The organism is Paraburkholderia sp. USG1, assembly GCF_031570135.1.
Taxonomy (GTDB): Bacteria; Pseudomonadota; Gammaproteobacteria; order Burkholderiales; family Burkholderiaceae; genus Paraburkholderia; species Paraburkholderia dioscoreae.
Window position 1 is genome coordinate 1 of the sequence record NZ_JAMWXW010000021.1, and the last position, 112065, is coordinate 112065.

At 63.8% G+C, this 112065-nt stretch carries 104 protein-coding genes and 3 pseudogenes (1 of these 107 only partly in view); 48 read left to right on the forward strand and 59 right to left on the reverse strand.

The window, feature by feature from the left end:
* Positions 1–278: 278 nt before the first annotated feature.
* The gene (locus NE850_RS25270; protein WP_165188141.1) at positions 279–1274 is read right to left on the reverse strand and encodes a LysR family transcriptional regulator; all 996 of its coding nucleotides are present in this window, start codon (positions 1272–1274) and stop codon (positions 279–281) included.
* A 199-nt stretch (positions 1275–1473) separates the two neighbouring features.
* Between NE850_RS25270 and NE850_RS25275 the strand changes: the two are divergent.
* The 3 genes and pseudogenes from NE850_RS25275 (at position 1474) to NE850_RS25285 (ending at position 5719) form a co-directional block, all read left to right on the forward strand.
* Positions 1474–3595, forward strand: a pseudogene (locus NE850_RS25275) (FUSC family protein).
* Between the two features lie 203 nt (positions 3596–3798).
* Positions 3799–4014, forward strand: a complete 216-nt coding sequence (locus NE850_RS25280) for a hypothetical protein (protein WP_007176842.1) — start codon at positions 3799–3801, stop codon at positions 4012–4014.
* Positions 4015–4204: 190 nt separating this feature from the next.
* Positions 4205–5719, forward strand: a complete 1515-nt coding sequence (locus tag NE850_RS25285) for an acetyl-CoA hydrolase/transferase family protein (RefSeq protein WP_310699553.1) — start codon at positions 4205–4207, stop codon at positions 5717–5719.
* A 75-nt stretch (positions 5720–5794) separates the two neighbouring features.
* On the opposite strand, the gene NE850_RS25290 is transcribed toward NE850_RS25285, so the two are convergent.
* Together NE850_RS25290 and NE850_RS25295 are read right to left on the reverse strand one after the other, a co-directional pair.
* On the reverse strand, positions 5795–6049 hold the full coding sequence (locus NE850_RS25290) for a GlsB/YeaQ/YmgE family stress response membrane protein (RefSeq protein WP_007176844.1): 255 nt from the start codon (positions 6047–6049) through the stop codon (positions 5795–5797).
* A 161-nt stretch (positions 6050–6210) separates the two neighbouring features.
* Positions 6211–6918: an MgtC/SapB family protein gene (locus NE850_RS25295; RefSeq protein ID WP_007176845.1), complete on the reverse strand. Its 708-nt coding sequence runs from the start codon at positions 6916–6918 to the stop codon at positions 6211–6213.
* Positions 6919–7522: 604 nt separating this feature from the next.
* On the opposite strand from NE850_RS25295, the gene NE850_RS25300 reads away from it, so the two are divergent.
* Positions 7523–8047: a hypothetical protein gene (locus NE850_RS25300; RefSeq protein ID WP_165188143.1), complete on the forward strand. Its 525-nt coding sequence runs from the start codon at positions 7523–7525 to the stop codon at positions 8045–8047.
* 21 nt (positions 8048–8068) lie between these two features.
* Here NE850_RS25300 and NE850_RS25305 read toward each other — a convergent pair whose 3' ends face one another.
* On the reverse strand, positions 8069–9232 hold the full coding sequence (locus NE850_RS25305; RefSeq protein WP_007176847.1) for a metallophosphoesterase: 1164 nt from the start codon (positions 9230–9232) through the stop codon (positions 8069–8071).
* A 388-nt stretch (positions 9233–9620) separates the two neighbouring features.
* On the opposite strand from NE850_RS25305, the gene NE850_RS25310 reads away from it, so the two are divergent.
* The gene (locus NE850_RS25310; RefSeq protein WP_007176848.1) at positions 9621–9950 is read left to right on the forward strand and encodes a hypothetical protein; all 330 of its coding nucleotides are present in this window, start codon (positions 9621–9623) and stop codon (positions 9948–9950) included.
* Positions 9951–9981: 31 nt separating this feature from the next.
* Here NE850_RS25310 and NE850_RS25315 read toward each other — a convergent pair whose 3' ends face one another.
* The gene (locus tag NE850_RS25315; RefSeq protein ID WP_007176849.1) at positions 9982–10566 is read right to left on the reverse strand and encodes a malonic semialdehyde reductase; all 585 of its coding nucleotides are present in this window, start codon (positions 10564–10566) and stop codon (positions 9982–9984) included.
* Between the two features lie 163 nt (positions 10567–10729).
* Between NE850_RS25315 and NE850_RS25320 the strand changes: the two genes are divergently transcribed.
* Complete coding sequence (locus NE850_RS25320; protein ID WP_007176850.1) at positions 10730–11341, forward strand: alpha-ketoglutarate-dependent dioxygenase AlkB; 612 nt, start codon at positions 10730–10732, stop codon at positions 11339–11341.
* A 97-nt stretch (positions 11342–11438) separates the two neighbouring features.
* Here the strand turns inward: NE850_RS25320 and mdcH are convergent, their stop codons facing one another.
* Genes mdcH through NE850_RS25360 form a run of 8 tightly spaced genes read right to left on the reverse strand, consistent with a single transcriptional unit; the run spans position 11439 to position 18596 of the window.
* Entirely contained in the window at positions 11439–12371 is a 933-nt protein-coding gene (mdcH, locus tag NE850_RS25325) for a malonate decarboxylase subunit epsilon (RefSeq protein ID WP_310699556.1), read from the reverse strand.
* Positions 12371–13072, reverse strand: a complete 702-nt coding sequence (locus NE850_RS25330) for a malonate decarboxylase holo-ACP synthase (protein ID WP_007176852.1) — start codon at positions 13070–13072, stop codon at positions 12371–12373. The genes mdcH and NE850_RS25330 overlap by 1 nt, the downstream gene beginning before the upstream one ends.
* Positions 13072–13890, reverse strand: a complete 819-nt coding sequence (gene mdcE / locus NE850_RS25335; protein ID WP_007176853.1) for a biotin-independent malonate decarboxylase subunit gamma — start codon at positions 13888–13890, stop codon at positions 13072–13074. Before mdcE ends, NE850_RS25330 begins: the two co-directional genes overlap by 1 nt.
* Positions 13887–14780 carry a biotin-independent malonate decarboxylase subunit beta gene (locus tag NE850_RS25340; protein ID WP_310699558.1) on the reverse strand — a complete coding sequence of 298 codons (894 nt, stop codon included), beginning with the start codon at positions 14778–14780 and terminating at the stop codon, positions 13887–13889. The genes mdcE and NE850_RS25340 overlap by 4 nt, the downstream gene beginning before the upstream one ends.
* Entirely contained in the window at positions 14777–15091 is a 315-nt protein-coding gene (locus NE850_RS25345; RefSeq protein WP_165188151.1) for a malonate decarboxylase subunit delta, read from the reverse strand. Before NE850_RS25345 ends, NE850_RS25340 begins: the two co-directional genes overlap by 4 nt.
* Positions 15079–16149, reverse strand: coding sequence for a triphosphoribosyl-dephospho-CoA synthase (locus NE850_RS25350; protein WP_007176856.1), 1071 nt, complete (start codon positions 16147–16149; stop codon positions 15079–15081). The genes NE850_RS25345 and NE850_RS25350 overlap by 13 nt, the downstream gene beginning before the upstream one ends.
* A 2-nt stretch (positions 16150–16151) precedes the next feature.
* Positions 16152–17813 carry a malonate decarboxylase subunit alpha gene (gene mdcA / locus NE850_RS25355; RefSeq protein WP_007176857.1) on the reverse strand — a complete coding sequence of 554 codons (1662 nt, stop codon included), beginning with the start codon at positions 17811–17813 and terminating at the stop codon, positions 16152–16154.
* Positions 17814–17822: 9 nt separating this feature from the next.
* On the reverse strand, positions 17823–18596 hold the full coding sequence (locus NE850_RS25360; RefSeq protein ID WP_007176858.1) for a GntR family transcriptional regulator: 774 nt from the start codon (positions 18594–18596) through the stop codon (positions 17823–17825).
* A 181-nt stretch (positions 18597–18777) separates the two neighbouring features.
* Between NE850_RS25360 and NE850_RS25365 the strand changes: the two genes are divergently transcribed.
* The 3 genes from NE850_RS25365 to NE850_RS25375 all read left to right on the forward strand — a co-directional run bounded on the left by NE850_RS25365 (position 18778) and on the right by NE850_RS25375 (position 20896).
* Entirely contained in the window at positions 18778–20076 is a 1299-nt protein-coding gene (locus NE850_RS25365) for an MFS transporter (protein WP_007176859.1), read from the forward strand.
* Positions 20077–20340: 264 nt separating this feature from the next.
* Complete coding sequence (locus NE850_RS25370) at positions 20341–20634, forward strand: type II toxin-antitoxin system Phd/YefM family antitoxin (protein WP_007176860.1); 294 nt, start codon at positions 20341–20343, stop codon at positions 20632–20634.
* 10 nt (positions 20635–20644) lie between these two features.
* Complete coding sequence (locus tag NE850_RS25375; RefSeq protein WP_007176861.1) at positions 20645–20896, forward strand: Txe/YoeB family addiction module toxin; 252 nt, start codon at positions 20645–20647, stop codon at positions 20894–20896.
* A 66-nt stretch (positions 20897–20962) separates the two neighbouring features.
* Here NE850_RS25375 and NE850_RS25380 read toward each other — a convergent pair whose 3' ends face one another.
* Positions 20963–21883: a DMT family transporter gene (locus tag NE850_RS25380; RefSeq protein WP_007176862.1), complete on the reverse strand. Its 921-nt coding sequence runs from the start codon at positions 21881–21883 to the stop codon at positions 20963–20965.
* Positions 21884–21985: 102 nt separating this feature from the next.
* On the opposite strand from NE850_RS25380, the gene NE850_RS25385 reads away from it, so the two are divergent.
* Positions 21986–22858, forward strand: a complete 873-nt coding sequence (locus NE850_RS25385) for a LysR family transcriptional regulator (RefSeq protein ID WP_007176863.1) — start codon at positions 21986–21988, stop codon at positions 22856–22858.
* On the opposite strand, the gene NE850_RS25390 is transcribed toward NE850_RS25385, so the two are convergent.
* The 6 genes from NE850_RS25390 to NE850_RS25415 form a co-directional block, all read right to left on the reverse strand.
* Positions 22843–23901: an ABC transporter ATP-binding protein gene (locus NE850_RS25390; protein WP_007176864.1), complete on the reverse strand. Its 1059-nt coding sequence runs from the start codon at positions 23899–23901 to the stop codon at positions 22843–22845. The genes NE850_RS25385 and NE850_RS25390 overlap by 16 nt on opposite strands.
* A gap of 28 nt (positions 23902–23929) precedes the next feature.
* The gene (locus NE850_RS25395) at positions 23930–25534 is read right to left on the reverse strand and encodes an iron ABC transporter permease (protein WP_007176865.1); all 1605 of its coding nucleotides are present in this window, start codon (positions 25532–25534) and stop codon (positions 23930–23932) included.
* Complete coding sequence (locus NE850_RS25400; protein WP_007176866.1) at positions 25535–26566, reverse strand: iron ABC transporter substrate-binding protein; 1032 nt, start codon at positions 26564–26566, stop codon at positions 25535–25537.
* Between the two features lie 60 nt (positions 26567–26626).
* The gene (gene efeB, locus NE850_RS25405) at positions 26627–27934 is read right to left on the reverse strand and encodes an iron uptake transporter deferrochelatase/peroxidase subunit (protein ID WP_007176867.1); all 1308 of its coding nucleotides are present in this window, start codon (positions 27932–27934) and stop codon (positions 26627–26629) included.
* Between the two features lie 37 nt (positions 27935–27971).
* Positions 27972–29123, reverse strand: coding sequence for a hypothetical protein (locus NE850_RS25410; RefSeq protein ID WP_035517134.1), 1152 nt, complete (start codon positions 29121–29123; stop codon positions 27972–27974).
* Between the two features lie 101 nt (positions 29124–29224).
* Entirely contained in the window at positions 29225–30757 is a 1533-nt protein-coding gene (locus NE850_RS25415; protein WP_310699560.1) for a carbohydrate porin, read from the reverse strand.
* A gap of 337 nt (positions 30758–31094) precedes the next feature.
* On the opposite strand from NE850_RS25415, the gene NE850_RS25420 reads away from it, so the two are divergent.
* From NE850_RS25420 to hutC (NE850_RS25460), 9 genes are all read left to right on the forward strand, one after another.
* Positions 31095–31778 carry a hypothetical protein gene (locus NE850_RS25420; protein ID WP_165188155.1) on the forward strand — a complete coding sequence of 228 codons (684 nt, stop codon included), beginning with the start codon at positions 31095–31097 and terminating at the stop codon, positions 31776–31778.
* Between the two features lie 180 nt (positions 31779–31958).
* Positions 31959–32795 (forward strand): arylamine N-acetyltransferase, encoded by an 837-nt coding sequence (locus NE850_RS25425; RefSeq protein WP_007176871.1) that lies wholly within the window; start codon positions 31959–31961, stop codon positions 32793–32795.
* A 12-nt stretch (positions 32796–32807) separates the two neighbouring features.
* On the forward strand, positions 32808–33488 hold the full coding sequence (locus tag NE850_RS25430; protein WP_007176872.1) for an isoprenylcysteine carboxylmethyltransferase family protein: 681 nt from the start codon (positions 32808–32810) through the stop codon (positions 33486–33488).
* Positions 33489–33781: 293 nt separating this feature from the next.
* Positions 33782–34642, forward strand: a complete 861-nt coding sequence (locus NE850_RS25435) for a transporter substrate-binding domain-containing protein (protein WP_007176873.1) — start codon at positions 33782–33784, stop codon at positions 34640–34642.
* Positions 34643–34777: 135 nt separating this feature from the next.
* Positions 34778–35500 carry an ABC transporter permease gene (locus NE850_RS25440; protein WP_007176874.1) on the forward strand — a complete coding sequence of 241 codons (723 nt, stop codon included), beginning with the start codon at positions 34778–34780 and terminating at the stop codon, positions 35498–35500.
* A 14-nt stretch (positions 35501–35514) separates the two neighbouring features.
* Positions 35515–36270, forward strand: a complete 756-nt coding sequence (locus tag NE850_RS25445) for an ABC transporter permease (RefSeq protein WP_007176875.1) — start codon at positions 35515–35517, stop codon at positions 36268–36270.
* A gap of 35 nt (positions 36271–36305) precedes the next feature.
* Complete coding sequence (locus NE850_RS25450) at positions 36306–37097, forward strand: ABC transporter ATP-binding protein (protein ID WP_007176876.1); 792 nt, start codon at positions 36306–36308, stop codon at positions 37095–37097.
* 38 nt (positions 37098–37135) lie between these two features.
* Entirely contained in the window at positions 37136–38785 is a 1650-nt protein-coding gene (hutH, locus tag NE850_RS25455) for a histidine ammonia-lyase (RefSeq protein WP_007176877.1), read from the forward strand.
* Positions 38786–38909: 124 nt separating this feature from the next.
* Positions 38910–39638, forward strand: a complete 729-nt coding sequence (gene hutC / locus NE850_RS25460) for a histidine utilization repressor (protein ID WP_007176878.1) — start codon at positions 38910–38912, stop codon at positions 39636–39638.
* Positions 39639–39662: 24 nt separating this feature from the next.
* On the opposite strand, the gene hutC (NE850_RS25465) is transcribed toward hutC (NE850_RS25460), so the two are convergent.
* From hutC (NE850_RS25465) to NE850_RS25485, 5 genes are all read right to left on the reverse strand, one after another.
* Complete coding sequence (hutC, locus tag NE850_RS25465) at positions 39663–40466, reverse strand: histidine utilization repressor (protein ID WP_007176879.1); 804 nt, start codon at positions 40464–40466, stop codon at positions 39663–39665.
* Between the two features lie 52 nt (positions 40467–40518).
* Entirely contained in the window at positions 40519–41388 is an 870-nt protein-coding gene (locus NE850_RS25470) for an amino acid ABC transporter ATP-binding protein (protein WP_007176880.1), read from the reverse strand.
* A gap of 19 nt (positions 41389–41407) precedes the next feature.
* The gene (locus NE850_RS25475; protein WP_007176881.1) at positions 41408–42070 is read right to left on the reverse strand and encodes an amino acid ABC transporter permease; all 663 of its coding nucleotides are present in this window, start codon (positions 42068–42070) and stop codon (positions 41408–41410) included.
* A gap of 31 nt (positions 42071–42101) precedes the next feature.
* On the reverse strand, positions 42102–42752 hold the full coding sequence (locus NE850_RS25480) for an amino acid ABC transporter permease (RefSeq protein WP_007176882.1): 651 nt from the start codon (positions 42750–42752) through the stop codon (positions 42102–42104).
* Between the two features lie 124 nt (positions 42753–42876).
* On the reverse strand, positions 42877–43704 hold the full coding sequence (locus NE850_RS25485; RefSeq protein ID WP_007176883.1) for a transporter substrate-binding domain-containing protein: 828 nt from the start codon (positions 43702–43704) through the stop codon (positions 42877–42879).
* A 302-nt stretch (positions 43705–44006) separates the two neighbouring features.
* On the opposite strand from NE850_RS25485, the gene NE850_RS25490 reads away from it, so the two are divergent.
* Both NE850_RS25490 and NE850_RS25495 read left to right on the forward strand, forming a co-directional pair.
* Positions 44007–44996: an isopenicillin N synthase family oxygenase gene (locus tag NE850_RS25490; RefSeq protein WP_007176885.1), complete on the forward strand. Its 990-nt coding sequence runs from the start codon at positions 44007–44009 to the stop codon at positions 44994–44996.
* The gene (locus NE850_RS25495) at positions 44993–46405 is read left to right on the forward strand and encodes an FAD-binding oxidoreductase (protein WP_007176886.1); all 1413 of its coding nucleotides are present in this window, start codon (positions 44993–44995) and stop codon (positions 46403–46405) included. The genes NE850_RS25490 and NE850_RS25495 overlap by 4 nt, the downstream gene beginning before the upstream one ends.
* Before the next feature lie 44 nt (positions 46406–46449).
* On the opposite strand, the gene NE850_RS25500 is transcribed toward NE850_RS25495, so the two are convergent.
* Both NE850_RS25500 and NE850_RS25505 read right to left on the reverse strand, forming a co-directional pair.
* Positions 46450–49908 carry an alpha/beta fold hydrolase gene (locus NE850_RS25500; protein WP_165188161.1) on the reverse strand — a complete coding sequence of 1153 codons (3459 nt, stop codon included), beginning with the start codon at positions 49906–49908 and terminating at the stop codon, positions 46450–46452.
* 204 nt (positions 49909–50112) lie between these two features.
* Complete coding sequence (locus NE850_RS25505) at positions 50113–50904, reverse strand: hypothetical protein (protein ID WP_310699565.1); 792 nt, start codon at positions 50902–50904, stop codon at positions 50113–50115.
* Between the two features lie 299 nt (positions 50905–51203).
* On the opposite strand from NE850_RS25505, the gene NE850_RS25510 reads away from it, so the two are divergent.
* A complete protein-coding gene (locus NE850_RS25510) occupies positions 51204–53159 on the forward strand; it encodes a hybrid sensor histidine kinase/response regulator (RefSeq protein WP_007176889.1) in 1956 nt (651 codons plus the stop codon).
* A 51-nt stretch (positions 53160–53210) separates the two neighbouring features.
* Here the strand turns inward: NE850_RS25510 and NE850_RS25515 are convergent, their stop codons facing one another.
* The 5 genes from NE850_RS25515 to NE850_RS25535 all read right to left on the reverse strand — a co-directional run bounded on the left by NE850_RS25515 (position 53211) and on the right by NE850_RS25535 (position 57344).
* A complete protein-coding gene (locus NE850_RS25515; protein WP_007176890.1) occupies positions 53211–53966 on the reverse strand; it encodes a response regulator transcription factor in 756 nt (251 codons plus the stop codon).
* A gap of 330 nt (positions 53967–54296) precedes the next feature.
* Complete coding sequence (locus tag NE850_RS25520) at positions 54297–54500, reverse strand: hypothetical protein (protein ID WP_007176891.1); 204 nt, start codon at positions 54498–54500, stop codon at positions 54297–54299.
* Positions 54475–55479, reverse strand: coding sequence for a cytochrome d ubiquinol oxidase subunit II (gene cydB / locus NE850_RS25525; protein ID WP_007176892.1), 1005 nt, complete (start codon positions 55477–55479; stop codon positions 54475–54477). Before cydB ends, NE850_RS25520 begins: the two co-directional genes overlap by 26 nt.
* 41 nt (positions 55480–55520) lie before the next feature.
* Positions 55521–56936 (reverse strand): cytochrome ubiquinol oxidase subunit I, encoded by a 1416-nt coding sequence (locus tag NE850_RS25530; RefSeq protein WP_007176893.1) that lies wholly within the window; start codon positions 56934–56936, stop codon positions 55521–55523.
* A gap of 144 nt (positions 56937–57080) precedes the next feature.
* A complete protein-coding gene (locus NE850_RS25535) occupies positions 57081–57344 on the reverse strand; it encodes a hypothetical protein (protein WP_157187692.1) in 264 nt (87 codons plus the stop codon).
* Positions 57345–57498: 154 nt separating this feature from the next.
* Between NE850_RS25535 and NE850_RS25540 the strand changes: the two genes are divergently transcribed.
* Positions 57499–58320 carry an alpha/beta fold hydrolase gene (locus NE850_RS25540; RefSeq protein ID WP_007176894.1) on the forward strand — a complete coding sequence of 274 codons (822 nt, stop codon included), beginning with the start codon at positions 57499–57501 and terminating at the stop codon, positions 58318–58320.
* Positions 58321–58467: 147 nt separating this feature from the next.
* On the opposite strand, the gene NE850_RS25545 is transcribed toward NE850_RS25540, so the two are convergent.
* A complete protein-coding gene (locus NE850_RS25545; RefSeq protein ID WP_035516565.1) occupies positions 58468–59007 on the reverse strand; it encodes a DUF2867 domain-containing protein in 540 nt (179 codons plus the stop codon).
* Positions 59008–59420: 413 nt separating this feature from the next.
* Here NE850_RS25545 and NE850_RS25550 point away from each other — a divergent pair, with 413 nt between their 5' ends.
* Both NE850_RS25550 and NE850_RS25555 read left to right on the forward strand, forming a co-directional pair.
* Positions 59421–60257 (forward strand): NAD(P)-dependent oxidoreductase, encoded by an 837-nt coding sequence (locus NE850_RS25550; protein WP_007176896.1) that lies wholly within the window; start codon positions 59421–59423, stop codon positions 60255–60257.
* A 29-nt stretch (positions 60258–60286) separates the two neighbouring features.
* A complete protein-coding gene (locus NE850_RS25555) occupies positions 60287–61579 on the forward strand; it encodes an MFS transporter (RefSeq protein WP_310699566.1) in 1293 nt (430 codons plus the stop codon).
* On the opposite strand, the pseudogene NE850_RS25560 reads toward NE850_RS25555, so the two are convergent.
* Positions 61573–61689 (reverse strand): annotated as a pseudogene (locus NE850_RS25560) (2-dehydro-3-deoxyglucarate aldolase); the annotation flags it as partial. The gene NE850_RS25555 and the pseudogene NE850_RS25560 overlap by 7 nt on opposite strands.
* A 221-nt stretch (positions 61690–61910) precedes the next feature.
* Between NE850_RS25560 and NE850_RS25565 the strand changes: the two are divergent.
* Positions 61911–63494 carry an aldehyde dehydrogenase (NADP(+)) gene (locus NE850_RS25565; RefSeq protein WP_007176898.1) on the forward strand — a complete coding sequence of 528 codons (1584 nt, stop codon included), beginning with the start codon at positions 61911–61913 and terminating at the stop codon, positions 63492–63494.
* Between the two features lie 122 nt (positions 63495–63616).
* Here the strand turns inward: NE850_RS25565 and NE850_RS25570 are convergent, their stop codons facing one another.
* The 3 genes from NE850_RS25570 to kdgD all read right to left on the reverse strand — a co-directional run bounded on the left by NE850_RS25570 (position 63617) and on the right by kdgD (position 67046).
* Positions 63617–64360 carry a FadR/GntR family transcriptional regulator gene (locus NE850_RS25570; protein ID WP_007176899.1) on the reverse strand — a complete coding sequence of 248 codons (744 nt, stop codon included), beginning with the start codon at positions 64358–64360 and terminating at the stop codon, positions 63617–63619.
* A gap of 199 nt (positions 64361–64559) precedes the next feature.
* A complete protein-coding gene (locus tag NE850_RS25575; protein ID WP_310699567.1) occupies positions 64560–65912 on the reverse strand; it encodes an MFS transporter in 1353 nt (450 codons plus the stop codon).
* Between the two features lie 216 nt (positions 65913–66128).
* Positions 66129–67046 (reverse strand): 5-dehydro-4-deoxyglucarate dehydratase, encoded by a 918-nt coding sequence (kdgD, locus tag NE850_RS25580; protein WP_007176901.1) that lies wholly within the window; start codon positions 67044–67046, stop codon positions 66129–66131.
* 225 nt (positions 67047–67271) lie between these two features.
* Here kdgD and garD point away from each other — a divergent pair, with 225 nt between their 5' ends.
* From garD to NE850_RS25620, 8 genes are all read left to right on the forward strand, one after another.
* Entirely contained in the window at positions 67272–68861 is a 1590-nt protein-coding gene (gene garD / locus NE850_RS25585) for a galactarate dehydratase (protein WP_310699568.1), read from the forward strand.
* Between the two features lie 68 nt (positions 68862–68929).
* The gene (locus NE850_RS25590) at positions 68930–69772 is read left to right on the forward strand and encodes an NAD(P)-dependent oxidoreductase (protein ID WP_007176903.1); all 843 of its coding nucleotides are present in this window, start codon (positions 68930–68932) and stop codon (positions 69770–69772) included.
* Complete coding sequence (locus NE850_RS25595) at positions 69769–70698, forward strand: SMP-30/gluconolactonase/LRE family protein (RefSeq protein WP_007176904.1); 930 nt, start codon at positions 69769–69771, stop codon at positions 70696–70698. The genes NE850_RS25590 and NE850_RS25595 overlap by 4 nt, the downstream gene beginning before the upstream one ends.
* 610 nt (positions 70699–71308) lie before the next feature.
* The gene (locus tag NE850_RS25600; protein ID WP_007176905.1) at positions 71309–72301 is read left to right on the forward strand and encodes a TRAP transporter substrate-binding protein; all 993 of its coding nucleotides are present in this window, start codon (positions 71309–71311) and stop codon (positions 72299–72301) included.
* 145 nt (positions 72302–72446) lie between these two features.
* Positions 72447–72926 (forward strand): TRAP transporter small permease, encoded by a 480-nt coding sequence (locus NE850_RS25605; protein ID WP_007176906.1) that lies wholly within the window; start codon positions 72447–72449, stop codon positions 72924–72926.
* A 7-nt stretch (positions 72927–72933) separates the two neighbouring features.
* Positions 72934–74286 (forward strand): TRAP transporter large permease, encoded by a 1353-nt coding sequence (locus NE850_RS25610; protein ID WP_165188169.1) that lies wholly within the window; start codon positions 72934–72936, stop codon positions 74284–74286.
* Positions 74287–74384: 98 nt separating this feature from the next.
* The gene (locus NE850_RS25615; RefSeq protein WP_007176908.1) at positions 74385–75584 is read left to right on the forward strand and encodes a porin; all 1200 of its coding nucleotides are present in this window, start codon (positions 74385–74387) and stop codon (positions 75582–75584) included.
* A 388-nt stretch (positions 75585–75972) separates the two neighbouring features.
* Positions 75973–76527 (forward strand): putative glycolipid-binding domain-containing protein, encoded by a 555-nt coding sequence (locus tag NE850_RS25620; protein WP_007176909.1) that lies wholly within the window; start codon positions 75973–75975, stop codon positions 76525–76527.
* Here NE850_RS25620 and NE850_RS25625 read toward each other — a convergent pair.
* The 11 genes from NE850_RS25625 to NE850_RS25675 all read right to left on the reverse strand — a co-directional run bounded on the left by NE850_RS25625 (position 76502) and on the right by NE850_RS25675 (position 85960).
* The gene (locus tag NE850_RS25625; RefSeq protein WP_310699569.1) at positions 76502–77452 is read right to left on the reverse strand and encodes an alpha/beta fold hydrolase; all 951 of its coding nucleotides are present in this window, start codon (positions 77450–77452) and stop codon (positions 76502–76504) included. The two genes, NE850_RS25620 and NE850_RS25625, sit on opposite strands and share 26 nt — an antisense overlap.
* A complete protein-coding gene (locus tag NE850_RS25630; RefSeq protein WP_310699570.1) occupies positions 77449–78330 on the reverse strand; it encodes a metal-dependent hydrolase in 882 nt (293 codons plus the stop codon). Before NE850_RS25630 ends, NE850_RS25625 begins: the two co-directional genes overlap by 4 nt.
* 89 nt (positions 78331–78419) lie before the next feature.
* A complete protein-coding gene (locus tag NE850_RS25635; protein ID WP_007176912.1) occupies positions 78420–79328 on the reverse strand; it encodes an SDR family oxidoreductase in 909 nt (302 codons plus the stop codon).
* Between the two features lie 75 nt (positions 79329–79403).
* Positions 79404–80999 (reverse strand): NAD(P)/FAD-dependent oxidoreductase, encoded by a 1596-nt coding sequence (locus NE850_RS25640; protein ID WP_310699571.1) that lies wholly within the window; start codon positions 80997–80999, stop codon positions 79404–79406.
* Between the two features lie 125 nt (positions 81000–81124).
* Positions 81125–81247, reverse strand: coding sequence for a hypothetical protein (locus NE850_RS25645; protein ID WP_405044904.1), 123 nt, complete (start codon positions 81245–81247; stop codon positions 81125–81127).
* 78 nt (positions 81248–81325) lie between these two features.
* On the reverse strand, positions 81326–82183 hold the full coding sequence (locus NE850_RS25650; RefSeq protein ID WP_007176914.1) for a MerR family transcriptional regulator: 858 nt from the start codon (positions 82181–82183) through the stop codon (positions 81326–81328).
* Positions 82184–82383: 200 nt separating this feature from the next.
* Positions 82384–82977, reverse strand: a complete 594-nt coding sequence (locus NE850_RS25655; protein WP_007176915.1) for a GNAT family N-acetyltransferase — start codon at positions 82975–82977, stop codon at positions 82384–82386.
* Positions 82978–83138: 161 nt separating this feature from the next.
* Positions 83139–83420: a hypothetical protein gene (locus NE850_RS25660; RefSeq protein ID WP_165188175.1), complete on the reverse strand. Its 282-nt coding sequence runs from the start codon at positions 83418–83420 to the stop codon at positions 83139–83141.
* A gap of 55 nt (positions 83421–83475) precedes the next feature.
* Complete coding sequence (ddpX, locus tag NE850_RS25665) at positions 83476–84039, reverse strand: D-alanyl-D-alanine dipeptidase (RefSeq protein ID WP_007176917.1); 564 nt, start codon at positions 84037–84039, stop codon at positions 83476–83478.
* 33 nt (positions 84040–84072) lie between these two features.
* Positions 84073–84969 (reverse strand): sap1 transcriptional regulator SapR, encoded by an 897-nt coding sequence (gene sapR, locus NE850_RS25670; RefSeq protein ID WP_007176918.1) that lies wholly within the window; start codon positions 84967–84969, stop codon positions 84073–84075.
* Between the two features lie 103 nt (positions 84970–85072).
* Entirely contained in the window at positions 85073–85960 is an 888-nt protein-coding gene (locus tag NE850_RS25675) for a DMT family transporter (RefSeq protein ID WP_007176919.1), read from the reverse strand.
* A gap of 328 nt (positions 85961–86288) precedes the next feature.
* Here NE850_RS25675 and NE850_RS25680 point away from each other — a divergent pair, with 328 nt between their 5' ends.
* Entirely contained in the window at positions 86289–86816 is a 528-nt protein-coding gene (locus tag NE850_RS25680) for a hypothetical protein (protein WP_007176920.1), read from the forward strand.
* Between the two features lie 45 nt (positions 86817–86861).
* Here the strand turns inward: NE850_RS25680 and NE850_RS25685 are convergent, their stop codons facing one another.
* From NE850_RS25685 to NE850_RS25695, 3 genes are all read right to left on the reverse strand, one after another.
* Entirely contained in the window at positions 86862–87935 is a 1074-nt protein-coding gene (locus tag NE850_RS25685) for a TAXI family TRAP transporter solute-binding subunit (protein WP_310699572.1), read from the reverse strand.
* A gap of 206 nt (positions 87936–88141) precedes the next feature.
* Positions 88142–89407, reverse strand: a complete 1266-nt coding sequence (locus NE850_RS25690; protein WP_007176922.1) for a hypothetical protein — start codon at positions 89405–89407, stop codon at positions 88142–88144.
* 394 nt (positions 89408–89801) lie between these two features.
* Positions 89802–91352, reverse strand: a complete 1551-nt coding sequence (locus NE850_RS25695) for an MDR family MFS transporter (protein ID WP_007176923.1) — start codon at positions 91350–91352, stop codon at positions 89802–89804.
* Positions 91353–91427: 75 nt separating this feature from the next.
* Here NE850_RS25695 and NE850_RS25700 point away from each other — a divergent pair, with 75 nt between their 5' ends.
* On the forward strand, positions 91428–92228 hold the full coding sequence (locus tag NE850_RS25700; protein ID WP_007176924.1) for a TetR/AcrR family transcriptional regulator: 801 nt from the start codon (positions 91428–91430) through the stop codon (positions 92226–92228).
* Between the two features lie 527 nt (positions 92229–92755).
* Positions 92756–93268, forward strand: a complete 513-nt coding sequence (locus NE850_RS25705) for a response regulator (RefSeq protein ID WP_007176925.1) — start codon at positions 92756–92758, stop codon at positions 93266–93268.
* A gap of 167 nt (positions 93269–93435) precedes the next feature.
* On the opposite strand, the gene NE850_RS25710 is transcribed toward NE850_RS25705, so the two are convergent.
* On the reverse strand, positions 93436–94002 hold the full coding sequence (locus tag NE850_RS25710) for a Fur family transcriptional regulator (protein ID WP_007176926.1): 567 nt from the start codon (positions 94000–94002) through the stop codon (positions 93436–93438).
* A 157-nt stretch (positions 94003–94159) separates the two neighbouring features.
* Positions 94160–94786, reverse strand: a complete 627-nt coding sequence (locus NE850_RS25715; RefSeq protein ID WP_007176927.1) for a glutathione S-transferase family protein — start codon at positions 94784–94786, stop codon at positions 94160–94162.
* 215 nt (positions 94787–95001) lie between these two features.
* Here NE850_RS25715 and NE850_RS25720 point away from each other — a divergent pair, with 215 nt between their 5' ends.
* On the forward strand, positions 95002–96714 hold the full coding sequence (locus NE850_RS25720) for an ATP-binding domain-containing protein (RefSeq protein WP_310699579.1): 1713 nt from the start codon (positions 95002–95004) through the stop codon (positions 96712–96714).
* Positions 96715–96743: 29 nt separating this feature from the next.
* Here NE850_RS25720 and NE850_RS25725 read toward each other — a convergent pair whose 3' ends face one another.
* Entirely contained in the window at positions 96744–97691 is a 948-nt protein-coding gene (locus NE850_RS25725; RefSeq protein ID WP_007176929.1) for a phosphoribosyltransferase, read from the reverse strand.
* A 230-nt stretch (positions 97692–97921) separates the two neighbouring features.
* Here NE850_RS25725 and NE850_RS25730 point away from each other — a divergent pair, with 230 nt between their 5' ends.
* Together NE850_RS25730 and NE850_RS25735 are read left to right on the forward strand one after the other, a co-directional pair.
* Positions 97922–98452 (forward strand): molybdopterin-dependent oxidoreductase, encoded by a 531-nt coding sequence (locus NE850_RS25730; protein ID WP_007176930.1) that lies wholly within the window; start codon positions 97922–97924, stop codon positions 98450–98452.
* Positions 98422–100263: an ATP-binding protein gene (locus NE850_RS25735; protein WP_035516569.1), complete on the forward strand. Its 1842-nt coding sequence runs from the start codon at positions 98422–98424 to the stop codon at positions 100261–100263. The genes NE850_RS25730 and NE850_RS25735 overlap by 31 nt, the downstream gene beginning before the upstream one ends.
* Before the next feature lie 18 nt (positions 100264–100281).
* Here the strand turns inward: NE850_RS25735 and NE850_RS25740 are convergent, their stop codons facing one another.
* Together NE850_RS25740 and NE850_RS25745 are read right to left on the reverse strand one after the other, a co-directional pair.
* Positions 100282–101136, reverse strand: coding sequence for a helix-turn-helix domain-containing protein (locus NE850_RS25740; RefSeq protein ID WP_165188177.1), 855 nt, complete (start codon positions 101134–101136; stop codon positions 100282–100284).
* 334 nt (positions 101137–101470) lie between these two features.
* Positions 101471–101608, reverse strand: a complete 138-nt coding sequence (locus tag NE850_RS25745) for a hypothetical protein (protein ID WP_157187693.1) — start codon at positions 101606–101608, stop codon at positions 101471–101473.
* Between the two features lie 98 nt (positions 101609–101706).
* On the opposite strand from NE850_RS25745, the gene NE850_RS25750 reads away from it, so the two are divergent.
* From NE850_RS25750 to zwf, 6 genes and pseudogenes are all read left to right on the forward strand, one after another.
* Positions 101707–103047, forward strand: a complete 1341-nt coding sequence (locus NE850_RS25750) for an FAD-binding oxidoreductase (protein ID WP_007176933.1) — start codon at positions 101707–101709, stop codon at positions 103045–103047.
* Positions 103048–103082: 35 nt separating this feature from the next.
* Positions 103083–103732, forward strand: a pseudogene (locus NE850_RS25755) (hypothetical protein).
* 65 nt (positions 103733–103797) lie between these two features.
* Positions 103798–104049: a hypothetical protein gene (locus tag NE850_RS25760; protein WP_007176935.1), complete on the forward strand. Its 252-nt coding sequence runs from the start codon at positions 103798–103800 to the stop codon at positions 104047–104049.
* A 350-nt stretch (positions 104050–104399) separates the two neighbouring features.
* On the forward strand, positions 104400–104729 hold the full coding sequence (locus NE850_RS25765; RefSeq protein WP_310699573.1) for a hypothetical protein: 330 nt from the start codon (positions 104400–104402) through the stop codon (positions 104727–104729).
* Positions 104730–104774: 45 nt separating this feature from the next.
* A complete protein-coding gene (lhpI, locus tag NE850_RS25770) occupies positions 104775–105710 on the forward strand; it encodes a bifunctional Delta(1)-pyrroline-2-carboxylate/Delta(1)-piperideine-2-carboxylate reductase (protein WP_007176936.1) in 936 nt (311 codons plus the stop codon).
* A 344-nt stretch (positions 105711–106054) separates the two neighbouring features.
* Positions 106055–107542, forward strand: coding sequence for a glucose-6-phosphate dehydrogenase (zwf, locus tag NE850_RS25775; RefSeq protein WP_007176937.1), 1488 nt, complete (start codon positions 106055–106057; stop codon positions 107540–107542).
* Between the two features lie 157 nt (positions 107543–107699).
* Here zwf and icmH read toward each other — a convergent pair whose 3' ends face one another.
* The 3 genes from icmH to tssJ all read right to left on the reverse strand — a co-directional run bounded on the left by icmH (position 107700) and on the right by tssJ (position 110557).
* A complete protein-coding gene (gene icmH / locus NE850_RS25780) occupies positions 107700–108479 on the reverse strand; it encodes a type IVB secretion system protein IcmH/DotU (protein ID WP_007176938.1) in 780 nt (259 codons plus the stop codon).
* The gene (tssK, locus tag NE850_RS25785) at positions 108476–109822 is read right to left on the reverse strand and encodes a type VI secretion system baseplate subunit TssK (protein WP_310699574.1); all 1347 of its coding nucleotides are present in this window, start codon (positions 109820–109822) and stop codon (positions 108476–108478) included. Before tssK ends, icmH begins: the two co-directional genes overlap by 4 nt.
* Positions 109823–109930: 108 nt before the next feature.
* On the reverse strand, positions 109931–110557 hold the full coding sequence (tssJ, locus tag NE850_RS25790; RefSeq protein WP_035517140.1) for a type VI secretion system lipoprotein TssJ: 627 nt from the start codon (positions 110555–110557) through the stop codon (positions 109931–109933).
* Positions 110558–110920: 363 nt separating this feature from the next.
* Here tssJ and NE850_RS25795 point away from each other — a divergent pair, with 363 nt between their 5' ends.
* Positions 110921–111601 carry a tetratricopeptide repeat protein gene (locus tag NE850_RS25795; protein WP_007176941.1) on the forward strand — a complete coding sequence of 227 codons (681 nt, stop codon included), beginning with the start codon at positions 110921–110923 and terminating at the stop codon, positions 111599–111601.
* Between the two features lie 35 nt (positions 111602–111636).
* Positions 111637–112065, forward strand: the 5' portion of a protein-coding gene (gene tssB, locus NE850_RS25800; RefSeq protein WP_007176942.1) for a type VI secretion system contractile sheath small subunit. Its footprint extends 120 nt past the window's final position; the window shows 429 of its 549 coding nt (coding positions 1–429); its start codon is at positions 111637–111639; its stop codon lies beyond the right edge, outside the window.

Genomic DNA, 112065 nt, shown 5'->3' on the forward strand with positions numbered 1-112065 from the left:
AGTAGGTCATCGTCAGGCTCCCCCGCAGCAGACAGAAACCCCACCCCAAAAAGGTGGGGTTTCTGCGTTTACCAACCCCTCCACACCGCCCTTACAGAACCGGATCAGCGCGAAAACCCGACACGAATCCGACACGAACAACCCGACCTGCTCCGCTACCCGCGTCCAGCAACCGCTACGGCGCAATTCACCCGCGGCATTCCGCTCTCCGCCCACTCCGCGCCGCTGCCGTACTCACGCACAGCCAGCGGCGCCCAGCATCAGATCTGCCCCATGACTTACTGCGCCGAGATATCCGCGCCGCTGCTCGCACCAGCGGGTATCCCACCATCGCTAATCTGCGCTTTGTCGACTTCTGCAAGCAATGCTTCGTCGCGTGCAATGACTTTGGGCAGATGTGTACGCAAGAACTCGACCCAGGTCCGCGTCTTCGCATCGATGAACTTGCGCGACGGATACAGCGCGTAAATATTCATCTTCTGCGCCGTATATTGCGGCAATACGCGCACTAACGTTCCATCACGCAACCCGGAAATTGCCGCGTATAGCGGCAGCATGCCAATGCCCATTCCTTCGCGAATCGCGACGATCAGCGACTCGGCGATGTTCACGTGCACAGGCCCATTCACCTCCATCGTTTCGCAGCCATTCGGCCCTTCGAGCACCCAATCGTGCGGCGGAAACGCCGGGGTGTGCAGGATCAGACACTCGTGGTGTGCCAGATCGGCCGGTTTCTGCGGCGCGCCGTGGGCGCGCACATACGCGGGCGAAGCGCACAAGATGCTGAAGGTCGTTCCGAGCGGAAGCGACACGAGATCCGAATTAGGCAAAGTGGAAGCGCCGATCACCGCGACGTCCGCGCTGCCTTCAAAGAGATCAGGCATGCGCTGCGACAACGTCAGCTCGACTGTCACCTCCGGATACAGCGCGCGATAGCGCGAGATGGCCGGCAACACGTAGTGCTGGCCGATGCTGGCAAAGCTATGCATTCGCAAAGCGCCGCTCGGGCGCTCGTGCGCACAACTGGCTTCTTCTTCCGCCGTGCTGACATCTGCAAGTATCTGCTGACATCGCTTCAGGTAGCGCTCGCCCGCAGTGGTCAGCGCAAGCCGTCGCGTGGAGCGGTTCAGCAACCGGGTCCGCAGATGAGCTTCGAGTTCCGAAACCGCGCGGGACATCGCGCCGGTCGTTGAATTGAGCGACTGCGCGGCACCGGTGAAACTCCCGGCTTCGACCACGCGCACGAACACTCGCATATTTTGTAACGTATCCATCAATCCTTCTATTTCACGGCAGAGGCCGTATTGTCCGCCTGTCTCGGATGCGCATTGTTGTTCGTTTTGGAAGGAACGTTCCGCGCCTGTCCTCTTAATGCACGCATAGCATGCTCCTACAATCGGCGCCTTGCCTGCCGGAGTGAGCAGTCTTCGCCGGTGTTTCTTTCGGCGGCCAACCCGGCTGCATTGCTTTCAGATAAAGCGCGAACATGCGATCGAACCGACGGCCGATTCCGTCCGGCAGTGGAGCTTCATGTTGCGGCCACTCAGTCGGGCTGTTCTCGACTGGGCAGATAGCGATGACCTGATCTGGCTGCATCTGTTGAAAACGGTGACCGCCGGTCTGCTGGCGCTGGGCATTGCGATGACTACTGTGTTCGTGCTGATGCAGCCGTTCAGCGGAATGGTGCTCGCCAAGAGTCTCTACCGGATTCTCGGGACTGCGGCGGGCACAGTCGCTGCACTGGTGCTGGGCGCATTGTTCGTCCAGCAGCCCGAGTTGTACATGCTCGGCTGGGTCAGCGCCTGTATTGCGGCAGCGGTCCGGTTTCGGCATTTCAGGTGGTATGGCTTCGTGCTCGCGGGTTATACCGCTGCGCTGATCGGCATCCCGAATATCACGGCGCCTCACGACCTGTTTCTGGCGGCGCTTACGCGCGCGGCGGAAGTAGCGGTCGGCATCGTGTCCTCGAGCGCGGTGAGCGCGCTGATCGTGCCACAGCGATCCAGCCTCGCACTGCGGCACGCGCTGCAGATTCGATACGCAAATTTTACAGCGTTCGCCGCCGATGTGTTGGATCGCGGCATCGAGCGTGGCCAATTTGAGCGGCGTTTTGCGGATCTCGTCGATGAGATCGTCGGTTTCGAGGCGACGCGCACTTTTGCCGCCTTCGAAGATCCGGCCATGCATTCACGCAGCGAGCATCTCGGCCGTCTGAACAGCGAGTTCATGGATGCCTGCGCGCGGCTGCACGCGCTGCATCAACTGCTCAAGCGTCTGCGCGTCAACGGTTCGGCGCCGATCGCCACGGCGATCAAACCATATTTCAGCGAACTCGCCGCGCTCATGGTCCAACAGCCCGATGCTGCAGTCGATGCATCGCGAATGGCGGCCCGCTTGCAGCACTTTCAGGCGAGTTTGCCCCGGCTCGTGCGCGAAACGAGACGGCCGCTGGAAGCCTCGCCCGCTGAATCGCTGCGGACTTCGATACGGCGGCGGAACTGCTGTACCGGTTCGTCGACGAATGGATCCGCTACTCGAGGACTTACTCATCTCTGACGCTGCGCAAGCCGGGGAGCCAGCCGCGGACCACCAGTCGCTACGTGAGCAAAACCAACAGCTTTGTCGTCGCGTCGACTTTTATCCGTGCGGCTGTGGTCATGGCGATCGCCGGCTGGTTCTGGATCACGACAGATTGGCCCAGCGGCGGCCTTGCGGTGATCGGCGCGGCGCTGGTATGCGCGCTGACGTCGACCGCGCCGAACCCTTGGAAGATGGCCGTACAGATGGGCGTCGGCGCGGTGCTGGCGACCATGACCGGTTACCTCTTCACCTGCTACGTGTATCCCAACATCGACGGCTTTCCGCTGCTGCGCATGACGCTGCGCCGGTGCTTGCGCTCGGTGCATTCGTCGCCACCCCCAAGCTTGCGGCGGGATATGGGATCGGCTTCTCGGTGTTCTTCTGCCTGCTCGCCGGACCCGACAACGTCGTAACTTACGTGCCGGATCTGCTGATCAACAATGGCATCGCGCTCACCGCGTCGCTGCTGTTGGCGGCGCTCGTCTTCGCGATTGTTTTCCCGGCCGATATGCCCTGGCTCATCGGGAAAATCCTCGGCGATCTGCGCGCGCAAGCGGTATCCGCATGCAAGGACGAGTTGCCGGGACTCAATCAACGCTTTCAGTCGAGCACGCACGATCTCACTTCGCAACTGCGTGTGCTGTGGGCGCGACGCTCCCGGCGTCGCCGTGATGCCTCGCGCTGGATGCTCGCGACACTTGAAGTGGGACACGCCGTAGTCGATCTGCGCAACGAGGCGGTGCGCGCCGATTACGCGCACGCACTCCATTCGCGATGGGACAGTACCGTCGAGCGAACCCGCGACGACCTCGCGCGGCTTTTCGAGTGCGCCGGCGCGCGTAGTCTCGAACGCGCGCTGGTATCCGTGCGCTCGGCCACCTGGATTGCGCAAGACGTGCTGCAAACGGTTCATGCCGATCGCGACAAGCGTCACGACCTGCAGCGCATTCTGAGTTGCCTGCACTTCATCCGCACTGCGTTGCTCGACAAGGACGCGCCTTTCAATGTGCGCTGACTCATGTTCGATTGACTCATGTTCGATTGACTCATGAGCGATTGACTTATCGGCGTTGCCCCCTGCGCGCCACGATCTGTCCCGTGCGCCGATCCTTCTTCAGGATGGAAAGATCACTTCCGGGCGGCCCCGTTTATCTGCGTGAGTGGTAACCATATAGTTTCATTACTGCATCGCAGTAATCGTAAGTCCTGGAGAACGAAATGAATGTGTTGAAAATCGCCTTGATCGCCTGCTGTTTGTCTGCTATCGGCGCTCAGGCACAAACGGCTCCCGCCGCCCCGCAACAGCAGTCCGCCCAAGCGGCTGCGCAACGCGACGCCAACGCGGACACGCGCGGCCGCGCCGCTGCACCGGCCGCCAAAGCTGAAGAGTGCGTCGGACCGGTGAGCTTCTGCAACATCTACTTCGGCAGTTAAGCCGCGTCACGCATCACCCTGAAGTACGTGCAAGACCTGTCGCGACAATTGACGCGCGACGAAGCACCCGGCCGCGACGCCGTCATGTCGTGACGCCGCGGCGGGGGCGACAATCCGGCCACTGAGTGAAGCACACCGCAGACGTGCGCATCAACGGGCCGGACTGGTGATTATGGAGAGACTGAGTTTCATGTACCAAGACCGGATTCGCTGCGCCGCGCTGCGCGGAAAAATCACTTCGGCTGCCGAGGCGGCACTACTGATTCAGGATGGCATGCGCGTCGGCGCCAGCGGTTTTACCCGCGCGGGCGACGCCAAGGCCGTCCCCGTTGCGCTCGCCGAGCGCGCGCGTCGGGAAGGCAAGCCGCTGCGCATTACGCTGATGACCGGCGCCTCGCTCGGTCACGACGTGGACCGCATGCTGACCGAGGCGCACGTGCTGGCTCGGCGCCTGCCGTTCCAGGTGGACAAGACGCTTCGCGATGCCATCAATCGCGGCGAAGTGATGTTCGTCGATCAGCATCTGTCTGAAACCGTCGAGATGCTGCGTGCGAACCAGCTTGGCAAACTCGACATCGCCATTATCGAAGCCGCCGCGATCACGGAGACCGGCGGCATTGTGCCGACCACCTCGGTCGGCAATTCGGCCAGCTTTGCGATTCTTGCCGACAAGGTCATTGTCGAGATCAATCTTGCACAGTCGCTCGCGCTCGAAGGGCTGCACGACATCTGGATTCCGGGCCGCAGGCCGCACCGCGAGCCGCTGCCGATCGTGCGGCCGCAGGATCGCGTCGGCACGAAGGCGATCGAGATCCCGCCCGAGAAAATCGCGGCGATCGTCATCACCGATATGCCGGACAGTTCGTCCACGGTGCTGCCGGCGGATGCCGAAACCGAATTGATCGCCGGTCATCTGATCGAGTTCTTTCAGTACGAAGTGTCGCACGGGCGCATGCCGCGAAACTTGCCGCCATTGCAGGCGGGCATCGGCACGATCGCCAATGCGGTGCTGGCCGGCTTCGTCGATTCGCCTTTCGAGGCCTTCGAAATTTATTCAGAAGTGCTGCAAGACTCGACCTTCGACCTGATGGATGCCGGCAAGGTGACGTTCGCCTCCGGTGCGTCGATCACGTTGTCGGCCGCGCGCCAGGCGCAGGTGTTCAGCGAGCTCGAACGCTACCGCGATCGTCTCGTCTTGCGTCCGCAAGAGGTCAGCAACCATCCGGAAGTAATCCGCCGGCTTGGTCTGATTGCGTTGAACACCGCGCTGGAATTCGACATTTACGGCAACGTGAATTCGACCCACGTGGGCGGTACGCACATGATGAACGGCATTGGCGGTTCGGGCGACTTCGCGCGTAACGCGTCGTGTGCGATCTTCGCGACCAAGTCGATGGCAAAGGGTGGCCGCATTTCGAGCATCGTGCCGATGGTGCCGCATTGCGATCACAACGAACACGACGTGGACGTGGTAGTGACGGAGCAGGGGCTTGCCGACTTGCGCGGCCTCGCGCCGCGCGAACGCGCCACGTTGATCATCGAAAATTGCGTGCATCCGCTGTATCGCGATCTGCTGCGCGACTACTACCGGGATGCTTTGAAGAACGGTGGGCAAACGCCGCACCAGTTGGATCAGGCATTCGCGTGGCACACGCGGTTGCGTGACACCGGCTCGATGTTGCCGGCGCAGGAAGCGGGGCTTTAAGTTCGGAAGGGTTTTGAGTCGAGCCGGCGTCAGGTGGCCTTCGCCCCTGACGCCATAAAACGTCAGATGCGGCGTTCAAGTACCTCGCCGGATGAGCCGGATAAGAAACAATAGAATAACCGCGCCGATGACCGCGGTGATGATCGAGCCGATCCAGCCGCCGCCCAGCGAAATATGCAGCACGCCGGCGAGCCAGCCGCCGATGAACGCGCCGACAATCCCGACGATGATGTCGACGATCAGGCCGAAGCCGCCGCCCTTGACGAGCACGCCTGCCAGCCAGCCAGCGATCGCGCCGATGATGAGCCATGCAATGATGCCGTGTTCCATAATCGAGACTCCCTAGTTAAGTGTGAAAAATTCACGGTGACAGAGCTTAGTCGAAGGTTATGGGACAGTCCATATTCAGGACGCGGAATTAACATTGTCTGAATCTATTGCAAACTAAGTGTAGACGATAGGCGCCAATATAGGGGACTTACGCGCTGCGCTTATTCGGGCGTGGGCTCCGCTTCTCTGGCCGTCCAGCTGACGCTGGAGACGCTCTTTTCCATGCTGATGCGGCTGGCCATCTGTTCGAGCTTCGACTGATCTTTGGGATGCATCTTCAGGGTTGCCGTTACACGAATGCGGCCTGGCTCACCTTCGACGTCCTCGCTCGTCAGGCTTTGAAACGACAGCGGTGTCGAATACATCGAATTGGAGACGGCGGTACGGATATGAATCTCGTCGGCCTCCCGGCAGACGATCGTCAACACGTATTCGCGGACCAGGTCGGCGTTCGAGACCGGCGTCGCGTTGATCATACGGCTGACTTCACGCAGCACGGTATTGGTCAGCAGCACGACCACGGTGCCCGCGAGCGCCGGTCCGTAATGACCCGCGCCGCACAGCACGCCCACCGCGGCGGAGCACCACAAGGTCGCCGCGGTGTTGATTCCCTGAATGGAACCCTTGTCGCGCATGATCACGCCGCCGCCGAGAAAGCCGACGCCGGAGACCACGTACGCGGCGATCTGCGTGATGCCGCTCGTACCGTTGCCGGTCAGCACGCCGAGCGTAACGAACAGGCACGCGCCGCTCGCGACCAGCGTGATGGTGCGCAGGCCTGCATTGCGCTGACGCATCTGCCGTTCAAGGCCGATCGCGACGCCGCAGGCGAAGGCGGCGAGAAGCCGCAAGAGGAATTCAACTGTCATCGGTCAACAAGGGTGAGGCGAGAGTTCGCGCAGTGTGAACCTTGCGCGTGACACCGGCGCGTCCGTCCCGATGGGCACGGGCGCGAACAGGCGTGAACCGGGCGCGCGAGCAAAACCTCGCGGCGCTGAAAGGCAAGGACTGTCGGCATGGCATTCAGCCATGCGGAACTCACTGCGACTTTACTGCAACAAGTGGGTATGGGTACTACGACGTGCACCGCCGCCTGAAGGCAAGACGGCGACAGAAAAAGGTTGGCGCGGAAATCTTGCCGATCAGGCGATCGGGCGAATCGAAGCTCGACGGGTACTACTGCTACTGTCCAAGATCGTGATTCCGGGTAAATGAATTGGGCGGATTTTAGGCGCCTCTGCAAAGATAAGTCAAGCCGCCATTGGGTGCGGCGACGAATGATTTGCACGTCATCTTTGAGGAAGTTTCCGTGCTGATTGAGGAACTATTCCCACACAAATACGGACTCCGAAGGTTGACGACGGCCATCCCGGAAAACACACTGTCTGTATAACCCGGGACACGCGGTTTCGCTCGTGCGTCGCGATCCGCGCAACGTCACCGCTTCCGCCGCTCATTCGAATTGAGGAATGTATGAAAGTTAAAGTTCTTGGAGTCATCGCCGGTGCATTGATCGCTGCCGCTCCCTTTGTGTCGTTCGCGTCCGGCTTGCCCGCGCCGTTTGAAGGCAGCAGCACGCTGCAGGCAGACGGCCTCGTGAAGGCGGTCGATCAGGCCAACCATTCGGTTACGGTGCTCGACGCGCAGGGCGGCGAAGCGTCGTTCAACGTTACCGACACGCGAAATCTTGCGCAGATCAAGCAGGGCGGCAAGGTTCACATCCGCATGATGCGCAACGCCGTGATCAGCGTCACGCGCAGTGCGGACGGGCAAGTCACGGCGGCTCAAACCGGGCAGTCGAACACGGTTCAGACAGTGACCGCCCGCGTCGAGGCCATTGACCATGCTTCCGGAATCATGGCGCTCAAAGGCGCGGACGGTTCGGTGTTCCATATCCAGGGCCGCGATCCGGCCAGGACCGCCGGCGTGACGCCGGGTATGCAAGTGGCGGTGGCGTTCGCGCCGCAAGTCAGCGTGGCCGTGGCGCCCACGCAGTAACGTCCCCCTTCGTCGGGTTCGCTAGTCGGGCTCGCCGGGCACGAGGCGCAAGCGCGTGATTTCGGACGGCGCGCCCAGACGCTTCGGCGGTCCCCAGTAACCGGTGCCTCGGCTCGTGTACACCCAGAGTCCGTTCAGCCGCGCAAGACCCGCGGTGAACGGCTGCTGAAACCGCACGAAGAAATTCCACGGAAAGAACTGGCCGCCGTGCGTGTGCCCAGAGAGCTGCAATGTGAAGCCTGCTGCTGCGGCGGCTTCGGCTGAACGCGGCTGATGGGCGAGCAGTACCTTGATCAGCACGTCGCCAGGCGCGCCCGCTAGCGCCGCGACTGGATCGCTGCGGTGCGCCGGGTCGTGATGGCCCGCTGAATAATCGGTCACGCCGGCGATCACGGCACGCGCGCCGTCGTGGTCCACGACCACGTGCTCGTTCAGCAGAACGTTCAGTCCCAGGCGCCGGAATTCGTCGATCCAGGCGTCGGCGCCCGCGTAATACTCGTGATTGCCCGTCACGAGAAAGGCGCCGTGGCGCGCGCTCAACCGTGACAGCGGCTGCGTATGTCTGGTCAATTGCGGCACGCTGCCGTCCACGATATCGCCGGTGACAGCGATCAGATCCGGCTTGAGGCGATTCACCGCGTCGACGATCGCATCGACATAGCGGCGTTTGATGGTCGGTCCAACGTGAATGTCGCTGATCTGCACGATCGTGAAGCCGTCGAGCGCGGCCGGCAAATCGTCGATCGGCACTTCGATCGTCACCACCTTCGCGCGACGGCGAGCGTTGAACAGGCCGACAAGCGTAGAGAGCAGCGCGAGCAACGGCACCGCCGCTGCGGAGCCGGTCCGCCAGTGCGCGATGGCAACGGTGTTCGGCCAGATCGCATCGACGGTCAGAAGCGAGGCGAGCACGAGGTCGCGCACGAAAGTCAGGACCAGCAGTGAGGAGAAGAAACCCATCACCAGCAGACCGACCCACGCGAGCCGGTCGCTGAGCGGCTGCTGTTTGATCGTGCGCGCCAGCATGCCGAGTGGAATGAGAAAGATCGACAGCACGAGCCACAACCCGCACAGCCAGCGGCCGGCGGTATCGATCGGCATGTCCGGAATCAGACGAAAGCCGACGTAAATGTGCAGCAGGATGCCAATCAGGATGATGCGAACAAGAAACGATGAGCGGCGCATAGAGAGGATCAGGGCGGGAAGGGGCCGGCACGAGCGGAAGGGCGGCGCTACTCGTGCGTTGCGGCAATGTCGGGGCGAACGAGCCGACCCATTCTACCGAGATGTGCAATCGCCTGCCGGCGGCGTCAAATTTGCCGCTGACGTGGCGAGCCGCTGCCCGTGGGAAGGCGCCTGCATGGTACTGCATTGCAGCATCCAGGCCGCCGTATCTGGCTCATCCGGCCGTCTGTTGCGCTCGAATTAAATGGGCTTTGAATTGTGTTCGGGCGTGGACTATTCTGAAATAGAACCGGCTTGCAGCAAAGCTAAGGCAAGGGTCTCAGAGAAGGCCCTGGCGGTCTGCTAGCGGTTCGTTTATCGCCTGCAGAGGCGAAGGCAGGAGGCACAGATGAAACTGCTCAGATCAGGCAACCCGTTCCGTCACGCGCACCATACGCATCATGTCGGATACGAAGGCAGTCATGTCATGCTGCCGCTCGTGGTCATATCGGTGATGGCGATCGGCCTGTACTTCGGCGTGCGCAACATCGATTTTTCCGAATTGGGCAAGACCGCGCTGTTCTACGTGGTGATGCTATGCGTCGCCTTGGGTATCGCGGGATTGTTCGGCGTCGTCGGAGCGTGGGTTCGGTCGGGCGGCGACGAGGCCGAGGAGGGCTTCTGCTTCGTTGGTGCGCTGATCGGCGCGGTGGTGTTTTACGTGGCGCTCTTCAGTTGACCGGACTCGGCAGCGGGTCGGAGGCTACGGATCAGACGATCCGCGCGGCTTCGTCGAAAGCAAAGCGCGGGCTGCGTGGAAACAGCTTCGACGGGTCGCCGTAGCCCAGATTGATCAGAAAGTTCGACTTCACGGTCGTGCCGGCGAAGAAAGCTTCGTCCACTTTGGCGGCGTCGAAACCTGACATCGCACCCGTATCCAGGCCTAGCGCGCGGGCGGCGAGAATCAGATAGCCGCCTTGCAGCGTCGAATTGCGAAATGCCGTGTCGGCAATCGTCTTGTCGTTGCCGGCAAACCAACTGCGCGCGTCCGCGTGCGGAAACAGCTTAGGCAGATGCTCGTAAAACGCCATGTCCATCCCGACGATCGCCGTGACCGGCGCTGCCATCGTCTTCTCGAGATTGCCTGCCGACAATGCCGGGCGCAGCTTCTCCTTGCCTTCCTGCGTTTTGACGAAGACGAAGCGGCCCGGGCTCGAATTGGCCGAGGTCGGGCCGAGCAGGACGAGTTCGACGAGTTGCCGCAGCACGGCGTCGTCGACGGGTTCCGGCTGCCAGCCGTTATGCGTGCGCGCTTCGCGAAAAAGCTGATCGAGCGCCTGGTCGGAGAGAATCATGTTGAGTGTCCCTTGAAGGTGGCGTGCGAGGAATGAATATGACTGCTGCGGATGAAACCGCAACGTGCCTGCGTGAACGCTGTCGTCGTTGCCGCCATAATAACCAGGGTTCTCATCCTCATCCCGTTACGCTTTGAACGCGCGCTCATACTCAGGCAATCTCATGACGGATTTCTTCGCGGATTTTTCCGATGCTCCGCCGGCGCCCGACGTCGACTGGTATCCCGATTGGCTGCCGCCCGCAACGGCGGTGCGGGCGTTGACGCAACTCATCGACGAAGTCGAATGGCGTCAGGACATGATGGGCACGCCCGCAGGCCGCGTGCCGTTGCCGCGGCTGACCGCCTGGCAAGGCGAGCCCGACGCGGTTTATGTCTACTCGGGCATTCGCAACGTGCCGCAACCGTGGACGCCGACGGTTGCCGAACTGAAGTCGGCCGCAGAGTCGGTTTGCGACGCGCATTTCAATAGCGTGCTGATCAACCGCTATCGCAGCGGCGCCGACAGCATGGGCTGGCACGCGGACCGCGAGCCCGAACTCGGCGCTCAGCCTGTGATCGCGTCGGTGAGCCTGGGCGTCGCGCGCACGTTCGATTTGCGGCACAACAGGAGCGGTGTCGTGCAGTCTTTTTCGCTCAAGGGCGGCAGCTTGCTGGTAATGAAAGGCAACACGCAGGCGGACTGGCGGCATAGGGTGCCGAAGGAGCCGCGCGTAGCGGGGGAGCGGATCAATCTGACGTTTCGCTGGGTGACGCCGCGCGCGGGTCCTCGCTGATGCCGGGGGCCGCTCGCGGCTGGCGCGGTTCGTATCTCCGACGGGTCGCTGCAGGTGCTTGCCCGTGTTGTCCTGGCCTTGAATCGGGCAGCTTCGCTTAGTCGGCGTCCAGACGTCGTCTTGCAGTGGCGGCGAGTCGATCGAACGGGAAGGTGCTGGCGGCGAGCGCCGTGGTATTCGGAAAATATTCGCGCGCAATGTCGGTCAAGATCTGGCCCGGCGGCGCTTCGATCAGCACGCGCGCGCCCATTTCCTGCATGACCGTGAGCGCGTCGAACCAGCGCACGGTGTAGCGCATATTGGTTGCGAGATCGTCGCGGATCGCGTCCGCCGTGTACAAAGGGCGGCCGCCGCGGTTGCCGACATACGTGCTGTGCGGCGCGTGAAACGGTATTTCCTGTGCGTAGGCCAGCAAGCCGTCCGCGGCCTGCGCGAGCAATTCGCAATGCGACGGTACGCTCACCGCGAGGCGCGTGGCCTTGCGTGCGCCTGCGGCCAGCGCGCGTGCGATGAAGGCGTCGAGCGCGTCGTTTGCGCCCGCCACGACAATCTGGCGCGGTGCGTTCACGTTGCCGATATAGACTTGCTGCCGGTCTTCATCCGCATGCCGCGCGGCGAGCGTTTCCACCTGATACTCGGTCAATCCCGAGATTGCCGCGAGACCGTAGCCGGATGGGTACGCGGTCTCCATCAGTTCGGCGCGGCGGCGAACCATCTTCAACGCGTCTGCGAAATGAATCGCGCCGCAACTGACTGCCGCCGCGTATGCGCCGACCGATAAACCCGCGCTGATCTGCTGCACGAGCTGTTCGCCAGCCAGTGCGCGCGTGATCGCCACGCCCGCGACCGTCAGGCCGATCTGCACGGAGACGGTCGAGCGCAAAGCGTCCGGCGTGTCCAGCGTGCGCACATCGACGCCGAGTACCTGCGAAGCTTCCTCGAGCGTGTCGCGCACTGCATCGTGCTGCGGCAGACGATGCAGGAACCCATCGGTCTGCGCGCCTTGTCCGGGGAAAAGCAGGGCGAGCATCAGGCGTTGTCGCCGTGCGCCGCGGTAGCCCACGGATCGGGAATCAGGCACGGACCGCTTGCGTGGCGCGCCATCACGCGTGGTTTGCCCGCTGCCCATTCGGCCAGGGCCACGCCGCCCGCGGGTGTGTCGAGTTGCGCGTCCACGCGAACGCCGGCGCGTTGCGCCAGCGCTTGCAGATAGTCCTGCAATTGAATCGCGAGGTTTCGCGCGAGCGGTTTTTCATAGGCTCGAATGAGCAGGTCGAGATCGCTCGATGCCGTCACCGTCGGTGTCTGTGTCGCCAGTTCAAAACCGGCGCTGCCGGTCGGTCCCCAGACGAATGCGCCCAACGGGCCGGCCACATCGTCCTGCAACGCGGCGAGTGCGGCGAAAGCGGGCAATGCGGTGCGCGCGGCGAGTGGAGCGCGTGACGCGAGCGTTTCCGGCGACACCGCAGTCACCACATCCGCCGACAACGCCCACGTAGCGTAGCGTTGCGACCGCCCGGCACCGCGCACACCGATCGCAACGAACCCGTCTGCCGCCAGCGCGCGTCTGACCACCGCATACGGTGCGCGCCCGAAAGCGTCGCGCACCCATGCCGGTTCAGCATCGAATGGCTGCAGACGTTGCAGGCGCAGCAAGTCGTGCGGCCGCCATCGCGCGTCGCACGACAACGCGTGGTCGATGGCAAACGGCGGCGCGGCGCACGCCTGCATTACACGGCATCCCATTGTTCGGCGAGACGCCGGTGCACTTCGATCGACGCCGCGCGATTCTTCTGCGCCTCAGCCGATTCCAGCCGATGCGCGAGGTTGCGGCGGCCGTCGTCGCGCACGCTGCGAATCTGTGCGGTCAACACCTGGCGCACGCGCTCGATCTGCGCGGCGTCCGGCGCGTCGGCATCGACGCCGTCGATCAACTGGTCGAGCAGTCCAAGCCTGGCGAACGACGCCATTGAGTACGACATCGGCACGATGGTTTCGCCGAGCGCGTCGAGTGCTTCGACCGTGCGGCGCGTGACGCGCGCGGCGGCTTCCTTGCCCATCGCGTGAACCATCGTACCGGGCGCGTCGAGCGCGACGATGCGGTTGGCCTGATAGCCGTGCGCGAGGAAAGCGCCCGACATCGCCGGCCCGACGATCAGCGCGATCACCGGATGACCCGCGTCGCGCGCGCTCGCGTAGGCGTCGACGGCGGCCGCGCACGCGAGGTGAATGCCGAGCATCTCCTCGCGATAGCCGTACGCCTGGCTTTTCACATCGACGATCGCCACGATCGGGCGGCGCGTGCCACTCGCTTCGTCTCGTGCCATCGCGTCGCGCACGGCGCGCGCGAGCCGCCAACCCTGTTCGAGGCCGACGACGTTATCGGTCGCGCGCGGAAAGCGGTTGGAAGGATCGGGCACGACCGCGAAGAAGTGGGCCGTTTCGCCGCCGAGTGGCGCGTCGGCGCTCCACACGGGAGCGTGGCTGACCGATTCGCCGGCAAGCGCCCGGAACCAGCGCGCACCGCGGCTGGGTTGTACGTCGCTCATACCTGCTCCTTGCGCAATGTGTTCCGCGCGTTCTGCACGTGACGGTTGAATACGTCACGCATGGTTTCCGGCGTGACGGTGGCGGGATCGATCTGCGCGAGCCGGTTCAGGAAAATGTCGACCTGTTCGCTGCGATGCGCGGCCGGCACACCCTGCGCGAACGCGGCATGCACGGCGGCGCGCACCGCGTCGGCGTCGTCGTCGACCAGTTGATCGGCGAGCGCGGTCGCCGTGCGCTGTTCGCCGCCGATCAGTTGCCACACGCGGCGGCGATCGCTGGCGTCGAGTTCCTCGATGCCGGCCTCCTGTTCGATCACCTCGGGGCCGTTCATGCCGAGCCGCCCCTGCTTCGTGACGACCAGGTACGAGCACAACGCCGCGGCCAGCGACATGCCGCCGAAGCACCCGACCATGCCCGCGATCACGCCGACCACCGGCACATGCCGGCGCAACGCGACGATGGCCGCCTGAATCTCCGCGATCACCGCGAGGCCGAGGTTGGCTTCCTGCAACCGCACGCCGCCCGTTTCGAACAGCACGACCGGCCGCACGATCTTGCCGCGTTCGCAGTCGCGCAACGCCAGTTCGAGCGCGGCGGCGATCTTGCTGCCCGACACTTCGCCGATGCTGCCGCCCTGGAACGCGGATTCGATCGCGGCGACCACGGCGGGCTCGCCGCCGATGGTGCCGCGCGCGATCACGCAGCCGTCATCCGCCTGGCAGACGACGCCTTGCAACGGCAGCCACGGCGATTCGATCCGGTCGAACGGGCCGAGCAGTTCGCGGAAGGTGCCCGCATCCAGCAGCGAGCGGGCGCGTTCGCGCGCCGGCAGTTCGATGAAACTTTCGCGCAGCAGCGGCGCGGGATGGGTGCTCGCAACCGTATTCATGCGTCGTCTCCCTGTTCGGCGGCTTCGACGGCTTCCGCGAGCCGCAACGCGACCACACCGGGCGTTGCGCCGAAGTCGTTGATTTCGATTTGCGCGGCGCCGTCGTAGCGGGTGAAAAAGCGGTCGAGCACGCTTTTCCAGATGTGGCTGTAGCCGTCGACGCTGGTGCGTACGACCACATGCGCCGCCAGCGCGCCAGCCTGGCCGGCGGGCGAGAGCAGCACTTCCAGATCGCCCGAGCCCACCACGCCGACATGCGCGCGGGTCGTGACGGCGCGTTGCGCCGGATAGTCGAAGGTCAGATGTTCCATGTGTCCGGGCTCCCGTTGGCGTCGTGATGGGCCAGCATGTCGAGAAAGAGGGTGGCGGCGAGCAGATCGGCTGCGCCGCCGGGCGATGCGTTGAGCGTCAGCAGGTTGTGTTCAAGTGCGGCGAGCGCTTCGAGGCCCGCCGGCGTCGAACTGCCGCCCGCGTCCAGCACGCGTTGCGCGCCGTGTTGTCCGGCATGCAAACCGGGCAACCCCGCGCGATGCAGCAGGCAGGTGTCGTCCAGCTTTGCCATGATCGAGAGCAGCGTGTCGACGCGCGCGGCGTTTTCGTCGATGCCTCGCTCGCGCGCCGCGAGCAACGCGGGCAGGCCGACCTCGATGACGTGCGGGAAGCCGTCTTGCGCTTCGCGGCGCGCGCCGCCGACGTGATAGCGCTGACGCGCGCGTTCGCCGTGACTGTCGGCGGGCGCGGCGAAGCGGTCCGGAAAGCAGGCGATCTGCGCGGCACCCGTGCAGATCCGCGACGCATTCGGACGCACGGCCCCGGCGGGCAACGACGCGCCCGCGACCAGCAGCCCGACGATCCAGATCGCGCCGCGATGCGCGTTGGTGCCACCCGTGGCATGCAGCATGTCGAGTTCCCCCGCGCGGCCGATCTGTGCGAGCTCGGTGCGCAACAACGCGGACGGTTCGCCGCGGCGGCGCGCCGCGCGCGCGAGTGTCGCGAAGGTCGGTTCGAGCGCGTGCGCGGAGCGCAGCATGGTGTCGAGATCGAGGTCGCGATGGGCGCCGCTGCCGCGCCGGTCGACCAGCGCAGGTTTGGGGGTCAGTTGGGCCTCGTCGATCAGCGCGGTGATGGCGTAGCGGGCCAACTGTGTGTCGGAAAGGGTGGGCGCGAGGCGGGCGGCGCGAGCGGCCTCGTGCGAAATGTCGGCGCCATTGGCGCATTCCGCGACCCCGGCAGCTTCGCCAACCTCGGCGACGCCGGCCAGCCCGACGGTTCCGCCAAACTCGAAGGGCGAATCAACTGCCGGCGCGCGTGCAGCGTTAGCGCGCGGCGCCGGCGCTTCGTCTCGCGCACTCAAAACAGCGGGCGCCATGCTCACCAGCTCCTGAAGCGCGCCGGCGGCTCATACAGGCCACCCGACCACGTCACCAGATCGTCGATGCTGCGCGCCGCCAGCAGCGAGCGCTTGGCCTCGCCGCGACGAATGCCCAGATCCTCCGGATACGCGACGATGCCGCGCCGGCGCAACTCCGAGGTCTTCTCCGGTTTGGCGCGCAGTCCGATCGGCGTTACGCCGGCCACGGCGGCGATCGCCGCGCGCCGCTCGTCGATGCCTTCGGCCTTGTGCAGATGCGCGATGCCTTCCTCGGTGACGACGTGGCTGACGTCGTCGCCATAGATCATCACGGGTGCGATCGGCATGCCGCTTTTCGCGCCGACCGCGACGGCGTCGAGTTCATCGACAAAGGTCGGCTCGCCGCCTTTCTTGTAGGTCTCGGCCATCTGCACGACGAGTTTGTGGCCGCGCGACACCGGGCCCTCGTCGCGCAGCAGCTTGAGCCACGCTTCGCTCGAATGACGCCGGCCGCGCGGATCGTGGCCCATGTTCGGCGCGCCGCCGAACCCGGCCAGACGCCCGCGCGTGACGGTCGACGAATTCGCGTCCGCATCGATCTGCAGGGTAGAGCCGATGAACAGATCGACGCCGTATTGCCCGGCCAGCTGGCACAGCACGCGGTTCGAGCGCAGGCTGCCGTCGTTGCCGGTGAAGAACACGTCGGGACGCGCCTCGATATACGCCTCCATGCCGACCTCGCTGCCGAAGCAATGAATGCTGTCGACCCAGCCCGATTCGATCGCGGGAATCATGGTGGGGTGCGGATTGAGCGTCCAGTTGCGGCAGATCTTGCCCTTCAGGCCGAGCGATTCGCCGTAGGTGGGCAGCAGCAGTTCGATCGCGGCCGTATCGAAACCGATGCCGTGATTCAGCGACGTTACGCCGTACGGTTCGTAGATGCCGCGAATCACCATCATCGCCGTGAGCACCTGCAGGTCGCCGATATGGCGCGGATCGCGCGTGAACAGCGGCTCGACGGCGAACGGCCGGTCCGCCTGCACGACCACGTCGACCCATGAACCCGGAATGTCGACGCGCGGCAGTTCGTCGACGATCTCGTTGACCTGCACGATCACGATGCCATGACGGAACGCGGCAGCCTCGGCGATGGTGGGCGTGTCTTCGGTATTCGCGCCGGTGTACAGATTGCCGTGACGGTCGGCCTTTTCCGCGCACAGCAGCGCGACGTGCGGCGTGAGATCCACGAACATGCGCGCGTACAACTCGACGTAGGTATAGATCGCGCCGATTTCCAGCTGGCCGTCTTCGAGCAGTTGCGCGACCCGCAGACTCTGCGGGCCGGCAAACGAGAAATCGACCTTGTGCGCGATGCCGCGCTCGAATAGCGTCAGGTGCTCGGGACGGCCAATGCTCGAAATCAGCAGATGCACGTCGTGAATCTTTTGCGGATCGACCCTGGCGAACGAGCGGGACAGGAAGTCGGCCTGCTTCTGGTTGTCGCCTTCGAGCGCGACGCGATCGCCCGGTCGAATCAGCGTTTCGAGCGCATCGACGATGCGGCCCGGCGGCAGCACGCCGTCTTCGAGCCAGGGGGCGATGGCCGCGAGGCGACGGTTCTTTTCGTCGCGGCGCGTGGTCCACGAACGCGCGGGGGGGGCGGTTTCAGCGGGTCGGTTCATCGGCTTCTCTCAGTTCCCGGTGATGGCGCGCGGGGGTCTGCCGCGCGGCCTGGGTTGATTCGCGTGCGCGGCTTCGGCCTGTGCGCGCTCGGTCAGGAAACGGTAAAGCAGGTCGCCCGTGCCCAGCAGATGCGCAACGACCAACTGCTGCGCGGCGGGAATGTCGCGGCGCTGCACGGCATCGAGCAGGGCGGCATGTTCATTGTCGGACTCGCCCTTGTAGGACGGCAAGCCGAACTTCAGGCGCAGATATCTTTCACCGCGCCGGTGCAGCGTGCCGATCATGTCCTCGAGTTGCGGACGGGCGGCGGGCCCATACAGGCTCATGTGAAACGCGACATTGCGCTCGACGTAGAGCGATGGGTCGGCCTCGCGTTCGGCGGCTCGGCACAGCCTGGCACTTTCGCGCAGCGTGGCGGCGGTGTGACGGGGAATGGCGAGCCCGATGGCGAGGCTCTCCAGCGCCGAGCGGATCTCGTAGATTTCGCGCGCTTCTTCCGCTGACAAAGGCGCGACCGTGGCGCCCTTATGAACCGCGGCTTTGGCCCAACCCTCGCTCTCCAGCTGACGCAAGGCCTCGCGCACGGGAATTGCGCTGACAGAAAAGTGCCGCGCGATCGCGTCCTGCCGCAGCGGCGCGCCAGGCGCCAGCGTGCCGTTGACAATCGCCTCACGCAGCGCCTCCGCGATGACGCGGGACGCGCTCTCACGCGGCGGCGCCGCGGGTAAGAGCGGGCTGCGCGCCGGGGCGTCCAGGGGAAAACCATCTATTACATCGTTCATGATATCAAATATTATATATGAAAAGACGCGATTTACAGGCGGGCAAACCCGAAATTTTTTTCGCCGCTCTGTCCGCGACGTCCTCTGACCGACGGTCTTGCGAGGACGCCCGGTTCATCGACAAACGCGCTAATCCGTTGTTTTTCGTTACGTACGCCAACCATTGGACCGGAGGAGCATGATGAATTCACTAACCGACCGCACGTCGGTCACGCGGCGCCGCACGCCGCTGAATCGTTCGCAGATCGCAGGTTTCTGGGGCGCGTGGGCAGGCTGGACGCTCGACGGGATGGACTCGTTCATCTACGCGCTGGTGTTGACGCCGGCTTTGACCGAGCTGCTGCCGCGCTCGGGTTATGCGGCCACGCCGGCGAATGTCGGTCTCGCCGGCTCGATCCTGTTCGCACTGTTTCTGGTCGGGTGGGGGCTGTCGTTCATCTGGGGGCCGCTCGCCGATCGCTTCGGCCGCACCAAGGTGCTGGCCGGCACCATCTTCACGTTCGCGATTTTCACGGGGCTCGCGGCGACCTCGCACAACGTATGGGAGCTCGGCATCTATCGCTTCATTGCGGGTGTCGGCATCGGCGGCGAGTGGGCGCTGGCCGGCACGTATGTAGCGGAAGCGTGGCCGGAAGATCGCCGCAAGATGGGTGCCGGTTATCTGCAAACGGGCTACTACGCCGGCTTCTTCCTCGCCGCGGCGCTGAACTACACGGTCGGCGTGCATTACGGCTGGCGCGCGATGTTCCTGACCGGCGCGGTGCCGGTGGTGGTCGCGATTCTGATCCTGCTGCGCGTGAAGGAGTCGGAGAAGTGGCAGAAGGCCGAGGCGCGCCCCGTACGCACCAAGCCGCTGCGCGAAATCATGGGGCCGGTGTATCGACGCCGCACCTGGGTCGCATGCATCCTGCTAACGATCGCCATCATCGGGCTGTGGGCCGGCGCGGTGTACGAACCGTCCGCCGTGATCCAACTGGCGACCAAGGCCGGCATGGCCAAAAACGACGCGATCAGAACGGCGTCGCTGGCCACGGGGCTCCTGTCCATCGCGACGATTCTCGGCTGTCTTGCGTTGCCGCCGCTCGCCGAGCGCATCGGCCGCAAGAAGACGCTGGCGATTTACTTTCTGGGTATGGCGATAGCCATCGTCGGCAGTTTCGGCTGGGCGTTCTACTTGCCCAATGGACTCGCGCCGTTCATCGCGTGGCTCTTCGTGCTGGGGTTCTTCGGCGGCAATTTCGCGCTGTTCAGCCTGTGGTTGCCGGAGCAGTTCGAAACCCGCGTGCGGGCGACGGCGTTTGCGTTCTGCACCTCGTTCGGGCGGTTCGTCGGCGCGGGCGTCAACTTTCTGCTCGGCGCGGCGGTGCTGCATATGCATACGCTCGGCGTGCCGGTGGCGCTGACGGCGCTCGTGTTTATCGTCGGCCTGTTCGTGATTCCGTTCGCGCCGGAGACGAAGGGCGAGGTGTTGCCGCAGTGAAGTTGGCCGTTTGGCCGAGTGGCGGGCAGAACTGCAAGCGGGCATCCTTTCCATCCGTTAGAGACGTAGTTTTTTCTACAGTTTCGAATGGCCCAATCTGTACAGGATCCGGTACAATGATTGCCGGTGGCTCGAGGTGCCTTTTTGCCTCGAGCCACCGGCTTTGCATATGGTCGCGCTTCGTACGGGCATCCGTCGACAGTGGAATCGTCCCTAACTTTTGACAGGAGCGACTGGAGGGCAACCTCCCAGTCAGGAAAACGAATGAACGTCCTTACTTATAGCGAGGCGCGTGCCGGCTTTAAGCAGGCGATGGACGACGTCTGCCGCGATCACATGCCCATGCTGATCACGAGGCAGACGGGCGAAAACGTGGTCATGGTTTCGCTCGAGGATTTCAATGCGATGCAGGAGACCCTGTATCTGCTGAGTTCGTCGAAGAACGCCCAGCGGCTCGCCCGATCTATCGCTCAACTGAACGCCGGCGGTGCGACTGCGCGCGAACTGCTGACCGATGAACAGACACAAAAGCCGCAACGAGGAGGCCGCAAGGGCTGACAGCATTTTTATGTTCACCGACGACGCGTGGGACGATTACCTGTATTGGCAAGAGACCGACCGGAAGGTCGTGCGCAAGATCAATACGCTGCTGGAGGAGTGCAGGCGCGATCCTTATTGCGGCACGGGGAAGCCAGAGGCGTTGATGGGCAGTATGAACGGATTGTGGTCGCGCCGTATCACGCTGGCCGACCGCCTTGTCTACTTGCCGCGAGACGGAAAGATCTACGTGATCGCCTGTCGCTTCCACTACGACAGCTGAGCGAAACCGGGTGAAAACACCCGGGTTTTTATGCAGCGCTTCGACCCGGCCGGGCGCACCGGCATCTCAATCCACCTGCCGCCGCGCCCGCCAGCCAGGCCGCAGCATCGAAAGCAGCGGCCATCCGAGATTCACGCCCAGACTCGCCACCACGATCAACACCATGCCCGTAAGTTGCGGGATGGACAACGCCCGTCCGTACACAACGGCATCGACCACGATCGCGGTCAGCGGATACACGAACAGCAATACGGCGATGACCGGCGTGCTCAGCTTGGGCAACGCGCCGTAAATCAGCACATACGACAGCCCCGTGTGCAGCACGCCCATGCCGACCAGCCAGAACCACTGCATCGGGCTAATATGCGCGGCGGTGAGCGGCGCGATGAACGGCAGGCACACGACACCGACCGCGCACTGCGTGAGCGTCAGCAGATGCGGGCGCAAACCGCCGAGCCCTTTGGCGATCAACGTGACGCTCGCGTACAGCACCGAACCGACCAGCGCTTCGCCGACGCCGATCAGATAGCTCGTATGGTCCTGCAAATTCTGCGTGGCCGCGACGCCCGACGCGAGTACGAGTCCCGCGAAAGCGGCCGCGATCCAGCCGAGCCGGTCCATGCCGAGCCGCTCGTTGAACAACGCAGCGCCGATCAGCACGACCCAGAACGGCTGCACATGAAACACCACGGTGGCGACCGCGATGCTGGTGCGATGAATCGCGTCGAAGAAACCGACCCACTGCGTGACCATCAGCACGCCCGTGATCAGTGCCAGCGTGACGGTGCGTCGCGTGAAATGCGCGTGCGTGAAGAAGCCTTTCCACGCGCAATACGCGGCCAGCGAGAGAAAGCCGAACAGGCAGCGAAAGAACACCAGCACTAGCGCACCGAGCTGTGCTTCCTCGACGAAGATGCCGAGCGTGCCCATCAGAAGCCCGCCGCAGGCCAGCGTGATGGCGCCTTGTTGACGTTCGGTGAGGGACATGCGCCGTGGTCTCCTTGATCTGATGTCGCGAGTATTGCGCGGCTTGCACGGCTCCGACAAACGAATTAAATTGAGCAATTCCATAAGCGGAATTGATGAATCATGCACCCCGAATTCGACGTCGATCTGCTGCGCACCTTCGTCGCGGTAGTGGAAACGGGCAGCTTCACGAAGGCGTCGGCGACCGTGCATCGCTCGCAGGCGGCCGTCAGCATGCAGATCAAGCGGCTCGAAACCATGCTCGGCACAACGCTGTTCGCCCGCAACACGCGCAATCTGTCGCTCACGCGGCCGGGCAATACGTTGCTCGAATACGCGCGGCGCGTGCTGGCGTTGCATGAGGAGGCGTGGTCGGCGATCGTGCGGCCCGAAGTCACCGGCCGCGTGGTGCTCGGCGCACCGGATGATTACGTCTCCTCGCTGCTGTCGCCCGTGTTGCGGCGTTTTTCGAATCTGTATCCGCACGTGGAGATCGAGATCGTCTGCGCGCAGAGCACGTCGCTCGCGCCGATGCTGGCCGATAACAAGATCGATCTCGCTTTCGTCACGCGCGACCGCAAGTTGCGCGGCGAATTCGTGCGCAGCGAGCCGATGGTGTGGGTGGGCGCGTCGCTGGACACGCCGGTGCTGGCGGCGTCGCCGCTGCCGGTGGGACTCTATGAGCCGGGCTGCGTGGCGCGCCAGCATACGCTGGCCGCGCTGGACGGCGCGCGGATCCGCTATCGCGCGGCATTCAGCAGCGCAAGCCTGATGGGACTGGTGGCAACCGTGGATGCGGGTTTGTCGGTGATTGCGCTCACGCGTTGCAGCGTGCCGCCGCGGCTAACGATTCTCGGTGAGGCGCAAGGCCTGCCGAAGATCGCGCCGCTGGAAATCGTGGTGGCGCGCAGCGCCAAGTCGGATCGGCCGACCTGCGATTATCTGGCCGCGCAGATGATGCAGGATCTGTCGCAGCGGCCTCAGGCTCGCGCGTAAGCCGTCACCTCGCCGTCCACCGCGAGCCGCACCTGCTCGCCCGGCCGCGGACAAAGATAACCGGGCACGCGCGCGCGGACCATCGTCCGCGTGTCGGAACGCAACTGCAGCGCGACGCCCGCGTCCTGCCCCTGGAAGGTCACTTCGGTGACCACGGCGTCGTGAATCCCCGCGCCGTCGGGCATCGTTTCTTCGGCGCGCAGCAGGCGGATCTGCTCGGGCCGCACCATCACATCGACCGCGCCCTGGCCGACCGGCCCGGATAACGGCAACTCGCCCAGTTCACAGCTCACGCGGTCCTGCCTCACCACGCCCGGCAACAACACCGCTTCGCCGACGAACGACGCCAGCTCGCGCGTCACCGGCCGGCGATAGAGCGTTTCCGGCGTCGCCGTCTGGATCAGCCGGCCGTTCCATAGGACCGCCACTTCATGCCCGAGCGACAACGCCTCGGATTGATCGTGCGTCACCAGCACGGCTGTCGCACCGGTCGCGGCCAGCGCGCTGGCCACGGCTTGCCGGGTTTCGAGCCGCAACGCGGCGTCGAGCGACGAGAAGGGCTCGTCGAGCATCACCAGCGTAGGCGACGGCGCGAGCGCGCGCGCCAGCGCGACGCGTTGCTGCTGGCCGCCCGATAGCTGTTGCGGCGCACGTTCGCCGAAGTTCGCCGGCAAGCCGACCAGCTCCAGCAACTCGGCCACGCGATGCCGTGCGCGGCGTTGCGCGCGCGGCAGGCCGAACACGATGTTGTCCGCCACGGACAGATGTGGAAACAGCGCGCCTTCCTGCGGCACGTAGCCGATATGGCGCTGTTCCGACGGCACATGCAGACCGTCGCCGGCCACGCGGCGGCCGTCGATCTCGACACTGCCGTTATCCGCGCGTTCGAAACCGCACAAGAGGCGCAGCAGGGTGGTCTTGCCGCTGCCCGACGGACCGAGCAGCGCGAGCAGCATGCCGCGCTCGACGGACAGGTCGATGCCGTGCAGCACCGGCAGGCCGTCGAATGATTTTTGCAGCCCGCGGATACGAAGTTCGCTCATGAAAATCCGATGGTAAAAGCGCGGCGCGTCAGCCGCGTTCGCCGAGTAGCGCCGATTTGCCGAGCAGCGCGAACAGCAGCCCCGAGGCGAACAGCGAAATGCCGGTGAGTAGCGCCGCATACGGCGCGGCCGCGGCGAACGCCATCGTCGAGGTGTCGGCCCAGACCTGGGTGGCGAGTGTTTGCGTGTCGAGCGGAGAGAGCAGCAGCGTCGCGTTCAGTTCGGTGACGACCGAGATGAACACCATCGCCGCGGCCGCGCCGAGTCCGGGCGCCGCCAGCGGCAACACCACGCGAAACAGCGTTTGCGACCAGTTCAGGCCGAGTGCGCGCGCGGTCTCTTCGAGGCGCGGCTGCGCCTGCATGAAGGCGGCGCGCACACTGACCAGCGCCACCGGCATGAACAGCATCGCGTAGGCGATCACCAGCAGCGTTGCGCTCTGATAGAGCGGTTGCAGCACGTGTACCGCGAGCGACACGATCGCCAGCGCGATCACCAGACCCGGCACGCCTTGCGCGAGAAACACCGTGCGTTCGAACAGCGTCGCGAAACGGGTCGGATAGCGCACCAGCAGGAACGCGAGCGGCACGACGAGCAGCGTGGTCAGCAACGCGGCGGCAAGGCCGAAACCGAGCGACGAGAGCGTGGCGTTGAACAGCAGTTCGGGCGAAACGTCGGCCGGCGTGACGGCGGCCGCGCCCGGTTGCGTGAGCCAGTAGCCGATCATGCCGAGCGGCACGCCCAGCGTCGTGACCGACAGCAGCGCAAAGCCCGCGACGACGATCCAGCGCCATACGCCGAGGTCGTAGCGCAGGACCGCGCGCCGTGTTCCGCGGTCGACGCGTTCATAACGCGCCGCACCGCGCACACGAAACTCGAAGGCCAGCACGATCAGGCAGATCACGATCAGCAGGCACGCGAGCAGCGAAGCGCCGCCGCCATCGAAACTGGTGCGGAATTCCGCGTAGATCTGCGTGGTGAACGTGCGAAAACGCAGCAGCGTAAACGCGCCGAATTCGGACAGCACGCCGAGCGCCACCAGCAGCATGCCGCCGAGCAGCGCGGGGCGTAGTTGCGGCAGCACCACGCGAATGAAGGTCGTCCATCGGTTGCAGCCGAGTGCGCGCGCGCTTTCTTCGAGCGCGGGATCCATGCTGCGCAGGGCGGCGGCGACCGGCAGATAGACGAGCGGGAAATACGCGCAGGTGAGCACCAGCAACGCGCCCGCGAAGTCCTGCAGATCCAGGCTCAGCGACACCCACGCATAGCTCGAGATGAACGCCGGCATGGCGAGCGGCGCGGCGCTCAACACGGCCCACGCGCGGCGTCCGGGCAAGTGCGTGCGTTCGACGAACCATGCGGCGGCCGTGCCGATCACGGCGGAAACCAGCGTGGTCGAGACGGTGATCATCAACGTGTTGACCAGCAACTCGCCGACGAGCGGGCGGAACACCAGATCGACCGCCTCGGCCGCGCCGAAGCTCGCTGCGCGCCAGAACGTAAACGCAATCGGCAGCAACACCAGCAAAGCGCTGAGTGCCGCTGCCGCGAACAGACCGCGCGGCGCGCGCGAACGGGCGCGCGCCGGGATAGGGGAGACAGCCGGTGGGCCGGCTGACAAAGCTTCGCTCATTTACAGCAGGCCTGCCTGACGCAGCAGCTTGCCGGCCTGGCTGTCGTCGCCGAGTTGCTGGATCGTCAGCGGCGGCGGGCTCAGTTCGGCAAAAGGCTTGAGGATCGGATCCGGTGCGATGCCTGCGTGCAGCGGATATTCGAACATCACGTGGCTGTTCGCCATCAACTGTTGCGCGCGGTCGCTGACCAGGTACGCGAGAAACTTCTGTGCGCCGTCCGCGTTGTGGGCGGACTTGAGCACCGCGGCGCCCGACACGTTCACCGCCGCGCCGGCGTCGCCGTTGCCGAAATGATAGATCGCGCTGCGGGTTTTGCTATCGCCGAGTTCGGCATGCAGACGCGCCCAGTAGTAGTTGTTGATCAGGCCGGTCGCGACACCGCCGCGGTTCACGGCGGCGACCACGCCTTCGTCGTCGTCGAAAATCTGCGCGTTGGCTTTCAGGCCCTTGAGCCATTGCACCGTTTGCGCTTCGCCCTTCAGCGCGAGCACGGCGGAGACGAGCGGCAGAAAGTCGCCGTCGCTCGGGGCAATACCGATCTTGCCTTTCCATTCCGGCCTGGCGAGATCGAACAGCGATTGCGGCAGTTGCGCTGCCTGGACCTTGGTGGTGTTGTAGGCGAGCACGTTTTCACGCGCGGTCACCGCGACCCATGCGCCGCTCGGCGAGCTGAAACGCGCCGGCACGGTGGCGAGCGTCGAGCTGTCCACCTTGCTCAGCAGGCCTTTCTCTTCGAGCAGCATCAGCTCCGGCGAGTTTTCCGTGAAGTACACGTCGGCGGGTGTGGCGGCGCCTTCGGCGACGATCTGCGCGGCCATCGCCGGGCCTTCGCCGTTGCGGATCTTCACCGAGATGCCCGACTGTTTTTCGAAGTCCCTGGCAAGCAGATTGACGACCTGCTCGTGCTGCGCGTTATACAGCGTGATCGACGCGGCCTGAGCCGCCGAGGGCATCGTCGCGAAAGCGGCCAGCATGAGCGCGGCCACGCTGCCCAGAACACGCAGACGAGTGCCAAACGAGTTGTAAGCCATGATTCAGAGTCCGTTGTGATGTTGTAGTTGATTTGTGTTTTGTTGACTGCCCTGCGTGCTTCAGGTCTCGAACAACCCCGCGCCGATATACGAACCCGGCTTCGCGCCCGGCGGCACGGCGAAAATCGCGCTGCCGACATGCGTCGTGAACTGGTTCATCATGTCGAACTTCGCGAGTCTGTCGTTGATCGGAATGAAGCCGGTGCGCGGGTCGCTCTGATGCGCAATGAAGATGAGGCCCGCGTCGTACTCCGTTTCCTGGCGCCATGGCGGCCAGCGTTCGATATAGAAGTTGGTGCCGTCGTTATACGAGTACGAACGGCGCAGAATCTGCGCGCCGTTGTTGCTCGCCTGATTCGACAGACGCACGTGCGAGTTCTCCGGAATCACCGGATTGCCGTCCTTGTCCTCTTCCTTCAGGTCGACGGCGTCGAACTCGTTCTTCTTGCCGATCGGCGCGCCGCTGTACTTGTGGCGCCCGAACACCTGTTCCTGGAAGTCCAGTTCGGTGTTGTCCCAGTGCTCCAGCGTGATGCGGATGCGCCGCACCACGGTGTAGGTGCCGCCTTCCATCCACGGCGCGTCGGCGCTGGCGCCGGCCCACACGAACTGGTTCATCAACTGCGGCTTCGCGGTGGACGGATTGTTGGTGCCGTCCTTGAAGCCCATCAGATTGCGTGGCGTCTGACCGCGCGGACCCGACAGGAAGCCGGACTGGCCCCAGCGCATCGCCGCCGTGCCGTACGCCATGCGCGACAATTGACGCACAGCGTGAAACGCAACCTGCGCGTCGTTCGCGCAAGCCTGGATGTACAGGTCGCCGCCGGTTTTCTCCTTGATCAACTGGTCGCCGTTAAAGCGCGGCAGATCGACGAGCGCGGCGGGGCGGCGCGCGGCGAGGCCGTAGCGATCCTTGCCTTCATGCGTGAAGAGGCCGGGGCCGAAGCCGAAGGTGATCGTCAGCCCGCACGGGCCGAGGCCGAGCACGTCGCCGGAATCGGGCGCGGCCTTGTTGTCGCCGGCATCGCCCGTGGGCAGCGGCGCGGCCGTGCCGCCTTGCGTGAGACGCGCGGCCGCCTCGGTCCACGCACGCAGCAGGGCGATCACGTCGTCACGCTTCTCGGTGGTCAGATCGAGTGCGGCGACGTACGTGTGGCTTTGCTGCGGCGTGACGATGCCGCCCTGATGCGCGCCGTAGAACGGCTCGACGGCCATCTGCGGATCGGCGGCGGCATGCGGCTGCGTTTTGCCGAGCGCATTCTGCGGCGCAGCCAGGCCCGCGCCGAGGCTCGCGCCCGCCGCGACCGCGACGCCGCCCGCCTTGAGGAACCCGCGCCGTGAGGGCCGCGGGGGTTGATCATTTGCCATGGTTACTTCACCTTCGTTTGGCTTTGGAATGCGCGACTTACTTCGCGAGCACCAGCGTGTTCACGTCGTCCTGCACGTAGTAGAAACCGTCGCCTTCAGGCGTCATCGCGAGGCCGAACAGGTCGCCGTTGCCCGGGGGCGATTGCGCCTTGTCGGTGTCGATCCAGCGCGCGTAAATCTGCTTGCCGCTGGCCGGATCGATTTCCACGATCTGGCCGTTCAGCGCATTGGTCACGAGCAGGTGGCCGTTGGGCGCGGTCACCATCGCGAGCGGCCGGTGCAGCAGGCCGTCGGCGGTCAGTTGACGGCCGACGCCCGCGCTCGTGTCGCGCGTCATGGGTTCGTCGATTTCGGTGATGCGGTTGCCGATCGCGTCGGAGACATACAGCAGTTTCTGATCGCCCGAGAGCGCGAGGCCGGTCGGGCCGACGAGGAACACGCCCTTGTCCGCCTGGGCGCCGAAGCCGCTGCCCACCACCGTTTCCTTCTTCACGACCGGCGGCTTGCCGGCCGGCACGTCGAGATCCAGACGCAGCACGGTGGCCTGCTTGAACACCGGCGGATTGCCGTCCGCGCCGCCCACGCCGAAGCCGGCCATGCTGACGAACAGCGTCGCGCTGGTGCCGTTGTCGACTACCGCCATGTTGCCCCACGGATCGTTGATGTTCGGGCTGCTGATGGTCGAGGCGACCTTGCCTTGCGGATCGATCACGATCAGGCAGCCGGCGCCCTTCGTGCCGGTGGTGCCGTCGTTGCTCGGCGTGCTGCCGACGATCACGTAGCCGGACTTCAGCATCGTCATCGCGGTCGACAGGCCGATGCCGCCGGGGCATTCCTTCAGGTCGCGCGGCACCGTGGCGAACACCGTCATCTCTTTGGTGTCGGGGTGATAGTTGATGATCGTGCTGCCGGTGCCCTGCAGATTGGTTGAGTTATTGAAGTTGCCGACCAGCACATCGCCTTGCTTGACCGTGCCGGCCGTGACCGGCGCGACCACCACGGCGTACGGATTCTGGTCGCCGTTGCCCGGCACGGTGTTGATCAGCGTGGTGTGATGCTTGACGGTTTCGAGGAAACCTTGCGGTTCGGCGTGCGCGCTGCCGGCGCTCACGAATGCGGCTGCGCCGACAGCGGCGGCGATCAGGGCCCGCGCGGCGCGCGGCGAAAACTTGCGCGTGGGGTTGTTCACGATTGAGCCTCCGTGCCTGCGCACAAAGCGGGGGTTGCGGTCATGATCGAAAGCATGGGATTCGATATTGTCGGTAGCGTGTGAATTGGGCGCGGGTGTCATCAGAAATTGATGTTGGTCCGCAGGCCGATGACGAACGTGTTGCGCAGCGGTTGCGTCGGATCGTTCGGATTCTGGCCGGCGCCGGCGTTGAAGGTGTATTGCGCATCGGCTTGCAGTTGCCACCACGGATTGACCTGATACTGGTAGGTCGCCTCGAGCGTGGTTTCACTGGTGCGCACGCCATAAGGGCCGTTGCTGAATGCGCGGCTGTCCAGATCGAGGTCGTTCACGTGATTGCCGACCTTGATGTAGGTGAGCGCGAGGCCCACGCTGTCGTTGTCGCGGCCGGCGAACGGCGCTTTCATCACCACGCCGAGGTTGGCGGCGAGGCTCACCAGGTTGCGGTCGCCGGGCGCGCCCATCACGCGCGCGAATACGCCGATGCTGCGCGCCTCGTCCGGGTCCGGACGCCAGATCATCTGGTCGGCCACCGCGTAGATGCTGTAGTCGCCGTGATGATTCTGGGCGACGCCGCTGGTGGCCGGACTGGCGAGCGACAGGCCGGTGTTGTCGTAGCGTTGGTCCGCGAAGCTGCCGTTGTTGTACCAGACACCGAGCTTGTAGGTGCCGGGCAAACCGCCGCCGCCCGCGCCGACCATTTCGCCGTCGGCCGGCTGGTTGATCGCATACTGCAATTCGCCGATGAACAGCGTGCCGTTGTGCAGGTTGAAGTTGGTGCCGCTCTTGTTGTCGGGGTTGTTGCCGAGCGGATCGCCGTCGAATACGCCGGCCAGCGCGGTCAATGAAGGCGTGATCTGGCCGCGCACGCGCACGCCGAGGTCGGACAGCGGATACGCCGGGCCGCCGGACGGCATGTCATACGAGGGCAGGGCAGGCCAGCCGAACATCGTGTTGACGAACAGCGCCGAATACGTGCTGGTGATGAATTCCTGGTCGATACTTTGCTGACCGATCTTCACGTCGATGCGCCTGTTCAGGAACGACTGCTGATACCACAATTCCCACAGGCGAGTGGCGTCGTCCGCTTCGATGCCGCTCGCCGTGTTCAGCGTGCCGAGCTTGTTGGCGCTGAGATTGGCGCCGTGAATCTGCAACGCGCTGACATTGAACAGGCCGCCCGGCAGGCCGAATGCCTTTTGCGTGTCCAGTTGCACGGTGCCGGTCGTCAGGCCGTCGTAGTCGGCGCCGTGCGCGAGACCGCCGCGCAGGTTGGCGAGCACTTCGCTGGTTTCGGTGAGCGTGAAGGTCACGCCGTATTTGCCGAGCCAGGGGCGCAGGCCGCCGATGTCGCCGAGCATCTGCTGTCGATTCCAGAAGCCGGTCCACTGGTTCGTCTGGGTCGCCTGAATCTTCAGGTCGGCCTCGGGCGCTTCCGGCGTGGCGTCGGGATTGGCTTCGGCCATGGCCGCGCCGGCTGTCAGCGAAGCCCACGCGAACGCCGTGCAAAGCGCGGCGCGCCGCATGGAGGGCAAACAGGCGAGGCGCGAACGGCGCGCCGCACTGGCGCGTGGCACGGAATCGCGAAACGGACGCGCTTTCACGCGGGGTCCGTTGAAATGGGCGAACTTCATCGAAATCCTTATTGGTGTTGTATCGACTGATTTGAACCGTTGCGGCACGTCGCCGCGTGTCCGCGATTTTGCCGCATCGGTTCGCGACACCAACTGCAGCAGATGGCGAGATCGTACGCATGCGAAATAGGTGCGTCAACACAAATGAGAACGATTCGCATCAATATTACTGACATATAACTTTGCTCTTTACGCACTGCTACGAAAGGCTATTTGCATGTAATTCGCGGTGAATGTGATCGTAATGAAACCGTATGGTGGTGGTCCTATCGAACGCGTTGCGGGGTGTGCTGTCGAATCCGCACACCTACCCATAACGCCCATTCAGGAGATAGATATGAACAAACGCATGGTGTTGATTTCGTTGCTGGCGAGCGGCGGTTTGCTGGTGAGCGGCGTGTCGAATGCGCAGCTGAATCTCAAGCAGTTCGGCATAGGCGGCGGTGACAGTTCGGCGGGCGCTGGGGCGACGGCGTCGTCGGGCGGCGTGTCGCAACTGTTGCAGACCTATGTGGGCGCGAACCAGCAGGTGCTCAGCGGGCAGTCGAGTCTTGCCTCCGCGATGGGTATGAGCAGTGCGGCAGGACAGGCGCAGCAGGCGGCGGGATTGCTGAGCGGCGGCACGCCTTCGGTGAGTCAGTTGACCCAGGTCGGCAGCACGCAGCAGTCGCTCTCGCAAACGCTGACCCAGGCCTTCGCGAGCCGGGCAGGCGGCACGGCGTCGGCTACGCCGATCAACAAGGAGGCCTTTACTGACGGTTTGTCTTCGCTCGGTAAGGGCGTGAGCCAGTACTCCAGCCTGCAGTCGGGGCTCGGCAGCATCGGCCAGATGAGTCCGTCGTCGCTGCTGCAGGCGGGCATGAATCCGCAGACGGCGCAGAGCGCCTCGTACATCGCACAATCGGCGCCGGGCCAGTTGCAATCGTTGATGTCGACGCTGAGCTCGGCCGTGCAGTTCGCGTCGAGCCACGGCATCAGCGTGCCGTCCATTGCGACCTCGGCGTTAAAGGGCGGACAGTAACACGCGGCTTCGGAGATAAGCGCCGCCCTCGCACGGGCGGCGCCGGCCGGTGCTACGAAAACAGCGAAGGACCGCGGCAGCGAGCCGGCCACAAAAGCGGCTATGATCGATTCCCGAAACCGCACGGTCGCCCAGAACGGATCAGCGTCCGGCGCCCAAAACCATACCGGAAGCCTGCCGATGTCTCACACAGTGAATCTGGAAAACTACTTCGCCCGCATAGGCTACGACGGTCCGCGCGCGGCAACGCTGGAAGTGCTTCACACGCTTCACCGCTTGCACCCGCGCGCGATCCCGTTCGAGAACCTGAACCCGTTCACGCGGCGTCCTGTGAAACTGGATCTCGAGGCGGTGGAGCGCAAACTCGTCACCGGGCATCGCGGCGGCTACTGCTTCGAACAGAACGCGCTGTTCGCCGACGTGCTGCTTCAGTTGGGCTTCACGGTCACGCCATTGCTCGGTCGTGTGCTCTGGGGCCGCGAATCGGACGACGTTCCGCCGCGCACGCATATGGTTTTGCGCATCGACCTGAACGACGAAGCCTGGATCGCCGACGTCGGCTTCGGCAGCGTGACGCTGACCGCGCCGCTGCGGCTGACCGCGGGCCTCGCGCAGCCCACCGAACTCGGCACGTTCCGTCTTGCCGATGCATCGCGCGAGGCGCTCTATCTGGAAGTGCAGGCGCGTGACGAAAGCTGGGCGAGGGTGTACCGCTTCGATCTGCATCCGGTGGAGTGGATCGATTACGAAACCTCGAACTGGTACACGTCGACCTCGCCGGAAGCGATTTTTGCGAGCACCCTGATCGTGTGCCGCGTGTTGCCCGAAGCGCGGCTCGCATTGCTCAACGATCAACTGAGCGAGCGCGCCGCGGACGGCCGGCTCATCAGCGAGCGGCAACTCAGGAGCGCGGGTGAACTTGCCGCGTGTCTGCGCGATCTGTTCGGCTTGAACACCGGCGAGTTCGACATCGCAGAGATATTCGAGCGCGTGCGCACGCCGGTCGCAACCGCATAGCAACGAACGGCCATGATCGCACGCCTCATTTTCCAAACCGTGGTCTGGCTGGTGGGCATGGGCGTGCTGCTGTTCGGCGCGGCGGGCACCTTTGCATGGCCGGCCGCGTGGTGGTACGTGATCGAGTTGGGCGTGCTGAGCCTGTGGATCGGTTTGTGGCTGGCGCGCCATGATCCCGGCTTGCTTGCCGAGCGGTTGTCGCCGTTCGTGCAGGAGCAGCAAAGCCGCTGGGACCGCATTTTCATGGTGGGCGTTTCGGTGACGTGGTGCGGCTGGCTGGTGCTGATGGCGTTCGACGCGATGCGCTTTCATTGGACCGCGCCACTGCCGGTCGCGCTGGTCAGCCTTGGCTCGCTCTGCGTGTTCCTGTGCCTCTTCATGTGCCGTTTCGTGTTCCAGGCCAATAGCTATGCCGCGCCGGTCGTCAAGATCCAGACGAGTCGCGGACATAAGGTGATCGACACCGGCCTTTACGCGCATGTCCGTCATCCCATGTATTCCGCCGCCCTGCTGATGTTCGTCGGCACGCCGTTGTTGCTGGGATCGTGGTGGGGTCTGGCCTTCGTGCCGGTCATGGTGCTCGCCATCGGCTGGCGCGCGGTGCGCGAAGAGCGGATGCTGGCCGCGCAACTCGACGGTTACGCGGACTACATGTCGCGCGTGCGTTACCGGTTCGTGCCGTTCGTCTGGTAGGCCGTATCGGGCCGCCGTTGCCGCCCGCGTGTCGGCTTGTCACGCATCAACCTGTCTAGACAAAACAAACTGCGCCGGCCCATGCGGCGGCGCATGCCAATCACGTTGCACACGTTGAAAACTCCCCGTCAACCCGCGTCGTACCGCATCGCCTAGGGGCTTACCCGATGACCCCGTCAATTTTCCACAAATTTTCTTGCGACGGCTTTTTGACTCATGCAGACTTGTCTATACAAATTAAGCAGCGGTGAAACACTCAGTTCGACGGTTTCCTCAATCAAAGGAGTTTGGACGTGAAAGTGAAGCGCACGACGGCAGCAAAAGCATTGATCGGCGCCGTGATCGGCGCCGCAGCGATTTTCGCGGCACCGGTGCAGGCCAAAGACTGGAAGACGGTGACGATCGCGCTCGAAGGCGGCTACGCCCCGTGGAATCTGACCTTGCCGGGCGGCAAGCTGGGCGGCTTCGAACCTGAACTGGTCGCCAACCTGTGCGAGCGCATCAAGCTGCAATGCAACCTCGTGGCGCAAGACTGGGACGGCATGATTCCCGGTCTGCAGGCAGGCAAATTCGACGTCCTGATGGATGCGATCTCGATCACGCCGGAGCGTGAAAAGATCATCGCCTTCTCGAAGCCATACGCCGCCACGCCCGCCACGTTCGCCATAGCCGACGCGAAGATTCTGCCCAAAGCCGCGCCGGGCGCGGGCGTCGTCAAGCTGACGGGCGATCCGAAGACCGACCAGCCGACCGTCGACGCTTTGCGCAAGCAACTGAAGGGCAAGACCATCGGCATCCAGTCGGGCACGGTCTACACCAAATTTATCAATGACGGCTTCAAGGACATCGCCACGATTCGAGTCTACAAGACCTCGCCCGAGCGCGATCTGGATCTGGCCAACGGCCGCATCGACGCTTCGTTCGACGACGTGACGTACTACGCGGCCAACATCGACAAGAAAGAAACCGCGTCGATCGTGATGGCCGGCCCGAAGATCGGCGGCCCGATCTGGGGGCCGGGCGAAGGTCTGGCATTCCGCAAGCAGGACGCCGATCTGAAAGCGAAGTTCGACACCGCGATCAGCGCCGCGCTTGCCGACGGCACCGTCAAGAAGCTCTCCAACAAGTGGTTCAAGACCGACGTCACGCCTTGATTTAGCGGGCGCCCGCGGGCCGCTCGCTTCGCGCGCGGCACAACCTGCGGGCAGCCCGGCGTTTTCCTGAGCGCGTTCAGACGATGCGGCGCGCGCCGGCCGGTTCGATCCGCCGTCATGGATGAGAGGTAGAAAATGGCTCTGATACAGATGCTCGGCTTCGGGCCGGAAGGCTGGGGCGGCGTATTGCTGCTCGCGGCGTTGATGACGGTCGCGCTCACGCTCGCGGCGCTCGCGGTCGGCGCCGTGTTCGGCGCGCTGGTGGCCGCGGCCAAGCTGTCGCGTTTGCGTACGTTGCGCGTGATCGGCGATATCTACACCACGGTGTTTCGTGGCGTGCCTGAACTGCTCGTCATCTATCTGTTCTATTTCGGCGGCTCGACGCTCGTCACGACAGTCGGCCAGTGGTTCGGCGCGGAAGGTTTCGTCGGCGTGCCGCCGTTCGTGATCGGCGCGCTGGCCGTGGGCATGATTTCGGGCGCCTATCAGGCCGAGGTGTACCGCTCTGCGGTGCTGGCGGTGTCGCGCGGCGAACTTGAAGCCGCGCGCGCGATCGGCATGCCGACGCTGACGATGGCGCGCCGCATCCTGATTCCGCAAGTGCTGCGGTTCGCGTTGCCCGGCATCGGCAATGTCTGGCAACTGAGCCTGAAGGACTCGGCGCTGATCTCCGTGACGGGGCTCGCCGAATTGCTGCGCACGAGCCAGGTGGCGGCGGGGTCCACGCATCAATACTTCACGTTCTTCGTGGTGGGCGGCGCGCTTTATCTGCTCATGACCAGCATCTCGAACCGCGTCTTCAATCGCGCCGAAGCGCGCGTGGGCCGGTCCTTCAAGCGCAACTTCGCGCGTAACTGACGAGGGCGGCCACCATGCATTTCGACTTCGACTTCCTGTTCGACACGCTCAAGCAACTGCTCGCGGCCGTGCCGACCACGCTGGGCCTGTTCTTCTGTTCGCTGATTCTCGGCGGCCTGCTCTCGCTCGTGATCGTCACGATGCGCGTGTCGCCGCACTGGCTGCCGAACCGCTTCGCGCGCGCTTATATCCTCGTGTTTCGCGGCTCGCCGCTGCTGATCCAGATGTTCCTCGTGTACTACGGCATGGGCCAGTTCGGCGTGATCCGCGAGAGCTTTCTGTGGCCTGTGCTGCGCGAGCCTTATATGTGCGCGGTGTTGTCGCTCGCGCTATGCACGGCCGGCTATACCGCCGAAATCATTCGCGGCGGCTTGATGACGGTGCCGGTCGGCCAGATCGAGGCCGGTTATTCGATCGGCCTGTCGGGCTTCGCGCTGCTGCGCCGCGTGATCGGTCCGATCGCGTTGCGCCAGTGCTTACCCGCGTATTCGACCGAAGCCGTGCTGCTCGTCAAATCCACCGCGCTTGCGAGTCTCGTCACCGTGTGGGAAGTGACCGGCGTCGCGCAGCAGATCATCCAGCAAACCTATCGCACGACGGAAGTCTTCATCTGCGCCGCGCTGATCTATCTGTTCCTGAATTTCGTGATCGTGCGCCTGCTGGGCCTGCTCGAAACGCGTCTGTCGCGCCACCTGCGCGCGGCACGCCCGCAGGCCGCGGCGAGCCGCCCGGTTTCCACCTCCACCGAAGCACGCCGCGCCGCGCCCTGAACGGCCGCCCATCCTGGATGAATCTGGAGAATCCCATGAACGCTACGGCACCCGTTGCACTGTCGGTCAAGAACATTCACAAATCGTTCGGCGATCATCACGTGCTCAAAGGCATTTCGCTCGACGCCCACCAGGGCGACGTGATCTCGATTCTCGGCGCGAGCGGCTCCGGCAAGAGCACCTTCCTGCGCTGTCTGAATCTGCTCGAAACGCCCGACGACGGCTCGGTCGCGCTGGCCGGCGAAGAGTTGAAAATGAAGCGCCGCGGCGACGGCAGGTTGCAACCGAGCGACCGCCGCCAGGTGGACCGGGTGCGCTCGCAACTCGGCATGGTGTTCCAGAACTTCAACCTCTGGTCGCATATGACGGTGCTGGAAAATCTGATCGAAGGGCCGATGCGCGTGCAAAAACGCAGCCGCGCCGAGTCGGTGGAAGAGGCCGAGGCGCTGCTCGCGAAAGTCGGCCTCGCGGAAAAGCGCGGCCACTATCCCGCGCATCTGTCGGGCGGCCAGCAGCAACGCGTGGCGATTGCACGCGCGTTGGCAATGCATCCGAAAGTCATGCTGTTCGACGAGCCGACTTCCGCGCTCGACCCCGAACTGGTGGGCGAAGTGCTGCGCGTGATGCGCTCGCTGGCCGAAGAGGGCCGCACCATGCTGGTTGTCACGCATGAGATGGGTTTCGCGCGCCACGTGTCCAATCGCGTGATGTTCCTGCATCAGGGGCAAGTGGAGGCCGACGGCACGCCGGACGAAGTATTCGTCGAATGCAAGTCGGATCGCTTCCGCCAGTTCGTATCGAGCCATCAGGACCGCACCACCAACTGATCAGCATCACCAGGTAATTGACCAACCAGAGCACTGACATGGCCGTGATCCGTTCCAATCGTCCTCTCGACTGGGTTCAGGTGGCAGCGGTTGCCGCCGGCGAGCCGCTCGAACTTTCCGCCGACGCCCGCGCGCGCATCGCGGCGGCGCGCGTGCTCGTCGAACAGATCGTCGAGCGAGGGATTCGCGCGTATGGCGTGAATACCGGCGTAGGCGCACTGTGCGACGTCATCGTTTCGCCGGGCGAACAGCGCACGTTGTCGCGCAACATCCTGATGAGCCACGCGGTCGGCGTCGGCGCGCCGCTCGGCGCCGCCGAAACGCGCGCGGTCATGGCGGCGGCAGTCAACAACTTCGCGCATGGACACTCAGGTATTCGCCTCGAAGTCGCGGACCAACTGATGGCGCTGCTCAACGCGGATTGCCTGCCGGAAGTGCCGGCGTTCGGCTCGGTCGGTTATCTGAGCCATATGGCGCATATCGCGCTCGTCTGCATCGGCGAGGGCTATGCGCGCTTTCGCGGCGAGCGGCTCAACGGACGCGACGCGCTGCAACGTATCGGCCTCGAACCGCTGGTGCTCGAAGCTAAGGAGGGCTTGAGCCTGGTCAACGGCACGCCGTGCGTCACCGGTCTCGCCGCGTTGGCGCTCGCGCGGGCCGAACGCCTGCTCGACTGGACCGATATGGTCGCCTCGATGAGCTTCGAGAATCTGCGCGGCCAGCTCGCGGCGTTCGACGAGGAATCGCTCGCCTTGCGCATCTCGCCGGGACTGAACAAGGTCGGCGAGCGGATGCGCACCGCGCTGGCCGGCAGCGGCATTCTCGCGGCGGTAATCGGCCATCGCACGCAGGATCCGCTGAGCATGCGGACCATTCCGCACGTGCATGGCGCCGCACGCGACGTGCTCACCGCGACCGCCGACGTGGTCGATCGTGAACTCGCGTCGATTACCGACAACCCGATCGTCGCCGGCACGCCGGAAGAGCCGCGCGTGTATTCGCAGGCGCACGCGGTGGGCGCCTCGATCGCGCTGGCGATGGACAGTCTCGCCACCGCGATCGCGCAAGTCGCGGCGATGGCCGAGCGGCGCCTCGATCGCCTCGTCAATCCGCTGGTCAGCGGCCTGCCGGCGTTTCTCGCCGAGCCGGGCGGCACCTGCTCGGGCTTCATGATCGCGCAGTACACTGCCGCCTCGCTGGTCGCGCAGAACCGGCGTCTCGCGCTGCCCGCGAGCCTCGACGGCGGCGTCACTTCGGGCCTGCAGGAAGACCACCTGTGCCACGCCACGCCCGCCGCGCTGAAGGCGCTGGAAATCATCGACAACGCCGGGCGCATCGTCGCGATCGAATTGCTGGCGGCGGCGCAAGCCTACGACCTGCAAAGTATCGACGCGCCGCGCGCACCGCACACCGAAGCCCTCTGGCAGCGCGTGCGTCGCGTCGTACCGGCTTACCGCGACGACCGTCCGCTCGCGGACGACATGAGCATCGCTTTTCGCATGATCGCCGACGAAGCGCCGCCGCCGTTGCCGAACCCTGGTAACATTGGCCCCCGGCCGGCCACGTCCGCCGAGGGTCTGGGCATGGCGACGCCCGCCACGATCACGAGCCTGGCGGCCGCGGGCCACGTCCGCGCGGCGGTGAGTATCGCCGTCAACGACGGGCAGGCCGCCGCGCACATGGCATGATCGAAACAGTGCCGGTGAGCGGGCTACCCGCCGGCGAGCCGGCCGGGCTGTACCAGCCAGGTACAACCCGCGTACCACCCACGAGGTCGGAGTGAACACAACTACAAACGCGCCAGGCGCAGAGATGCAGGGCCGCCCTGATCGCAAGCAGGAGACACCCGTGAAAGCGATGCCTGCCTACGAGCAGATCAAACGCTACGTGATCAGGCGCATCAGCGAAGGAGACTGGAAACCGGGTGGCCTGATCCCGTCAGAGGCGGAACTGGTCAAGGAATTCGGCGTCGCGCGCATGACGGTGTCGCGCGCGCTGCGCGAACTGACCACCGAGCGCGTGCTCACGCGCGTGCAAGGCTCCGGCACGTTCGTCGCGCCGCAGCGCTACGAATCGACGGTGCTGGAAATCCGCAACATCGCCGACGAAATCGCCGCGCGCGGGCACCGCCATTCGGCGCGTGTACTGACGCTCGAACCGAGCGACGACCCGCACGCGCTCGAAGCGCTCGGTCTCGCCAGCGGGCCGGCGTTTCACTCGTGTATCGTGCACGGCGAGGAGGGCGAGCCGATCCAGTATGAGGACCGCTACGTCAACCCGAAGGTGTTCCCCGATTATCTGCAACAGGACTTCACGATCGAAACGCCGAATCACTACATGGTGCGGCTCGCGCCGATCCAGCGCGCGGAGTTCCGCATCTATGCGCAGAAGCCGGACGCATACGTGCGCCGGCATCTGATGATGGATATCGGCGAGCCGTGCCTGCAACTCTGGCGTCGCACATGGGTGGGTGACGACGTGGCGACGTCGGTGCAACTGTGGCATCCGGCGTCGCGTTTTCATCTGGCGGGGAACGTCTAGCGTGCTTCGACACGAAGCGCGTTTTCAACCCTGGCGTTGCGACAGATCCGGCGAGAAGCGGCAGCCTAGCCGGTAGCGCGAGCCGGGGTGCACGAAACGCGCGAAGGTGACCGCCACACCGCTCGTCCACGTGCGGCGCATCAGCGTAAGGCACGGCTCCTCGACGCGCATTTCGAGCAGTTCGGCCTCGGCACGCGTGGGCAGGCCCGCGTCGACCACGTGCTCGACGTCGTGCGCGGGCACGATCTCGAATAGATATTCCGACGGCCTGATCGCCGAGAAATCCTGTAGCAGAAAATCCGGCGCAATGGCCGGATTCACATAGCGATCTTCGAGCTGCACCGGCAAGCCGTTCTCGCGATGCACGCAGATCACATGAAACACCGAAGCGCCCGGCGCAAGCCCTAACGCATTCGACACGATCACCGAGGCTGTTTCGCGCTGCAACAGCACCGTGTCGCAGCGATATTCATGGCCGCGTGAACGGATCTCGTCGCCGATATGGGCGATCATCAGCAACGTCGATTGCGGCTTGGTCTGCGCGACGAAGGTGCCGACGCCGGAGACGCGCGTCACGAGCCCTTCTTCGGCGAGCTCGCGCAGCGCGCGATTCACCGTCATGCGCGACACGCCGAGCGTCGCGACCAGATCGAGCTCGGACGGCAGGCGGTCGCCCGCGTGGCGCTCGCCCGATTCGATGATGTGCCGGATATGGCTCTTGACCTGTTCGTAGCGCGCGGCCGGCGCGTCGGTCGCGGCGCGCGCGGCCTTCATCGCCGCGGCGGAAAGCGGCTTGTCGTGAGCCCGGCTGCGAACGGTGGAGGACATCGGCGGCCCTTGCGTCAGTGTCCGCGTGAGGCAGGCGGAAAGCGGCGCGCGCTCATAGCGGCTGCGCGTCGTCGGGGCCGCGTGTCCAGAAAGCGTTGCGGTCGAAGTAGTTCTGCAGGAACTGCCGCAAGCGCGGCTGGCCGGCGTCGTGAAAGACATCGCGCGGTTTGCCTTGCACGGCGATACGGCCCTGGTCGATGAACATCACTTTATCCGCGACCTGTGCGGCAAAGCCCATTTCGTGCGTGACCACGGCCATCGTCATGCCGTCGCGCGCGAGCTGTTTCATCACTTGCAGCACTTCGCCGACCAGTTCCGGGTCGAGCGCCGAGGTCGGCTCGTCGAACAGCATGATGTGCGGCTCCATTGCGAGTGCCCGCGCAATCGCCACGCGCTGCTGCTGGCCGCCCGAGAGCTTGGCCGGATACGCGTCGCCCTTGTGCGCGAGGCCCACCGTTTCGAGCATCGCGTTGGCGCGGCGGCGCGCTTCGTCGCGCGACAGATGCCGAACGCGCAGCAGCGATTCCATTACGTTGCCGAGCGCTGTCATGTGCGGCCACAGATTGAATTGCTGAAACACCATGCCGACGTTGCGCCGTACGCGGTTGATTTCGCTTTGCGAGGCGCGCACGCGCTTGCCGTTGCGCTCGCTATAGCCGAGCAGTTCGCCTTCGATACGAACGTCCCCCTGATCGTAGGTTTCGAGCGCGGCGAGGCAGCGCAGCAGCGTGCTTTTGCCCGAGCCGGACGGGCCGATGATGCACACCACTTCAGAGCGCGCGATCTCGAGATCGACGCCGCGCAGCACTTCGACTTCGCCGAAGCGTTTGCGCAGGTCGCGCACTTCGATCAACGGCGCACCGGACGTTGATTCGACATGGGCAGTGGACGCGGAAGAGGGCATGTCGGTGATGATGGTCATAAGAGAGTCCCGTTTCCGTTCACGCCATGAAGCGCGCGATGCGGGCTTCGGCCCACATGCCCGCGCGCGAAGTCAGTTCGACCAGCGCGAGGTAGCACACGCACAGCACAAGCAGCGTTTCGACGAAGGCAAAGGTTGCCGAGCCGATACCGGTGAGCACGAACGTGAGCTCGGGCACGGTGACGATGGACAATACGGCCGTTTCCTTGCTCAGCACGATGATCAGATTGGTCAGCGCGGGCACGATCAGCACGAGCATTTGCGGCACCTGAATACGCAGAACCGCCTGCCAGCGCGTGAGGCCGAGACACGACGCCGCTTCGAGGTGACCGGGTGGCACCGATTGAAAGCCGGAGCGGAAGGCTTCGGCGAAATACGCGCTGCCGTACAGGCCCAAACCGAGCACACCGGCGGTCATCGGTTCGAGCGTGAGGCCGAAGGACGGCCCGCCGTAATACAGCAAAAAGAGTTGCACGAGAAACGGCGTGCCGCGAAACAGTTCGATATATACACGCAAGATGCCGCGCACCCAGCGGCCGCAGAAGAGTTGCAGCACCGCAATCAGAAAGCCGATCAGCATGCCGATCACGACGCCCGCAGCCCAGGTGCCGAGCGTCGTGGCGAGGCCCGCCGCGATCGGCTGAAGATTGTGCGTGATGACGGTGGGATCGAGCTTTTGCATGGCGTGGATTCGGTGTCGAACGCAGGGCCGCTCAGGCGTGCTGCAAGCGGTATTCGGCAGCGTGCGCGACGAGTGTGAGCGCACCGCAGATCACGAAGTAAATCAGCCCGGCGGCAAGGTACGCTTCCAGCGGCCGATAGGTGCTGGCGGCGATGTTCTGCGCGGTGCGCGTCAACTCGGCCACGCCCACCACCGAAATCAGCGACGAAGCCTTGATGAGTAGCACCATTTCATTGACGAGCGAAGGCAGCGTCAAACGGAATGCTTGCGGCACGAGAATGCGGCGCAGCATGTCGAACGGCGACAGGCCGAGCATGCGCGCCGCTTCCAGATGGCCCGGCGGAATGCTGAGAAAACCGCCGCGCAGGATCTCGGCGATATAGGACGCGGAACATAGCGACACGGTGCTGATCGCCGCTACAACCGGCGACACGTTTATACCCGCAAACGGCAGCAGGTAGTACACCAGCAGCAGTTGCACCAGCATCGGCACGCCGCGAAAGAAGAACACATAGGCGCCGCCGAACATGCGCGCCGCGCGGTTCGGCGAAAGCCGCGCCGCGCACACGCCGATCGCGACGAAGAAACCGATCAGGAGACCCGTCAGCGAAATGCCGATGGTGGCGAGCGCCGCGTGCAGCAGCAGCGGAAAGCCTTGGAGGAAGACGGTCGTGCTGAACATAAGCTTCGCACTCGGTAGAACGGAAGAGCGATGCGGCTCATTGCGCGGGCCGCATCGCCTGCATCAAAACGCGTGCATCGAAATCAGAACGTTAGCCTGACAAAGCGTGGAGCGATAAACAGGCTCAATAGTTCGGCGCAGGCATGGTCGTCGGCGCGTCCATTGCGACGCCGAACCATTTCTTCTGCAACGCGGCAAGGCGTCCGTCGTTATGCATTTTCACGAGCGCGGCGTTGAAGGCGTCGGCGAGCGGCTTGCTGTCCGCGTCTTTACGCAAACAGTAGGCGAAGTACACTTTGGCGCCGAACGGCGGCTGTACCACGGCGAATGTTTCCGGCCGCTGCTTGGCCACATACGCAATGTTGGTCATGGAGTTCGCCACCGCCACGATCCGGCCCGCGGCGAGATCGGCATAAGCCTGATTGTTGTCGACGTATTCGCGGATCTCAGGCGGCTTCGGCAACGTGGCAACGTAGGCCTTCAACTGGTCGAGCTGTGCCGAGCCCTTGCCGGCGCCGACCGTCTTGCCCGCGATATCCGACGATTGCTTGAGCGACGAGTCGTTCGCGCGTTTGAGCAGCGCGTCGGTGGCGTCCGCGATCGGCAGCGTGTACGTGTAGCGCTCCATGCGCGCCTTGGTGACGGTGAGCGGGCCGCCCACCATGTCGAACTTGCCCGCTTCCAGTCCGGGCAGCACGCTCGGCCACGGCAAGTCGATAAAGCGCACCTTCACGCCCATTTCCTTGCCGACCTCGGCGAACAGATCCTTGTTGAAGCCCGCTTGCTGGCCGTTTTCAAGGAAGTCGAAAGGTGCGAACTGCATCTCGGTGCCGACCACCAGTTCGCCGGCTTTTTTCACTTTGGCGAGCTGGTCTTCCGCGTGGGCGGTGACGCTTGCCGCGCACAACGCCAGCATGACCAAACGACACTTCCAGCCTGCAAGGATGCTCATGGGATTCTCCGGTTGGCAAAGCGGTGTCGCGCGAAGGTGGTGCACGAAAGCGGGTTCGGCGCGAGTCATGCGAGGCAGTATATACCGCAGTTTTCGCGCAAAATAAATAAACACGCGAGTAGAGAAAAGCCCTTATGCGAGGGGCTGACAAGCTGCTTGCGAGTGCGCTTTTGGCGGTATATACAACAGCAATGCGTGAGGCGGAAGGCGTCTTTCAACAGACGGTTCATGCGCCCGCCTCATGTGCGTCTTCATGTGCCTGTTTCATCAGTCGATTCAGCCGATCCTTCAGGAGCAATGCGATGCCTGTGACCCGCATTCCGATCATCGATTTCGCCGGCGTTCGCGCGGGCGACCCGCAGGCTTTACAGCGCGTGGCGCAGGAAATTCGTGAAGCGTGCACGACGATCGGCTTCTTCTACATCGTCAATCATGGCGTGCCGCAAGCGCTGATCGACGCCGCCGCGCAGGCGGCGCGCCGCTTCTTCGCGTTTCCGGTGGAGACCAAGCGGCGCGCGGCGGTCAATCACCGGCATCGCGGTTTCAATGCGCTCGGCGACGCGACCATGTACCAGGCCAAACGTCCCGACTACAAGGAGTTCTTCAGCATCGGCCTCGAATTGCCGGAGGACGACCCCGACGTGCTGGCCGGTCAGGCGCTGCGCGGACCGAATAACTGGCCGGACTTCATGCCGGAGCTGCGTCCCGCGCTGTACGGTTACTATGAAGCGGTAGGGGCGTGCGGCGCCGATCTGCTGCGCGCGGTGGCGGTGAGCCTCGGCGTGGAGGAACAATTCTTCGCGCCGCGTTATACCAAACGGATGCAGCGCACGCAGATGGTCTACTATCCGCCGCAGCCGCCCCAATCGGACGAAGATCAGTTCGGTGTCGCGCCGCATACCGACTATGGCTGCATCACCTTGTTGTGGCAGGATCAGGTGGGTGGCCTGCAGGTGCGGGAAATCGCCAACGATACGTGGGTGGATGCACCGCCGGTCGAAGGCAGCTTCGTGGTCAACGTCGGCGATCTACTCGCACGCTGGACCAACGACCGCTTCCGTTCCACCTTGCATCGCGTGATCAATGCGTCGGGGCGCGAGCGCTATTCGATCGCGACGTTTTATGATCCGACTTACGGTGCGCTGGTCGATCCGCGCGATCTCGGTACGAACGAAACCGACCTCAAGTATCAGCCGGTCGCAGCGGGCGACTATATTCTCGGGCGTATCAACGACTCGATGGGCTATCGGAAGAAGCGCGCCGCCGAAGGCGCGCAAGGAACCCCTGCATGACAGACAACAGTACCGCGCATCACGCAGCACCGCTTGGCGAAACACTCGATGCGCTGCGCGCCGCGCTCGGTGAAGACAGCGTACGCGTGGGCGAGCAGATCAGCGAACGCGCGATGACCGACTGGACACGCCACGAGCCGACGCGGCCCGCGGCATTGCTCCTGCCGCGCACCACGGAGCAGGTCTCGCGGGCACTGGCCATCTGTCACGCGGCCCATCAGCCGGTGGTGCCGCAAGGCGGCATGACCGGCCTCGCGGGCGGCGCGATTGCGCGTGCCACGGACATTGCGTTGTCGCTCGAACGGCTGGACGGCGTCGAAGAAGTGGACGCCGCTTCCGCCACGCTGACCGTGCGCGCCGGCACGACCTTGCAAGCCGCACAGGAAGCCGCCGCCGCAGCCGGCTTCGAACTCGCGCTCGATCTCGGCGCACGCGGTTCCTGCCAGATCGGCGGTAATCTCGCGACCAACGCGGGCGGCAACCGGGTGATCCAGTCGGGCACCGCGCGCGACCAGGTGCTCGGTCTCGAAGTGGTGCTGGCCAATGGCGACGTGTTGACGTCGCTCGGCAAGATGGTCAAGAACAATACCGGCTATGACCTCAAACACTGGTTCATCGGCTCGGAGGGCACGCTTGGCGTGATCACGCGCGCCGTGTTGCGATTGCATCCGCCGCGTGCCGCGCGCCATACCGCGCTGGTTGCGCTCGACGGCTACGACGCCGCCGTGAACCTGCTGCGCCGTTTGTCCACGCGATTCGGCAACGATATCGGCGCGTTCGAAATCATGTGGCCGGACTTCTACGACTTCGGAGTGAAGCTGACCGGCACGCGCTCACCGTTCGCCGACGGGCATCCGCTCTATGCATTGATCGAACACGCGAGCTTCGATTCGGACGACGGCGGCGAGCGCTTTTCCGCCGCGCTGACCGCAGCGCTGGAGGCCGGCGCGATCCGCGACGCCGTGATCGCGCAGTCGGTGGCCGACGTGCGCGCGCTATGGGCGATTCGCGAATGCACGGCGGAGTTTCCGGTGCGGCTCGATGCGATCAACTTCGACGTGAGCCTGCCGATCGGCGAGATCGGCGCCTTCGTCGACCGCTGCCGCGCGGCGCTCGATCAGCGCTGGCCGGGCAATGCGTCGTATTTCTTCGGGCATATTGGTGATTCGAATCTGCATGTCACCGTGGACGGACATTCGATCCGCGGCGTCGATCATCATGCGGTGTACGCGTTCGTCTACGACATGCTCGGGCCGCTGCACGGTTCGGTGTCGGCGGAACACGGGATTGGTTTGCTCAAGCGCGAGTTCTTGCCGATTTCGCGCTCGCCGGCGGAGTTGGCTGCAATGGCCGCGATCAGACACGCGCTGGACCCGCACGGCATTCTGAATCCGGGCAAGCTGTTCTGAGCGGCCTGCGCCTGCGCGTGTGGTGACGGCGCGCCCGCTCTTCGTCAATGCGCGTCCAGATACTTCGCGATCACCGGATAGACATCCACGGCGGCGTGTTTGCCGAAGATACAGTCGATGTGTCCATAGCCGGGAATGATGTGCCGCTCGTAGGGCTGCTCGGGGAAATGCCCGGTTAACAGATCGTAAGTGCGTAGCGTGCTTTCCGGCAGATAGGTTTCGTTCCTTTCCCCGTGAATGAAGCCGATTGGCCGGCGCATGCCTTCCAGCCCCTTCATGCCGTCCGCTCCGGCCAGATAGACGTCCTCGCCGGCTGCATCGACCACTTTACCGGCTCGCACCATCGCGGCGAGATGCTTGAATACCGAAACGTCGTGCACGCCGAGCAATTCCTGCAGGTTCGCATGAAGCGTCTCGTTGAGTTTTTCATGTTCGTAGAGCAGGCCGTACAGGAACGTTGCGCGGTGGCAGACCGGATTGCCGCAACCCTCGTCGTGATCGAGCGGGTAGAACCTGAGCGCTTCATCGAGCAGGTTTTGCGGCCACGACTCGTGTTCGGTATAGGCGGTCAGGTCGCGCACGCCGAGATGCTGCATGATGTCGGGAATATGCAGGCCGGCCTTGATCTTCTGCAACGTACCCGGCACGGGGTGCGCCGACACCTGCGAGATGACCGCCGAGCGCACGCCTTCAAGTCCGTACAGCAACGACATGCTCAACGCCAGGCCACCCATGCAGTGCCCCAGCGCCTGAATTTCCGGCGCACCGGTCAGTTCGCGGATTCTGGCGACCGCGGCCGGAATGTCCTCGCGCGCGACCTTGTCGACGTTGGTCGGCACGAGCACGCTCGGCATTTCGATGCTGACGCGCAGATCGACGAGCCACACGTCGTAGCCTGATGCGCAAAGATATTCGACCATGTTGGTCGCGATCAGGTCGGTGGAGTAGATGCGGCTCGATACGCCGGAGCCGTGAATCAGCAGCACCGGGCGCGCGGCTTTGAGCGCGGGATCGAGGTAGCGTGTGAGCCTCAGCGTCGTGCCATCGGGCGTGTCGAAGAAGACCACCTGCGGCGCCGGCGCGCGCAGCGCGCGCTTCAGACGCGGCTCGGCCTTCGGGTCGTAGTACTGCAAGGGCGCGGCCACGCCGCCATATTCGGTGAACAGCACGCCCGCGAAAAACTTGCCGAATTTCAGGGTCCACTCGAGGCGGGTCTTTAGATCGGGCGCATGGGTGACTTCGAGCGTGCGTTGCTGCTTGAGGAAATTCTCGGGCGTGATGATGAGCGTCGCCTTGCCGAGCAGCGGTGCATCGGCTTGCGCCGATTCGCGAATCTCCGCGTAAAGCGTGTTGGTCTGCTCCCACAAATTGATCGGCGAGGTGCGCGTGATGATCTTTTGCCCGCTCAGATAGTACGTCTTGCCTTCGGTCGAATTGAGCGTCATGTGGTAATTCATGTTGCGCTCGTCCACGTCGGACTCATCGACCACGAACAGATTGAAGGTGCCGTTGGAGATCGTCATAGGCTGCGAGGAGAGCGCGGGGCAGGTCAGCGTGCCGGCGGTTCGTGCCAGATGTTGCGGATTGCTGATCATATCGGCGAGATCTTCCGATTCGACCGTCAGCGTGAACTCGATCGGAATCGCGCCGACCTCGCCCGCCGCGACCGGCGTGTAGGTGCCGATCATCGTTTCGGTGAACTGCAGACCGATCTTCTGCGGCGAGGACGGCGTCAACGACGACGACGCGAGCTCCGGCGTCGGCGCAGGCGGCAAGCTCGGCGCGGCGGCCGCGCCGTCGGCCGAGTCGGCGGTCACGGGATGCGTGGCCAGCAGCAGCTCGCAATTGCGTTCGGCCAGCGCGGAAATGGTGAGGAGCGGATTGACGCCGAGCGACATTGGCATGACGGCGCCGTCCATCACGTACAGACCGTCGTGCACCGCAGTGCCCGTGGCGCCGCTGAACACGCGGCCCATGTGGTCGACTACGCCGTGCTCCGCGTCCTCGCCCATGCCGCAGCCGCCGAGCGGATGCACGGTGACGGTGCGGTTGCCGACAATGTCGGTGGAGATCGGATTGCGCAGGTATTTGCCGCCGATCGGCACGGTGGCCTGCTTGAGCGCCTCCTCGACCACCTGAAAGATCGGCTGCTTGCCCGCGTTTTCCCACACGATGCGCGGCTGGCCTTTGTCGTCCACGTCGATCTGGCCGTTTTCGTCGTCATGCGCCATGACGAGGTAGCTTTGCGTGTGATTGAGCGCGCCGTGATAGGGGCCGCGCAGAAAGCTCTCGGACACCCGGGCGTCGTAAGCGATCTGTTCCGGCAACGAACGCGGCGCGACATCCACGCCTTCGAGCGGCGCGGCGGCGCCGAGCAGGCCGACGAGCGCCGCGCCCACCGGACCGGCCAGCGAGCCTTCCTCGATCACATAGCCGTCCCTTACGTTGGCCATATTGCGATGATCGATGAGGCCGGTAATGGTCGGCCCGACCGGCGGGATATCACCCGGCTCGTGCGAACCCCAGCCAACGCCGTTGATCACGGGCTCGGTGTTGTACGCAAAGGCGAGCACGTCGCCATTGCCGGTGAAATGCCTGCCGAGCATGCCGGAGACGCTCAACCCCTGATTGCGCGAGCGCAGCAGCAGTGCGGTCGAGCCGATCGTGCCGGCCGACACGATCACGATATCGGCGCTCACGAACAGATCGGGCGCGCCATAGCTTTCGCGGCCAAGGCTCACCAACTGGTAGCCCACGATCCATTTCCGCGTGGCCGCGTCGCGCCGGACCGAATGGACGGCGGTTCCGGTGAAAATCTGCGCGCCGTGGGCCACGGCGTCGGGCAGATAGTTCATGTGAGTCGAATTCTTCGCGTCGTAATTGCAACCCGAATTGCAGTCGCCGCAGCCGACGCAAGCCTTCTGCTCGACGCCCGCGGCGTTCACGCGGTCCTCGAAAGTGACGGTGATATCCGGGCGCGTGAAGCGGTCTTCCATGCCGAGCGCCCGCGCCGACTTTTCGAGCGCCTGCAGTTTCGGCAAGGCCGGATAATCCTCCGGCACCGGCGACGGTTGCAGCATCGCACGGGCAAGCGCATAGCCTTTGTCGCGCGCGGCCTTGTCGGCACGCAACGCGGCCGGCCAGCGTGCGTCGTCCCACAGGCGCGGGTCGGCTTCGAGCGCGACGTTCGCGTTGATCAGCGAGGTGCCGCCCAGACCGCAGCCGACTACCGCGTTCACGTCTTCGTTCACGTGCACTTCGAGCAATGCCAGCGGCGAGCCGATATGGGCCACCGCCGTGTTGTATTGCACCTGTGCGGCGCCCTGAAACGGCGTACGGGGAAATTCGCCGGCCATGAATTCGCGCCCGCGTTCGAGCACGCATACGCGGCGCCCGGCGCGCGCCATGCGGCACGCGGCAATCGCGCCGCCGTAGCCGGAACCCACCACGACCACGTCGTAATGCGATTGAATTGCGGTCACGGCGCTCGATAAGCGGTTCATCACGACCACCTCGTCTGGAATGGAGTGCGGGGAAAGACAACCAGGACTTCGGAAGCAAGACGGCGTGCGGCGACGGCTTTTTTATCCTAGGTGGTGCGCGCGAACAAAAAAAGGCGCATCGTACGTGGCGCACGACTCTGTTGTGCCGCATCCGCGGTCTCTTGAGACGGCGCGGCCGGCCGGCGCTCGCGTGGCCGCATGCTGTCAGGCGGCTGCTTCGTTCATTTCGCTGTCGCTCGATTCGGCGGCGAGCAGGTTCAGCGCGAGCAGAATAGCCGGGCGATTGTCGACGTCGATCTCGATACCGAGCTCGTCCGCGAGCCAGCGGCCGATCTTGGTATTGGAAAAATCCTCGGCGCCGGCCGTCTTCTTCATGGTGACGCCGAGCTTGACGGCGCGATAGTGATAAGAGGGCACCCGATGCTGCGCTGCGACTGCAGAAAGACCGCCTTTGCCTTCCGAGCACCAGCCGAGGCTGCCGGCCAGCACGATCCGCTCCGGCTCGTCGAGGCTCTCGATAAAGGCGCGTGCCGAGAGCCGCACACGCTGTTCGTCGAGGCCGTATTGCAGCAGCACGCTTTTTACCGGGTCTTCCAGCGCTTGCGCATGCAGATCGATTTCCTGCGCCATGCCTTCGTTTTCCATCGATACGTTGCGCTGATGGCCGGCGCTGCGCAGGCAGTCGATCAGATAGCGGCGGAAATACGCGCACAGTGCGTAGCCGTTGGATGGCGCGCTGTCGGCGCAGGCGCGGGTTTCCGTATGGCCGGGCGCGAGGCGCAGGACTTTCGCGTAGATGAACTGGGCGACCAGTTCTTCCTTGTCCTCGCCGAGCGCCTGCAACTCGAGCGGGTGATAGGTCCGCAATGCCCGCTTGACCAGTTCGACCATCGACACCATTTCGTCGCCGGATAACCGGGTACGCCGGCGCCACAAATCCGGCAGAATCGCATCGTCGAGATTGCGGACGAACTCGTGGCTAGGAACTGCGCCCATGAAAACCTCCAGAAGGGGTAAGGCAACGAGCGCGGTGAGCCCGAACTGCAGGCGGGGTGTGGATGGTGGAGCTTTGAAGCCGCGCTGGAGAATGTGAGCCCAGTATGGTTTCCGGCGGCGGCTTCGCCTATATGGATTAAGTGGTAGCTGATGGGTAAACTGCCGGGTAAACCATCCGGAAAAATGCATCTTATTCGTCTGAAGAGAAAGGGGTTGCGCCGGAGCTGTCCGGTGCACGGGACCAGAGCAGGCGCCGGAGCGCCAACTCCGATCGACGATCGACAACAGGAGACCGCGTAATGCGGGCTGACCCGATCCAGCGTGCCATCGACGAAGACCTGGTGCGCGTGCTGTACGCACAAGATCCGATCGCTTTCTTTTCGCACTGGTTTTCGATCGCGGTGCTGGTGGCGATTTATTGGCCGAACATACCGTCGCCGCCGCTGTTTATCGCCTGCTTCGGTTTTTATGCCGCAGCCAATTGCGGCAGTCTCGCGCTGTGGATCTGCAATCGCCGCTATCCCGAGCTCGTCTCGCCGCGCGGCTGGATCTATCTGCATGCGCTGCGCGGCGTGCTGCTCTACAGCGCGCCGGGCATCGCGGTGTGGTTCGCGTTCCAGAGCCCGCAAACCGATTTGCCGCTGCTGCATACGGTCATGCTCGTGACGCTGGCCGCGGGCGTGTTCATGTCGAATGGCTTCGACCTGCTGAATTTTTCGACCGCGATTCCGTTTCTGCTGTTTCCCTCGATCGTCATGCATTTCGGCACGCATACGTTCGACCGCACGATTCTCGCTATCGTCCTCGCGTTTTTCTTCTGCGCGATCAACGTCTATGCGTTGAGTTACCGCAAGCTGTTCCAGCAGGTCGTGCAGGCGCGCGTCGACCAGCAGTATCTGGCGGAGTCGCTGGCCGCGCAGAAACAGGTGGCCGAAGAAGCAAGCCTCGCCAAAACGCGCTTTTTCGCCGCCGCCAGTCACGATCTGCGCCAGCCGCTGCATGCCATCGGCCTGCTCGCGGCCTCGCTCAACGACGCGGCGGCGACGCCCGCGCAGCACGCGAAGACCGCCGAGCACATTGTCTACAACGTCGAGGCGCTGAACCAGCTGTTCAATCAGGTGCTCGATCTGGCGCGGCTCGAAAGCGGCGTGACGCAGGTGATCCGGCTGCATTTCCGGCTGTCCGAACTGTTCGAACGGGTCGGCAGCCAGTACCGCCCGCAGGCGGCCGCTAAAGGCCTGGCGCTGCGCATCGCGCCGACCACGATGGTCGTGCACGACGATCCCGTGCTGCTCGAACGGGTACTGAGCAATCTGCTTTCGAACGCGGTGCGTTACACCGAAGAAGGCGCGATCTGGCTGGGCGTGCGCCGCGCGGGGCGGCCGGCGGGCGGCTATATCGAGGTGCGCGACTCGGGCATCGGCATTCCCGTCGAGGAGCAGGAGCGCATCTTCGAGGAGTTCTATCAGGTCGCCAATCCGCAACGCGACGCGCGCCAGGGTCACGGTCTGGGCTTACCGACGGTGAAGCGGCTCGTCGAGATGCTCGGCGGCAAGCTGCAACTGCGCTCGGCGCCGGGGCGGGGTTCGGCGTTTCGCTTCCCGGTGCAGGCGGGCGATGCGGGCGGTATCGTCGCGAGCCTGAACGAAGCCGTGGCGGGCGGTCCCTCGGCGCAAGGGCGGTGCGTGCTGTGCATCGACGACGATCCGTCGATTCTCGAAGGCCTCGTCAGTCTGCTGGGCCGTTGGGGTTGCAGCGTGCTCGGCGCGCGCGACGAGGCCGACGCGCTCGCGGCGCTCGAAGGCGGCTTCGTGCCCGATGCCGTGCTGTGCGATTACCAGTTGGCGAATCACCGCACCGGCGCGCAGGCGTTGACGGCGGTGCGCAACGCGCTCGCGCATGCGGGGCACGACAACGTGGTGACGCTGCTCATCACGGGCGACATGGCGTCGGCGGAACTGGCGGCGCTCGCCTTGCAGGGGATTCCGGTACTTCACAAGCCGGTCACGCCGGCGCGCCTGCGGCGCACGCTGGAGATGCTGTGGCAGCAGGCCGAACTGGACAAGGGGCGGGCGGCGGCCGCGCCGGAACTGCGCGCGGACCCGACGGGAAAAGAGGTGGGCGGCTGGCCGGCGAGTGGCGCGATGCAGGCTGCCGCGAGCGTGCCGCAAGGTGGAGCGGGAATGGGATCGCAGAGCCAGTCCCAGAGCACTCGGTACGAAAGCGCGCCGTCGCAAAGCGAACCGCAAAAGTAGACACGTAGACGCGAACAGGCGGCGCGAACACCGCCTGTCGCCGGTCTCGCACTAAAGGGTTTTCCCGGCTTCCAGCCAGCCGTTGATCACGGCGATCGCCGTCGACCGGTTGTGCACGCCGAGCGCCCGGAAAATCACCGACAGATGCACCTTCACCGTGCCTTCCGCGACGCCCAGCTCGCGCGCGATCATCTTGTTGGTCCAGCCGCGATGCACGAGCCGCATGATGTCCTGCTGACGCGGCGACAGGTTTTCCAGCAGATGCTGCTGGTGCGGCTGCAACGCCTGAATCTGCGCGATGGGTTCCGTCAGCGCGGCGCCGGCCTGGCTGGGCGCTTGCGCGCCGCCCGCAACCATGCCTTGCAGCGACGGATTGGCGCCCGCTTCGGCCTGCGCGTCACGCGTGCCTAGCAGGCTGAGGGCTTCCATCGGCACGTAGGCGCCGCCTGAGAGCACCAGTTCGATCGCCTTGAGCATGACGCTGGCGGGCTGCCGCTTCGGCACGAAGCCGAGTGCGCCGGCGGCCAGCACCGCGCGCATTTCGTCGGGCGATTCTTCCGCTGAGAGGACGACGAGCGGCAGCGCGGGGTTCGCCTTCAGCAGCACTTCGAGCGACGAGGCGCCGCTCATGCCGGGCATATGCAGATCGACGATGGCAAGATCGTGATCGGCGTCGGGACGCGCGAGGGTCGCGAGCGTTTCCCAGTTGTCGGCTTCGTCGAATTGGGCGTCGGGATCGAGTCCGCGCAGCATGCCCTTGACGCCTTCGCGGATCAGTTCATGGTCGTCGGCTACGAGAAACTTCATGATGGCTCCGCGAGTCGGGCCAGCCCAATGTGGGCTGCCGCCGTTATAGGGTCTCGTTTTACTTCTAGCCTCGTGAATCGCATCATTGCTGCCCACCCCGCGATCATATGCCCGACCGGTGGCGCGGCGCACCTTCGGGTTTGCCGCTTATGTGACTGCTTATTTGTTAAATCGCCATCTGGTCCGATGCACTGCGTGATGTCTAAGGCAGGTCTCCCGCGCATAGGTTCCGGCTTGCATGGTAGACGAGCCGAACGCCCCTTTTTTGAAGCCGGCCATGCAGGATTCCGAAGGTTATGCGCACCGGATCGAATCACACGAAAGCAGTTGCTATTTGATTGCAAATAACGTCGCATTCATCAGAATCTTGAATGCGAAACCGAGCGACATGGCCGAGCCCACGCCGAAACACCACAGCGCGATGAACCACAGCCAGCCCGGCAGTTTGCGCGACGGCGCGGGCGATGCGCCGTGAGTCCCGCTTCGAGTTGCGCCGGAGCCGGCCTGCTTAGTGATAGTGATGTTGGTCGCCATGACGCACCTTGCCACGAAATACCCAGTAACCCATCGTCGTATAGGCGATGATGATCGGCAGAATCACCGCTGCGCCGACCAGCGTGAACATCTGGCTCGAACGCGGCGCGGCCGCTTCCCACAGCGTCATGCTCGACGGAATCGCATACGGCCACAGGCTCACCAGCAGCCCCGCGTAGCCGAGCAGCACCAGCAGCAGCGCGAGCGCGAACGGCGTGTTGTGATGCCGCTCACGCACCGCGCGATACATGAAGAACGCGCAGACCGCCACGAGGAACGGCACCGGCAGCAGACGGTAGAAGAGGCCGTCGTGGAACCAGCGTTGCGCGATATTCGGATCCTGCAGCGGCGTCCAGAGGCTCACCATCGCGATGAAGCCGAGCAGCACGATCGTCAGCGGCCAGACCACGCGATGCAGGCGGCGCTGCAGATCGCCTTCGGTCTTCGCCACCAGCCAGCAGCAGCCGAGCAGCGCGTACGTGACGACGAGTCCGAGACCCGTGAGCAGGCTGAACGGCGTGAGCCAGCCGAAGGCGTCGCCCGCATACGCACCATCGATCACGGGAATGCCTTGCAGGAACGCGCCCAGCGCGATGCCCTGAAAGAACGTCGCACCTGCCGAGCCGCCGATGAACGCCAGATCCCACAGATGCTTCGTGCGATTGGCCTTGGCGCGAATCTCGAACGACACGCCGCGAAAGATCAGGCACACGAGCATGAAGATCAGCGGCAGATACAGCGCGGACAGCACGGTCGAATACACCGCCGGAAATACCGCGAACAGACCGGCGCCGCCGAGCACCAGCCAGGTTTCGTTGCCGTCCCATACCGGCGCGACGGTGTTCATCATCAGGTCGCGTTCTTTCTCATCGGGGAAGAACGGGAAGACGATGCCGATGCCCAGATCGAAGCCATCCAGCACCACATACATGAAAAGGCCCAGCGCGATGATCGCGGCCCACACTACGGTTACGTCCATGTTCTTTCTCTATCGCAAGTAGCTGCTGAAGCAGGGTGGGTTCAGGCGGCGTCGATCATGTGATCGGCGGCGGAGAGCGGGCGGCGCGCGGTCTGGTTCGGTGAGCGTTGTTCCGGCGCGCCATGCGGCGTGTGTCCCGGCAGAGCGGGGCCCGTGCGCATGAGCTTGAGCATGTAGTAGATGCCGGTGCCGAACACCAGGAAGTACACAACTACGAAGGCCATCAGCGAGATGCCGACCTGCTGCGTGGTCAGCGGCGACACGGCCTGCGAGGTGCGCATCACGCCGTACACGACCCACGGCTGACGTCCCGCTTCGGTCGTGACCCAGCCGGCCAGCAGAGTGATGAAGCCCGTCGGGCCCATCGCCACGGCCACGCGCTGGAACCACTTCGATTCGAACAGGCTGCCCCGGCGGCGCAGCACCCAGGCGGCGACCGACATCAGGATCATCAGCACGCCGAGGCCCGCCATGATGCGGAAGCTCCAGAACACCACGGTCGAGTTCGGCCGGTCTTGCGGCGGAAATTCCTTGAGGCCGCGAATCTCGCCGTCCCAGCTATGCGTGAGGATCAGGCTGCCGAGATGCGGAATCGACACGGCATAGCGCGTGGTTTCCGCCTGCATGTCGGGAATGCCGAACAGGTTCAGCGCGGTGCCGCCTTTTTCGGTGTCCCACAGGCCTTCGATCGCGGCGATCTTGGCCGGCTGATATTCGCGCGTGTTCAGACCATGCTGATCGCCGACGAAAGCCTGGATCGGCGTGAGAATCAGCAGCAGCCAGAGCGCCATCGAGAACATCTTCTTCACGGCAGGATCGCGCCGTCCGCGCAGCAGATGCCACGCGCCCACCGCCGCCACCACCAGCGCCGCGACGATGAACGCCGCGAGCGCCATATGCGCGAGCCGGTACGGGAACGACGGATTGAACACGATCTTGAACCAGTCGAGCGGCACGACGCGGCCGTTCACGACTTCGAAGCCTTGCGGCGTTTGCATCCAGCTATTGGAGGCGAGAATCCAGAAGGTCGAGATCAGCGTGCCGATCGCCACCATCAGCGTGGCGCCGAAGTGCGCGCGCGCACTCACGCGCTGCCAGCCGAACAGCATGATGCCGAGGAAGCCCGCTTCGAGGAAGAATGCGGTCATGACCTCGTACATGAGAAGAGGCCCGGTGACGGGGCCGGCGAAACTGGAGAAGCCCGACCAGTTGGTGCCGAATTGATAGCTCATCACGACGCCGGACACGACGCCCATACCGAAGGCCACCGCGAAGATCTTCGACCAGAACAGGCAAAGGTCTTTGTAGTACGCCTTGCCGGTTTTCAGCCAGCGCCATTCGAGGACGGCAATGAAGCTGGCGAGACCGATGCTGAGCGCCGGAAAAACGATGTGGAACGAGACAGTGAACGCAAACTGGATGCGGGCGAGATCGAATGCCGATAGAGCGGAGTTCATGAGCGTGAAGTGCGTGATGACCGCGAAGGCGGGCTACGCGCGTCGACCGTTGTCGGTGCGCACTGCGCTGGGCAGATGGCGCAAGAGTAGGGGATGAGGGGAAACTTTGCTGCGGTGCGATGTGCGTCAAAAAACCACCTTGTTTTATGCTGATTTTCTTTTTTGAGACAGCAAACCGTTGATGGGCATCAAGTTTTCCTGATTGCCTTCGCGCACGGCGTCGGCGCGCGACGGGCCGGAGCTGCGGCAATCGACCGCGGCGCAGCAACGTCGCAGGGGCGTGGTCGAGCGTTTTGACTTGCCGGTAGCCAGACGGCAGCGTTTTTCAAAAGAGCGCATGCTACTCACACGCATAAGCCGTATAGCCATTCCCGTATTTTTTCCCGTTATCCGCTTCGAAATAGTCAAAGCCGACCCTCCGGTCTGATTGCCTGGGTGTGTCGCGAATCCGTCATCGGCGTGTGGTGTAACGCATGCTGTGCCGCCTGCCACGCGAATGGTTTGAGAGCACGCTTCATCCACCTGCCGGCAACGGCAGACTTCACCTGAAAGGAGTCCGCAGATGAGCACGATCAAGACGCAAGACGGTACGGAAATCTTCTACAAGGACTGGGGCAAGGGCCGGCCGGTCGTCTTCTCGCATGGCTGGCCTTTGACCGCGGACGCCTGGGACGCGCAGATGCTGTTTCTGGGCAGCAAAGGTTTTCGCGTGATCGCACACGACCGGCGCGGTCACGGCCGCTCGCAACAGCCGTGGGACGGCAACGACATGGACACCTACGCCGACGATCTCGCGGCGCTGATCGAACACCTCGACCTGAAGGACGCCACGCTCGTCGGCCATTCCACGGGTGGCGGGGAAGTCGCGCATTACATCGGCCGGCATGGCACGCAGCGGGTGGCCAAGGCCGTGCTGATCGGCGCGGTGCCGCCGTTGATGCTGAAGACCGAAAGCAATCCTGGCGGCACGCCGCTCGAGGTGTTCGACGGCATCCGCAAGGGCGTGGAAGACGACCGTTCGCAGTTCTTCAAGGATCTCGCGCTGCCGTTCTACGGCTACAACCGTCCGGGTGCGAAGGTGTCGCAGGGCGTGATCGATTCGTTCTGGGTCCAGGGCATGGCCGGCTCGATCAAGGGGCTTTACGACTGCATCAAGCAGTTCTCCGAAGTCGACTACACGGAGGATCTGAAGAAGATCGACGTGCCCACCCTGGTGCTGCATGGCGACGACGACCAGATCGTGCCGATCGACGCCGCCGGCCGCCTGACCGCGAAGATCGTGAAGAACGCCACGCTCAAGGTCTATCCGGGCGGACAGCACGGCATGTGCACCGTCGAGGCACCCAAGGTGAACGCCGATCTGCTGGAGTTCATCGGATCGTAGTAATGCGTTGACGTTACGGGTGCGGCGGGCGGTGGATGGGCCGGCGTGCCCAGCCGCGCTCCAGGCCGAACCGCAGGCCGAACCGCAGGCCGAATCGCAGGCCGAATCGCAGGCCATGCTTGATGAGGTGCCCGCGTCCCGGACTGCTCAGACAGTCGGCCAGCCGACGCGCGCCGCTCGTCGCAACGACGAGCGGACCACCAGCCGGTGGAACGGCGCGATCGCGAGGATGTAGAAGCGGCCGAGTCGATTGTGGCAATGCACGACGGTGGACAGGATCAGATAGCGCGAGCGGCCTTCGCGGGTGTCTCGGCTTTGCTGCAGTAGCGACACGCGGAAGTCGAGATGACGGTCGTTTTCGCCGAGGATGATCTCGTGTGCGCTACGCGTGTAGATCCTGAAGATGTCGACGCGCTCCTTTGCGTTCGCCGGATCGCGAGTGCGCAACTGCGTCGAGGTCTTCAGTCCGAAACGCGCGACGATCGCATCGCGCAATCCCATCAGCTTCGCGACCCACGCTGCCTGATGCCCGAACACGAAGCGCGCGAGCGATTCCGGATCGTCGATGGCATTGTCGGGCAGGCGGACCGCGTATGCGTCGGCGAGGTCCGGTGCCTGGTATAGACGGGCGACGCCCGATTCAGCCGGCAGGGCGACGGATTGCACGGAACAGTGGGCTGTGAGCATGGGTGGTGTGCGGGGCTGGCAAATGGAATCGACGGAATCGAAGAAGGCGCGGCGCCGGTTCATCGCTGGCGGCTCGGCTCGCGCGTGAGCGTTTGCGTTCAAGTCTACGCGCCCTTGAGGGACGGCAGTGCGGGGCTGGCACGCGGGGGCTCCCATGTGCCCAATTCAGATGGAAAAGCATACCTCAAGTTATATGACGTCACATAAATTAAATTGGCATAGTGCGTTGTTTGCAAGGAGAGAATTGGATGTGTCGAGGCTGAAATAAGGGTAAGTGCCTAATTGAATTTAGCTTCCGCATCGATGATAGTACGTTATCGTACAACTATTTTAAGCTCGGCAGAGCATGCCGTCATGACCGAAGCGATTGCAGTATCCAAGTTCGATCGCGCGCGGTGCAGCAAAGGAACCCTATGAAAAAGATTGCTCTGAGTGGAGCAGGCGGCCAGCTAGGCTCAGTAGTACGCGCTGCGTTGGTCGCGCGCGGCACGCCGCTGCGCTCGGCCGCGGGCTCGAAGGCCCTCGTGCCGCTCGTGGAAGGCGAGGACGTGATGCACGGCGACCTGCGCGACCCCGCGGTCGTGGACCGGCTGCTCGAAGGTGTCGACGTTCTGATCCATTTCGCGGGTACGAGCGTGGAGCGTCCGCTGCCCGAGATCATCGAAAACAATCTGCGCGGGCTGGTCGAAGTGTACGAGGGCGCGCGCCGGCAAGGCGTGCGGCGCATCGTGTTCGCCAGTTCGAATCACGCCATCGGCATGTATCCCGTTACCGAGCATCTCAGCCTCGACTGCGAACTGCGCCCGGACGGTTTTTACGGCCTGAGCAAGGTGTGGGGTGAAGCGCTGGCGAGAATGTACTGGGACAAGCACGGCATCGAGAGTGTTTGCGTGCGCATCGGCAGTTGCCTCGAGCGGCCGACCGAGCCCCGCCATCTGAGCACCTGGTTCGGTCATCGCGATCTGCTGCATTTTCTCGACCGTTGTGTTGAGGCGGAGAACATAGGCTTCCTGACCATCTGGGGCGTGTCGGCCAATACGCGCAGCTGGTGGGACAACAGCGGCGCCGAGCGTCTGGGCTATCAGCCGGCGCAAAACGCCGAGGTCTACGCCGAAGAAATTCTCGCGCGCCCGAATCCGCTCGACGCGTTGGGCCAGCGCTTCCAGGGTGGCGGCTTTGTGGGCATCGATTATTCGCGCGATGACGCCGGCCCGGACGGCCTGGCCGCTTCCGCCACGCGGCCTGTTTGAGCGGTCCAGAATTACGAGGAGACGCAGTAATGAAGATCAAGGGCATCCGCTGGTGGATGGTCAGCCTGGTCGCGGCCGGGCTCATCATCAATTACCTCGCGCGCAATACGCTGTCGGTAGCCGCGCCGACGTTGATGAAAGACCTCCACATCACCACGGAGCAGTATTCGCACGTGGTCGTGGCCTGGCAGCTCTGCTATGCATTCATGCAGCCGGTCGCCGGCTATGTGCTCGACACCATCGGCACCAAGATCGGCTTTGCGGCGTTCGCCCTGGCATGGTCGCTGGCGTGCGCGGCGGCGGCGTGGTCGACCGGCTGGCGCAGCCTCGCGTTCTTCCGCGGTGTGCTCGGTCTTGCCGAGGCGGCCGGCATTCCGGCCGGCGTCAAGGCGACGAGCGAATGGTTCCCGGCCAAGGAGCGTTCGGTGGCGATCGGCTGGTTCAACATCGGCTCGTCGATCGGCGCGCTGCTGGCGCCGCCGCTGGTGGTCTGGGCGCTGTTGCATGGCGAGTGGCAGTTGGCCTTTGTGATCGTCGGCGTGGCCGGGATTATCTGGAGCGTGCTGTGGATGGTGCTCTACAAACATCCGCGCAAGCAGAAGCTGTTGGGCGACGCCGAGCGCGACTACATTCTCAGCGGCCAGGAAGCAAAGCACAGCGACGCCGGCGCCGCGAAGCGCAGCTGGTTCGCCATGCTCGGCAGCCGCGACTTCTGGGCAATCGGCATTCCGCGCATTCTCTCCGAACCGGCCTGGCAGACTTTCAACGCGTGGATTCCGCTGTACATGATGACCGAGCGTCACATGAATCTGAAGGAAGTCGCGTTGTATGCGTGGATGCCGTTTCTGGCCGCTGACATCGGCTGCGTGCTGGGCGGCTATCTGAGTCCGCTGTTTCACAAGTACGCCAAAGTGTCGCTCTTCACGTCGCGCAAGATGGTGTTCGTGGTCGGCGCGCTGTGCATGATCGGGCCGGCCTGCGTCGGTCTGGTGGCGAGCCCGTATGCGGCGGTGGCGCTGCTGTGCGTCGGCGGGTTTGCGCATCAGACCTTGTCGGGTGCGCTGTATGCAATTACGGCCGATATGTTCGGCAAGAATGAAGTCGCTACTGCGACTGGCATGGGCGGCATGGCGGGCTATCTGGGCGCGGCGGCGTTCACGGCGCTGTTCGGCGTGCTGGTCACGCAGATCGGCTACAGCCCGTTGTTCGTCGTGCTGGCGGTGTTCGACATTATCGCGGCGGCGGTGGTGTGCCTGCTGGCGAAAGGCGCCGACAGGACGCCCGAGCCGCGCTGGACGCCGGCGAGCGCGGTGGCCAAGTGAGTCACGATCGGGCTGGCGAGCGACGCCCAGCAGCCGATCAGGGTTTCGCCGCCGCGCACCGCTCGGCGAAAACTATTGGGTAAGGGCTGATAGGGCGTGAGGGCAGGCATGGGCTGTTTTCCTCGAACGACGATGGATCGGCTAGCTCCAACGACCGTCAAAGTTTGTTATAGGTCGTCGTATATCTAGGTTTTCAGATTGGCATTGGCCTTACCGCTGGTGGCGGCCACGTAAACCCGAATTCCTCGCCAGACAAGCGTTTCGGTTGCGCGCACATCTCGATATGTTGTAGGATGACCTATATCTTAGGTCTCTATCCAAGGAATGCGAAATGTCTATCACCGGCGAAATGCTGATCGGTCGCAAAGCGGTACGCGGCGAGGAAGAACCATTGCATGCGTTCAATCCTGTCACGGGATCGGACATCGCGGAGCCGGTTTTCGGCAGCGGCTCTGTCGCCCACGTTGGCGAGGCCTGTGAGCTCGCGCGGCAGGCTTTCGATCCGTACCGTCAGTTGCCGCTGACAGTGCGCGCCGAATTTCTCGAGCGCATCGCCGACGGCATCACGGCATTGGGCGATGCGCTGATCGAGCGGGCGCACCAGGAGTCGGGCTTGCCAAAGGCGCGTCTCGAAGGCGAGCGCGGCCGCACGACGGGCCAGCTCAAACTGTTCGCGCAAGTCGTACGCGCCGGACAATGGCTCGCCGCCACGCTCGATTCGCCGCTGCCGGAGCGCAAGCCGTTGCCGCGTTCCGATCTGCGTATGCAGAAGATTCCGCTCGGCCCGGTCGCCGTGTTCGGCGCGAGCAATTTCCCGCTCGCGTTTTCGGTAGCGGGTGGCGACACCGCCGCGGCGCTCGCGGCCGGCTGCCCGGTGGTGGTGAAGGCGCACCGCGCTCACCTGGGCACCTCGGAGATGGTCGGACGGGTGATCCAGCGTGTCGCGCAGGAAATGGACTTGCCTGAAGGCGTGTTCTCGCTGATCGTCGGTGCCGGTAACTCTGTGGGGGAGGCGTTGGTCGCGCATCCGGCGATCAAGGCGGTGGGCTTCACGGGTTCGCGCGCGGGCGGGATCGCGCTGATGCGCGTGGCGGCGGCGCGTGCCGAGCCGATTCCGGTCTACGCGGAAATGAGCAGCATCAATCCGGTGTTCCTTCTGCCGAATGCGCTGGCTCAGCGCGGCGAGAGCATCGCGCGTGGCTTCGTCGATTCGCTGGTGCTCGGCGCCGGTCAGTTCTGTACCAATCCGGGTCTCGCCATTGCAATCGACAGCGACGCGCTCAAGGGCTTCGTTGCAACCGCGTCCGACGCGCTGAGCGGCAAGCCCGCGCAAACCATGCTGACGTCCGGCATCCATGCCGCTTATGAAGAGGGCGAGGGCAAGCTGGCCGCGACGAGAGGCGTGGAGGCCGTGGCGCACGGCGTCGAAGGAACCGGCCCGACGCAGGCTCGCGCGGCGCTGTTCGTGACCGATGCGCCGACGTTCCTCGCCACGCCCGCATTGGAAGACGAAGTGTTCGGCCCGGCGTCGACCATCGTGCGTTGCAGGGACGAGCAGGAAATGCTCACGGTCGCCGAACATTTCGCCGGTCAGTTGACCGCCACGGTGCAGATGGACAGCGCCGATTTGCCGGCGGCGAAGAAGCTGGTGCCGATTCTCGAACGCAAAGCCGGCCGGCTTCTGGTGAACGGCTTCCCGACGGGCGTCGAGGTCTCGCACGCGATGGTGCATGGCGGCCCGTTCCCGGCTACATCCGACAGCCGTGCGACTTCGGTCGGCACGACTTCGATCGAGCGCTTCCTGCGCCCGGTGTGTTATCAGGATTTCCCGGCCGATCTGTTGCCCGAGGCGCTCGCCGACGGCAACCCGCTGAACCTGTGGCGCCGCCGCGATGGCGAGATCACGCGCAGCTGAGTGCCGGGTGATTCGCGATCGGTGATCGTGTGAAATGAAAAATGGCCGGGGTCTATTCGATCCCGGCCATTTCTTTTTGTGTTCACGGCCACCGCGCGATGACTTCGCGGTGACGAATCGACTCAGCTATTCGCTTCAGCCGCTTCGTTCGCACGCCGCAAGCGCTCGCGGCTGTTGGACAGATGCATGCGCATGGCCGCGCGCGCGCCTTCCGCGTCGTGCCGGGTGATCGCTTCGAGAATGCTTTCGTGTTCGAGGTTCACGAGCGACAGATACGCGTCCGGTTCCGCGCGCGCAATGCCTGCGGAGTCGAGCCGGTTACGCGGAATCAGCGCGCTGCCCATTTGCGTGAGGATATCGACGAAATAGCGGTTGCCGGTAGCGCGTGCCACTGAGATATGAAACTGCAGATCGGCGTCGACGCTGTCCAGCCCGTTGTGGCGCGTGGCTTCGATCGCATCGAGCGCGGTGCGCATGCGCGCGAGGTCGTCCGGCTTGGCGCGCTGGGCGGCCAGCCCCGCGCATTCCGTTTCGAGGCTGATGCGCAGTTCCAGGATCGACAGCACGTCGCGCAAGGTGGTGGCCGGCACCATGTCGATGCCCAGTTTTTCGCGCGGCGGTTCCAGCACGAAACTGCCGATACCATGCCGCGTCTCGATGATCTTGCCCGCCTGCAAACGCGAGATGGCTTCACGAATGACGGTCCGGCTCACGCTCAGCGTGACCATGAGCTGGGACTCGGTGGGTAGTTTGTCGCCGGGTTTCAAGGCGTTCGACGCAATCTGCTCGGTGACGTAGCTGACGACGAACTCGGCAAGATTACGAGCGCGTCGTGGCGGTGCCGCGGATGCCAGTGGTGTAGCCATCGAAAACGCCCCTCGAATCAGATAGTTGCAGAGACTTCATGCGTTTGATTATACCGTCGTCTGATGACTGATTATATAGACGCCGAATCATTTTGCGAGCCGGCGTGCGGACTGGCATCGGCGCGCCGTTCAAGGCGTCTTGCGCCGCAATGGCGGCCAGATCGCACCATCGCGTAGAAGTACGATAACCGCCGCGTGACTAGCGCCGGCGCAGTTCCACCCGCTTGATGTCTTTGACGATCACGAGATAGCTGAACACCGTGAGCAGCGCGTTGATACCGACGAATACCAGCGCGCCGTTGAACGACCCGGTTTTCGCGACGAGATAGCCGATCACGATCGGCGTCACGATGCCGGCCACGTTGCCGAACATATTGAAGATCGCGCCGGACAGGCCGAGTGCTTCCTTCGGCGACGTATCGGCGACCACGGCCCAGCCGAGCGCCCCAATGCCTTTGCCGAAGAACGCGAGCGACATGAGGGCGACGACGACCCAATCGGTCGACACATAATTGCAGCCGATGATGCACACCGACAGCAGCATGCCGCCGACAATCGGCACCTTGCGCGCGATCGTGAGCGAATGGCCGCGACGGATCAGCCCGTCGGACAGAATGCCGCCGAGCACGCCGCCGGAGAATCCGCAGATCGCCGGCAGCGAAGCCACGAGGCCCGCTTGCAGAATGGTCATGCCGCGCGCCTGCACGAGGTAGATCGGAAACCAGGTGAGGAAGAAGTAGGTCAGCACATTGATGCAGTACTGCGCGAGATAGACACCGAGCAGCATGCGGTTGCTCAGCAGTTGGCGCACCAGAGACCAGCCGCCGGTATTTTCGATTCTGTCGATGGCTCGGGCTTTCTTCGGCCCGTTGACCACGCCTCCGCCCTGTTCGATGTACTCCAGTTCGGCGCGCGACACACGTGGATGGTCGGCGGGGTTCTTCATCACCTTCAGCCAGGTGAGCGCGAGCAGCAATCCCATCACGCCCATCACGACATACACCATGTGCCAGCCGAACGCGTGAGTGAGCCACGCCATCAACGGCGTAAACACCACGGCGGCGAAGTATTGCGCCGAATTGAAAATGGCCGATGCCGTGCCGCGTTCGTTGGTGGGGAACCAGCTCGCTACCACCTTGGCATTGGCGGGGAAGGCCGGCGATTCGGCCGCGCCCATCGCAAAGCGCAGCGCGAACAGCGCGGTGACGGCGGCGGCCGCGCTGCCCAGCAAGCCGATGGAGCTTTGCAGCAACGTAAATAACGACCAGAAGAAGATGCTCGCCGCGTAGACGCGGCGCGCGCCGAAGCGGTCCAGCAGCCAGCCGGCTGGCAGTTGCGACAGCACGTACGCCCAGCTGAACGCGGAGAAAATGTAGCCCATGCGGATCGCGTCGAGACCGAACTCGGCTCGCATGGCCGAACCGGTGACCGACAGCGTGGCGCGGTCCGCGTAGTTGAAGGTCGTGATCAGAAAGATCAGCAGCAGGATGGCGTAGCGGACTCGGGTGCGCTTCGCGACGTGGGCGGCACTCGCCGCGCGGCTCATTTCCATGGTCATCTCCTGAATTTCTTATGCATGGGAGCGGGCTCCCTGGCGTCGAGGCGCCGTCGCGGCGCAACTAGCAGTCGCGGACCTTGTCGATACATTCGTGCAGCACAAAAACGCCCGGCGACGTTGCCGTGCCGGGCGCTCTTTGCGGTGCCGTTTGCGCGGCCTTCGCTCGCAAGGCCGCCGGGTGTTGTCTGCGTCCGATGCGCCCCAGCCGGATTACTGCGGACCGAGCGTCTTGATGAGCGCGTCCAGCCTGGCCATTTCTTCTTCCGTCAGATCGGTCAGCGGCGCGCGGACCGGACCGGCGCTATGGCCGACCAGCTTCGCGCCTGCCTTGACGATGCTGACCGCGTAGCCCGCGCGGCGGTTGCGGATCGCCAGGTACGGCAGGAAGAATTCGTCGATCAGCTTGCCGACCGTGGCATGGTCGTCCGCGGCGATCGCGCGGTAGAAGTCCATCGCGGTCTTCGGAATGAAGTTGAACACCGCCGACGAATACACCGGCACGCCGAGCGCCTTGTACGCCGCGGCATACACTTCGGCGGTCGGCAGGCCGCCGAGATACGAGAAACGGTCGCCAAGGCGGCGGCGGATCGACACCATGTTCTCGATCTCGCCCACGCCGTCCTTGAAGCCGATCAGGTTCGGGCAGCGCTCTGCCAGCCCTTCGAGCATATCGGCGTTAAGCCTGGAATTCGCGCGGTTGTAAATGATCACGCCCATGTTCGGCACGGACTTGCAGACTTCTTCCGCGTGCGCCGCGATGCCTTCCTGGCAGGCTTCCGTCAGGTAGTGCGGCATCAGCAGAATGCCGTTTGCGCCATGACGCTCGGCTTCCTGTGCGTAGGCGATCGCGACACGCGTCGGGCCACCCGCGCCGGCGAGAATCGGCACCTTGCCTTTGCAGACTTCAGCGGCCGTGCGCACGACGTTCGAATAGTCGCTGTGCGTGAGCGAGAAGAATTCGCCCGTGCCGCCGGCAACGAACAGTGCCGAAGCGCCATAAGGCGCGAGCCATTCCAGGCGCTCGGCATAGGTGTCGGCGCGAAAATCACCTTGTTCGTCGAAGTCGGTAACGGGGAAGGACAGGAGGCCTTCGGAAACGATCTGCTTCAGTTCCTGCGGTGTCGTCATGATGAGTATCCAGTGCGTCGGGATGGTTCGCGAGTGGTTCGATGGGTAGAAACGGAGATTTCTTATACGTCATCGTACAACAACAAATCGGCTAACTCAACGATCATTTAGCGGCATAATGCCCGTCATAGGGTAAATACGGAACGTCCGCGCAATCTTTCATGTTGTAGGATGACGTATGAATAGTCGGCGCACCAGGCGTGCAGCGCCATAAGGATCGATGCAATGGAACAATCTCCGCTCTACATTCGCGTTCACCCCAATGACAATGTCGCGATCGTCGTCAACGACGGCGGCCTGGGCGAGGGCGCCGTATTTCCCGATGGTCTCGCGCTGCGCGAGCGCGTGCCGCAAGGGCACAAGGTCGCGCTGGCCGATCTGGCCGAGGGCGACGAGGTCATCCGCTATAACGTGGTGATCGGTTATGCGCTCAAGCGGTTGCCGAAAGGCAGCTGGATCAACGAACACGTGATCCGCATGCCGAGCCCACCGGGGCTCGAGGATCTGCCGATCGCCACGATCAGGGCGCCGGAGATGCCGCCGCTCGAGGGCTACACGTTCGAGGGCTACCGCAACGCGGACGGCTCGGTCGGCTCGCGCAACATTCTCGCCATCACGACCACGGTGCAATGCGTGGCCGATGTCGTGCAGCATGCGGTCACCCGCATCAAGGCCGAGTTGCTGCTGAAGTACCCCAATGTCGACGACGTGGTGAGCCTCGGCCACACCTATGGTTGCGGTGTCGCGATCGACGCGCCCGACGCGATGGTGCCGATCCGCACCGTGCGCAATATCAGCCTGAATCCGAATTTCGGCGGCGAGGTGATGATGGTCAGCCTCGGCTGCGAGAAGCTGCAGCCGGAGCGCCTGATGCCGCCCGGCACGATTCCGATCGCCGCGGCTGCCAATGTGGCGGAGGTCGCGGACATCGGCGATATCGAGGCTGATCTGAACGGTGACGTCGTGGTGCTGCAGGACGACGCGCATGTCGGCTTCCAGTCGATGATCGAGTCGATCATGAAAATGGCCGATGGTCATCTGCAGCGCCTTAACAATCGCCGGCGCGAGACTTGCCCCGCGTCCGATCTGGTGATCGGCGTGCAATGCGGCGGCAGCGACGCGTTCTCCGGACTGACCGCGAATCCCGCAGTGGGCTACGCGACCGACCTGCTGGTGCGTGCCGGCGCCACGGTCATGTTCTCCGAAGTCACCGAAGTGCGCGACGGCGTCGATCAATTGACGGCGCGCGCGGCCAACGCGGACGTCGCCGCGGCGATCATCCGCGAGATGCAGTGGTACGACGATTATCTGAAGCGCGGCGGTGCCGATCGCAGCGCCAACACCACGCCGGGCAACAAGAAAGGCGGCTTGTCGAACATCGTCGAAAAGGCGATGGGGTCGATCATCAAGTCGGGCAATTCGGCCATTTCCGGCGTGTTGTCGCCGGGCGAAAAGGTCAGGCAGAAAGGCCTGATTTACGCGGCGACGCCGGCGAGCGATTTCATCTGCGGTACGTTGCAAGTAGCTGCGGGTATCAACCTGCATGTTTTCACCACCGGCCGCGGCACACCGTATAGCCTCGCCGAAGTGCCGGTCATCAAGGTCGCGACGCGCTCGGATCTCGCGCGCCGCTGGCATGACCTGATGGATATCAACGCCGGCACCATCGCGACCGGCGCGGCGACCATCGAAGACGTGGGCTGGGAACTGTTCCGTCTGATGCTCGACGTCGCCAGCGGCCGCAAACAGACCTGCGCGGAAAAACTCAAGCTCCACAATGCATTGGTGCTGTTCAATCCGGCGCCGGTGACCTGATGGGTCGCCCGATCCGCAGGTTCCGCTTCATCACGCCGATCTGATCGCACTCACACCAACATAGAAACATGACTGACTCGAACCTCGACCGCAGCGCGGCACAAAAACCTTTCCGCCGTCTGCTGCTCACCGGCGCGGCCGGCAACCTCGGCAAGCAGTTGCGCGGCGCGCTCGCCGCGTGGGCCGATATCGTGCGCGTCACGGATATCGCGCCGCTCGGCGACGTGGCGGCGCACGAAGAAGCGTCGACTGTGGATCTCGCGGACCAAGCCGCGGTTCACGCGCTGCTCGAAGGCGTGGATGCGGTGATTCACCTCGGCGGCATTTCTGTCGAAGCGCCGTTCGAAGAGCTGCTCGAAGCGAATATTCGCGGCCTGTACAACCTCTATTCGGCCGCGCAGAAGCAGGGCGCGAAGCGCGTCGTGTATGCGAGTTCGAATCACGCGGTGGGTTTCCATCCCGTGACGGAGGTGGTCGATATCGACGCGCCGCTGCGGCCCGATAGCCTGTACGGCGTGACCAAGTGCTTCGGCGAATCGTTGTCGCGTTACTACTTCGATCGCTTCGGTCTGGAGACGGTGTGCCTGCGCATCGGCTCGTCGTTCGAGCAACCGAAAAATCCGCGCATGCTCGTGACCTATCTGAGCTATCGCGACTTCATCGAACTGGTGCGCTGCTCGCTGTTCACCAATCGCGTGGGTCATGCGATCGTCTACGGCGTGTCGGATAACCGGACCAAGTGGGTGGACAACACCAAAGCCGCGTTCCTTGGCTTTCGTCCGCAGGACAGTTCGGTCGAATTCGAGCATCTATTTCCGGTCACGGCACCCACGGTCGAACTCGACGATCCGACGCAGCGTTTTCAAGGCGGCCCGTTCGTGCTCGCCGGCCCGATGGAGCCGAAGCGATGAGCGCCGCGGCGAATCCGCGAGTGGAGCGCGTGGGCGCGGTGGGGCAGGCGCCGGCTTCGGTCGGCGAAAGTCCGGTGTGGCGCATAGCGGAACAGGCGCTCTACTGGGTGGACATTCCGGCGCAGAAGATCGTGCGCTTGCGGATCGATTCGGGCGAACGCTCCGAATGGCTGTTGCCGGAGAAAGTGGCGTGCATCGCGTTCGATCATCGCGGCACGGTGCTGGCCGGTTGCGAGACGGGGCTCTTCGCCGTTACGCTCACTGAGGCCACGGCCAGCGGCGAAGCCGTGCAGGTGACAGGGCGCCAGCTCGCCGCGCCCGACTTCGCATGCGGCGACATGCGTTTCAACGATGGCCGTTGCGACCGGCAAGGGCGCTTCTGGGCCGGCACGATGGTGCAGGACATGGCGGCGGCCAACCCGGCCGGTGCGCTCTATCGATTCGATGCGCGCGGCGTTCTCTCCGCGCCGGTCGTCGACGGGCTCATCACGCAGAATGGTCTCGCGTGGTCGCCGGACGGCACGACCATGTATCTGTCGGACTCGCATCCTTTGCGTCGGCAGATCTGGGCATTCGACTACGACGGCGAGACCGGCGAGCCGCGCAACCGCCGCGTGTTTGCCGATCTGAATCATCATGCGGGCCGTCCCGACGGAGCCGCGGTGGACGCCGACGGCTGCTACTGGATTTGCGCCAACGACGCGGGCCTGTTGCTGCGCTTCACACCGCAAGGCAAGCTGGACCGGCGGATTGCCGTGCCGGCTATCAAGCCGGCGATGTGCGCTTTCGGTGGGCGCGAGCTAGATACGTTGTTCGTGACGTCGATTCGTCCCGCGGCGAACGCGAGTGAGCACGACGGCCATCTGTTCGCCGTGCGCCCCGGTGTCACCGGCTTACCCGAGCCGGAATTCGCGGGCGAGCTGTAAGCGGAGCGTTGGCGAGAAGGGCGCCGGGCATCTCGTCATGCCCGGCGCCCTTTGTTTACTCGTCGTAAATTCATCACTCATCGTACAACAATGTGGTGTAAAGACTACGGTCGTTCCACCATTCTATCTAGCAAAACCGTGCGAGACGGGGATCCCCGTTTGCCTCGACAGCACCGTGCTGGCTGACGTGTGGCTCTGTGCCAGCCTGATTCGGTCATCGATGCCGGGTGCTTCGTGGTGCGGGTAAATACCGTCTGTACAACTCAAACCGCCTTTTATAGACTTCATATGTCGTCGTACAACATATGAGCCCAAACGAATTCCTTTCTATAGATTTCGCGTTACCGGTATGAACACGGCAGCGTGAACGTGCGGGACCAATCGCCCACGACACGCACGCCGAAGCAGTTGAAGCAAAAGTAAAAGAGTCGGATTGTCTGACAGGAGTGCTGAGCATCTGCGCCGGGGACGTTGCACAGACCAGCACGGCAAAGCGTGCGTGACCGCGAACGGTGGCAAGCGTAACGCCGGAGACGCAGCAAAACCATATCGCATCCGCGAGCGGCCTTCCGCAATCGATTGGATGGTCAATTTTTCAAGGAATCTCACGATGAACAAGAAGTTCGCCTCTTCCCGTGTTTCGATGATCGTCGCAGCCTCGATGCTGGCCTTCAGCACCGTGTCGGCGCAAGCGCGAGTGTTCCGCGTGTCGGACGTGCATGGCGACACGTATCCGACCAATATGGCCGTGAAATACATGGGAGAGCAGATCAACAAGGCAACCGGCGGCAAGGATTCCGTGAAGGTCTTTGGCAATAGCGCGCTGGGTTCGGAAAACGACACGATCGATCAGGTGCGCATTGGCGCATTGGACATGGCGCGCGCCAACGGTGCGGCCTTCAACGAAATCGTTCCCGAATCGATGATTCCGTCGCTGCCGTTCCTGTTCCGCGATATCGACCATTTCCGCAAAGTAATGTACGGCCCGGAAGGCCAGAAGATTCTCGACGCCTTCAAGGCGAAGGGCATGATCGCGCTGACGTTCTACGAGAGCGGCGCACGTTCGATCTATACGAAGAAGCCGATTCATTCGCCCGCTGACATGAAGGGCTTGAAGGTCCGCGTGCAGCCGTCCGATCTGATGGTCGACGAAATCAGGGCGATGGGCGGCACGCCCACGCCGATGCCGTTCGCCGAGGTGTACACGGGCCTGAAGACGGGTCTGGTGGATGCCGCTGAAAACAACCTGCCGTCGTACGAAGAAACCAAGCACTTCGAAGTCGCGCCGATCTATTCCGAAACCCAGCATTCGATGACCCCCGAAGTGCTGGTGTTCTCCAAGAAGGTGTGGGACACGCTGACACCGCAGGAACAGGACATCATCAAGAAGGCGGCCGCCGACTCGGTGCCGTACTACGAAAAGCTGTGGACCGCGCGCGAAGCCGACGCGAGCAAGACGGTCACGAAGGGCGGCGCGACCATTGTCGCCTCGTCGCAGATCGATCGCGCTGCGTTCGTCAAGGCCATGCAGCCGGTCTGGGCGAAGTACGAAAAGACCCCGCAAATGAAGCAGCTCGTCGACGAGATTCAGGCCGTCAAATAAGGTTCAGCTGAGTGGAGGTATCGCAGCGGCGGAAGGGGCGGCGAGAAGACTCGCGTGCCCGGCCGCTGCGTGCTTACCGAACCGAAGGATCGAACAGGATTGCTGATTATTAAAGACAGGTCGGTCGTATGCAAGGATGGGGTCAATGAGCTTCATGAAGCGCCCAAATGATTTTCTGTTCCGCGCGCTGGTTATCGTAGCGTCGCTAAGTCTCGCCGTGCTCAGCCTGCTGGTGATCTACAGCGTCGTGATGCGCTACGTCTTCAGCGATGCGCCGGATTTCGTCGAGCCCATCGCGCTCCTGCTGGTGATCGTGATCGCCATGTTCGGCGCCGCGCTCAAGGTTCGCGAAGGCGGCCATATCGGACTCGATTCGCTCGTAAAGAAATTGCCGCCGAAGGGCCAACTCGTCGCGACGGCGTTTCAGCACATTTGCCTGATCGTCTTCGCGGCCGCGGTTTTCTTCGGCTGTCTGCAGATGGTCGAGGCGACCGCGGAAGACCGGATTCCCATTATCGGCTTGCCTGAATCTTTGCGTTATTGCATTCCGGTCATTGCCAGCGTCTGCATTGCAATGTTCTCGGTAGAGAACCTTCTGGCGCTTTTCGCACAGAAACAAAAATAGAGCCATCATGGAACTCGCCATCCTCTCCGTCAGTTTTCTCGTTTTTCTCGTTCTCGGCGTTCCTGTTTCCTTCGGGCTAGGGCTCTCGTGTGTCCTGACTTATCTGTACGAGGGCTTGCCCGCGGCCACCGCCATGCAGTCGATGATTTCGGGAATCAACGGCTTTTCATTCCTCGCGGTTCCGTTTTTCATTCTGTCAGGTGAACTGATGCTGCACGGCGGCATCGCGGATCGCATCCTGCGTTTCGCGCAAGCCACGGTCGGGCATTTTCGCGGCGGCCTCGGTATGGCCAACGTGGTCGCATGCACGCTGTTCGGCGGGGTCTCCGGTTCGCCTTCGGCGGATACGTCGGCAATGGGCGGCGTGGTGATCCCGCTGATGAAGCGTGAAGGCTACAGCGCGGCCTACGCGGTCAACGTAACGACACACTCGTCGCTGGCGGGCGCGCTGATGCCGACGTCGACCAACATGATCATCTATGCATTCGCGGCCCAGGGCATTACCGGCACCTTGAATGGACACCCGATGAGCGGAGTGTCGATCGGCGATCTGTTGTTTTCCGGTCTGTTGCCGGTGTTATGGGTGATGGGGTTCGTGCTGCTCGCCGCGTACTGGCAAGCAGTCAAATACGGCTATCCGCGTCGCCCGGACGGTTCGACCGAACTGCAGCGATTCCCAGGCTGGTACGCCGTGGCCCGCACGTTCCTCGGCGCATTGCCCGGCCTGATGGTGATCGCGATCATTCTGGTTTGCGTGGCAAAGGGTATTGCCACCGCGACGGAAGCCGCCGCAATAGCCGTATTTTATTCGCTGGTGCTGACGATCGTCGTGTATCGCTCGATGACGATGAAGAAGCTGTTTCATGCGCTCTCGAAGGCGGCTAAAACTACCGGCGTGGTGCTGCTGCTGATCGGCGTGTCGAACATGTTGCGCTACCAGATGGCTTATCTGGAGATTCCGGATGCGATCGAACACATGCTCGACGGCGCGACCAGCTTGCCCTGGCTGATGCTGCTGTACATCAACCTGATCCAGATTTTCCTCGGTACGTTCGTCGATATGGCGGCGCACATCCTGATCACCACGCCGCTGTTCCTGCCGATGGCGATGCACGCGGGCGTAGGTCCGGTGCAGTTCGGGATCATGATCCTGCTGAACTGCGCACTGGGTCTGGTGCATCCGCCGATCGGATCGGTGCAGTTCATCGGCTGTGCGATCGGCAATGTGTCGATTGGTGAAACTACCAAGGTGGCGTGGCCGTATTACCTGGCGATCTTCAGCGCGATCAACATCGTGACTTACGTGCCGATGTTTTCCACGTGGCTGCCTAGCCTCATCAATGGCCACCCGGTATTTTGAAATCCTTAATTGACGCCTGTATGAAAGTCCCTTTTGGGGAATTTAGTGGCGCTCGAACCATGCAGCAACAAAGAACAACTTTTTAAAGAGGAGCAGAAATGAAAAAGGCATTAGCAACCTCCGCCCTTGGGTTGGTCGCCCTCGGCGCGCACGCTCAGAGCAGCGTGACGTTGTACGGGATCATCGATACCGGTATCGGCTATCAGAGCAGCCAGACGTCGCTTGGTTCGACCTCCGGCGGCCGTTCGGCGGTGAAGATGGTCAACGGCGTCTGGGCCGGCAGCCGCTTCGGCCTGAAGGGCGCCGAGGATCTGGGAGGCGGCACGAAAGCAATCTTCCAGTTGGAAGAAGGCTTTAACAGCGCGACCGGCGCGCAGTCCGTTTCCGGCCTCGCGTTCAACCGCCAGGCTTATGTCGGCGTGGCGAACGCCACCTACGGCACGTTGACGGCAGGCCGCCAATATACGTCGTATTACACGCTGCTGGCGCCGTATAGCCCGACCACGTGGCTCACGGGCGCCTACGGCGCACACCCGGGCGATATCGATTCTCTCGATACGCTGTATCGCGCCAATAACTCGCTGGTGTACACGTCGCCGACCATGTATGGCCTGACGGTGAGCGGTTCGTATTCGCTCGGCGGCGTGCCGGGCAGCTTCAACGCGGGTTCGACGTGGAGCGCGGCATTGCAGTACCTGAACGGTCCGTTCGGCATTGCAGCGGGCTTCCAGCGCATCAACAACTCGACGCCTGGCGGCGGCGCATGGGGCGCGGATTCCACGACATCGAACGCGGGTGCGCAGGCGGGCGTGTCGGGCATCAATAACGGCTATCAACGCGCACAGGCGCAGCAGCGCGTGGCGGTGACCGGCGGTTATGCATTCAACGCGCAGTGGGATGTTTCGTTCTCGTACTCGAACGTGCAATATATTCCGGGCATCAACTCGCCGTTCCGTACTACGGCGATCTTCAACACGGGCGGCGCCGTGCTGCACTTCAAGCCTTTGACGGCGCTGGATCTGGCCGCAGGCTATAGCTATACGCGCGCAACTGAAGCGAACGGCATTTCGAGTTCGGCTCGCTACCAGCAGTTCAACCTTTCGCAGTACTACAGCCTCTCCAAGCGCACGGGTCTGTACGCGCTCGAAGCGTATCAACGCGCGAGCGGCCAGACGCTGGCCACGAACGGCGTGAGCATCATCAACGCGACGGCTGATATCGGTGACGGTCAGAACGGTGCGCCGTCCTCGTCACGCAGTCAGTTTGCCGCGGGCGTGGGCATTATCCACAAGTTCTGATGGTGTAACCTGGTGGCGGCGTGTGACTGCGCCGCCACGCGATGCGTGTTTGAATACGCCTGACTCATGCGTCTGGCTGGAACCGGGGTCGTCGTGGCGCGCCCGGTGTCCGTGCGTTGCGCCGGTTCGGCCGTGGATGCACCGTGCGCCGGGCGGGCGCTTGAGCCATTGCACACTCCACGTCGTGAGGACGAAGGGCGCCGTCATGGCCGGCCAGCCGAAACAGGCGGCCGCCGCCTGCAGCATGACCGACAAAGCCACGCCGCCGAGCATCGCACATGTCCACAATGGCAAGCTCGCCTCGGCGAGCCGAAAGCTTTCGCGCTACGATATGTGCATCGGCGGCGCACCGGCGCACCGGCGTGCCGCTTCACGAGGAGACAGGCAGATGCGCGAATTACGGTGGGCATCGGAAGAGGGCGACGGTATCGAACATCTGGCGTTCGATTCGCACGAGGACGGTTTCGTCGCAGAAAGCGTCGTCGTTGGGCAGCGCTATGGCAAGCCATATGGGCTGCACTACAAGGTGCGCTGCGACGCGCAATGGCGCACGCGCTATGCGTGGCTGAAGATCGTCGGTGGCGGCGAACTGGAATTGCATGGCGATGGCGACGGTCACTGGCGCGATGGTCACGGGCTCGTGCTGAGCGCGATCGAAGGTTGCATCGACATCGATATTGCGGCCACGCCGTTCACCAACACGTTGCCGATCCGCCGTTTGCAACTGGCCGAAGGCGAGCGTCGCCCCATTTCAGTGGCGTATATTTCCACGCCGGATTTACAGATCACGCGCGCCGGGCAGGCCTATTCGTGCATCGCGTTGCATCGCGAGTATCGCTACGAGGGCATCTTCCGCGACTTCACGGCGGACCTGAAGGTGGACGAAGACGGTCTCGTGATCGACTATCCGACGTTGTTCACACGCCTGCCGCGCGAGCATTGACGGTTGATGCGGCGGAGCCGCCGTGATCAGCCCGGTGCCGCTCCACAAAGCGCTCGATGCTTGCCGCGATCCGTTCGGGTTCGCGCAGCACGACCCAATGGCCGGCATCGATCTCGAAGCGCTCGTACGCGCCGAGCCAGCCTTCCAGTCCGAGCGATAGCGCTGGCCCGACATAGCGGTCACGTAGCGGCACGATGAATTGCACCGGCGCGTGGGCATGACGCGCGCGCGGGTGCAGCAGTTTGTCGATGAAATTGGCGCGGTAGAGATTCAGGCCGTTGATCGCATTGCGCATCTGCACCGGGTCGGGCGCCGGCCGCACGCGTTCGGTCACACGCAGCCACAGCGGCCACAGGCGCGCGCCGCCCGCGCGCCACACCAACTCCGGCAGCCACGGCAAATGAAAGAAGAAGATGTACCAGGACTTGAGCGTTTGCCGCACGCCTCTGCCGAACGGGCGCTTTGTTCTCTGATGTGCGGTTTGAGCGCCGCCGCCGCCGTTGCCGCGCAGGTCGAAAGACGCGTGATCGAGACACGGCCCCGAGATCGACGTGTACGACGCAATGCGGCCTTTGAACGCCGGGTCGGTCACTGCTTCCCAGCATTCAATCGAGCCCCAGTCGTGCCCGACGAGGTGAAACGGCCGTGTGCCGCACGTCGCGTCGGCAACCGCCGCCAGGTCGGCGGCGAGGTGTTCGAGCCGGTAAGCCTGGCGCGTGGCCGGCGCTTCGGACGCGCCCGCGCCGCGCACGTCGTAGGCGATCACGCGATAGTGCGCATCCAGTTGCGCGCGCACCGGTTCCCACACTGCCGCCGAATCGGGGTAACCGTGCACCAGCACGATCGGCGGCGCGTCGCGCGGTCCGCTCACGTAGACCGCGAGCCGCACGCCGCCGGCTTCGACCGAAAGCGTGTCGCGTATCACGCGGCCGCCTGCACGCCGCGCCGCGTGGCCTTGCGGGCGTCCGGCGTGGCCGCGTTGGTGGCATCGACCGCGGCGACCAGTCCGTCGATGCGAGCCAGTTGCGTGCGGTTGTCGTGATCCCACGGATGGAAGCCGGGCCGGAAAAAGCTCAGCCATTCACCGGCGATGCGCGGAAATACGCCGTGGCGCGGGCCGTACAGATACTTCACGACGCGCCACATGCCGCGCAGATTGCCACCGCGTTTGCGGTCGGCGATCATCAGCCGCACGTGGTAGTCGAACACGATCAGCCAGAACGTCCCGGTGGTGGCGAGCATGGTGCCCGTGCGCAGCAGATACCGGCCGAGCCCCGGCTTGAGCACGGCGTTCCACACGTCGTATGAAACGGACTTGTGCTCGGTTTCCTCGAGCGCGTGCCAGGTCCACATCTGCGTATAGCCCTCAACCGATCCGCCGATGCGTGTCGCGTCCTGCAGCAGCAGGCCCGCCAGCATCGCCGTGTAGTGTTCGAGGCAGACGGTCACCGCGAGCTGATACGAATGCGGCAGGATCTTGCGGCCGAAGTTGAGAATCACCCAAAGCCGTTTGTCGAGCTTATGCGCGGGCAAGCCTGCCTGCTGCAGCAGATCGTTGTATTCCACATGCTCGCGCGTATGCATGGCTTCCTGGCCGATGAAGCCGAGCACCTGCTTCTTCAGTACAGGGTCGTCGATCTGGTCGCGGTAGTGGCGCACGCTATCCATGAAGAAACGCTCGCCGGCCGGGAACAGTAGCGAAAGCGCATTGAAGAAGTGTGTCACATGCGAGCCTTGCACGTGCCAATCGCAGGCACGTTCCTGCGGCAAGTTGAAACGGAGGTCGCGGCGAACCGGCATCATGGCCTTTCTCCTTGAGATGCTTTATGTGTTGCTGTGCGTTCTGATCGAATGGCGTGCAGGGCGCTGTCTGCTGCTTGATGGCCGGCCCCTCAAGCGCGCCTGCCGTCCACCTGCGCGGCGCGGCGCGCGCGTTTCTCCGCGATGCGTTTCATCCGGCGCGTTTGCATCACCACCAATGCCTGATAGGCCGCCGGCAATGTGCGCGCCAGCCAGTCCGCGGCCCGCGCATCGCGCCCGATCAGCACGCGCCGTTTGTTTTTGCGTACGCCGTCGAGAATCACGCGCGCTGCTTCGTCGGCGGTGGTGATAAAGAACTTCTCGAAGTCGTCCTTGCCTTGCTGTTCGGTTTCCAGCATGAAGCCGACCATATTCGACGAGATACGGCTCGATTGCGCGATGCCCGTGCGGATACCGCCCGGATGCACGCAAGTCGCCGAAACGCCGCACTTCATCAAATCGAGTTCCTGGCGCAGCGCTTCGGTAAGGCCGCGCACCGCGAACTTGGTCGCGTTGTAGCCGCTCATGCCCGGCTGCGAGAACAACCCGAACACGCTCGACGTATTGACGATATGCCCCGCGCCGGAAGCCTTGAGATACGGCAGAAACGCCTTCGTACCGTGCACCACGCCCCAGAAGTTGATGCCGACGATCCATTCCAGATCGGCGTAATCCATGCCTTCGATAGTGCTCGACAGCGCGACACCCGCGTTGTTGAACACCAGATTGACGCGCTGGTGCTGCGCGGCTGTTTCGGCGGCCCAGTCGAACATGGCGGCGCGGTCCGCGACATCGAGCACGCGCGTGGTGATGCGCAGCGGCGCGCCGACGATCTGCGGTGCCGCGGCCTGTGCAAGCTGCGCGGTTTCAGCGAGGCTCGCGGCATTGCGGTCGGCGAGCGCGAGGTGGCAGCCTTCGCGCGCCAGCTGAATCGCGAGCGAACGGCCCATGCCCGAGCCTGCGCCGGTGATCGCGGCCACTCTGTCGGTAAAGTTCTTCATTGGCTTGTCTCTCATCCCATGCAAGATTGATGCTGTCCTCTCTGAACCGTGCCTTGTCGTTATGGTTATGTCCTCTCAGGTCGCTTCGGCCGACGCCGTTGCGCTGCCGTGAGCATGCACAAGTTGCGGCGAGGCCACCGGCGCGCTTGCCGGCTGCGGTGCGGGCGAATACGCGAGGTAATCGCCCATGCTGAACGTACTGGTGGCCTGGCGGAATTTGTAGGCGAATCCCGGCCACAGCGTGGTGTTCCTGCCGGTTTTCGGATCGAGATACCAGCTCTTGCAGCCGCCCGTCGACCAGATCGCGCGGCCGAGTTTCTGCTGGATCTGCTCGTTGTAGGCACGCTCGACTTGCGGCCGCACTTCGATCGCATCGGCGCGTTCCGCATTCATCGTCTTGAGTGCGCGCAGAATGTATTCGACCTGCGACTCGATCATGAACACCATCGAGTTATGGCCGAGACCGGTGTTCGGTCCGACGATCATGAAGAAGTTCGGATAACCAGGCAATGCCGTACCGAGATACGCATGCGCGCCGTCGCGCCACGTATCGACGATATCGACGCCGCCGCGCCCGCGCACCACGCCGCGCGGAAACGGGTCGGCCACCTGAAAGCCGGTGCCGAAGATCAGGCAGTCGGCCTGGTGGCGTGCGCCGTCGGCGGTGACGACCGCGTCTTCCTCGATACGGGCAATGCCGGTGGTCGTCACCGAAACATTCGGGCGCGACAGGGCGGGGAAGTAGTCGTTCGAAATCAGAATGCGCTTGCAGCCCATCGTATAGTTGGGCGTGAGCTTGGCGCGCAATTGTGGATCGCGCACCTGGCGGCGCAGATGCTTCTCGGCGACTTTCTGTGCCGTCTTCATCAGCGAAGGATGAATCGCAAAGCCGAATGCGCGCGATTCGAGCATGCAGTAGAGCGCCGAGCGCATGATCTTCTGCGTGACCGGCACGTGCGTGAACAGCCATTGTTCGAGCGGCTTCACGCGGCGGTCGGCCTTGGGCATGATCCAAGGCGGCGTGCGCTGGAACAGATCGAGATGCGCGACGCGCGGCGCGATCTGCGGGACGAACTGGATCGCGCTCGCGCCGGTGCCGATCACGGCGACGCGTTTGCCTGCCAGCGAATAACTGTGATCCCAGTGCTGCGAATGGAACGTTTTGCCCCTGAAGTTTTCGATGCCGGGAATGGTCGGCATGGCCGCGCGCGACAGGCCGCCCATGCCCGAGATCAGCACGCGCGCCGACCATTGCTGGCCGTTCGCGAAGCTCAGTTGCCAGCGGTGGCGCGTCTCGTCGTAGATCGCGCTCGCGAGTTCATGGCCGAAACGCAGATGCCGCTGGACGCCGAAGCGCTGCGTGCAGTCTTCCAGGTAAGCGCGGATTTCCGGCTGGCGCGCGAACATACGGCTCCAGCGCGGATTCGGGGCGAAGGAGAAGGAATAGACGTGCGATTGGACGTCGCACGCGCAACCGGGGTAGTGGTTGTCGCGCCACGTGCCGCCGACGGAATCGGCCTTTTCGGCGACGATGAAATCGCAGATGCCGGCCTGGCGCAGGCGGATCGCCATACCGAGGCCGGCAAAGCCGGACCCGATGATGGCGATGTCGGTCTCGACGGGCGCGGACGCGCCGGGCGCCGCGGTGTCGTGGGGCATGCGTGCGTTCATCCGATCCGTCTCCTTTATTTACTCTATTAACTGTTACATTGTTTGATGTAACAATATAGGCTGGTAACGGATGACGCAAGGAGGCGGTTAGACGCGCCCCTCTAGGCCCGGATGCACGCGGCGATTCACTTGGCGGCCAGCGCCGCCGCGACTTCCCGGTTCTGCCAGACGCTGTCTTTCACGGTGATTTTCTGCGGGATCAGATTGGCGCCGTAGAACGCGTCCGCGACGATTTGCTGCGAGCGCACGATTTCGTCCGTACTCGCCGCGCGAGCGGTGCGTAACGACTGCATAAGTACGAACGCGGGCCGGGACCGCACGCAGAGTTACTTTTTCGTTTTGTCTTTCTTCTTCGAGGCGGTCGTGCTTTCGGCGGGATGCCCGAGTTTCTTTGCCATGATGGCTGCGACGCGGTCGCCGAGATAATCGCCGGACGCTTCTTCGAGAGCGCGGTTCATTTCGCTTTCCACCAGCACCATTGCCAGTGGCCGTACGCGCCAGATGGCGTCGACCAGAGCGGGCACATCGGCGGGCGGCGGCAGTGCGTCGGCGTCGTAGCGGTCCAGTTGGCGCACCACCAGATCGACCAGTGCTTTGGCAACCGCGTTGAAATGCGGCCTCGCGATGCCCACGGCGTCGAGCAGGTCGGCAAGCGGAATGCCTTCCTTCGCCATTGTGGCGCCGGCGGCCAGCGCGGTCGGGCTGCCTGATACGAAGGAAAGACCGTGACGTTCCAGCAGGCCGAGATCGACCGCTTTGCCGAGCGCGCTCGGCGAGGCTTTGTCGCCGAACATTTGCAGCAGTTCGATCAGCGAGTATTTTTTCGGCCGCTCGCGCGACCAGCGGCCGCCGATCGCCGTTTCCAGACCGAGGATGGAGCGCAGATCGTGGCCTTCGTCGACGGCCATGATCAGATCCTGGATGTTGGCGAGCGTATAGCCGCGAGCGAGCAGATGGTTGATCAGCTTCAGACGCGATACGTGCGTGTCGTCGTACACGCCGACGCGGCCGCGCTTTTCCGGCGGTGCGAGCAGTCCCCGGTCCTGGTAGGCGCGCACGTTGCGCACGGTGGTGTCGGTGACGCGCGCGAGTTCGTCGACGGTGTATTCGTTGCGCGGCGTGATGCTGGCCGGGTCGCCGGAGTCGGCGGGCAGCGGTGGGACAGGAGGCGGCGTGTTGGGCATGCCGGGATTTTACCGCGACGGCGCGCGCGCCTGCCAGCGCGCTCGCCGCATGCAGGCGGATGTTCGGAATTCTCGCGGGGATTCGCTTGTGTTTCCGGTTCCGCCTTTGGGCTATCCGGCAGAGTTAGCGTTTCTATGGGTGCCGAATATTTGGCCGTGGCAGACGTGGTGGTTCGGGCGCTTGAGGTGCTTCAGGCACTTCAGGCACGTCCGGGCGCAACGTCGTCCGGCGGGGTCGAGTCACCTTTGCCGAGCGTGCGCTGCATCAACGTCGTATCGAGCCAGCGGCCGTGTTTGAAGCCTACGGCCTTCAACGTGCCCGTCAATTCAAAACCCAACTGCGTATGCAGCGACAGCGAGCCGCCGCTGCCGCCGTCCGCGATCACGGCGACCATCTGGCGCCACGGTCCGGTTTCGCAGCGCTCGATCAGCGCCTGAAGCAATACGCGCCCCAGGCCTCGCCCGCGATAGGCATCGTTCACATAGATCGAATCTTCGATGGTGTTGCGATACGCGGCGCGCGGCCGGTAAGGCGTCGCGTAGCAATAGCCGGCGACTTCGCCATCGATCTGCGCCACCATGTACGGCAACCCGTAGCTGCGCACCGACGCGAGCCGCGTGCGCAGGTCGTCGACGGAAGGCGGAATTTCCTCGAACGACGCGACGCCGGTCAGTACATGGTGCGCGTAGATTGCCTGAATCGCGGGAAGATCGGCTTCGGTGGCGTCGCGGATCAGCGGGGCGGCGGCATTCGCCGAGTCCGGGGCGGAGGGCGCGGGGCGGGTGGTGCTCATACGTGTTCCTGTCGTGGCGATAAGTCTGCGGATACGTTTTACTATGCCCGCCGTGCGCGCGAATTTGAAGCGAGTCAAAAATCGCTGCGACGTATGGCCGATATCAGCGCACGTACAGGCCGATCGCATCGCGCGCGCACGCACGCTCAACGTTGCGACACTCAGTTATGCGAGTACGTGTCCGGCTGTGTCACATGTGCGCGATGATGCCGGCGATGCTTCGCCTTATGTTTCGAGCTGGTTTTCGACGGCGGTGCGTGCTGTTCGGCAGGCGGCTCAGCGGCCGGCTCCTGAGCCTGCGCGTGCGGCGCGGGCGCGGGCCGCGTATTACCGGACGGCAGCGCGCTCTGGCCTTCTCCGAAACGGAACGTTTGCGACGTCTGGGCGTACGCGCCGACTGCCACGGTCAAGGCGGCGACCGCGAGGCAAATTGAAAACTTCATGGATCCTCCTTCTGAACGAACCGGTGAGGATACCTGTTTCCTGTCAGCGGATCGATCACATCAGCCGGAGCGGCCCGCTTGCATTGTTGTCGATAAGCGGCAATGCGCGCGAACCGGGCAACTCGTAGTGCCACCATTCGCTTTTGATGTGCGTGAAGCCCGCGCCATGCATCACGCCGAGCAACAGCATGCGATTGCGCTGCACATCTGCTTGCAGACCGGGGTGAAAGTGCTCCGATTCGATCGTCATGGCGTCGAAGCCGGTGCCCATGTCGAGTTCCTCGCCTTGCGCGTCGAGCAGTGTCAGGTCGAGCGCTGTTCCACGGCTATGATTCGAGCCGCGTTTCAGATCCGCCACGTAAGTCGGGTCGGGCAGAAAATCCCACAACACCTGCTGCGCTTGCGGCGGCCGGTACGCGTCGAAAATGCGCAGCGTCGTGCCGATCTGACGTGCCAGTTCCACTGCGCGGCGCAACGCCGCCTCCGCCGGTTCGAGCAGGAGGCAATGCGCGGCCCGGTAGATTGGTTTGCCGGTGAGATTGCGCGCCGTGGCGTAGACGAGGTCGATGTCCACGCCGTGCGTGGCGTGTGTGATTTCGATGAGTCGATGGTCGGTCATGTGACGAAGAGGGAACGAAGGGAGAGGAGCGCGTCAGAGGTCGTCGAACTGATCGAATTCGCTTTGAAGTTCACGGTTGCGCGCCGCGCGTTCATCGAGATTCGGCCCGAGCTTTTCGACGATCGCCGAAATCAGCAGATTGAAGAGACAGGTAAGCGGCGCGAGCGAATCCCAGAACTGGCCGACGTCGGTCTTGACCTGTAGCAGATCGCCGTCGAATTCGCGCGCCCACGGACAATAAATGTCGGTGATGAGCGCAAAGGGCAGGCCGCGGCGCGTGGCGGCCTCGCAATAGCGGCGTGCGACCTTCGAATACGCACGAGTGTCGGTGACGATCAGATACGGCGATTCGAATCCCGAGTTCAGCGAATCGACATACGAGCCCGACATGCCGTCCGAATAGAACACGCGCGGGCGGATATATTCGAGGTAGCTATAGAACGCGTTGCTGATGCCGCGCGTGGACTGAATGCCGAGAATGTAGACGGCATCCGCGCTGGAGATGCGCTCGGCCACGCGCGCGAACACCGGCGATTGCGCGAGCTGATAGACGTGCTGGATCGCACCGAGCTCGAGTTCGAGCGAATGGGCGAGCGCGGGGCGGGGCGCGGCGGGCGAAGCTGCATCCGGCGCGGCTTCGTCGTGTTGGCCGGCGGTGCGGCGGAACGCGTCGAGGCGGTCGGTGATCAGCCACGGACGCTCCTGCGTGCCGCGCAGTTCGCGCTTCAGGTCGTCGAGATTCTGATAGCCGATGCTGCGCAGGAACCGGCCGACCGAAATGCCGCTCGTGCCGGCTTGCTGCGCGATCTGATCGGCGGTTTCGAGGCCGAGCCGGTCGAGGTTGGCCAGCATATAGCTGGCGACGCGCTTGGAGGTGGGCGTGAGTTCGGCAAAGCGGGCTTCGACGGTTTGAGCAAAAGCGGTCGGCATCGTAGTCGCGGGGCGGGCAGTGGTTAGTCGATCATCGGGATGATGACATATTCAACCGGCCGCCCATGCCGCGAGCGTGTGAAAAATGGCCGAAGCGCGCGCGTCAGGCAGCCGGCCGTGCCGGCGTCACCCGGGAAAAGCGCCGCGCGCCGGCCACGCAGGCCACGACTACCACGGTGACGAGGATCATCGCGGGCGGCACCTGTTCGTGCAGGAGCAGCCCCGCGAGCAGCAGGCCGAAGAACGGCTGCAGCAACTGCAACTGCCCGACGCCCGCAATGCCGCCCAACGCAAGGCCGCGATACCAGAACACGAAACCGATCAGCATGCTGAAGAGCGACACATAGGCGAGGCCCCAGAGCGCCGCGTGACTGACACCGTCGAACGATGCGGGCCGTGCCCATACTGCGAGCGGAAGCATGAGCGGCAGCGACAGCACGAGCGCCCACGAAATTACCTGCCAGCCGCCGAGGTGGCGCGACAGGCGCGCGCCTTCGGCATACCCCAGCCCGCATGCGACGATGGCGGCCAGCATCAGCGCGTCGCCAACGGGCGATGCGTCGAGCCCGTGACGCAAGGCGAAAGCCACCACGGCGCCGCTGCCGAGCGCCGAGAACAGCCAGAACGCCGGTTGCGGACGCTCGCCGCCGCGCAGCACGCCGAAGATCGCCGTGGCGAGCGGCAGGAGACCGACGAACACCACGGCGTGCGCCGAGCTCACGTGCCGCAGCGCCAGCGCCGTCAGGAGCGGAAACCCGACCACCACGCCGAGTGCGACCACGACGAGCGGAATCAGATCGCGGCGCGCGGGGCGCGCCTGGCGAAACACGAGCAGCAGCAACAGGCCGAGCGTGCCGGCGATAGTCGCGCGGGCCACCGTCAGGAATAGCGGGTCGAGGCCTGCCACGGCAATACGCGTGGCCGGCAGCGAGCCGCTGAAAATCAACACGCCTATGAGGCCGCTCAGCCAGCCGTTGGTTGTTTTGTCCATGCGCAGAGTCCATGCGTGAGGAGAGAGAACGCATAGCATCGGCTATCCGGCCGTGGACAGTAAGGTACGGATCGGTGCAAACCGTCCAAACTGTATCGAGGAATGGAGCGGTACAGCGCGTTGCGCGGCTGCCCATTTTCGCTGCGGATCACAACGCATCGTGCATATCAGTCAGCGGTTCCGGGCAACGGAACGCCAATCACGGACAGCCGCGCGACACCACCGTGGCGACTGGCACGGCAGCATCGCCTTCGGGCTGCGTCATGAACGTCTATCATGAACTGATGGGTTCACGGGATTGGGTCAAGCACGTGATGAGGAGACGAACATGAGCAATCTGACCGCCAGGATCAAGCATGAATTCATGGAGATGATTCCGCCGACCCTCTACTTCCTCGTCATTCTCCACATTGTCGCGATCATGCGCGCGCTGATTTCGCGCGGCTATGACGTCACGTTGCCGACCTCGGTCTCCGTGACTATCGCCGCGCTGATTCTCGGTAAATCGGTGCTGATCGCCAACCTGCTGCCGTTCATCAACCGCTTTCCCGAGAAACCGCTGATCTGGAATATCGGCTGGAAGACGGCGATCTATACCCTGGTGGCTCTGGTCGTGCACTACCTCGAGCATCTTTACGAATACTGGAAGGAGGCGCCGAGCCTCGCCGCCGCCAACCGCACGCTGCTCGCCAATCTCAACTGGCCGCATTTCTGGGCTATCCAGATTCTGCTGGTGACGCTGATCGCGATCTATTGCGTGGTTGCCGAACTGGTTCGCGTGATCGGCCGCGACAAATTCATGGCGATGTTCTTCGGTCCAATCCCGCCGAAGCCGACGGGTCACGTTGCCGGATAGTTCAGTCGCCGCCCGTCGCGCGCGGGACGGGCGCCTGGCCGCCACCTACTTGCATAGCAGAAGCAGACGCTCCTGGTCCGAACACGTCGAGCGCGGTTTCGGCGCGGCCTGGGCCGCGGTGGCGCTGATCGCGGCGCTCTTGTTCGCAAGACACGCACGCAGATGCTTTTCGACCGGCGCGTAGTATTTCCATCCGCGCACGAGAGTCGGCAACTCCAGCTTCACCTGCTTCCATTTCGGATGTCCGTGCTCCTGCAGATTGTCGAAGTTGGCGCATAGCGAGTCGGCAAAGTGATTCAGATTGCCGACGGTATCGCGCAGACCGTAATCGTAGGTGACGAGAAAGGCCTTCACGGTCAGCGTGGGAACGTCTTCCTTCAGCCAGTTCGGATAGCTGGTGGCGCGAATCGTCGCGGGAAAATAGGTCTGTTTGGCGCGGGCGGTTTCGGGCGCGGCCGGATCGACCTTCAGCAGGCGGATTTGTTGCAACAGGTCGGGGTTCATGTCGTTGAACAGTTTCGCCGGCTGGCCGACCACGATGATCGCGACGTCCACTTTCTTCACGATCAACGCGGCCAGTGCGTCCTCATTGCTCAGATGCTGGATGTTCTGCTCGGGAATGGCCTGGCCGAACATCAGGTGGTAGAGCGTCGTGGCCGACTGCGCGGTGCCGCTGCCGATCAGCCCGACGCTGATGCTTTTGTCCTTGATATCGGCGAACGTTTTCAGCGGCGAGTCCGCGCGCACCACCACGTTAATTTCCTCGTCATAGAGCGGCATGATGAGCCGTAGCGGCCGGATTGCCGTGCCCGCGTCGGCATTGCCGGCGTTGGCCATGTCGATGTAAGCCTGATATACGTCGGATTGCACCAGCGCGAGTTTCACGCCCGGCTCGAAGCGCATGCGTTGCACGTTTTCGGCCGAGCCCTTCGACGCCATCACTTCGAGGTCGATGCCCACCGGCTGCGCAACCCATTTCGACAGATCCTGGCCGATCTGGATATACGTGCCCCGTTCCGGACCGGTGACGATCTTGTAATGCGCCGGCTCCGCGCAAGCCAGCGAAGATACGACCATCAGCGCCAGCCCCAGCCATCCCGCCAGAAGTCTCTTCAGCATGGTCTATCTACCTTTCGGTCAGGTTCATACAGATTCGCGCGTCGACGCGCGCGAAGCACCAGTGAGCCGGTGTGCCATGTCATGTTCTATGTGCCGCAACTGCCATGTCCGTCTGTTACTTATCAAACCGCGCGTGCTTATGCTTGCGTTTATAGGTGCGATTTTCCGGGATATTTATCTATATGATTCGGTATCCGTAATATATTTCATTGCCTGGCGGTAGTGCCCGTGGAAGACTTGGCCGCATTCGCGGGCGCGCGGTTCCAGCCGGAATCCTTGATGGCGCGCAGGCGCGCATCGACGCTGTTGTTGTCGGCCGTCGCGACGGCGGGGCGCGGTGCGGCTATGACAACTGCGTTGTTCGCCGGCATGCCTTGAGGAAGCGGTGTTTGTAGCTGAACCGCCTGCTGCGAAGGTGACCCGGCTTGCGCTTGCGCAGGCGGTTTGACTTGCGGCTGCGTGCCTGTCGCAGCGTGCGGGTTGAGCGGTGCCCAGCCGGTCTCGCGAATCACGCGTTCCAGAATGGACTTCGCTGTTTCATTGCCGGTGTCGATCGCGAGCGCTTCGTTGGCGTGCTGGCGCGCGCAAGGCCACGACTGCTGTGCCGCGCAAGTTTGGGCCGCCTGCAACGCGGCGTCGCGGCGTGCGATCAGCGGCTTCAGTTCTCCTGCCAGGTCTTGCGCGCCGGAGCTGCCCGGTTGCAGCGCCTGCGCGGCGCCGAGCGCGGCTTGTGCCGAAGAGAGATCGTTGGCGCGCAAGGCGAGGCGTGCTGACTGCAACGCTTGGGCCGCGTCGCTGAACCTGGGTGCCGCGGGTTTGACTGGCGCCGCTGTGACAAGCGGCGCGACAGGCGTTGGCGGTATCACCTGAGCCGGTCTGGCCGGCGCGACCGATACGGCGGGTTTGCCCGTGACGGCAGCCTGATTGGCCGACTGGGCCGGTGTGTACGGAGCGATCGTGCCGGTAGTCGTTCTGGCATCCTGAGTAATTTCGGTTTCGTTCGACTGGCCGCTATTTCCACCCGACAGATCAGTGTCGCTGAATAGCGCATATCCGACATACGCCAGGCCGATTGCGACAACCGCACCGATGGCGAAGAGCACCTTACCAACCGACCTCGCGCCGCGACCCGCCGAACCAGGTAGCGCGGGGAGAGGCGGGACCGGCGTATCCGGCGAAACGAGTGCCGATGCCGGTAGCGCGGCCTCGGCGGAAGCCTGTTCGCCGGTGCCCGTGGCACGCATTGCAAGGCCGCTTTCGTCCGGTGTCATCGGGTCGGGACTGTTCTTCTGTGTCGTTTTACCCGTGGCGCTCGCGCGGCTGCCCGGAATCACCGTGCGCTTGTGCGGACCCGCGTCGAGCGGATGCACCGCGCCGCAATACGGGCAATAGTCGACTTGCCTGTACAGCGCGCCGCCACACCGTTTGCAGGGCGTCGGAAAGCTGTGGCCGATCAGTGTCTGGGTGGACATGCTGTGACCCACCTGTGGAAAACAATGCCATTACGGCATGTTCCGGATCATGTTGAAGCGGGAGCAATGTCCGCGGAATCACGATCCACATGCGCCGGAGAGTCCTGAGCGGCAAGCCCACGCTTACGGTGCCGCTGCTCGCAATATGTGGCGTTTCGGTGAGAACGTCAATCGACGTTGCTACCTATCTTATGTGCGCTAGCGAACACTTGTAGGTACGACGAAATGCTCCATATGTCGGCAGGACGAATGGGGGAGAAAGTTTTTTCACGCCATTTGAGCGGGGCTAAAAACAGAACGAGGTCGCGCGCATGGCGCTCGACCTCGTTGTCCCTCATCGTGCCCGTCGTCATTAAACGCTTGCAGGAAGCGCTCGAAGCAATTGGCGCAATCGTCAATGCTTGCGCAGCGGATGATCCTTCAGCAGCCACGCGAGCGCGAACGCCAGTACCACCACGCAGGCAGCCGCAAGATAAACGGTGTGCAACGCACCGGCGAACGCTTGCAGATAATCGTCGCGCAATGCTTCCGGCAACTGATGGATCGCAGCGGGCCCAAGCGCGTGCGGCAATTCCGTGTCCGGCGGAATCAGCTTTTCCAGACGCGCGGCAAGACCGTTCGAGAACACGGCGCCGAAACCGGCCACGCCGATCGAGCCGCCGATCGAGCGGAACAGTGTCGCGCCTGAAGTTGCCACCCCCATATGCCTGAACTCGACCGTGTTCTGCACAGCGAGAATCAGCACCTGCATCACCATGCCGAGCCCGCAGCCGAGAATGCCCATGTCGATATACATCACATGAATCGGCGTACTGATTTGCAGGCGCGCAAGCAGGAGCATCGCGACTGCCACGAGTAAGGTTCCCGCGATCGGGAACATGCGATATTTGCCGATCTTGCTGATTACGCGGCCGGTCACCATCGACATGACGAACAGGCCGCCCATCATCGGCAGCATCTGCATGCCGGCTTGCGACGGTGTCGACCCTTTGACGACCTGCAGATACAACGGCAGGAACGTCACCGAGCCGAACAGCGACACGCCGATGATGAAGCCGATCAGACTGCTCAGCAAAAACGTGCGTTGCCTGAAGAGCTCGAGCGGCATGATCGGTTCGACCGCGCTGCGTTCCTCGTGGATGAAGCCCCAGATCGCCACCAGCCCCATGCCCAGCGTGAACCACAACTGCGGCGACGACCACGGCAGGATCGTGCCGCCCTGGCTCGTGAACAGGATGATGCAGGTGAGAGCGCCGGCGAGAAATGCGGCGCCCATGTAGTCGATGGTGTGCTTCACGTGGCGAACATGCGGCTTGAACACCGCGCCGATCACGACGAGCGAGACGATGCCGAGCGGCAGGTTGATGTAGAAAATCCAGCGCCACGTCAGATGCTCGACAAGAAAGCCGCCGAGCAATGGGCCGACCACGGTCGCGAGACCGAACACGCCGCCGAACACGCCCTGATAGCGGCCGCGTTCAGCCGGCGGAATCACGTCCGCGATGGCGGCCATCGTAACCACCAGCAAGCCGCCGCCGCCAAGACCCTGCAACGCGCGCAGCACGATGAGCTGCGTCATGTCCTGCGCGACGCCGCACAACGCGGAGCCCACCAGGAACACGATGATCGCCGTTTGCAGCACGATCTTGCGGCCGAACAGATCGCCGAATTTGCCGTACAGCGGCACGACGATGGTCGAGCTGAGCAGGTAGGCGGTCACCACCCATGACAGGTTGTTGAGCCCGCCCAGTTCGCCGACGATGGTCGGCAGCGCGGTCGAGACGATCGTCTGGTCGAGCGCGGCGAGCAACATCACCAGCAGCAGCGCCGGGAACAGCAGGCGGATCGGCGGATGATCGCCGGCCTGCGCGCCGCTCTGCGGGCTGTCCTGCGCCTCGTGCTGTGTCGTCAGCTCGGCGGGTTGAGTCGTGGTCGATTGATCCATGGCGGCCTGGCGTTGAAATTAATTAATTTAGAGATTAATATATGCGACATCGCGTCACCCGTCAAATCGAGTGCAATGGCAAGAATTCCGTCCGACGATCAAGCGGTGAAAAGCCCGCCGAAAGACATCGCTGGAGTGAAAGGGCGCAAGCCGCGAGCGGCGCTCAGGCGGCCTGCTGAAACTCAGACAGATTCGCAGGCAGATGCGCCGGCGAATCTCAAGGCAGCCGCGCCGCCACGTCGGCCGGGCCGGCCTTCGGGCGCCGCGCGCGGACCCGATCAGCGCAACCGTCTGCTCGACGCGGCGCTCGTCCTGTTCGCGCGGCAGGGCATTGTCGATACCACGCTTGGAGAGATCGCCCGCGAGGCCGGTTTCACGCCCGCAATGATGCATTACTACTTCAAAACCCGCGATCAGTTGCTCGATGTGTTGATCGACGAGCGTTTCGCTCCGTTGCGCGCGGGTCTAGGCGTGCCGTTCCAGGAGAATCCCGATGATCCCGTGGCAGCGATCACGCAGCTCACGCGGCGGCTCGTGCAGGTGGCCACCGACCACCCGTGGTTTCCGTCGCTGTGGGTGCGCGAAGTCATCAGCGATGGCGGCCTGCTGCGCCAGCGCATGCACGAACGTTTCGGCGACGCGCATCAGAAGGCGTCGCTGTCGGCCATTGCCCGCTGGCAGAAAGAGGGGCGGCTGAATGCGGGGCTGGAACCGGCGCTCGTCTTCGTTACGCTGCTAGGGCTGACGATTTTGCCGCTGGCCACGTCCAAACTGTGGTGCAACGATCCCGTACGTCGCAATATCGGCGGCGAGCAGATTGCCCGGCATGCGGTGGCGTTGCTGGTGCAGGGGATTGGTCCGAAGAAAGCAGGCTGACTGTCTGTCACCTGTCACCTGTCACCTGTCACCTGTCACGCCACTCGCCACTCGCGCAGTCTGCAGATGTGGCGCAAAGCGTGATAGGCAGTCGACACCACCACCGTCGTCTCTCTGTCTCCGCGTCCGTCTCCGCTCCCACACCTAATAAGCCGCTTTCGTCGAACAAGTAGCAGGCAGCACCGCGCAACCAGTCCCGCCCGACGCCGAATCTGGCGAGGCACGCCGCATGCTAGTGGTGGATTGAAACGTGAATGCAGGCGGCATGACGCGACCTCGCCGGCATCGCAACGAACAGGAATGTGAAATGAGACGCCGGGCGGGAAAGGCCGTGCCAAATTGGGGTTTGCACGAGCTGTCGCGGCGGATCGGGAGTCGGCCTCGGCGAGCCGTGACTGTGGCGCCGAGGGCCGGTTTTTCATCGGCGTGCAATTTTGGCGCGTTACTGTGCGCACGCGTTGGCGTTCAGGCCATGTTTTACAATCGCGGGCCTGCTTGCAACTCTGCGCATGAAATCGAGTCGGACCATGAACAGCAATATCGCAGCCGCGCAAATGGGCGGCAAACAGCAGAGTGAAACGTTGGCCACGTCTGACGGCCTAACCGGTTTTTTAGAGCAACAACAGAAAATGACTGCAGCATTGAGACTCGATCAGGCCACGATCGTGCTCGTAGAAGACGACCCGGACAGCCGGGAATCGCTGACCTTGTTACTCGAAGCGGAAGGCGCGAATGTCGTCGCGGTGGCGGATGCGGAAGAGGGCGTGGAGGCGGCGCTGCGGTTGTTGCCCGACGCCGTGGTATGCGACCTCGAACTGCCCGCCATGGACGGCTTCTACCTGATCCAGCGCTTGCGCGACCACGAGATTCGTGGCGACCACGCACCATCGGTCGCCGTCGCGCTCACTGGCCATACGGACGAAGCTTATCGCTTGCGAAGTATCGGCGAAGGCTTCCAGCACTTCATGACGAAACCGGCCTTGCCCGAGGATCTCGTGACGCTGCTGCACGACGCGATCGACGCCCGCGCGGCGGGCTGAAAGAGCGGGGCGGCTTCGCGGACGTGGTCGGTGAATTGCGTGCCGCAGCGCCGTTGTAGCCGCGTTCCCGCCGGAAAGCGGAGCGTTTGCCCTCCAGAGGCCCGTCTCGGCGGCGAACCGATTCCGGTGCGCTCCACGAGCCGTGGCTGACGGCGCAGCCAGCCGCGCTATTTGACGGCAGCAACAGGCTGCGCCGCATCCTTGCCCGCCGCCGCCGCTTCCGCCGCCTGACACGTAGAGCACAATCCCTTCAATTCGATTTCGTCGCTCGCGAGCCGGTAGCCCGCGTCTTCGATTTGTGTGACAAGCGCCTGGCGCAGCTTGGGCTGGTGCAATTCGGTGACGTTGCCGCACTGCTGGCAGACCACCAGAATGCCATGCTGACATTGCGTCAGATCGTGGCAGACGGTGAATGCATTGATCGATTCGATCCGATGCACGAGGCCTGCCGACAGCAGAAAGTCGAGCGCGCGATAAACCGTGGGCGGCGCCGAACCGGGATGGATCTGGCGCATCTCGTCGAGCAGCGAATAGGCTTTGGTGGCGCGCCCGGAATTCAGCAGCAATTCGAGCACTTTACGGCGGATGGGCGTGAGTTTTTCGCCGCGTTCGCGGCAATATTCTTCCGCGAGTATCAGGGCGGCTTCCTGCGAATTACCGTGCGCGTGCCCCGGCTCATGAGAGTGAGCGGAGGTGGCTTTTGCGGTGGTCGCGGCGGGCTTGGCGGTCTTCATGCGACGATTATAAAGGCCATCGTGCCACGCCGTGCCGGCGCGCTGTGCGTTCGTTCGTCGTGGCGCAATGGCGCTGCGCGAAAAAGCGGGAGCAAGGGCAGCAGAGCGAGTGGCCGGCGTTTGGGCATACGCAGCCCGATGGCTCGAACCCGATGGTTCAGGTCAGCGGAAAGTCCACATACTTCTTGAACCCCGTACGCGTCGCAATGCGCGAATACCAGCGCTCCAGATTCGGCAGCGGCGGACGCTCGACGCCATCCACGCCGAACCAGCGTTTCGCGTAGGCGCCGATCACAATGTCGGCCAGCGTGAACTTCTCACCTTCGAGGAAGAAGCGCCCTTGCAGATGCGTGTCAAGCATGCGCCACAGCACGGCGACGGCGTTGAAGTCGCTGGCCAGTTTTGCGGTGTCGCGCGCGGGGGCGGGCGTGCGCACGAGCGCCCAGAACACGGGCCGCTCGGCGGGTTGCAGCGTAGACAGCGACCAATCGAGCCAGCGGTCGATGCTGGCACGCGCTTTCGGCTCAGACGGATATAGCAGGCTGCCTTCCCCGTATTGCAGCACCAGATAGCGCAAAATCGAGTTCGATTCCCACAGCACGAAGTCGTCGTCGACCAGCGTCGGAATCTTGCCGGTCGGGTTCATCGCGAGATAGGCGGGTTCGTCGTTGCGGCCGAATTGCAGGCCGGCGTCGATCCGTTCATACGGCAGAACCAGTTCGTCGCAGCACCACAAAACTTTCTGGACGTTGACCGAATTGGTGCGTCCCCAGATCGTAATCATCCGGTAAATCCTTTTCTTGACAGTTGGCAAGCCGCGCCCGTCGCGCGGCGTTCAACCGGTAACGATACACGATGCGCGTGATGTTGCGCGCCGCCGGGCGGCAACCGGCGGCGCCGGGCATGCCGGGCGGCATGTCTGAAAGCGCCGCCGCTACAGGGGTTCGGCAATTGTGCGCGTTGCGTACAATGAGCCCATCCGAATACGACGAGGCACGCATGGCCCGCATTGTTCCCGACGACTGGAAAAGCCTTGCCGCCACCGGCGCGGCGGCCCGCGAGCGCGAAACGCTGGCGTTGCTGGAAGAAGCGCTTCCCGAGGGCTACACCGTCTATCACGGCGTGCACTGGACACGTCTGAACCAGAACTTCTCGGTGTTCGGCGAAGCGGATTTCGTGATCGTCAGCCCGGCCGGGCGCGTGATGATCGTCGAACAGAAAACCGGCTTCCTGCGCGAAACGCCGAAGGGACTGGTCAAGGTTTATCTGCAGACCGAGCGCAACGTGGCGATCGCGCTCGCGCACACCGTCGAAAGTCTGCACCGGCGCTTTACCGCGGCGTTCGGCGCGGGCACGTATTTCATCGAGGAACTGCTGTATTGCCCCGATCACGTCGTCAAGGACACGGCGATTGCCGGAGTGAATCCCGCCCGGATCGTCGACGCGACGCGCAAGGACCGGCTCGCGGCGGTTATCCGCGAAGCCTTGCCGGCCGATGAGCCGCGCCTTGCCAGCGCGCCGAAAATCCACCATTTTTTCGCCGACGAGCTGGCGCTCACGCCCGACGCCAGCGCGCTGCTCGGGCAGGCGGGCACGCTCGTCACGCGCCTGGCAGGCGGTCTCGCGACGTGGGCAAGGCGGCTCGAATTCTCGCCGTTCCGGCTGCGCGTGATCGGCACGGCCGGCTCGGGCAAGACGCAACTCGCGGTGCAGGTCATGAAAGACGCGGTGGCGCGCGGCCAGCAGCCGTTATACGTGTGCTTCAACCGGCCGTTGGCGGATCACATCGCACGCGTCGCGCCGCCCGAAGCGAAGGTGGCCAACTATCACCAGCTATGCGACTGGATCGCGCGCGACGCGGGCCGCGAGCCGGATTTCCAGGCGGGCGGCGTGTCGCCCAATGGGACTTCCCTCGCGGCGTTCGATCAGCTCGAAACGATTTTTGCGGAAACACCGATCGGTCCGCGCTGGCAATTCGACGTGCTGATCGTGGACGAAGGCCAGGATTTCCAGCAGCCGTGGGTCACCGCACTCGAGCGCCTGTTACGTCCAGGCGCCGCGTGGTGGTGGCTCGAAGACCCGCTGCAGAATCTGTATATGCGTGAACCGGTCGCGCTGCCCGGTTGGACCACGCTGACGGAAACCACGAACTATCGCAGCCCGCGTGACATTCTCGATTATGTGCGCGACGTGGTCGGCGCCCCGGTGCCGGTCGCCGCGGCGATCGCGTCAGGCAGCCCGTTCGACGGCTCCGATATTTCGCTCTCCGTGTACGACGAAGCCAGTGCAGCCGAAGGCAGCATCGAGGCGACCAAGCGCGCGATCACCCAGGCGCTCTCGCTCGGCTTTCGCAAGCAGGACATCGTCGTGCTGTCGTTTCGCGGCCGCGAAGGCTCGGCGATGACCGCGCTGGATCACCTCGGGCCGCATCGGCTGCGCAGTTTCACGGGCAAGTACGATATGTTCGGCAACCCGGAGTACCGCGAAGGGGACGTGCTGTTCGAGTCGATCTACCGCTTCAAGGGGCAGGCGGCGCCGTGCGTGATTTTCACCGAGGTCGACTTCGAGACCTTCGACGAACGCATCGCGCGCAAGCTGTTCGTCGGCGCCACGCGCGCGACGATGAAACTGATTGTCGTCGCGTCGCAGCGGGCCGCGCGGCATCTGCATTTGCGCGGCGGCAAGGAGATCAGGGAAGCGAAAGAAGCGTAGGGCCCGGACGCTTCAGACACCCCGGACGCTCAGGTCCACGCACGCGCGCCGACCAGCATGCCGGTTTGCGTATGCGCGTCCCACCAGATCACGCGCAGCAGCGGTGCCTGCTGGGCGATCAGCAACGCCTGCACCGGATCGCTCTCGATGAAATGCGTGACGCCGCCGCGCAATGCGGCCGTGGCCTTGTGAGCGGCGCTGCCGGCGGGACTTTCGTCGTGCGTGTCGGGCGTGCGCATCGTCAGTTGCAGGTGGCCGAAGCCGTGCCGCGCGAGCCACGCCTCGGTGCGCGCGCGATCCATCTCCGGCCGGCCGGTGATGATCGTCCGGACCTGCTGCAGGTCGATGCCGGGCAGCACGTCGAACGGCAGCAGGGCATCGCGCTCGGCGAGCGCGGCGGCCAGATCTTCGTCATAGCGGGCGAGCGGCACGTCGGGCAGCAGAATGCCGTCGAGGTCGATCGCATACGTGGCGTATTCGTGATCGTCCGCCATCGCGGGCGCCTTGCCGGCTTCGACGCGCGCCCAGTCTTCGCGATAACGCTCGGTGTAGGCCTGGCGCTCCCACGGAAACAGGGCGAAGTAGCCGCGCGCGTCGATCGCGTAGTCGGGTTGCGTGCGGCTCAGGTCGTCCACGGCGCCGGTCAGCGTCCTGACCACGAGGCCCTGCTGCTGAAGAAACGCGATGCAATCCGTCAGCGTAAAACCGCGCCCCGCGATGTCCTCGCACAGCAGCACGACCGAGCCCGCGGGCGGGATCGGCAGCGTCGAATCCCAGGCGACCGTGCGCGCCTCGCGATCGTAGCGCAGGAACGCGACCGGCGTGCCGACGGCGTGCGACACCATCAGCGCGAGCGGCGCGCCGCCGCGCAGAATGCCGATCGCCATCGTGAAGCGCTCGGCCAGCAAGGCGGGTTGCAGCGACTCGATCCAGTGATCGAGTTGTTCGTACGTCAGGGGCAAAACCGGCTTGTTCATGACTCGTTGGGCGGCGCGTGGCGCGTGTGGGGCGAGTTTCTCTGGCGCGGGAGCGGCTTGCGGTGCTCGCGCGGCCGCGGCTCCTCGTTTTTGAGACAGAGAATTTTGGCGATATTATGCATGCGGTTCAAAGATCGCGTCGGGGGCAACGGGTGGCGGGCGCGGCGACAGATCGGACCGGGGACTGTCCGGCCACCCACAGCAAGATAGACAACGGAATAAAAAAGCAGATGACCAAGTTGACCGCAGCGGTGAATGGCAGGAAACATGCAATCTGGGCCGCGGGCCTCGTTCTCTCACTGGCCGCATGGAGCGCGCTAGCCCAGTCGGATCCTCCACCTTTATCGCTCGACGTGCGCGGCAAGATCGGCAAGACTACCGATGCGTCGCACCAGACGTACCATTTCACCGAGGCTCAACTGCTCGCACTGCCGGTCCATACGATTACGACCGCGACCACCTGGACGCCGCGCTCCACCTTCACAGGACCGCTGCTGGCGGATATTCTGAAGACGGTCGGTGCGTCTGGCAGCCAGATCGAAATCCACACGCTCGACGACTACACGTACACCATTCCGGTGTCGGACGGCGATCGTTATGGCGTGATCGTCGCATACAGCATGAACGGCCGGCGTCTGAAGATCAGCGACTTCGGGCCGCTGTTCCTCATCTACCCGCGCGATGCGTTCCCCGATGAACTCACGGGCGCCTCGGGCGATTCGAAATTCGTATGGCAGATCAAGGCCCTCATCGTCAGATAGTGCGCCGTCCGTGGCGCCGAGTCCTCTACGTGCTGATCTGGCTGACCGCGCTCGCGGCGCCGGCCGGCGCGATCGGCTACCTGTTGTACGCGAATCTGCTCAACCCGCGCGCCACCGAGCAGTTGACCGGTTCCTACGACGGCTTCTACTGGGACGCCGCGCAGTTGCAAATCGCGTACGCGCGTTTCGAGAATCAGCTGCTGCTGTATCAATCGGGCGGCGACGACGACTATCAGCGGCTGATGCTGCGTTACCAGTTGCTGCAATCGAAACTCCACGTGATGGCGGGCTCGACGCGCCGGCTGACCACGCAGCTCTCGCTGCTGCAAAGACAAATGGACGAAATCCATTCGCTCGACCGGTTGCTGGGCGGTATCGGACCTGAAGTCGATGCGTTGCCGAAGGACCGCGGCGAGGCCAATCGGATCGTCGCGCAACTGCGCGAGCACTGGAACGAGGTCAACGATCTCGCGCTGAGCCGGCGCTTTGCCGACGTCGCCGACCGCGAAGCGATGAACCGCGATTTCATCGACAAGCGCCGCATGCTGTTCGCCGGCGGTCTGTTGCTGCTGTTGCTGTCGGCGGCGGCGACGCTGTTGCTTGTATTGAACGGGCGGCGCCGCACGCGCCTGATGCGTCAGCAACACGCGGCGCTCGAAGCCGAGCACCAGGCGAGCCGCGCGGCGCGCGAGGCCAGTCACGCCAAGGACGCGTTTCTCGGCATGATCAGTCACGAGCTGCGCACGCCGTTGCACGCCATCGTGTCGTCGATCGAATTGCTGGGCTTCAACTATCACTCCGAGGCGGACCGCAAGGTGATCCAGCGGCTCGAAACCGCGGCGCGGCATCTGGAAGCGCAGATGAAAGACCTGACCGACTATGCGCGCCTCGGCGCCGGCAAGCTTGAATTGCGTCACGAACATTTCGAGCCGCGCGAGCTGCTCGCGTCGATCGTCGACGAACATGCGATGTCCGCCGCCGCGCGCGGTCTGCGGCTCGAAAGCGAGGCGAGCGGTGTGGGCGGCCTGGTCGATTCCGATCCGCACCGGATTCGCCAGATCGTCAACAACCTCGTTACCAACGCGATCCGTTACACCGAGACCGGCACCGTGCGGGTGCTGTTGCGGCAGCGGCCGGCGCTGCTGACCTTCGTGGTCAGCGACACGGGGCCGGGCGTGCCGCATGCGCAGATTCCGCTCATCTTCCAGGAGTTCACCCAACTGGACGCATCGCGCACGCGCCGCTTCGAAGGCGCTGGGATGGGGCTGACGATCGTGCAGGGGCTCGTCAAACTGTTCGGCGGCACCGTCGAGGTGGCGAGCAAGGTGGGCGAGGGCACGACGTTCACCGTCACCATTCCGGTCACGCCGGTCGCCGCCGCGCAGCCGCAGGACGTGGCGGCGCGCACCGAGCCTGGCGGTGCGCGTCCGTGCGTGCTGATCGTGGACGACAACCGCCTGATTCGCGAGTCGCTCAGCGAAATGGTCGCGTATATGGATTTCGATGCGCACGCCGTCGCCAATGCCGACGACGCCCTCGCCTGGCTCGACGCGCGCCGCTGCGACGTGGTGTTGCTCGATCTGCATATGCCCGGGCGCGACGGCTATACGTTTCTCGCGGACTTCGCCGCGCGCGGCGGGCCGTCCGCGGGCGTGCCGGTGATCGTGGTCAGCGCGTATGCGCCGGACGAGGGAACGGAGGACGGCGCCGGCTCGCAGCAGCCCTTTTTCGATGCGCTATTGAAGCCGGTCCATTACGAGGAACTTCGCAGCGCGTTGCAGCGGGCTCTGGCTTCGCGGCACACGGTGTGATGCGAAGAAGACCGCTGCTTACGGCCGGTTCAACCGCTTCGACAGATCGGCCACCAGAATCGCCATGCGCGCAGGCTTTTCATAGCACGCGACGTCGTAATTGCGGATCACCTGGCTGATCTCCGATTCGCTGGCCTTGCCAGTCAGCAATTCGCCGGTCAGCACGAAAATCGGCGCGTCCGGGTTTTCCGAGGCGCGCACTGCGCGAATCGCGGCCGCCGAGGTTTGCGAGCCGAACAGCCAGTCGATCACGATACCGTCGAACACCTGGGTTTGCAGTTGTTCGGCAAAGGCCGCCAGCCCATAGATCGCCACCGCCGCGAAGCCGCTGCGCTCCAGATAGTCGCGCAGGTTGTCGGCGCTCGCCTGATCGTCGTCGACCACGGCGATGGTCGGCTTGTCGGTTTCGGCGCGGCGCGGATAGATCTCGATCTTGTGAACTTCGTATGCGCTTTGGTAAAGCGTGCCGTCATGACGCGCCACACGCCATTGCCCGAGCCTGGAATACGCGACGAATTCGGGGCGGCTGCCCGCCTCGAGCGCGGCGCCGACCCAGGCCGTGCAGGCCAGTTCGATTGCGCCGATGCAGAACACGGCTTCCTGGGCGATCGCGCCGACCATGCCCGGATCGAGCGATTGCGCGCCGAACAGCTGGGCGGCCGGCTCGCCGAACACCTCGGCAACCTTCTTGATCTGCGAGAGGGTCCACGGGCTGTTGCCGCGCAGCTTGCGGTGCCCCTGTGAAAAACTCAGGTCGAGAATACGGCACAGCTCCGTGGTCTGCTGGCGCTTGCCGATTCCGTGCCGGCTCATCAACTCGCGCACGCGCTCGGCGACTGCGATGGAGTCAGGTGAGTGTGTTTCGTTGGCCATACTGCGTGAGAATCCGCCGTCTTAAAGGGTACTGGGGAGTGCGATACGACAGGCGCGACACGGCCATGCACATTCGATGCGCATTGACGCGGTTACGCAGGGGACAGCAAATGTACCGTAAAAAGTATCGCAGTCTGTAGTTTTGTTGATCGCCGCCAAGCCCGTTGGTGCAAGAGTCGGAACGGACCGGTTCGGCGATTTTTTTATGCATTTAGCATGAGTCGTATTTTACCGATGAAACCGCGCCGCATCGGCAGAGAAATATCTCTGGCGTGGCGAACGGCCCGGAATGCCTGGCCGGCGGGCATGGCGGCGAGCCTCGCCGCCATGCTCTTCAGGCCTTGAAAATCCGCTCGGCGACCTTGGCCGAAGCCCGCTCGGGCGCTTTCGCCGAAACCCGCTCGGTCGAGCCGGGCGTCCGGCCGATCAGCCGTTGGCCCCCGCTCTGCCTGACGAATAGACGGTGCATCATTCGCTTCCATACGCCGGCGCCAGCCTCGAGCACTACGGCATTGCGAACAGCCGGGCCGCCTGCGAAGATTATGCCCACACTTAAAACCTGCCAGTCCGATGACCACCACTTACCCGCTGCACGCGAACTTCACGCCCGCTGACCAGGTGTTCCCGAAACATGCCGACGTGGTGATTGCCGGCGCCGGCATCATGGGCTGCGCGGCCGCCTACTATCTGGCGCGCCGCGGGCTCTCGGTGGTGGTGCTCGACAAATCGCGGATTGCCGGGCAGCAGTCGTCGCGGGCGTGGGGATTCGTGCGCCAGCAGGGCCGTGAAGCCGCCGAAGTGCCGCTGATGATGGCGGGCATCAAGCTGTGGGAAAAACTCGAAAGCGAGCTGAATTTCGACCTCGAATGGCGTCAGGGGGGCTGTCTCTACGTGGCGACCGGCGAAGAAGACTGGAGCTCGTTCCAGCAATGGATGGACGTCGCGCGCCAGCACGGGCTCGATACGCGCACGCTCGACCGCAGGCAGATCGACACGGTCGTGACCGGCATGCAAGGCCCGGCGCTCGGCGGCCTCTACACCCCGAGCGACGGTCAGGCGGAGCCGCGCCGCGCCGCGGCCGCCTTCGCGGCGCGGGCGGCCGGGGCGGGCGCGCTGTTTTTCGAAGGCTGCGGGGTGATCGGCGTCGAGCGCGCGGGCGGCGCGATTGCCGGCGTGGTCACCGAGCGCGGCACCCTGCGCACTTCGCGCTTCATTTGCGCGGCCGGCGCGAGCAGTTGGCGTCTGCTCGAAACGCTCGGGCTCGAACTGCCGCAGCAGGCCGTGCGCGGCACCTGCATGCGCACCAATCCGCTGCCGCGCATCACCGCGTCGACGTTCTGGGGGCACGGTCTGGGCGTGCGGCAACGCGCGAACGGCGCAATCAATCTGGCCGACGACATGCAGGTCGACGTCGATATGACGCTCGGCCATTTCCGTGCGCTCAAATGGTTTCTGCCGGAGCTGTGGGCGCAGCGCGAGAAATTCAGCTTCCATCTGAACGGTGCGTGTCTGCGCGATCTGCGCGACCGTTTGCCGGGCGGCGTGCTGAAAAACGAACGTGTGCTGCATCCGCGCGATCCGCATCCGCAGCCGAACGAGCGCCACGCGCCGCATGCGCTGAAAAAACTGCGCGCCCTGTTTCCCGCGTTGAAAGACGCGCAGGTGGTCGAATCGTGGGCCGGTCTGATCGACGTGCTGCCCGACGGCATTCCGGTGATCGACGCGCCACCGCAGGTCAGCGGTCTGACGATCGCGACCGGCTTTTGCGGCCACGGGTTCGCGATGGGACCGATTGTCGGCAAACTGCTCGCGGAACTGAACGATGGCGGCGAGGCGTCGCTCGATCTGTCGGCGTTCCGCTTGCAGCGTTTCTTCGACGGCACGATGCAACGGCCTCGCAGCATGCTGTAAAAAACACCCGTCTCAATCCGCTTAAGGCGCGACCAATGAACCAGCCGATCTTGCGCCATGCCGGCGTGCCGTACTACACGCAATGGGGCAGCCCCGAATGGGTTGGCCCGATTGTCGAGCAGCACCGCGACCCTTGCGACGATCCTGAATGGCGGCGTAGCGGCTTCATGAACCCCGAGCGTTACCGCTTCTGGGCTAAACGCCTGCGCGGCCTGACCTGCCTCGAATCCGCGCTCGACTACTGGCGCATCGGCCACGCGCCGTCCTGCTCGACGAAGCGCTACGGCATGGCGCGTACCGCATGCGCGAGGACGGCGGTGTCGACGGTTTGATCTACCGGCCGTTTGCCGATTGGGTGGCCGGCGCATTCGGCTTGCAGGTCGACGTGCTGCCGCAGGCGTTGCTCGAAGAGATGGCCGCGCGGCTGAACGCCGATACGCTGGCAATCGTCTCCGTGAGCCCCGAGATCCGCTATCCCGACCGGCCGAATCGGCGCCAGGGCGGCCATCTGGTCCTGCTGCACGGACGCGATCGCGACGGCGTATGGTTTCACAATCCGTCGGGCATTGCGCCGCATCAGGCGGATGTGTATCTGCCGTTCGAAACCATGACGCGTTTCTACGCGGGGCGCGGCATGACGCTCAGCATCGCCTCCCAGGCAAGGAGCGATGGGATCGTTCGGTGAACGCAGTGATCAGGCCCGTTTTCTGCTGAGGAGCCTGCACCGACTTCTGCGATACCGGAGCTGCCATGAATCGAGTCTACCTCCTGCTTGCCGCCAGCCTTGTTGTGACTGGCTTTGCCGACCCGGTGAGCGCCGCCAGCCGCGACGAGCAAACCAAGGCCTGCCGTGGCGACGCCATGCATTTCTGCGCCGCTGACATTCCCAACAAAGAAAAGATCACCGCGTGCATGAAGCAGCACGTGGATGAACTGAGCCCGGCGTGCCGCGCCATGTTCAAGGGCGGCAAGAAGGGCGGCGACAAAGATACTTCGCAATGACGGCGAGGTGGTCGGCTTCGCCTTCGGCCGCTTCCACGAAGGGGTCTACCCGAGGCTGTGGTGGTGGTGCCGGCACGACTCTACTTCCACCATAAGGAGCCTGCGATTCGTCCCCAAGCCGGCATGCCGGCCCTGACCGGCTGCCAGTCGGCCAGGCCATTGATCTGTTCACGGCGTTACGCGTAAGCCGCCCATGACTCGCCTCCAGGCGGCGCCCTAGGCGACGGCTGAACCACCCATTGCCTCCCGCCACGTCGCTGCTCTGCCGCGATCCGGCCCCACCGCGCGTCAGGCGTCGTAGAATCGCTTGTCATAGATTCTCCGGAGCTGCCGCGTGCCCGATCTGCCCCATGCCGGAGCCGCGTCTATCGCGCGCGCGTTTGCCGCGCCGTGTCCGCACGCCCTGGCAGCCGCCGCGCGCCCGCACGCGGCTCATTGTCCCATTCACCAACGATCCGCTGTCGGCGCGCGGCCGCGTCGCCCTGCTCGACCGTCGCACAACGGCGCAGGAAGTTGGCCGCTGGAGCAATGCGCGGCCAGGCGCGGTAGTGGTCGGCCCGGTGCGCGCGTCGCGCGTGCCCCCGTTTTACGAAGACGAGCCGTGTCCGATCGAGGCGGGCGATCTGCTGATGCTGATCCAGTCGTCGCGCCAGCCGAACGAAGCGAGCGTCGCCTGCTAGTCAATTCCAACTCAACCTTTTGCCAAGCACTGGAACAACCTGCCCATGACTCGCCCGATCACGCAGATTTTCGACGCCGCCGCGACCGCGCGGCTGATTCCGTATGCCGCACTCGTCGACGCACTCAAGCGCGCGAGCATCGAGTATGCGCAGCAACGCATCGCGAGTCCCGAGCGGCTCGTCGTGCCGCTCAACGAAGGCGGCATCATGCTGTCCATGCCGGCCACCGCGCCCGACCTCGCGATCCACAAGCTGGTCAACGTGTGCCCGGCCAACGGCCCGCACGGCCTGCCGACGATTCACGGCAAAGTCATGACGTTCGACGCCGACACCGGCGAGACGCTCTTCATCCTCGACGGCCCGATCGTCACGGGACGCCGCACGGCGGCGATCTCGATGCTCGGCGTCGAAACCTTCGCCGCCGCCGCTCCGCGCGAATTCCTGCTGATCGGCACCGGCACGCAGGCGCTCAACCATCTGGAGGCGATCGGCGAGCTGTTTCCCGAAGCGCGCGTGTGGGTGAAAGGCAGTGCGCCCGCGCGTGCCGAAGCGTTTTGCGCACGCCATCACGACAAGGCGCTTGAGGTCCGGCCGTTCACGCAGGACGGCGCGGCGATTCCCGAGTCGGTCGACGTGGTGATCGCGCTGACCACGAGCAGACAGCCGATCTACGACGAAGCCGCGCGCGCGGAGCGTCTCGTGATCGGCGTCGGCGCATTCACGCCCGCCATGGTCGAGATCGGCGCGCGCACTCTCGCCGGGAGCGCGCTTTTTGTCGACGACGAGGCTGGCGCGCGCCACGAGGCCGGTGACTTCATTCAGGCGGGCGTGGACTGGGCGCAGGTCGGCGGGATCGCTTCGGTGCTCGACAACCCGGCGCTGCGGCCGCAAAAGAAACCGGTCGTTTTTAAAAGCGTCGGCTGTGCGGCCTGGGATCTGGCGGCGTGCCGCGTGGCGCGCGAGGCATTGTCAGGCGCCTGAAGGCTTGATGAAAAAGCGTGTGCCGGAAGCATGTAAGGGCAGCCCGTGGGTGTGGCGTGCGCAAGCGCTACGACAGCGGGCGACACAGCGGGCAACACAACGGGCGGCGGCCTGCCGGCGAAAGCCGGAAAAAACCTTCCGGGCAGGCCGTTGATGCCGCAGGTTGGCATATTGCGCCAACCTGCGGCACATGTTGCCGTGCAAACAATCTCAAAACGTTGCACCATAGGCGTTTGTCAGAAAAGAGCGCCGGGCCGTCGGCACGGTGCTTTGCTGCTGTTTTTTTGCCCGCTTTTTTCTGCCCTTCATCCACGCCTTATCCCTCACGACGCTGCGACCGCGCTATGACGACCCACCACGCTTCTGCCACTCCCGACCTGCCGCTCGACATGATCATTTTCGGCGGCACCGGCGACCTGTCGTTTCGCAAGCTGCTGCCCGCGCTCTATATGGCGCATCTGCATTGCAACCTGCCGCCGGAGACCCGCATTCTCACGATCGGGCGCAAGCCCTGGTCGCGTGAGGAGTACATCAACGAATTCATGGAGCAGAAGGCAAAGCCCTTCATCGAAAAGAAAGCGTTCGATGCCGCTGCCTGGGACAAATTTCTGGCGCTGTTCGAATACGTGCGCATGGACGTGGACTCGGTCGAGGACTATCAGCGCCTGAAGGAGGCGTCGCGCGAGGGTGTGCGCCGCGTGTTCTACCTCGCGACGTCGCCGGATCTGTTCACGAACATCTGCGATAACCTCGCAGCGGCGGGACTGGTCGACGGCAACTCGCGGGTGGTGCTCGAAAAGCCGCTGGGCCACGATCTGGCCTCCGCTCAGGAAATCAACACGGCGGTCGGCAAGCATTTCAGCGAAGCGCAGATCTACCGGATCGACCACTATCTCGGCAAGGAAACCGTGCAGAACCTGATGGTGCTGCGTTTCGGTAATCCGATTTTCGGCCCGCTGTGGCAGGCGCCGTATATCAAGAGTGTGCAGATCACGGTGGCGGAAACGGTCGGCGTGGGCAGCCGCGCGGGCTTCTACGACAAGACTGGCGCGCTGCGCGACATGGTGCAGAACCACTTGCTGCAACTGCTGTGCATCGTCGCGATGGAGCCGCCCGTGTCGCTGGACCCGGACGCGGTCCGCGACGAAAAACTCAAGGTGCTGCGCTCATTGCGGCCCATGACGCCGGAAGACATCGCGCGCGACACCGTGCGCGGCCAGTACACCGCCGGCGCGGTGGACGGCGAGGCGGTGAAGGGTTATCTCGAGGAAGACAACGTGCCTGCGGGCAGCCGCGCCGAAACCTTCGTCGCGTTGCGCGCGCACATCAATAACTGGCGCTGGGCGCATGTGCCGTTCTTCCTGCGTACGGGCAAGCGGATGCAGAAGAAAGTGTCGGAGATCGTCATCGAGTTTTCAGAACTGCCTTTCTCGATCATCCCGAACGGGCATAGCGGGCGCAACTACGGCAACCGGCTCGTGATCCAGTTGCAACCTGAGGAGTCGATCCAGTTGCAGGTGCTCGCCAAGGAGCCGGGCAGCGGCATGCATATGCTGCCGGTGAATCTGAATCTGGATTTGCAGCAGGCCTTCACCGAGCGGCGCGCGGAAGCGTATGAGCGTTTGCTGATCGACGTGATTCGCGGACGTCTCACGCACTTCATGCGTCGCGACGAACTCGAAGCGGCATGGGCGTGGGCCGAGCCGATTCTGGCGGGCTGGAGCAAGTCGGGCGACAAGCCGCGCAGCTATACGGCGGGCACGTTCGGGCCGGCTGCATCCACGGCGCTGATGGCGCGGGAGAATGCGGTGTGGGCGGAAGAGTCGCAATAAGATTTTTCTTCAGCGCGGTAGAAAGCCCGCAAATGCCAGCGGGCTAGACAAGACGTAGTTTTACACCGGCCGATTCGATGCGCATATCCAGGCCGTCGAGAACGAAAGAAAGCCCGCATGAGCGGGCTTTCTTATTCCATCGATCAGCGCTCGATGCCTAAGGCAACGAAATCGTCAACGTGGCCGATTGCGGTCCAAGCTTGACCACCTGCGAATACGGCGCGAGCGAGCGCAAAGTCTGGTCGCGCAGATAGGTGTTCAGTCCGAGATAAGCCAGCAGCCCAACCAGCGCGAATACCGCACCGATCGACCACAACGGCACCTCGCGCTTGAGCCGGTGCGCGACCTGATCGGGTAGCGGCCAATGCGGCGCGAATGGCGCGCGCTTGCCCTTCATATGCGCGATTTCATCGCCGATACGCGCGGTCAGATACGCGAGCTTCTCCGGCCCTTCGAGCAGATACTTGCCCTGAAAGCCGAGCAGCAGGCACATGTGAAACACCTCGAGCGATTGCAGACGCGCCGCGCCCTGTGCGCGGCACTCCTCGAGATACTGGAAGAATTTCTCACCCGCCAGTTGCTCGCCGAACAGCACGAGCTGCAGCGGCCGGCGCTCCCATTCCGTGCGGATCCTGAAGGTGGACGACAACACCGATTCGTCGATGGCCGCGCAGAACGCAAACTTCGACGCGTAGACATCTTCCGCCGACGCATTGAGCTTCTTCGCGCCGCGCTCGAAGTCGCCGAGGAACTGCTGGATGCGCTGGCTGAATTCCTGCGCGTCGCCGGGCTCGCGGCCGTTCTTCAACAGGAACAGCATGAAGAAGCCGTCGTACAGCAGATCGAGCAGCGAGCGGACCTGGTAGGTCGGCTCGGTGACCGGTGCGGGCGTCGCGGCGGGCGTGCTGCCGCCAAACAGGGAGGGCGCGTAGCTCATGATGTGACGGCAATCAGTTCGAGTTGAAGATCGTTGATGCCCGACGGTGCGTAGATCATTGCCGATTGGGCCTGCAACATACGGTCGTACAGCGCGCCGCGCGATTCGAACGAGAAGTAGCACGCGCCCGGACGAACCGGAATGGCGGGCGGCACCTGCGGCGTGTAGACGAGCCGCACGCCCGGCATGGCCGAGAGCACCAGCTTGTCGACGTCGTCGGGCGCGCCGACCTTGAAGCGTGCGGGCACGGCTTCCACCAGTTCGGCAGTCGGCATGTCCGCCGACACCGCGACGTAGAACATGGTCTTATCGTCGATCTTGCCCGAGTCGAGGCGGCCTGCATGAAACGACGGCCGGACTTCTTCGAGCGAGATCGCGAAGTAGCGCGTGGAGATCACGGTTTCGAGCAGATCGCGCAGAATCGTGTCGAGACGTGCAAAGCCGGGGCCCGGATCGTCGTGCCGGTAAGCCGGCAAGTCGGACAGCGCATAGCCCTTCGAAAACGTCATCAACTGGCCGGCAAGGCGCAGCAATTCCTGGAACAGGCGTTCAGGATGCAGCGCGGAATGCTGGTACAGATGCGCGAGCGAGGCGAACGCCGCGCTCGCGGTATGCAGCAGCCAGAACGACGCGATGTCGCCGGAGCGGAATTCGATGATGTTCTTGGTCGGCTCGCGATGAAAACCGTACAGCGCGTTGACCTTGGCCTGCAATGCATCGATCAGTTGGCGCAGCCGTTGATGCAGGATCGGCGAAGCGTCGATGGCGAGGCAGGGCGGCACGAAGCTGTCGTCGATTTCGAAACCGCTCGTAGCGGTGCGGCGTACACGCACGAGCGGCACCGAGAGCAGTTGATCCCGCGGCTCGCTATGCGCGATCAGTTTGACGCTGGTCTTCAGGAAGGTGATGTCGGCTTCGGCGGCGTCGGTGAAATGATCGGCCACCGGCGTCTGCTCGCTGACGTAACGCGACACGAAACCCGCGTTGCTGTCCTGCGAATAGTTCGCGCCGGTTTCGCGCAGCGGATGCAGCGCGAGATAAAACGTGAATTCGTTGATGCCGTCGGGCAGCGTATCCAGCGCAATGGGCGGCGGCAGGTCGTCGGCTCGCGGCGCGGAGTAGAGCGCGCCGTCGGGAAACACCAGCGAAAGTTCGCTCACGCGCAGCACGTTGCTGCCGAGCGCGTCGCGGTCGAAGCGCGCCGAACGTACGCCCCAGTTGTATGGCTGGATCGCCTGGATCGATTCGAACAGGCGCGCCTCATGATAGGCGTCCTGACGCTGAAAATGCTGCGGCCTCAGAAACAGGCCTTCCCCCCAGAGCACTTTTGCGGAATAACTCATCTCAAACCTGTTATATGCGTTCAGCGTATGGCGCATCGGGAGATAACCGATTCGAGCGCCGAATTGTTAATTCTCTAAAGAATGTTAAATCGTATTTGACCGGCATCTTTATCCGCAGCTTACAGAAGAAAGCATATTCAGCGGTTGCGCGGGCAATCCCTGTTCTGACGGGATCACAGTGCCGTTGGTCACCGTCATTGCACAGTTATGCAGGCCGATCATTATGCCGGATTTCTCTGACTTCGCCGGGTCGAAGGCGAATTTCCAGCGCTGCATTGCCGGATCGCGGAATAGCGCGACGATACCGAATGCCTGCGCTTCACGCGAGACTTTTTCGGTAACGGCGTAGCGCTGGCCGGGGATTAGAGTAACTTCGCGCACGCCCAGCAAATCGCCGCCCAGGATAGTCTTCTCACGGGCCGGATCGGTAAAGGCGTCGAATGGCGCCTGCTGGAATGAAGTGGGGTCTTTCAGGACATATAGCCGCACGACCAGTGCCAATGGGCGTTTGTCATTCGCGGCATTCAGATTTGGCGCGGCATATAAGGTGAGACCGACATTGCGTGGCGGTTTCTGGGCGTCCGGCAGGTCCGGCTTGCCGAGGCCGCTCGCCTGCAAAGCCGCGTTGGCTGCGGCTCCGAGCACGGTCACGCCGGCCGCGCAGCCACCTAGCAACGCGCACGCGGTAGCACTGGCAATCAATTGCGATGCATGGCGAATAACATGCGAGTTCATATACATCGAGCGGCTCGGCGCCGTCCCCCGTCTAAACATCTAATAACGAAATCAAATCAGTGATTTGTAGCAACGGTTTGCCGCGTAATGCCGCTTTATGCAAAGCGCATGTAACTACGCGTGACTTGCCGGATTGCCGCAGGTGGGTGGCAAATTTTTCCGTTTTCTGTTTGACTCTATTGAAACAGGAAACAATTTCTGCATGTTTCGTTTAATTGAGCCCCATGCATTTTTTTTGTGCAATGCTTCTTCACACGAAAGTTGAATTATCGAAAATTGGCCTGTACTATACCCGCGCACTTGAAGCAAAGCAAAACTCCGGTTTTCCCTTGAAATAAAAAATTCGCACGTCGGTGAAAAACGATGAATGAGCGTCTGTTAGTAAAACTATCTGGGGTTGTGTTGGCATGCGGCGTGATGGCCGGTTGCGCGACACAGGGCAACAATCTCGCGACCACACCGGAGGCTTTTAATAAGCAACTCGCGGATGCCGATACCGTCGCTAAGGGCGGTGATCAGGATCGCGCTATTGCGCTTTATCAGCAGCTTTCCAAATCCGATCCGACGCGTGAAGAACCGTGGTCGCGTATTGCGCAGATCCAGTTCGCGCAAGGTCACTACGGCCAGGCAATCGTCGCCGCGCAAGAAGCGCTGCAACGCGACCAGACCGATCGCCAGGCCAAGAGCGTGCTGGCCGTGGCCGGCCTGCGCGTCGCCACGCAATCGCTCGGCGAATTGCGTCAGGACGCCTCGCTCGCGGGTGATGCCAAGTCGGACGCGCAGGCGCTCGCGAAGCAGTTGCGCGACACGCTCGGCGAAGCCACGCTGTTCCCCCCCGACCCGAACGACAAGCCGGCCGTAAAGAAGAAGCGCGTCATTCGTCACATCGCGAAGAGCAAACCGGTGGATACACCTGACGCCAGCACAGGCACCGCGCCTGCCGCCGCGCCGCCGGCTGCGCCCGCCGTGCCGGCGGCACCTGCCGCACCTGCCAAAGCCGCGCAAAGCGGCGGCGCGTCCGATCCGTTCAGCGCGCTGCGCTGACCCAAGCCTGATCCACCAGCACCCGGGAGCCGACGATGGCGAAGAAAGAAAGCATTCAGAAACGCTTGCAAAAAGTGCGGCCGCCCCGCGTTCAATTGACCTATGAGGTCGAGCGCGGCGATGCGATCGAGGTGAAGGAGTTGCCGTTCGTCGTCGGCGTGGTCGCCGATCTGGCGGGACAGTCCGAAGTCGAGCAGCCGAAGCTGCGCGATCGCAAGTTCGTCAATATCGACCGCGACAACTTCGACGACGTGATGAAAGCGATCGAACCGCGCGCCGCTTTCCAGGTGGAAAACCGCTTGAGCGAGGGCGGCGGCAAATTCGCGGTCGACCTGCGTTTCAGGTCGATGGCCGATTTCAATCCGGACGAAGTGGTCGCGCAAATCGAACCGCTGCGGCGCCTGCTCGAAGCACGCTCGAAGCTCGCCGATCTGCGCAACAAGCTGGCCGGCAACGACAAACTC

Excerpts from the sequence above, each read along its gene's own strand:
- NE850_RS25270 (WP_165188141.1), bottom strand. The coding sequence starts at position 1,274 with ATGGATACGTTACAAAATATGCGAGTGTTCGTGCGCGTGGTCGAAGCC.
- NE850_RS25280 (WP_007176842.1), top strand. The coding sequence starts at position 3,799 with ATGAATGTGTTGAAAATCGCCTTGATCGCCTGCTGTTTGTCTGCTATC.
- NE850_RS25285 (WP_310699553.1), top strand. The coding sequence starts at position 4,205 with ATGTACCAAGACCGGATTCGCTGCGCCGCGCTGCGCGGAAAAATCACT.
- NE850_RS25290 (WP_007176844.1), bottom strand. The coding sequence starts at position 6,049 with ATGGAACACGGCATCATTGCATGGCTCATCATCGGCGCGATCGCTGGC.
- NE850_RS25295 (WP_007176845.1), bottom strand. The coding sequence starts at position 6,918 with ATGACAGTTGAATTCCTCTTGCGGCTTCTCGCCGCCTTCGCCTGCGGC.
- NE850_RS25300 (WP_165188143.1), top strand. The coding sequence starts at position 7,523 with ATGAAAGTTAAAGTTCTTGGAGTCATCGCCGGTGCATTGATCGCTGCC.
- NE850_RS25305 (WP_007176847.1), bottom strand. The coding sequence starts at position 9,232 with ATGCGCCGCTCATCGTTTCTTGTTCGCATCATCCTGATTGGCATCCTG.
- NE850_RS25310 (WP_007176848.1), top strand. The coding sequence starts at position 9,621 with ATGAAACTGCTCAGATCAGGCAACCCGTTCCGTCACGCGCACCATACG.
- NE850_RS25315 (WP_007176849.1), bottom strand. The coding sequence starts at position 10,566 with ATGATTCTCTCCGACCAGGCGCTCGATCAGCTTTTTCGCGAAGCGCGC.
- NE850_RS25320 (WP_007176850.1), top strand. The coding sequence starts at position 10,730 with ATGACGGATTTCTTCGCGGATTTTTCCGATGCTCCGCCGGCGCCCGAC.
- mdcH (WP_310699556.1), bottom strand. The coding sequence starts at position 12,371 with ATGCTCGCCCTGCTTTTCCCCGGACAAGGCGCGCAGACCGATGGGTTC.
- NE850_RS25330 (WP_007176852.1), bottom strand. The coding sequence starts at position 13,072 with ATGCAGGCGTGCGCCGCGCCGCCGTTTGCCATCGACCACGCGTTGTCG.
- mdcE (WP_007176853.1), bottom strand. The coding sequence starts at position 13,890 with ATGAGCGACGTACAACCCAGCCGCGGTGCGCGCTGGTTCCGGGCGCTT.
- NE850_RS25340 (WP_310699558.1), bottom strand. The coding sequence starts at position 14,780 with ATGAATACGGTTGCGAGCACCCATCCCGCGCCGCTGCTGCGCGAAAGT.
- NE850_RS25345 (WP_165188151.1), bottom strand. The coding sequence starts at position 15,091 with ATGGAACATCTGACCTTCGACTATCCGGCGCAACGCGCCGTCACGACC.
- NE850_RS25350 (WP_007176856.1), bottom strand. The coding sequence starts at position 16,149 with ATGGCGCCCGCTGTTTTGAGTGCGCGAGACGAAGCGCCGGCGCCGCGC.
- mdcA (WP_007176857.1), bottom strand. The coding sequence starts at position 17,813 with ATGAACCGACCCGCTGAAACCGCCCCCCCCGCGCGTTCGTGGACCACG.
- NE850_RS25360 (WP_007176858.1), bottom strand. The coding sequence starts at position 18,596 with ATGAACGATGTAATAGATGGTTTTCCCCTGGACGCCCCGGCGCGCAGC.
- NE850_RS25365 (WP_007176859.1), top strand. The coding sequence starts at position 18,778 with ATGAATTCACTAACCGACCGCACGTCGGTCACGCGGCGCCGCACGCCG.
- NE850_RS25370 (WP_007176860.1), top strand. The coding sequence starts at position 20,341 with ATGAACGTCCTTACTTATAGCGAGGCGCGTGCCGGCTTTAAGCAGGCG.
- NE850_RS25375 (WP_007176861.1), top strand. The coding sequence starts at position 20,645 with ATGTTCACCGACGACGCGTGGGACGATTACCTGTATTGGCAAGAGACC.
- NE850_RS25380 (WP_007176862.1), bottom strand. The coding sequence starts at position 21,883 with ATGTCCCTCACCGAACGTCAACAAGGCGCCATCACGCTGGCCTGCGGC.
- NE850_RS25385 (WP_007176863.1), top strand. The coding sequence starts at position 21,986 with ATGCACCCCGAATTCGACGTCGATCTGCTGCGCACCTTCGTCGCGGTA.
- NE850_RS25390 (WP_007176864.1), bottom strand. The coding sequence starts at position 23,901 with ATGAGCGAACTTCGTATCCGCGGGCTGCAAAAATCATTCGACGGCCTG.
- NE850_RS25395 (WP_007176865.1), bottom strand. The coding sequence starts at position 25,534 with ATGAGCGAAGCTTTGTCAGCCGGCCCACCGGCTGTCTCCCCTATCCCG.
- NE850_RS25400 (WP_007176866.1), bottom strand. The coding sequence starts at position 26,566 with ATGGCTTACAACTCGTTTGGCACTCGTCTGCGTGTTCTGGGCAGCGTG.
- efeB (WP_007176867.1), bottom strand. The coding sequence starts at position 27,934 with ATGGCAAATGATCAACCCCCGCGGCCCTCACGGCGCGGGTTCCTCAAG.
- NE850_RS25415 (WP_310699560.1), bottom strand. The coding sequence starts at position 30,757 with ATGAAGTTCGCCCATTTCAACGGACCCCGCGTGAAAGCGCGTCCGTTT.
- NE850_RS25420 (WP_165188155.1), top strand. The coding sequence starts at position 31,095 with ATGAACAAACGCATGGTGTTGATTTCGTTGCTGGCGAGCGGCGGTTTG.
- NE850_RS25425 (WP_007176871.1), top strand. The coding sequence starts at position 31,959 with ATGTCTCACACAGTGAATCTGGAAAACTACTTCGCCCGCATAGGCTAC.
- NE850_RS25430 (WP_007176872.1), top strand. The coding sequence starts at position 32,808 with ATGATCGCACGCCTCATTTTCCAAACCGTGGTCTGGCTGGTGGGCATG.
- NE850_RS25440 (WP_007176874.1), top strand. The coding sequence starts at position 34,778 with ATGGCTCTGATACAGATGCTCGGCTTCGGGCCGGAAGGCTGGGGCGGC.
- NE850_RS25445 (WP_007176875.1), top strand. The coding sequence starts at position 35,515 with ATGCATTTCGACTTCGACTTCCTGTTCGACACGCTCAAGCAACTGCTC.
- NE850_RS25450 (WP_007176876.1), top strand. The coding sequence starts at position 36,306 with ATGAACGCTACGGCACCCGTTGCACTGTCGGTCAAGAACATTCACAAA.
- hutH (WP_007176877.1), top strand. The coding sequence starts at position 37,136 with ATGGCCGTGATCCGTTCCAATCGTCCTCTCGACTGGGTTCAGGTGGCA.
- hutC (WP_007176878.1), top strand. The coding sequence starts at position 38,910 with ATGCAGGGCCGCCCTGATCGCAAGCAGGAGACACCCGTGAAAGCGATG.
- hutC (WP_007176879.1), bottom strand. The coding sequence starts at position 40,466 with ATGTCCTCCACCGTTCGCAGCCGGGCTCACGACAAGCCGCTTTCCGCC.
- NE850_RS25470 (WP_007176880.1), bottom strand. The coding sequence starts at position 41,388 with ATGACCATCATCACCGACATGCCCTCTTCCGCGTCCACTGCCCATGTC.
- NE850_RS25475 (WP_007176881.1), bottom strand. The coding sequence starts at position 42,070 with ATGCAAAAGCTCGATCCCACCGTCATCACGCACAATCTTCAGCCGATC.
- NE850_RS25480 (WP_007176882.1), bottom strand. The coding sequence starts at position 42,752 with ATGTTCAGCACGACCGTCTTCCTCCAAGGCTTTCCGCTGCTGCTGCAC.
- NE850_RS25485 (WP_007176883.1), bottom strand. The coding sequence starts at position 43,704 with ATGAGCATCCTTGCAGGCTGGAAGTGTCGTTTGGTCATGCTGGCGTTG.
- NE850_RS25490 (WP_007176885.1), top strand. The coding sequence starts at position 44,007 with ATGCCTGTGACCCGCATTCCGATCATCGATTTCGCCGGCGTTCGCGCG.
- NE850_RS25495 (WP_007176886.1), top strand. The coding sequence starts at position 44,993 with ATGACAGACAACAGTACCGCGCATCACGCAGCACCGCTTGGCGAAACA.
- NE850_RS25500 (WP_165188161.1), bottom strand. The coding sequence starts at position 49,908 with ATGAACCGCTTATCGAGCGCCGTGACCGCAATTCAATCGCATTACGAC.
- NE850_RS25505 (WP_310699565.1), bottom strand. The coding sequence starts at position 50,904 with ATGGGCGCAGTTCCTAGCCACGAGTTCGTCCGCAATCTCGACGATGCG.
- NE850_RS25510 (WP_007176889.1), top strand. The coding sequence starts at position 51,204 with ATGCGGGCTGACCCGATCCAGCGTGCCATCGACGAAGACCTGGTGCGC.
- NE850_RS25515 (WP_007176890.1), bottom strand. The coding sequence starts at position 53,966 with ATGAAGTTTCTCGTAGCCGACGACCATGAACTGATCCGCGAAGGCGTC.
- NE850_RS25520 (WP_007176891.1), bottom strand. The coding sequence starts at position 54,500 with ATGGCGACCAACATCACTATCACTAAGCAGGCCGGCTCCGGCGCAACT.
- cydB (WP_007176892.1), bottom strand. The coding sequence starts at position 55,479 with ATGGACGTAACCGTAGTGTGGGCCGCGATCATCGCGCTGGGCCTTTTC.
- NE850_RS25530 (WP_007176893.1), bottom strand. The coding sequence starts at position 56,936 with ATGAACTCCGCTCTATCGGCATTCGATCTCGCCCGCATCCAGTTTGCG.
- NE850_RS25540 (WP_007176894.1), top strand. The coding sequence starts at position 57,499 with ATGAGCACGATCAAGACGCAAGACGGTACGGAAATCTTCTACAAGGAC.
- NE850_RS25545 (WP_035516565.1), bottom strand. The coding sequence starts at position 59,007 with ATGCTCACAGCCCACTGTTCCGTGCAATCCGTCGCCCTGCCGGCTGAA.
- NE850_RS25550 (WP_007176896.1), top strand. The coding sequence starts at position 59,421 with ATGAAAAAGATTGCTCTGAGTGGAGCAGGCGGCCAGCTAGGCTCAGTA.
- NE850_RS25555 (WP_310699566.1), top strand. The coding sequence starts at position 60,287 with ATGAAGATCAAGGGCATCCGCTGGTGGATGGTCAGCCTGGTCGCGGCC.
- NE850_RS25565 (WP_007176898.1), top strand. The coding sequence starts at position 61,911 with ATGTCTATCACCGGCGAAATGCTGATCGGTCGCAAAGCGGTACGCGGC.
- NE850_RS25570 (WP_007176899.1), bottom strand. The coding sequence starts at position 64,360 with ATGGCTACACCACTGGCATCCGCGGCACCGCCACGACGCGCTCGTAAT.
- NE850_RS25575 (WP_310699567.1), bottom strand. The coding sequence starts at position 65,912 with ATGGAAATGAGCCGCGCGGCGAGTGCCGCCCACGTCGCGAAGCGCACC.
- kdgD (WP_007176901.1), bottom strand. The coding sequence starts at position 67,046 with ATGACGACACCGCAGGAACTGAAGCAGATCGTTTCCGAAGGCCTCCTG.
- garD (WP_310699568.1), top strand. The coding sequence starts at position 67,272 with ATGGAACAATCTCCGCTCTACATTCGCGTTCACCCCAATGACAATGTC.
- NE850_RS25590 (WP_007176903.1), top strand. The coding sequence starts at position 68,930 with ATGACTGACTCGAACCTCGACCGCAGCGCGGCACAAAAACCTTTCCGC.
- NE850_RS25595 (WP_007176904.1), top strand. The coding sequence starts at position 69,769 with ATGAGCGCCGCGGCGAATCCGCGAGTGGAGCGCGTGGGCGCGGTGGGG.
- NE850_RS25600 (WP_007176905.1), top strand. The coding sequence starts at position 71,309 with ATGAACAAGAAGTTCGCCTCTTCCCGTGTTTCGATGATCGTCGCAGCC.
- NE850_RS25605 (WP_007176906.1), top strand. The coding sequence starts at position 72,447 with ATGAGCTTCATGAAGCGCCCAAATGATTTTCTGTTCCGCGCGCTGGTT.
- NE850_RS25610 (WP_165188169.1), top strand. The coding sequence starts at position 72,934 with ATGGAACTCGCCATCCTCTCCGTCAGTTTTCTCGTTTTTCTCGTTCTC.
- NE850_RS25615 (WP_007176908.1), top strand. The coding sequence starts at position 74,385 with ATGAAAAAGGCATTAGCAACCTCCGCCCTTGGGTTGGTCGCCCTCGGC.
- NE850_RS25620 (WP_007176909.1), top strand. The coding sequence starts at position 75,973 with ATGCGCGAATTACGGTGGGCATCGGAAGAGGGCGACGGTATCGAACAT.
- NE850_RS25630 (WP_310699570.1), bottom strand. The coding sequence starts at position 78,330 with ATGATGCCGGTTCGCCGCGACCTCCGTTTCAACTTGCCGCAGGAACGT.
- NE850_RS25635 (WP_007176912.1), bottom strand. The coding sequence starts at position 79,328 with ATGAAGAACTTTACCGACAGAGTGGCCGCGATCACCGGCGCAGGCTCG.
- NE850_RS25640 (WP_310699571.1), bottom strand. The coding sequence starts at position 80,999 with ATGAACGCACGCATGCCCCACGACACCGCGGCGCCCGGCGCGTCCGCG.
- NE850_RS25650 (WP_007176914.1), bottom strand. The coding sequence starts at position 82,183 with ATGCCCAACACGCCGCCTCCTGTCCCACCGCTGCCCGCCGACTCCGGC.
- NE850_RS25655 (WP_007176915.1), bottom strand. The coding sequence starts at position 82,977 with ATGAGCACCACCCGCCCCGCGCCCTCCGCCCCGGACTCGGCGAATGCC.
- NE850_RS25660 (WP_165188175.1), bottom strand. The coding sequence starts at position 83,420 with ATGAAGTTTTCAATTTGCCTCGCGGTCGCCGCCTTGACCGTGGCAGTC.
- ddpX (WP_007176917.1), bottom strand. The coding sequence starts at position 84,039 with ATGACCGACCATCGACTCATCGAAATCACACACGCCACGCACGGCGTG.
- sapR (WP_007176918.1), bottom strand. The coding sequence starts at position 84,969 with ATGCCGACCGCTTTTGCTCAAACCGTCGAAGCCCGCTTTGCCGAACTC.
- NE850_RS25675 (WP_007176919.1), bottom strand. The coding sequence starts at position 85,960 with ATGGACAAAACAACCAACGGCTGGCTGAGCGGCCTCATAGGCGTGTTG.
- NE850_RS25680 (WP_007176920.1), top strand. The coding sequence starts at position 86,289 with ATGAGCAATCTGACCGCCAGGATCAAGCATGAATTCATGGAGATGATT.
- NE850_RS25685 (WP_310699572.1), bottom strand. The coding sequence starts at position 87,935 with ATGCTGAAGAGACTTCTGGCGGGATGGCTGGGGCTGGCGCTGATGGTC.
- NE850_RS25690 (WP_007176922.1), bottom strand. The coding sequence starts at position 89,407 with ATGTCCACCCAGACACTGATCGGCCACAGCTTTCCGACGCCCTGCAAA.
- NE850_RS25695 (WP_007176923.1), bottom strand. The coding sequence starts at position 91,352 with ATGGATCAATCGACCACGACTCAACCCGCCGAGCTGACGACACAGCAC.
- NE850_RS25700 (WP_007176924.1), top strand. The coding sequence starts at position 91,428 with ATGGCAAGAATTCCGTCCGACGATCAAGCGGTGAAAAGCCCGCCGAAA.
- NE850_RS25705 (WP_007176925.1), top strand. The coding sequence starts at position 92,756 with ATGAACAGCAATATCGCAGCCGCGCAAATGGGCGGCAAACAGCAGAGT.
- NE850_RS25710 (WP_007176926.1), bottom strand. The coding sequence starts at position 94,002 with ATGAAGACCGCCAAGCCCGCCGCGACCACCGCAAAAGCCACCTCCGCT.
- NE850_RS25715 (WP_007176927.1), bottom strand. The coding sequence starts at position 94,786 with ATGATTACGATCTGGGGACGCACCAATTCGGTCAACGTCCAGAAAGTT.
- NE850_RS25720 (WP_310699579.1), top strand. The coding sequence starts at position 95,002 with ATGGCCCGCATTGTTCCCGACGACTGGAAAAGCCTTGCCGCCACCGGC.
- NE850_RS25725 (WP_007176929.1), bottom strand. The coding sequence starts at position 97,691 with ATGAACAAGCCGGTTTTGCCCCTGACGTACGAACAACTCGATCACTGG.
- NE850_RS25730 (WP_007176930.1), top strand. The coding sequence starts at position 97,922 with ATGACCAAGTTGACCGCAGCGGTGAATGGCAGGAAACATGCAATCTGG.
- NE850_RS25735 (WP_035516569.1), top strand. The coding sequence starts at position 98,422 with ATGGCAGATCAAGGCCCTCATCGTCAGATAGTGCGCCGTCCGTGGCGC.
- NE850_RS25740 (WP_165188177.1), bottom strand. The coding sequence starts at position 101,136 with ATGGCCAACGAAACACACTCACCTGACTCCATCGCAGTCGCCGAGCGC.
- NE850_RS25745 (WP_157187693.1), bottom strand. The coding sequence starts at position 101,608 with ATGATGCACCGTCTATTCGTCAGGCAGAGCGGGGGCCAACGGCTGATC.
- NE850_RS25750 (WP_007176933.1), top strand. The coding sequence starts at position 101,707 with ATGACCACCACTTACCCGCTGCACGCGAACTTCACGCCCGCTGACCAG.
- NE850_RS25760 (WP_007176935.1), top strand. The coding sequence starts at position 103,798 with ATGAATCGAGTCTACCTCCTGCTTGCCGCCAGCCTTGTTGTGACTGGC.
- NE850_RS25765 (WP_310699573.1), top strand. The coding sequence starts at position 104,400 with ATGCCGGAGCCGCGTCTATCGCGCGCGCGTTTGCCGCGCCGTGTCCGC.
- lhpI (WP_007176936.1), top strand. The coding sequence starts at position 104,775 with ATGACTCGCCCGATCACGCAGATTTTCGACGCCGCCGCGACCGCGCGG.
- zwf (WP_007176937.1), top strand. The coding sequence starts at position 106,055 with ATGACGACCCACCACGCTTCTGCCACTCCCGACCTGCCGCTCGACATG.
- icmH (WP_007176938.1), bottom strand. The coding sequence starts at position 108,479 with ATGAGCTACGCGCCCTCCCTGTTTGGCGGCAGCACGCCCGCCGCGACG.
- tssK (WP_310699574.1), bottom strand. The coding sequence starts at position 109,822 with ATGAGTTATTCCGCAAAAGTGCTCTGGGGGGAAGGCCTGTTTCTGAGG.
- tssJ (WP_035517140.1), bottom strand. The coding sequence starts at position 110,557 with ATGAACTCGCATGTTATTCGCCATGCATCGCAATTGATTGCCAGTGCT.
- NE850_RS25795 (WP_007176941.1), top strand. The coding sequence starts at position 110,921 with ATGAATGAGCGTCTGTTAGTAAAACTATCTGGGGTTGTGTTGGCATGC.